We start from the raw sequence: 115,343 nt of genomic DNA, 5'->3' as shown, positions 1-115,343 counted from the left end.
TTAAAAAAATAATTTCTATAAAATTTTGTATTTATGTCTGATGTAGCAGCTATAGAAAAATTAGTCCAAAAACAAAAAGAATTAAAGCAAGAAATTGCAAAAATTATTGTAGGGCAAGATGAAGTAATTAATCAAATAGTATTAAGTGTCTTTTCGGGTGGTCATGCTTTGTTAGTTGGAGTTCCTGGATTAGCAAAAACACTTATGGTTAATACAATTTCGCAAGCTCTTGGGTTAAATTTTAAACGAATTCAGTTTACTCCAGATTTAATGCCGTCTGATATTTTAGGAAGTGAAATTTTAGATGAAACTAGAAATTTTAAATTTATCAAAGGACCTATTTTTTCAAATATTATCCTAGCTGATGAAATAAATCGTACACCGCCTAAAACGCAAGCAGCTTTGTTAGAAGCCATGCAAGAGAAATCGGTTACAGTTGCGGGGCATCATTATAAATTAGATTTACCTTTTTTTGTATTAGCAACTCAAAATCCTATTGAACAAGAAGGGACTTATCCACTACCCGAAGCGCAATTAGACCGCTTTATGTTTGCAATTAAATTAGATTATCCATCTTTTGAAGAAGAAGTGCAAGTTGTTAAAGCCACTACATCAAATAGTACGATTACTGTAAATGCATTATTTTCTGCTGAAGAAATAATTGATTATCAAAATTTGATAAGAAAAATACCTGTAACTGATAATGTAATTGAATATGCTGTTTCTTTGGTTTCAAAAACAAGACCTAATAACCCATTGGCAACAGATTTTGTTAAAAATTATTTAGATTGGGGTGCAGGTCCTCGTGCTTCACAAAGTTTAATTTTAGCTGCAAAGACACATGCTGCAATTAACGGTAAATTTTCTCCTGATATTGAAGATGTTCAAGCAGTAGCTTTCGGAATTTTGCGACATAGAATTGTGAAAAATTATAAAGCAGATGCTGAAGGAATTACAGAAGAAGATATTATTCAAAAATTATTTTAAAATATAAAAGTGCTTTTGAGCACTTTTTTTAGCATTTATATGAAAAAGTTAGTTGCCTTTTTTCTCCTTTTTTTATTTTCATTTCAACAACAAGAAGAAGTGTTGCATACCATTGTGGGCAAAACTTCCTATCCTTTTTGGATTCAAGTGCCTAAAAATGAAACAAAAGATAAATTACCTATTTTAATTTTTTTACATGGCAAAAGTTTATCAGGAACCGATATTAATCGAGTGAAACGTTATGGCGTTTTACGAGCTATTGAGAAGGGAAGAAAAATTAATGCAATCGTCGTGGCACCTCAATTAGCTAATGGTTCTTGGAATCCAGATAAAGTTTTAGAAATTTTAGACTACGTTCAAAAAAACTATGAAACAGATACGCAACGTGTGTATGTGTGCGGAATGAGTTTAGGAAGTTATGGGACCATGCATTTTGTGGGTAAATATCCTGACAGAGTAACCGCAGCAGTATCCATTTGTGGTGGTGGAAACACGGCAGATGCTTGTAGGTTATCAAAAGTTCCTATTTGGATTCAACATGGAGACAAAGATTTTATTGTTCACATGAAAGAATCGCAAAAAATTTATAATGCTATCAAACAATGTGATGAAAAGGCAGATGTTACTTTAACCATTATTCCTGGAGGGAATCATGGTAATGTTGAAAGTTTATTCCATCAAGACGCTTTATATGATTGGTTGTTTAAACATAAAAAAACTAATTAATCTTAGCATCTAATTCAGCATCGTAAAAAAATAAAAACATACTGCCCATCATGTCTTGTGCTTCTTTAGAAGTATTGTTGCAAGTTAAAACCATTTCATAATCATGATTAGGAAACAACCAGACTCCTATTGATGAGCTAAAAACTTCAATTTTGTCTAATCCTATGGTTTTCTTATGATTCTGTACGGCACAAGTTACGATCATTTTACCGTCTGTTTTATCATAAATACCAATTGATGTAGTAAAAGGATGAACATGGGGTGCAGCAAAATGTAGTCGCATAGGTTTTTCTAATGCTAAGTGTTCGTTAATAGAACTTTTATAGGTCATTTTACCAAGTGGTATTTTCCAGTGCCCCGATAATTTTTGTCCACTAGCATCAGTATAGGTGTGATTTTTAGTTTCTACTGGAATACATTGGTCACTCCCATGATCCAAAGGTTGTTTGTTTGGATTAAATTCATCAAAAGGTAATTGTATGAAAGCGGTTTTGCTTAGTAAAGGTTTCATTTTTTTCGCACCATCTTCATAAGATATTGCAACTTTGTGTTTTACTTTCTTATTTATTTTTGAAATGTTATGATTTAATGTTTGGGTAGTAACATATAAAAAATCGTTGCCATGAACAGGAACGGCATAACCTTTTGGGAAATCAAATTTTTCTAATCCATGGGATAAAGAAGTTAAACGCGGGTATTGTTTTCCAATTCTATTTTTTAAACCAAAATTTTCATAATATACGGCATCATTAATGTCAACATTCATATGACAAATAAAATCATTGGACAATTCCTCTTGAGTTTCAACATCTAAAGCTTTTATTTCAAAACCGGTTATCCAAAGTAACTCATTTTTTTGATTTAATTGTATATATCTAGAGGCTTTTGGCCCTTCCATAGATTTGTATATACCATCAATCAAAAAGGTTGGAGATTCCATTTCATAAATATTTGCGTGATTGTAAACCAACCAATCACTGTTTAATATTCCAGTTGTATGAAAAAAATAGGTTTTAACAATTGCCTTATGTCTATTGGAAAGCTGGGAATAAATAAGTGTTCCAAAAAGTAAGGAAAGAAAAAGGCTAAACGCTATATATTTGTATATCTTTGATTTTTGGAACATCCATTTTGAATTTACATCACAAAAATAATAGAAATGAGTCAAGAAAAACAACAAAGTGAACGAATCTTTGGTTTAGATGTTGTTCGTGCTTTAGCAATTAGTATGGTTGTGTTTTCACATATTTATTATCTAATCGATAGTACGAATCCTTTGTTTATATCGTTAAGCGGATTGTTTGGTTTTGCAGGTGTAGAATTGTTTTTTGTGTTAAGTGGTTTTTTAATTGGAGGAATAATTTTAAAATTATATTTATCCAATGCTTTTACAATTTCTACCATTTTTAATTTTTTAAGAAGAAGATGGATGAGAACCTTGCCAAATTATTATGTAGTTTTGGTACTCAATATTTTAGTAGGTTTAAGTATTGGGTATTCAATGAAGGAAGTTTGGCGGTATTTTTTTTTCATTCAAAATTTCTCTACTAATCACCTAACTTTTTTTTCAGAATCTTGGAGTTTAAGTATAGAGGAGTGGACTTATTTGATAACTCCTTTTTTGTTTTTTCTTAGTTTTAAAGTATTTAAAAATAAAAAAAAAGGATTTATTATTACAACAGTTCTAGTCATTTCAATTTTTCATTTTTTACGATATTCGTTGAGCCAAAATCATCTCATTATCAATATGAAGCAGTGGAATGAAGAGGTAAAATCTTTAGTTATATATCGAATTGATGCTATTTTAATGGGCTTTATTTTAGCATGGATGAATTATTTTTATCAAAACAGTTTAAAAAAATACAGTGTTTACCTTTTTATAGTTGCAGTTCATCTTTTCTTTTTACAGTTTGTTGCTATGAATGTGATGGGTTTTGATATAGTCTCAAGTCCAAATTATTTTATCATATTTTATTTTACTTTATCCTCGGTAACCTTTGCATTTACATTGCCTGTTTTTATTTTTTGGGTTTCAAGTAAAGGATTTATATCTAAAATTATTAATGGAGTAAGTAAACTGTCGTATAGTGTTTATTTAGTTCACTATAGTTTGGTTACTGTTTTGTTTAAATATTTGAAAGTAAATTACCTGCAAGATATACCCTCTTTGTTACTGATAATGATTTATTTGTTCATTGTTTTTTTAGTTGCGTATTTATTGTACCATTTTATAGAAAAACCTATAATGCAAAAACGCTAGTTTTTTATCAATTTGACAAAATGCCTAGGTCTTTTTTTAGAAATTCTTAATAAGATTTTGAAAAATTAATAATTCTTAAAAAATCGTCTATTTTAAAGCGTTTTATTGCGCTTAATTTATCAAAATAGAATAATTATAAATAATATTTCTTTGAATATGGATTTTTATTAAAAATTTTTTAATCTCAATTCAAATGGTTAAATTTGTGTCGCTTTAAAAAAAACAAATCAACTTAAACATAGAAAAGAAAAATTAAAATGAGTATTTATAGCGACTACATTAAAGAGATTGAAGAAAGAAAAGTACAAGGTCTTCATCCAAAACCAATTGATACTGCTGAATTATTAAGTGAGATTATAACTCAAATTAAAGATGTAAATAATGTAAATAGAGAAGATTGTTTGAAATTTTTTATTTACAATACATTACCTGGAACAACTCCTGCGGCGGGTGTTAAAGCAAAATTTTTAAAAGAAATTATTTTAGGAGAAGAAAATGTGGCTGAAATTACGCCAGATTTTGCTTTTGAATTACTTTCTCACATGAAAGGTGGACCTTCGATTGCTGTTTTATTAGATTTAGCATTAGGTCAACATGCGGAAATTGCAAAACAAGCGGCTGAAGTATTAAAAACACAGGTGTTTTTATATGAAGCCGATACAGATCGTTTGAAAAATGCTTATGCAGAAGGAAATGGTATTGCAAAAGAAATTTTAGAAAGTTATGCTAAGGCAGAATTCTTCACTAAATTACCAGAAGTACCAGAAGAAATTAAAGTGGTAACTTTTATTGCTGGGGAAGGTGATATTTCTACGGATTTATTATCTCCAGGAAATCAAGCACACTCTCGTTCTGATCGTGAATTGCACGGAAAATGTATGATTACTCCTCAAGCACAAGAGGAAATTAAAGCTTTACAAGCGCAACACCCTGATAAAAGTGTGATGTTGGTAGCTGAAAAAGGAACTATGGGTGTAGGTTCATCTCGTATGTCGGGTGTTAATAACGTGGCACTTTGGACAGGAAAGCAAGCAAGTCCTTATGTACCATTTGTAAATATCGCTCCAATTGTAGCTGGTACAAACGGTATATCACCTATTTTCTTGACTACTGTTGACGTAACGGGTGGTATTGGAATTGATTTGAAAAACTGGGTGAAGAAAACGGATGAAAATGGTGAAGTTGTTCGTGGTGAAAACGGAGAACCTGTTTTAGAGCAAAAATATTCTGTAGCAACGGGTACTGTATTAACAATTAATACGAAAACAAAAAAACTATATAATGGAGACCAAGAGTTAATTGATATTTCAAGATCTTTTACTCCTCAAAAAATGGAATTCATCAAAGCAGGAGGGTCTTATGCAATTGTTTTTGGTAAAAAAATCCAAACGTTTGCTGCTAAAACATTAGGAATTGAAGCGCCTGTGGTTTTTGCTCCTTCTAAAGAAATTTCAAACGAAGGTCAAGGGTTAACAGCAGTAGAAAAAATCTTTAATAGAAATGCAGTAGGAACTACTCCTGGAAAAGTTTTACATGCAGGATCAGATGTTCGTGTAACTGTAAATATTGTTGGTTCTCAAGATACAACAGGTTTAATGACTGCTCAAGAGTTAGAATCAATGGCAGCTACAGTTATTTCTCCTATTGTAGATGGAGCTTATCAATCGGGTTGTCATACAGCTTCTGTTTGGGATAAAAAAGCGCAAACTAATATTCCGAAATTAATGAAGTTCATGAATGATTTCGGTTTAATTACAGCTCGTGATCCTAAAGGTGTTTATCATTCAATGACAGACGTTATTCATAAAGTTTTAAATGATATTACGGTAGATGACAGAGCCATTATTATTGGTGGAGATTCACATACACGTATGTCTAAAGGTGTGGCATTTGGGGCCGATTCAGGTACTGTTGCATTAGCTTTAGCTACCGGTGAAGCATCAATGCCAATACCAGAATCTGTTAAAGTAACCTTTAAAGGTGAAATGAAATCGTATATGGATTTCCGTGATGTAGTTCATGCTACGCAAGCGCAAATGTTACATCAGTTTGGTGGTGAAAATGTATTCCAAGGAAGAATCATTGAGGTACATATCGGTACATTAACTGCAGATCAGGCCTTTACATTTACAGATTGGACGGCTGAAATGAAAGCGAAAGCATCCATCTGTATTTCAGAAGATGAAACCTTAATTGAGTCATTAGAAATTGCTAAATCTAGAATCCAAATCATGATTGATAAGGGAATGGATAATGCTAATAAAGTGCTTCAAGGTTTAATTGATAAGGCAAATAAAAGAATTGCAGAAATCCGTTCTGGTGAGCAACCAGCTCTTAAACCAGATGCCAATGCAAAATATTATGCTGAAGTTGTGGTGGATTTAGATGTTATTGCTGAACCAATGATTGCTGACCCAGATGTAAACAATAAAGACGTATCTAAACGTTATACACACGATACCATTCGTCCTTTATCGTTCTATGGTGGAGATAAAAAAGTAGATTTAGGATTTATCGGTTCTTGTATGGTGCATAAAGGCGATATGAAAATTTTAGCTCAAATGCTTAAAAATATCGAAGCTCAACAAGGTAAAGTGGAATTTAAAGCGCCATTAGTTGTTGCTCCTCCAACTTACAATATTGTTGACGAATTAAAAGCAGAAGGTGATTGGGAAGTATTACAAAAATATTCTGGCTTCGAATTTGATGATAACAATCCAAAAGCAGTTGCGCGTACGGAATATGAAAATATGTTATACTTAGAGCGTCCTGGTTGTAACTTATGTATGGGTAATCAAGAAAAAGCTGCTAAAGGAGATACTGTTATGGCTACATCAACTCGTTTGTTCCAAGGACGTGTGGTTGAAGATTCAGCTGAGAAAAAAGGAGAATCGTTACTTTCTTCTACTCCAGTGGTTGTATTATCTACAATTTTAGGACGTACACCTTCAATTGAAGAGTATGTTAAAGCAGTTGAGGGAATTAACTTAACTAAATTTGCTCCATCACATAAATTATTAGTTGGATAATTGTACTTTAATTTATTAACAAATATTTAAGCCTGAGTTTTAAACTCAGGCTTTTTTTATTTTGTAAATTAGTAAATATTTATAAAACACATACTTATGGCTTTTGATATTGAAATGATTGAAAAAGTGTATTCTAATTTGACTAGTCGTGTGGATAAAGCAAGAGCACTAGTAGGAAGACCACTTACATTAACTGAAAAAATTTTATATTCCCATTTATGGGAGGGAGTTCCTTCAATTGTTTATGAGCGTGGAAAGGATTATGTTGATTTTGCTCCAGATAGAGTTGCTTGTCAAGATGCAACAGCTCAAATGGCATTATTGCAATTTATGCATGCAGGAAAAAGTAAAGTCGCAGTTCCTACTACTGTGCATTGTGATCACTTAATTCAAGCACGAGATGGTGCAAAACAAGACTTGGCTTTTGCTAATAAACAATCAAAAGAAGTTTTTGACTTTTTATCTTCTGTTTCCAATAAATACGGCATTGGTTTTTGGAAACCAGGTTCTGGAATTATTCACCAAATTGTTTTAGAAAATTATGCATTTCCAGGTGGAATGATGATAGGGACTGATTCCCATACTGTAAACGCTGGAGGTCTTGGAATGTTGGCAATTGGTGTGGGTGGTGCAGACGCTGTTGATGTAATGTCGGGCATGTCATGGGAATTAAAATTTCCTAAATTAATAGGTGTGAAATTAACAGGTAGGTTAAATGGTTGGACAGCTCCTAAGGATGTTATTTTAAAAGTAGCAGATATTTTAACGGTTAAAGGTGGAACAGGTGCAATTCTAGAATATTTTGGAGAGGGCGCAAAAGCAATGTCTTGTACTGGTAAAGGAACCATTTGTAATATGGGAGCAGAAATAGGTGCGACTACTTCAACTTTTGGTTATGATGATTCCATGAGGAGATATTTAACAGCAACTGGTCGACAAGATGTAGTGGATGCCGCAGATAAAGTTGCATCTTATTTAACAGCTGATGAAGAAGTGTATGCTAATCCAGAGCAGTATTTTGATCAATTGATTGAAATTAATCTGTCTGAACTAGAGCCTCATATTAACGGACCTTTCACACCAGATCGAGGTACACCTGTTTCTAAAATGAAAGAAGAAGCCGCTAAAAATGATTGGCCTATTAAAGTTGAGTGGGGATTAATTGGTTCTTGTACTAATTCATCTTATGAAGATATGTCTAGAGCTGCATCAATTGTAGAACAAGCTGTTGCGTATGGTATAACTCCTAAAGCTGAATTTGGAATTAATCCAGGTTCTGAACAAATTAGATTTACAATTGAAAGGGATGGAATTCTTGCTACTTTCGAAAAAATGGGTACAAAAGTATTTACTAATGCTTGCGGACCTTGCATAGGGCAGTGGGACAGAGCAGGTGCGGAAAAACAAGAAAAAAATACAATTGTTCATTCTTTTAATAGAAATTTCTCAAAACGTGCAGATGGTAATCCGAATACGCATGCTTTTGTAACTTCGCCAGAAATGGTTGCTGTACTGGCTATATCGGGTCGTTTAGATTTTAATCCAATAACTGATACGCTAATCAATGATAATGGAGAAGAAGTGAAATTCTTACCTCCCCAAGGGGAAGAGTTGCCAACAAAAGGATTTGCCGTTGATGATCCCGGATTTCAAGCCCCAGCAGCAGATGGTTCATCAGTGGAAGTTATAGTTTCACCAACTTCGGATCGATTACAATTATTAGCTCCGTTTGCGCCTTGGGATGGCAAAAATATAACAGGAGCAAAGTTGTTAATAAAAGCTTATGGAAAATGTACCACCGATCATATTTCAATGGCAGGACCTTGGTTGCGTTATCGTGGTCATTTAGATAATATTTCCAATAATATGCTTATAGGAGCTGAAAATGCTTTTAATGGAAAAGTAAACTCGGTAAAAAATCAATTAACAGGAGTTTACGACGAAGTGCCAAAAGTGCAAAGAGCCTATAAAGTAGCCGGAATTCCTTCTATTGTTGTGGGTGATCACAATTATGGGGAAGGTTCTTCACGAGAACATGCAGCCATGGAACCACGCTTTTTAGGTGTAAAAGCAGTATTGGTAAAGTCATTTGCGCGTATTCATGAAACGAATTTGAAAAAACAGGGAATGTTGGCTTTAACATTTGCAAATGAGTCGGATTATGATAAAATTCAGGAAGATGATACCATCAATTTCTTAGATTTAACAGAATTTGCACCCGGAAAACCGCTAACAATAGCGTTTGTTCATTCAGATGGATCAAAAGATCTGATATTGGCAAATCATACTTATAATGATAGTCAAATAGGTTGGTTTAAAGCAGGTTCGGCATTAAATTTAATTGCAGCAGGTAAGTTTTAATAAAAATAATTATAATTAAAATAGCTCTCTTTATGGGAGCTTTTTTTTGTTAGGGTAATAAAAAAGTGTTAAATCCATTAATTTTAAAATTTCAATTTTTTAACTTGCGACTCTTTATTTTATTATCCATTCAATTTAGTATTTATGTCAATTAAAAAACTGATCACTTTTTTATTCTTTTTTATGTCAATTTTTGTTTTTTCTCAGCAAAAAATAAAGCATAAAGTTGTGAAAGGTGAATCGGTTTATAGTATTGCCAAAAAATATAATGTAACCGAAAAAGAAATCCTTGATTTAAATCCAAAAGCAAAAGGAGTTTTAGCATTAGATACCGAATTGATACTACCAAAATATTCAAAAAAGAAAGATGAACCTAAAAAAGTAATTCCAAAGGGTACTACTTACAAGGTTCAAAATGGAGAATCCTTTTATACGATTTCTAGAAAATTTAATGTTGGGTACGAAACTTTAACAGACTTGAATCCTGAAATTAAGCCTGAGAACCTTCAAATTGGTGAAGTAATACGTTTACCTAAAGGCGTTAAAGTACCAAAGGAGGAAAAAACAAAAGAAGTTACTAGAAAATCAAAAACGAATACAAAAAATCAAAAACACATTGTTGGTTCTGGTGAGTCTTTTTATGTAATTGCAAAAAAATATAATGTTTCTGTAGAAGAATTAAGACAAGCAAATCCACAAATTGTAAATGATAAATTAGATGTAAAAGACGTTGTTTTTATTCCGTCTAGCGAAGCAGTAATAGTAAAAGGGAAAAATATAAAAGAAGAAAAAAAGAAAATCATAGAGGAAGAAAAAACTACCCTCGAATTAACACAAAAAGAAAAAGAAGAAATTAAAGAAGAAATTGATTCATTAACTGAAAACCATAGAGTTGAGCCAAGAGAAACAAAATTTGGAATTGCTAAGAAATACGGTTTAACAGTTGCTGAACTCGATGCATTAAATCCTAATGTTAAGGAATTAAAAGCTGGACAAGTTTTAGTTTTACGTAAAAATTTGGTAGCCAAAGAAGATAAACCAAAAACAATACAAGAATACGAAGAAGAAAATACGCCTACTTACGTTCCTCCAATGGATGCTGATGCCATAACAAAAGCAGAGTTTTTAATTTCTAAAGCGTCAGAATGTATTGGTGTTAGATATAGAAGTGGTGGAAGTGATAGAAGAGGTTTTGATTGTTCAGGTTTTGTTTCTTATACATTTAAATATTTAGAAATGAATTTGCCAAGGTCTTCTTGGGAAATGGCAAATGTGGGTATAAAAATTGATCGTTCACAAGCACAAAAAGGTGATTTAATCTTTTTTAAAACAGTAAGAAGCGGAATAAGTCATGTAGGAATGATTACTGAAGTAACAGAAAATGATATCAAATTTATTCATTCTTCAACCAATAATGGTGTTATAGTTTCTTCGGTTAATGAGGCTTATTATAGTCGCCGTTTTGTGCAAATCAATCGTATTTTAAATTAATTTATCTCACTTGTAAAATACTAAAATAACAGTCTTCTTTTTCTCCTAAAATAGATACGGAAGCTAATGTGGAAACTACGTAAAATGTAATGGTATCTCCTGTATTTAATTGCACTAAATTTTGTGCCGATCTTGCAGGTGGAGTGGCATTAATTCCCAATATTCCAATATTAGCAAAGCTATTTCTACTTAAAAGGGTTCCATTTTTATAGATTGCTAAACCAAAGTTGGTAGAAATACTTAGGGTATTATCTGCTTTTATTTGTGCATAAATTTGATAAATTCCGTCTTGTTTAGCGGTAAATGTATTCGTTGCAGTATTGTATTCTGCATTCAAATCAAATTCAATTGCATTAAACGGAATTTTTACTTGTCCAGCTAGTAAAGTTAAATTAACAAGAGCACTGCTGCTAAATGAACCTTTTACAGCAGTTTTTAATGTATTGTTTAAAATTTCTTTAGCGTTTAATCTTTTTACAACACCATCTCTATCTGCTACTAAGATTGAATCAGCCTTTAGGTTAACACTCGTGTCTATTGTTCTTATACGTAAGGTTCCATTAATATCTAAACTTTCTGTTGGAGAAGATGTTCCAATACCTACTTGAGCAAATCCTAAATAAAAAAATAAAAATGCCAAATTTGAAAAAAATAGTTTCATAATGTTGATTTTTAGTGTATTAAAGTTAGTGATAAAAAAAAGTAAAGCATTAAATAATCGTTTTAATGTAAGATTTATTCGACGATTGTAGTATTTACTAAATGAGAAAAATTTGAATTTAAGTTTTTAAGCTTTTTGTTAATGTTTTGTACAATCTTAGTATCTTTAGCCAAAAAGTAATTTATATGAGTGAAACGAATCCAGAATTTAAAAAAGAATTAAATTTATTAAATGCGACAAGTATTGTTGCAGGATCCATGATTGGTTCTGGTATTTTTATTGTAACTGCAGCTATGGCTCGAGATTTAGGGTCTTCCGGTTGGTTATTGTTTACTTGGTTATTGACAGGGCTTCTAACTATGTCAGCAGCATTAAGTTATGGTGAATTAGCAGGGATGATGCCTAATGCAGGTGGTCAATATGTTTACATTCAAAAAGCTTATGGTAAGCTCATTTCTTTCTTGTACGGGTGGACTGTATTTACAGTTATTCAAACAGGTGTTATTGCAGCTGTGGCTGTGGCATTTGCCAATTATACGGCTATCTTTATTCCGCAACTTGATTTAACGCTAGCTGATTTAGGTATTTTTCAAATTTCACTGAAACAAATAATGGCTATTATCAGTATTGTTTTACTGACGTATATTAATACTAATGGGGTGCAAAGTGGGAAAAAAGTCCAATTGTTTTTTACGGTTGCAAAATTATTTGCTCTTTTTGCATTAATTGTTTTAGGATTGTACGTTGGATTACAAACTGATGTTTTAAGTTCAAATTTTGAACATCCATGGCATGCTTTTAAAACCATAATTAAAGAAGATGGTACTACTGAAATAATTAATTTGAGCGGATTGGCATTGGTTGGTGCCGTTGGAGCAACCATTATTAATTCATTGTTCTCAAGTGATGCATGGAATAATGTGACTTTTATTGCAGCAGAAATTAAAGATCCAAGAAAAAATATTCCTCGAAGTTTGTTTTTAGGAACTTTAATTGTAACAGTTATATATTTATTAGCCAATTTAGCTTATTTGGCTCTATTGCCAATTGACGGAAGTCCTAGCGGAATTGATGTAATGTCTAAAGGAATGATGTTTGCTAGTGATGATAGAGTAGGTGCAGCGGCAGCAAATATAATTTTAGGAAATGTAGGTGTTTTTGTAATGGCTGGATTAATTATGATTTCTACTTTTGGATGTAATAGTGGTATTATATTAGCCGGAGGGAGATTGTTTTATGCCATGTCAAAAGACGGTTTGTTTTTTAAACAAGCCAGTCAATTAAATAAAAATAATGTTCCTGCAAAAGCACTTTGGGTGCAATGTTTGTGGGCTTGTATGCTGTGTCTATCAGGTAAATATGGTGATCTTTTAACGTATGCTACTTTTGCCTCTTTATTGTTTTATATACTAACTATTTATGGTATTTTTATTTTAAGAAGAACTGAACCCAACATGGAAAGACCTTATAAAGCTTTTGGATATCCTTTTGTTCCAGCATTGTATATAGTTTTGACTTCAATAATATGCGCTATATTGCTAATTTATGATACAAAAAATACGGGTTTAGGATTATTAATTGTATTAATAGGAATACCAGTTTATTATATTACTCAAAAGAAGGATAAATAAAAAAAAGCAAAGTGTAAACTTTGCTTTTTTTAATTCGTTTTTTCTAAAATCTTTTTTAAGTTTTCTCCATTTTTTCCAAAAGCATCTTTAATCATTTTTTTACCAATGATTGACATTAGGTTCAATGGATATGGATCATGCCCATAAAATTCTTCGGTATGGGTACATGAATTTGCATTTATTGCTTTAATAATGGTTGCAGCTTTTTGATTACCTTCAAAAGGTTTAATGAAATGTAAGTCGACCTCAATTCTTTCACCGTCTAATTTAGTAATTGTTTGACTTCCAGCTCCTACATCATCATTTCCTTCCCAAGTTTGTGAAGCACCAACTGTTCCGTCTTCGCCTGAATAGGTTAGTCTAATATTTGGATCAGCCTGCACCCAAACACTCCATTCTTTTTGGTTTTGTAACATTTTTGCATACTCATAAACTTCTTTTTGAGGTTTATTAATAGTAACTGTATGCGAAACAGTGTATTCACATGGAATAAATAGTGCAACTACCAGTAATATGAGCACTAAGATTCCTAGGAATAAAAAAATTCTTTTAATAATTTTCATAGTTGTTAGATTTTGATAGAAGTAAAGACATAAAAAAAACCGTTTTGAAATTACTCAAAACAGTTTTTATATTGTTGAATATTAGTCTATTAATAGTAAGTATATCTTCTAACTTTAGCAATATATTTTGCTAAACGTATTACTTGGTGACTGTATCCATACTCGTTATCGTACCATACATATAACACAACATTTTTTCCATCATTTGATACCAATGTAGCATTACTATCATATATAGAAGGTTGAGAAGTTCCAACAATATCTGAAGAAACTAATTCATTATTCATTGAATATTTAATTTGTTCAACTAAATCTCCTTCTAATGCATATTTTTTCATGATAGCATCAACTTCTTCTCTTGTAGTTGTTTTTCCTACTTCTAAGTTTAACACCACTAATGAACCATTTGGAACTGGAACACGAATAGCATTTGAAGTTAATTTTCCAGCCAAACTAGGTAATGCTTTTGCAACCGCACTTCCAGCACCTGTTTCAGTGATTACCATGTTTAATGCTGCAGAACGTCCTCTACGGTATTTTTTATGCATGTTATCAACCAAGTTTTGGTCGTTTGTATAGGCATGAATCGTTTCAATATGACCTTTTACAACACCTAAAGTATCTTCAACTGCTTTTAAAACTGGAGTAATAGCATTTGTTGTACACGATGCAGCTGAATAAATGATTACTTCATCAGGATTGTAATCTTCATGGTTAACACCATAAACAATATTTGGAACACCTTTACCAGGAGCTGTTAATAAAACTTTTTCAACACCTTTTGAAGTTAAGTGACGTTTTAAAGCTTCTTCAGTTGTGAAAGCTCCAGTATTATCAATAACTAATGCGTCATTGATTCCATATTGAGTGTAATCGATATCTTCAGGTCCATTTGCAGTAATAACATGAACTGTTGTGCCATTGATAATTAAAGCTTGATTTTCAACATCTGCAGCAACCGAACCTTCAAAATCTCCATGAACTGAATCATATCGTAATAAAGAAGCACGTTTTTCTAATAAAACAGCATCATTTTTATCACGTGTAACAATTGCTCTAAGGCGTAATTGTTGGCCTTTACCAATTTTACTCATCATTTCACGAGCTAATAAACGACCAATACGACCAAATCCGTATAAAACAACATCTTTAGGTTTAATTTCAGATGTATCTTTAGCGTCTTTTAATTTGTCAATAACAAATGCTTTCGCATCATTGTATTTATTATCTTCTAAATGGTATTCATAGGTTAATTTACCAATATCAATTCTTGAAGGTGGTAAATCTAAATCTTCAATTGCTCTAGCAATTTCAACTGAATCAAAAATGTTAATTGGTTTTTCTACAAAAGCAACTGCATATTCGTGTAAGTTGATAATGTCACTTACATTTCTATCGATTAATTGATTTCTAAAAAGTACTAACTCAATTGATTTGTCATACCATAAATCACTGATGATTCTAACAAATTCTACACAAGCTTTTCTTCTATCTGCTTGAAAAGCTAACTCTTTTTCGTAAATAGTGTTGTTGTCCATGAATATTTAAGTGTTGTTTCTAACTGGTGCAAAAGTATAAAATTTCAATCGTTTTCGTTAATAAAATTTTTAACTTTTTTTCAAAAAAAATACCCAGTAAAAAACTGAGTATTTTTAAACTAAACTATAATTAAAATTTAAAGAATGATTCTGTAAATACGTCCATTTTTAGCAATAATTTCATATTGTGCCTTTTGGCCTTCTTCTTTTTTGGCTAAATACGAAGAAACACTCTCCATATCAGTTACACGCATATTATCTATTCGTAGTACAATGGAACCTTTTAATTCATTGGCATATTCAGCATAATCATTATTAGATACTTCTTTTATTTTAATACCATTTTTGATATTGAATCGTTGTTTATCACTATCTGAAATATCCTCAAATTCAATTCCATTAAATTCATATTGTATCAATTCTTTTTTGGTCAATTTAACGGGAATGTTCATTTGTTTACCGTCTCTTAAAACCGTAACTTTTACTAAGTCATTAGGTCGTTTGGTATTAACAATCGAACTTAATTCCGCGTTACTATTAACCTTCTTATCGTCTAACTTTACAATAATATCTCCTTTCTCAATACCTGCTTTTTGTGCACCTGAATTTTTGTTTACTTTATTAACATAAACGCCTTCTGTTTGATTGATTCCATATTTTTTTGCAGCTTCCGCATTTAATTCCCCACCTTCAATACCTAAAATTCCACGTTGAACATTACCAAATTGCATTAAATCTTCAATTATTTTCTTTGTAATATTCGATGGAACGGCAAATGAATATCCTGCATAACTTCCTGTAGGTGAGGATATCATAGTATTTATGCCGACTAATTCGCCTCTTGCATTAACTAAGGCACCACCAGAGTTTCCTGGATTTACAGCAGCATCCGTTTGGATGAAAGATTGTATACTTGCTTTATCTAAATTTCTTGCTTTGGCTGATACAATTCCAGCTGTTACGGTCGAATTTAAATTGTATGGATTACCTACTGCTAACACCCATTCACCTACTTTGATTGCTTCTGAATCACCAAAAACAATAAAAGGTAATTTTTCATTTGCGTCAATCTTAAGTAAAGCAATGTCCATTTTAGAATCGGTTCCTACTAATTTTGCTTTATATGATTTATTGTTATTTAATGTAACTTCTAATTCTGTTGCATCTTTAATTACGTGATTATTAGTAACAATATATCCGTCTTCAGAAACTATTACTCCAGAACCTGTTCCTACTTGTTCATATTGTTGTGTTTCACCTCTACCGTAAAAAAAAGAAGCCCAAGGGTCATTGTAGGTAACAACAGATACATTTTTAACATGGACAACACTATGTACAGCTTTTTCTGCTGCGGCAGTAAAATCGTAACCTTCAGGAACTAAACCAACAGCTTTTGAATAATTAGGTGCTGAAGTAACAATAGAACCTGTATTGCCTTTTTCAATAAATACTTTATAAGCGCCAAGTGTAGTAGCTCCGCTTAATAAAGAGACCAAAAATAAGTTTCCTAAATTTTTCATTTCCATTATTTTTTAAAGTGTTGGGACTTTTGTGATGTAAATATATAACACAATTTTTAGTATTAAAATTCGTTTAACGCTCGATTAACAATGTTTAACATGTTTTTAATATTTCTATAAATGAATTAAGTTATGTTGTTAATATTTTTAAAATTCTCCTTTTTAGTGCCAATATTTAAGCTAATTTTGTATTTCAAAATTTGACTATGCAATTCACATTTTATAAATACCATGGAACAGGTAACGATTTTGTAATTTTTGATAATCGTGAAAATACTTTTCCCAAAAATAATACCAAATTAATTGAATTTTTGTGCGACCGTCGTTTTGGCATTGGTGGAGATGGGTTAATGCTTTTGGAGAAGCATCCAAAATTTGATTTTACAATGGTTTATTTTAATTCGGATGGAAGTACAAGTACGATGTGTGGGAATGGGGGACGATGTTTAGTTGCTTTTGCAAAAAAACTTGGTATTGTTAATGAAGAGGCACATTTTGAAGCATCTGATGGGTATCATTTTGCACGAATTGAAGGAGAATTAATTGCACTTCAAATGATAGATGTGTCTGATATTCAAATAAAAGACACTTATGAATATGTCTATACTGGGTCACCACATCATGTGCAATTAGTACAGAATTTGTCTTCTTTTGATGTAAAAAATAAAGGGGCTCAAATTCGCTATTCTGAACTTTATGGAGAAAAAGGTAGCAATGTAAATTTTGTTGAACAAGTAAATGAGGCAACTTTTAATGTTCGTACCTATGAACGCGGAGTGGAAGATGAAACGTTGTCTTGCGGAACGGGAGTAACTGCCGTAGCTATTGCTATGTTTGAAACAGGTAAAACAAAAGAAAGTGTAGTTGAGTTAAATGTACCTGGAGGAAAATTGAAAGTCAGTTTTGTGAAAGATAATAATGAGTATAAAAATGTCTTTTTGACAGGTCCAGCACAGTTTGTATTTGAAGGTAGTATTGAAATTTAATTCAGTATTCAAATAGAAATGCAGACCTTAGTTCAAGAAATAATTGTGTTTCTTAACTGGTAAATCTCAAGTTGAATATTAAATTATTAGCTTCGACTAAATATTATTTCATCATTTCATCTTTTTCAATAATGCCATCTTTTACACGAATAATTCTATGTGCATGAGCGGCAATATCTTCTTCATGTGTTACCAATATCACGGTGTTTCCATTGGCATGTATTTCGCCGAACAACTTCATAATTTCAATCGAAGTTTTACTATCTAAATTTCCTGTTGGTTCATCCGCTAAAATGATAGATGGCTTATTCACTAAAGCTCTTGCTACTGCTACACGTTGTCTTTGACCACCTGACAATTGATTGGGTTTATGATCCATTCTGTCAGAAAGTCCCACTTGAGTTAATACTTCGGTAGCTCTTTTGGTTCTTTCTTCTTTTGATTTTCCTGCATATACCATTGGCAAAGCTACATTGTCTAGCGCGGTAGTTCTTGGCATTAGATTGAATGTTTGAAATACAAAGCCAATTTCTTTATTTCTTATTCCGGCTAATTCATTATCATCCATCTCACTTACATGTTTTCCATTTAAAATATAACTTCCAGATGTAGGTGTGTCTAAGCAGCCTAAAATGTTCATTAATGTTGATTTTCCAGAACCAGAAGGCCCCATTAAAGCAACATATTCCCCTTTATTAATTACCAAATTAATTCCTTTTAATACATGAACAGTTTCACTTCCTAAAGGAAAATCTCTTGTTATGCCTTTAATTTCAATAATAGGTTGACTCATTTTAGTATATAATTTTAACTATTTGTATTGCTTTTTTCAAGATTGTTACAGTTAATGAGTAAATAGTGTGATTTTTATAAATCAATATGGGAATTATGTAACATTACCTAATTGATAATCTATTAATTTTACAACTTGAAAAGTATTAAAACAAACATGAAAAAAATTACTCTTGGCATTGGATTTCTATTAACTAGTCTCATTGTTGTTGTTTCTTGTAAATCTGAAGAAGAAAAAAAAGCAGAAAAAACAATTGCAGAATACGAAAGATTTGTAGATTCTCTCAATCAAGTCACTATGGATGAAGCAGAGCCTAATTTAGCAAAAATAGAAGCTGAGTTTGAATTAAAATCGAAAGAAGCGGAAAAGGCAATGGAAGAATTTTCTGAAAAAGAACGAGCTAAAAAAGTAGCTACATTAAAAACAACTAAAACAAAATACACAAAATATTCTGAAACAGTTAAAAATAAGATTGTAAAAAGTTCATTGTTGCCTATGCAAGCATTAAGAAACTCACTTTTTGGAGTTGGTAAAGTAAATGAGAACAGGAATTTTAATTGGGTGACAAAAGAGAATGCTTTAAATGTTTATGAACAATTATTTGATGTTTACAAAGAACATAATCATGAATATACCAAAGCAGAAATTGATGAAATTAAACTATTGCTTTTAGCATTAAATGAGAGAAAGAAAATAATTGAAGAGGAGCTTCCATCCAGAGAAAGTTCTAGAATAGGAGTTATCAAATTTAAAATGAATACAAAATTACGAATAGATAGAATAGGCGCGAGGTCTGAAAAAATAGAAAATTAGGTTAGTTAGGTTTTTTTGGTTAGAAAAAGGCAGTATTACCACGTTGTAAGCTGCCTTTTTTATATTCTTATTTTTTCAAAAAACATTGAACTTAAATTTTGTTCAGTTTTAATGCAGAAATGTTCTTTGTTTTGTTCTTTTCTAAAGAAAACCAGTCCCCATTGAAATGTATCAATAGTTACCGTTACTTTTGGATGATCTTTAATAATTTCCCAAGCTTCTTCCATATCTTGAGACCAATGGATGTCATCAAATATCCAAATGGTTTCGTTGGTGATTGTTGGTAATAGGGTTTCAAAGTATTCTAAAGTTGCTTTTTTGGAATGATTACCGTCGAAATAAATGCAATCGAAGTTTTTTTGATTGGTTTTGTTTAAAGTTTCAAGTTTCAAGTTATTTAAATAGCTGGAAAATTCAGTAGTAATATATTCGATATTTTTAAATCCAAACTTTTGACTTTCTTCTTTTGACTTTTGGCTTGTAGATGGACAGCCTTCTAATGTTGTGATTGTTGAGTTTTTGTTGCCTAACGCTAATGCTGAAGTTGCTAAACCTAAGGAAGTGCCAATTTCTAAAATTTCAGTAGGTTGAAAATAACGCACCAATCGAAACAATAATTGGGCTCTTTTTCTCGAAATTCCAGCGTTTTTTGCAATAGCAGCAATTTCACGTGTATTGGATTTAAAAACACGTGAACCTGCACCAAAATCGGTTACTTCTATTGTATTGTGGTCGTTTAGTAACTGGTTTCTATAGTTGTCTAATACTTCGTACTCTTCATAATTGGTAGTGTCATAAAAACAATTTCTCACCAAATCAAATACAAAAGGAGAGTGTACGCCGTGTTCTGAAGTGGCATTCCATTGAAATTTTAAATAGGATTGTATTTGTTGTAACATATTCCAATATTTATACGAAAAGGACAAGCGTAATTATTCCATTTTCAAACTTAACTCAAACCAACGTTCTTCTTTAGACTCTAAATCAGATATTATTTTTTGTAATTCTGAAGATTTTTTGTCAATCTCCTCATGATTTAACTCTGTTGTTGCAAAAATATGTTCAATTTCTTTTTTCTTGGCTTCTAAATCTTTGATTTCACGCTCAATTTTCTGAAATTCTTTTTGTTCGTTAAAGGTTAAACCGGCTTTAACTTGTTTTTCTTTCCAGCTTACTTTTTCTTTGGAAGATTCCTCTTTTATAGGCTCTACGGAATCTTCATAAATTCGCCAATCAGAATAATTTCCAGGAAAATCTTCTACTTCACCTTCACCTCTAAATACAAATAAATGATCCACAATTTTATCCATAAAATAACGGTCGTGACTCACAACAACTAAACATCCCGGATAATCAAGTAAGAAGTTTTCCAATACGTTTAATGTCACAATATCTAAGTCATTCGTTGGCTCATCTAGTATCAGAAAATTGGGGTTTTGAATTAATACGGTACATAAATACAAGCGTTTCAATTCACCACCGCTTAATTTCTCTACATAATCGTATTGTTTTTTCGAATCGAACAAAAAGCGTTCCAATAATTGTGAGGCTGAAATGATTTTTCCTTTTGTTAGTGGAATGTATTCGCCATATTCTTTAATAACTTCAATTACTTTTTGACCTGGTTTGGGGTTGATGCCACTTTGGGTATAATATCCTATTTTAATGGTGTCGCCAATAATTACTTTACCAGCATCGGGCTGTAAGGTATGTGTCAGTATATTTAAAAAAGTTGATTTCCCCGTTCCGTTTTTACCAATAATCCCAATTCGCTCTCCACGCTGAAAAGAATAAAAGAAGTCGTTTAAAATGGTTTTGTCTTTGAATTTTTTATTCAATTTCACCATTTCAATGATTTTACTTCCCATGCGTTCCATGTTGATTTCTAATTCCAACACGTTTTCTTTTCTTCGACTCATGGCTTTTTCTTTAATCACATAAAAGTCATCCTGACGCGATTTTGATTTGGTTGTTCGTGCTTTTGGTTGACGACGCATCCAAGCTAATTCTTTTACAAATAAGTTTTGTGCCTTGTCAATACTTGCATTTTCAGACGCAATTCGTTCTTCTTTTTTCTGCAAATAATAGGAATAGTTGCCTTTGTATTGGTAAATTTTTCCGTTATCCAACTCAATTATTTCATTGCATACACGTTCTAAAAAAAAACGGTCGTGCGTAACCATAAACAATGTAATGTTTTCTTTGGCAAAATAATCTTCCAACCATTCAATCATTTCTAAATCCAAATGGTTGGTTGGTTCATCTAAGATTAATAAATCGGGTCGGTTTATCAATATGATGGCAAGTGCTAAACGCTTTTTTTGCCCTCCAGATAGACTCTTTACTTTTAGTTTTAAATCTTCAAGTTTTAATTTGAATAAAATTTGTTTGTATTGTGTTTCAAAATCCCATGCGTTATGCCTATCCATATCGTCAAAAGCCTTTTGATACGCTTCTTCATCTTCCGGATTTTGCAATGCTTTTTCATAACGTTCAATGATCTTTAAGGTGTCATTATCACTGGCAAAAATACTTTCTTCAATGGTTAATTCATCTTGTAGATTATTATCTTGCGCCAAGAATGCCATCTTTATGTCTTTTCGAACTACAACCTGACCCGAATCGGGTTCGTCTTTGCCCGTAAGCATGTTCATTATAGTGGTTTTTCCAGAACCATTTTTAGCGATGAATGCTATTTTTTGATCTTTATTTATTCCGAATGATACGTTTTCAAATAACGTGCGTTCTCCGTAATGCTTAGATATATTTTCAACTGAAAGATAATTCATTTAATCAATTTGTCAATTAAACAATGAGGCATTGTGCCAATTGTTTTGCAAAAATAGTATTTTAAATAGGTTTCAACATTTATTAATATTCAAATTTTGAAATTTTCAAATTATATTTGCTCCTTGGCTAATCGAAAATTGTCCTTATGCAACTCTCCGTTATTATACTTAATTATAATGTTCGCTATTTTTTGGAACAATGTGTGCTAAGTGTTCAAAAAGCATTGGAGCATATAGAGGGCGAAATTATTGTTGTAGATAATGCTTCTACTGACGAGAGTTGCGAAATGATGAAACAAAAATTTCCTGAAATTAAACTCATTCGCAATTCTGAAAATGTTGGTTTCCCAAAGGGAAATAATATAGGTGTTGCCCATGCAAGTGGAGAGTATATCTGTATTCTAAACCCAGATACGGTGGTTGCCGAAGATACTTTTGAAAAACTTTTTAATTTTTGTCATTCTGAACTTGTTTCAGAATCTAACACAGGCATTATCGGTTGCAAATTAATCGATGGAACTGGCCAGTTTCTTCCAGAATGTAAAAGGGGAGTGCCCACACCTTGGGTCGCTTTTACAAAAATTTTTGGTTTATATAAGTTGTTTCCAAGATTAAAATGGTTTAATCAGTATTATGCCCAACATATCGCTGAAAATGAAAATGGTGAAGTGGCTATTTTAGTCGGTGCTTTTATGTTTATGAAAAGGGATTTGTATCTACAAGTAGGAGGATTCGACGAAAATTGTTTTATGTATTCTGATGATATTGACTTGAGTTATATGGTGCAACAGTTGGGTAAAAAGAATTATTATTTTGCAGAAACGACAGTCATACATTATAAAGGAGAGAGTACGGTTAGGGACGCGACCTACAGAAAACGATTTCAAGAAGCCATGCAGTTTTTTTATGGAAAACACTTTAAAAAATCAGTCCTTTTTGACTACATAATGCGTTTTGGAAGCTTTGTTTTTAGTTTTTTCAAGAAATCACAACAACAAAATCGAGTGGTTTTAGTCGATGAATTTGTAGTATTTACTAAAAATAGCGATTTAAAATTTGAGGCATTAGAAGAAAAAAAATGTACTTATTTGTCTGATTTTAATTTGTTTGATTCCGATTCAAAAAAAAATAGAGAAGTTATTTTTGACACAAGTACTTTTAGTTTCAAAGAAATTACTAGTTTTATGCAATCAAAGGCAAATCAAAAATGTACCTTTAAAAATTATTTGGCGAACTCTAATTATGGCATCGGGAGTAATCATGCTAATGATCGAGGGGAAGTCAAAATTTTAAAATAAATTATCATATTCTTAAAAAAAGAGATAAAAATTATTATTTTTGCAATCAATATTAAAGAACACAACGTTACATTAAATATATGGCAAAGTTTGAATTAAAGCTTCCGAAAATGGGAGAAAGTGTTGCGGAAGCAACTATTACAAATTGGTTAAAAAATGTAGGGGATACGATTGAAATGGACGAAGCTGTCCTTGAAATCGCAACAGATAAAGTAGATAGTGAAGTACCTTCTGAAGTAGCTGGGACTTTAGTTGAAATTTTATTTAATGTTGATGATGTTGTTCAAGTTGGACAAACCATTGCTATTATTGAAACGGATGGCGGAGCAGTAGAAGCTGCACCAGTGGCTAAAACTGAAGCACCGGTTGCTGTAGCAGAAGTAGTTAAAACTGTTGAGGCAGCTAAAGAAGTAGCCACTCCAGCAGATTTTTCAAGTTCAGATAAATTCTTTTCTCCTTTAGTTAAAAATATTGCTAAAGAAGAAGGTATTTCATTGGCTGAATTAGAAGCAATTCCAGGAACTGGAAAAGACGGAAGAGTGAATAAAGAAGATATCTTAAATTATATCAAAACTAGAGGAAATCAACCTGTAGCTACTGCAACGCCAGTAGTTGAGGCTTCAAAAGCTGCACCTGTAGCGGCATCTTCTTCTACACAAGCAGTACCAGTTTCGGTAAATGGTGGTGATGAGATTGTTGAAATGGACAGAATGCGTAAGTTGATTTCAAAATACATGGTGGAATCTAAACAAACTTCGGCTCACGTACAATCTTTCATTGAAGTGGATGTTACCAATATTGTAAAATGGAGAGATAAAAATAAAAATGCATTTGAAAAGAGAGAAGGTGAAAAATTAACTTTTACACCAATCTTCATGGAAGCAGTAGCAAAAGCATTGAAAGAATTCCCAGGAATGAATATTTCGGTTGAAGGCGAGTACATTATTAAAAAGAAAAATATCAATTTAGGAATGGCTGCGGCATTACCTAACGGAAATTTAATTGTACCTGTAATTAAAAATGCAGATCAATTGAATTTAGTAGGTATGGCGAAGGCGGTTAATGATTTAGGAAACCGTGCTAAAGCGGGTAAATTAAAACCAGACGATACACAAGGCGGAACGTATACAGTGACTAACGTAGGTACTTTTGGGTCTGTTTTTGGAACACCAATTATTAACCAACCACAAGTAGGTATTTTAGCCCTAGGTGCTATCAGAAAAGTACCAGCGGTTATTGAAACTCCAGAAGGAGATTTCATTGGAATTCGTCAAAAAATGTTCTTATCTCACTCGTATGATCATAGAGTGGTTGATGGTGCACTAGGAGGTAGTTTTGTAAAACGCGTGGCAGATTTATTAGAGTCTTGGGACATCAATAGAGAAATTTAAAATAAAATGAAATATAAAATCCCGATTTTTTCGGGATTTTTCTTTTTTTAGTAGCACCAATTTCCTCTTTCTAACCAAAAATCACCTGCTTTCGCCTATGCATGGCATTTGGCTCTATCAGGGCTATAATACAAAATTAGTGCTGCTAACTAATATAGCAGAATTCATTTTAAAAAGCAATTTGAAAATGAATTTCTAAAACTTATATTTGTAATCCAATTAAAGTAAAATGGAATTAAAATTAAATAGACCTATCTGTTTCTTTGATTTAGAAACAACAGGTATTGATGTAGGAAAGGATAGAATCGTTGAAATCTCAATTTTCAAAGTTTTTCCTAACGGAAATAAAGAAAGTAAAACATGGTTGGTAAACCCTACCATTCCTATTCCACCACAATCTACAGCGGTGCATGGCATTACAAATGAAAAAGTTGCCAATGAACCTACTTTTAAGGAATTAGCACCGCATGTTTTTAACATGATAAAGGATTCTGATTTGGCTGGTTTTAATTCAGATCGCTTTGATATTCCATTGTTAGCTGAAGAATTATTACGCGCTGACGTTGATTTTGATATGAAAAATAGAGTTTCAGTCGATGTGCAAACTATTTTTCATAAAATGGAAGAAAGAACTTTGTCAGCAGCCTATAAATTTTATTGCGGGCAATCTTTAGAAAATGCCCACAGTGCAGAAGCCGATACGTTAGCGACCTATGAAATTTTAAAAGCGCAATTGGATCGTTATCCTGAATTGGAAAATGATATAAAAACATTATCTGAATTTACCACTCGAAAAAAATCGGTTGATTTCGCAGGATTTATTGCATTAAACGATAAAGGGCAAGAGTTTTTTACCTTTGGTAAGTATAAAAATGTATTGGTTAATGATGTCTTTGATAAAGACCCAGGTTATTATGGTTGGATTCAAAATGCGGATTTTCCATTATACACCAAGAAAGTGTTAACAGGATTAAAACTAAGAAAACTGTCTACAAAATGAAAATAATTTGTATTGGTCGAAATTATGCGGACCATATTTCGGAATTAAATAACGAAAGACCTGCAGAACCGGTAATTTTTATGAAACCAGATACGGCAGTATTGCCTAAAGATGCTGATTTTTATATTCCAGAATTTTCCAAAGATGTGCATCATGAAGTTGAGGTTTTAGTAAAAATTAGTAAAGTTGGAAAATATATCGACCCAAAATTTGCCCATAAATATTATGAAGAAATAGGATTGGGGATTGATTTTACGGCCCGAGATGTGCAAACTATGTTAAAGGAAAAAGGTCTTCCATGGGAAAAAGCGAAGGCATTTGACCATTCAGCGATTATTGGTAGCTTTTTACCGAAAAAAAATTTCACTTCTCTAGAAAATGTTAATTTTGAATTACGTAATAATGGACAAATTGTTCAACAAGGAAATACTTCTTTAATGTTGTGGAATATTGATCAACTTATCGCCTATGTTTCTCAATATTTTACGTTAAAAACAGGAGATATTATTTTTACGGGTACACCAAAAGGCGTGGCTGCAGTAAAAGAAAATGACTTTTTAGAAGGTTTTTTGGAAGGAACATCAATGTTTAAAGTTCAAATTAAATAATATGGCACTACAATACAATCTTTCTAAGGTATATGAAATTTCTGAAAACGATAACGAGTTTGCATTGCAAATAGTTTCACTTTTTTTACAAGAAGTTCCTGCTGAGTTGAAATCAATTAAAGAGGGTATCGAGTTAAAAGATTATTCAAGAACGTATTCTGCTGCGCATAAAATAAAACCAACGTTAGATTTACTTGGCATGGATTTGGCTTATGATGACAATATGGAAATTATGAATTGGACAAAAGCAGAAGGCAAACGAAAAGAAATAAAAGAGGTGTATAAATCGCTAAAAGAACGAATTGATGCAGCGGTAGTAGAACTTAAAAAAGATTTTAAATTGAATTAATTCGGTTAAACAAATATTAAAAAATCACGTGAAAGCGTGATTTTTTTTATTTTTACATCTTAATAATTAAAGGAAATGAAAGCAGCTATTATTACGATTGGGGATGAAATTTTAATTGGACAAATCGTAGATACAAATTCGTCATATATAGCAAAGGCGTTAGATAAAATTGGAATTGCCACACAAGAAATGTTGTCTATTTCAGATGATAAACAACACATATTGAGTACTCTAAAATATGTTCAAAATAAATTTGACGTTGTGCTGGTTACAGGAGGTTTAGGGCCAACAAAAGACGACATTACCAAAAAGACATTTTGCGACTATTTTGAGGATCATTTGGTTGAAAATGTGGAGGTTTTAGCACATGTTAAAGATTTAATTGAAAGTTTTTATAAAAGACCTATTACACAATTAAACAAAGATCAGGCATTGGTTCCTTCTAAATGTAAGGTGTTGTTTAATAAGATGGGAACTGCTCCTGGAATGTTAATGGAACATGAGGAAACAATTTTTGTCTCCTTACCAGGTGTTCCTTATGAAATGAAATATCTAATTGATAATGAAGTGATTCCATACTTGGTTCAAAAATTTGAAAGACCTTATATTGTTCATAAAACCATTTTAACTTATGGTAGAGGTGAAAGTTTGGTAGCTGAGCAAATTGAAGAATGGGAGAATCAATTGCCTCAATTTATAAAATTAGCCTACTTGCCAAGCCCTGGAAGAGTTCGGTTGCGATTGACTGCAAGAGGCAAAAATGAAGAATTGTTAAAACAAACTATTGAGGATCAAATTCAATTATTAATTCCCTTAATTGGTGATATTATTGTTGGATATGATGAGGAAGAAACCATTGAGGTTGTTGTTGGTAGAAAGCTAAAAGAAAAAATGGTAACTCTTGCAACTGCAGAAAGTTGTACGGGAGGTAAAATTGCTGAAATGTTAACTTCTGTGGCCGGTGCATCAACTTATTTTAAAGGTGGTTTAATCCCTTATGAAACGGAAATGAAAACCAAACTTTTACATGTTAAAAAAGAAACTATTGATGCGTTTACTGTTGTGAGTGCAGAAGTTGCTAAAGAAATGGCGTTAAATAGCAAAACAATTTTTAATTCAGATTATGCCATAGCAACTACAGGTAATGCTGGGCCAACAAAAGGTGATTCTGTAGCTGAAATTGGAACCGTTTATATAGCTTTAGCTACTCCAAAAGAGGTTTTAGTTGAAGAATTTAACTTTGGTCAACCGCGTGAAAAGGTTATAGATAGGGCGGTTACAAAGGCTTTAGAGATGGTTTATAAAGAAATTTTAAAAAACTAATAGAAAATAGTTGCATTGTATTTTAAAAATTCGTTTCTTTGCACCCTGATTTTGAATAACGATATAAAGTTTAGTAATAATGTCAAGAGTTTGTGAACTTACAGGTAAAAGAGCAATGGTTGGGAACAACGTTTCTCATGCTATGAACAAAACAAAGAGAAAATTCTCTGTTAATTTAGTAAAAAAACGTTTTTACATTGCTGAAGAAGATAGATGGGTAACATTGAAAATTTCTACAGCTGCTTTAAAAACTATTAACAAAAATGGTATTGCTGCTGTTTTAAAACAAGCAAAAGCAAACGGATTTGTAAAATAATCTGGTAATCATTTAATAAAATATTTAGAAAAATGGCAAAGAAAGGTAATAGAATTCAGGTTATTTTAGAGTGTACTGAGCACAAAGATTCTGGTATGCCAGGAACTTCTCGTTACATCACTACTAAAAACAAAAAAAATACACCAGATAGAATGGAGATTAAAAAATTCAATCCTATCTTGAAAAGAGTAACTGTTCACAAAGAAATTAAATAATTAGAAATTTTTTATAAATTTCAATAAAACATTATAAGTCATGGCAAAGAAAACCGTAGCAACTTTACAGACAGCTTCTAAAAGATTAACTAAAGCTATCAAAATGGTTAAGTCTCCTAAGACTGGTGCTTACACTTTTGTTGAATCAGTTATGACTCCAGAAGAAGTAGATGAGTTCTTAAAAAAGAAATAATCATAGTTAAAGATATTTAAAAAGCTATTTTCATTTGAAAGTAGCTTTTTTTATTTTATTTTTGTTTGATAAATTATAAAATAAGGAATGAATTTTTTTAAAAAGATATTTTCATCAGAAAGAAAAGACTCTAATTTTACTGAAGAGGCTAAACAATCTTTAGACAAAGGTCTAGAGAAAAGTAAGTCGAGTTTCTTTTCTAAATTAACCAAAGCCGTTGCTGGTAAGTCTAAAGTTGACGATGAAGTTTTGGATAATCTAGAAGAAGTTTTAATATCATCTGATGTAGGTGTAAATACAACTTTAAAAATTATTGAGCGAATAGAAAAAAGAGTTTCTCAAGATAAGTATTTAGGCACCGAGGAATTAAATTTAATTCTAAGAGAAGAAATTGCAGGTTTATTATCTGAAACAAATACTTCTAATGATTCTGTTTTTTCAATTCCAACAGATAAAAAGCCGTATGTGATTATGGTAGTTGGGGTAAATGGAGTGGGTAAGACTACCACAATTGGTAAATTGGCTAATCAATTTAAAAACGCGGGTTATTCGGTTGTATTGGGAGCGGCAGATACATTTAGGGCTGCAGCAATTGATCAATTGCAAATTTGGGCTGATCGAGTAGGAGTCCCTATCGTAAAACAGCAAATGGGAAGTGATCCTGCTTCAGTTGCATTTGATACTTTGCAATCAGCAGTTGCTCAAAATGCAGATGTAGTTATTATTGATACAGCAGGTCGTTTACACAATAAAGTAGGTTTAATGAATGAATTGTCTAAAGTTAAAAAAGTAATGCAAAAAGTGGTAGAACATGCGCCTTCAGATGTATTATTAGTTTTAGATGGTTCTACCGGACAAAATGCATTCGAACAAGCCAAGCAATTTACAGCAGCTACTGAGGTAACTTGTTTAGCAGTTACTAAATTAGACGGTACAGCTAAAGGTGGTGTGGTGATTGGTATTTCGGATCAATTTCAAATTCCAGTGAAGTACATTGGAGTAGGTGAAGGGATTAATGATTTGCAAGTGTTTAATAAAATTGAATTCGTAGATTCATTCTTTAATTAATAGATACAATGAATTTTTTTAAAAATATGACCAATTCAAAGTTGTTATTAATAGGTATTATAGCAGCTTTTTTAGCCTTCCCCTTTGATCTAGAGTTTTTACGTTTCATGAAGAGTGAAAATCTATTTATGGGGTTGCGTTTAATTTCTTTTATTTTGATTTATTATGTTATCATTAAAGTAATAGAGAATAAAACCAAACCAAAAACTAAAAAATAAAATAGTATAGTAAACTCAAAAAATCCTCAAATGAGGATTTTTTTATGCTTAAATCTATATCCACAGCATAAAAAAAGTCCGATAGAATCTATCGGACTTTTTAATTTATATGTTTTGGAGAATTATTTTGCAATGTTAACAACACGAGTTTCTCTAATTACCGTAACTTTAACCTGACCAGGGTAGGTCATTTCAGTTTGAATTTTGTGTGAGATATCGAATGATAATGTAGCTGCCATTTCATCGCTAACTTTTTCACTTTCTACTAATACACGTAATTCTCTACCTGCTTGAATTGCATAGGCATTTTTAACACCTTGGAAGCCATAAGCGATATCTTCTAAATCTTTTAAACGTTGGATGTAAGAATCTAATACTTGTCTTCTAGCTCCAGGTCTAGCTCCAGAAATTGCATCACAAACTTGAACAATTGGAGAAATCAAATATTTCATTTCAATTTCATCGTGGTGTGCTCCAATTGCGTTGCAAACTTCTTCTTTTTCACCATATTTTTCAGCCCACTGCATACCTAAAATTGCATGTGGTAGTTCACTTTCAGTTTCAGGAACTTTACCTATATCGTGTAATAAACCAGCTCTTTTAGCTAACTTAACATTTAAGCCTAGTTCAGCAGCCATTAATCCACAAAGTTTAGCAACTTCTCTTGAGTGTTGTAATAAATTTTGTCCATAAGAAGAACGGTATTTCATTCGGCCCACAATCTTGATTAATTCTGGGTGTAATCCATGAATACCTAAATCAATTACAGTACGTTTACCCACTTCAATAATTTCTTCTTCAATTTGTTTTTGGGTCTTAGCAACCACTTCTTCAATACGAGCCGGGTGAATACGACCGTCAGTAACCAATTTATGTAATGCTAAACGGGCAATTTCTCTTCTTACTGGGTCAAAGCAAGATAAAATAATTGCTTCTGGTGTATCGTCTACAATAATCTCAACCCCAGTTGCAGCTTCTAAGGCACGAATATTTCTACCTTCTCTACCGATAATTCTACCTTTTACATCGTCAGATTCAATATTGAATACGGATACACAGTTTTCAATAGCTTCTTCAGTACCCACACGTTGAATGGTATTAATAATGATTTTTTTAGCCTCTTGTTGAGCCGTCATTTTAGCTTCTTCAATAGTTTCTTGAATATGAGCCATGGCATCTGTTTTCGCCTCAGCTTTTAAACTTTCAACTAATTGATTTTTTGCTTCTTCTGCAGATAATCCTGAAATAGCTTCTAATTGTTCAACTTGACTTTTGTGTAATTTATCAATTTCTTGAGTTTTCTTTTCTAAATAATCTACTCGATTATTGTAATCTTCAAGTTTTGTTTCTAATTCGTCGTTAAGTTTTTTATTCTTAGCTAATTCATTTGAAACTTGAGATTCTTTGTCTCTTGTTCTTTTTTCAGCTTCAGCAATTTTTTTGTCTTTAGCTAAAATTTCCTTTTCATGCTCCGATTTTAACTCTAAAAACTTTTCTTTAGCTTGTAATAATTTGTCTTTTTTGATAGATTCAGCTTCAGCTTTAGCGTCTTTTAATATAGATGCGGCCTCTTTTTTTGCATTTTTAATTAAGTTTGAAACATTGCTTTTTTCTAAAAATTTAGCAATTCCAAACCCAACTGCAATTCCGGCGACGATACTTAAAATAATTGTTAGTGTCATAATTTAATTGTTATATATAAAAAAAGCCTACATTAGGAGTTTGAATAAACTCGTATAAACAGGATTTGAGCTAGCGCACTGTTCAAGGATTTACACGAAGTAACATGCTTTAGTAGTGCAGATTTACTCTTTTAATAGTTAGTGTTGAGTTTATCAAAATTATACTAATGTAGGCAGTATCTTTGTTTTAAAATAAGAACGTATTTCTATTTAAGTAACAAGCTATCAATTTTGTCGTTTAATTTTTTTAATCGTTCAAAAGCATCTTCTAAGGATGTACTTTTGTCAATTTGATTTTGTTCAATCTGAGAAGCAAATTGTAATGCACACATGGCTAATACATCTTGTTTATCTCTAACTGCATAGCTTTCTTCAAATTTTCGTATCGTAGCATCTATTTTTTTAGAAGCAGTTCGTAAACCTTCTTCTTGTGCTGGTTCCACAGTTAAGGGATAAACACGATCAGCTATTGATATTTTAATTTTTAACTTTTCTGTCATTTTATTCAGAAAGTTGTGCTATACAATAATCGATTTCTCTAATTAAAGCGTTTATTTTTAGCTTAGTTTCTTTTTTATATTCATCACTGCCTAAAAGAGAATTGGTTATTTTCAAGCTTTCAAGCTCTTTTTCTAATGAATGAATTTTTTCTTCTTTTTGTTTCATTATCTCCTTAACCACTGATAATTCTTGAACTAAATCATTATTTAGCTTTTCAAAATTCTCCAATTTTTTTGATAATTTGAAGAATTTAACTTCAAGAGAATCAATTACTTTTGATAATTCACTCATTAATGCCAATTTCTTTTCTTGATTTTACAAATTTAAAACTACTAATTTAATTATCAATACTTTTTTTAAAAAAATTATAACTTATTTCTCTAAAATTCATTAATTAATTAGTAATCAGTTAACTGTTTGCTTTTTATAAAGTCGACAATCATAGTTGCAATAAGTTTTCCAGTTAGATGATTATTACTAGAATCATCTAAATCTGGAGCTCCTTCGCAAATGTGTAAATAGCCTACATTTTCTTCCTTTCCAAAAAAATGTATAAAATGACGTGCTTTTTCAACACTAAATCCACTTAAAGTCATTGCACTACTGTGTATGCCTGGAATTGCATCTAAATCTAATTCTAAACCAAAAGATGTATCACCTACAAATTTTAAAGCTGTTGTAAGTTCTGTTGAAAAACTTTTTTCTTTTCTAACGGCAATTTCTTCATAAGTATTGTACTTTACTCTTTCAGAAATCGATTTTAATGTATGGAATACGCTTTTAGAAACAAAATTTTCATGCAATCCAAAAATAAAATATTTTTTTAAGAATCCATCTTCAAAAGCATAGGTGAATCCATTTCCACTGTGGCGACCCTCCATAATTCTGAAGTCTGTATGTGCATCAAAATTTATTGCATTTACAGATTTTCCCTTAGCAAGTGCTAAGCCTTTTATATTTCCATAAGCATTATTGTGTCCACCTCCAATAATAATTGGAATTTTGCCGGTCTTAATTATGTTACAAATGATGTGTGAAACTTCTTTATCAATCTTTTCAACTAATTTGAACAATTGTTTTCGATCTTCTTTAATTGTTGCATCCAGATTAGAAGCAATTTCCATTTCTTCTGAAAAGTTAATTTCTCCGAGAGCTATTAATTCTCTTCCTTTGCAAAATTTATTATGTTGAAAATTGACTAAACTTTTTAAAGTGCTATGAAATGCTGAAGCTGTTCCAACTCTTCCAAAATTTGCTTTCACTCCAATATCTTCAGGTAGTCCTAATAGTACAAAATTTGCTTCACAATTTTTGATGAACTCAAATGGATTTTCATCTTTAGGGACTGTTAAAATTTTTTCACCAAATTTAACTTCACCACTTCTATGTTGTGTTAAACGGGCTAAATCATTAGCATTAAATATTTTTAAATTTTCCATTATTGCTTTAAAAATTGAATTCAAATATACTATTTTGCATAAAGAAATCGTTAATTATAGTGTAATAAAGTAAAAATAATCATATTTTTGTGAAACTCATAATCTAAATCTTATAGACAATGGAACTTAATCAATCAAATCCTAGAAATTCAGGGTTAAAAGCCGCAGTAGTTGTTTTATCATTACTTTTATTAGGAAGTTTAGCTTACATGTACAAATTAAAAAATGATAGTACAGAAGTTGAAACAAAACTTACCTCTGAAAAAGGAAAATTACAAGCTGAATTAGAGGCTAAAATTGCAGAATACGATAAAGCAATTGCGGATAACACTGCCTTAAAAGGAGAGTTAGAAGAGGAGCAGGCTAAAATGGTAGAATTGCTTGAAAAATTAAAAAAATCTGAAGGTGATGCTGCTTCAATGGCTAAATTCAAATCACAATATTTTCAATTGAAAAAAGATATGGATAATTTAGTTGCTGAGAATAATTCGTTAAAAGAAAAAAACGTAAAATTAACAAAAGATTTAGATAGTACTACTGTTGTTCTTTCTGATGCTAGAGTTCAAATTGATACACTTAATAATCAAAAAACAAGTTTAGCAAAAACGGTTGAAAAAGGACAAAAGTTGTCAATTTTAAATCTTCAAACGTTAGCAGTTAAACAAAGAAGTTCAGGTAAACAAATTGATACTGATAAAGCAAGTAAAGCAGATGTATTAAAAATAAGTTTTACAATTGCTGAAAATCAAATTGCTAAAACAGGTGATAAATCGTATTATGTTCAAGTAATTGACAGTAAAAGTAATGTTTTAGGTGAAAAGAAAATGGAAACTTATGGTGATAAATATTTATCGTATAGTTTTGCTAAAACTATTAAATATGAAAATAAAACTGTAACCGTTCAGGAAGATTTACCAGTTAAAAACATAGTAGGAGGTGCTTATTTTGTAAATGTATTTGATAAAGATGGAAATTTAGTTGCGAAGTCTTCATTTACACTTAGATAGTATAAAAATTATCTTAAAACATAAAAAAGGGAGCTCTTGAGCTCCCTTTTTTATTATTCAATTTTCGATTTTGCATCGGTAAATTTTTCATTTACTTTACTCCAGTTGATTACATTGTAAAACGCTTCAACATAATCTTTTCTTTTATTTTGATACTTTAAATAATAGGCATGTTCCCAAACATCTAAAGCTAAAACTGGTGTTCCTTTAATTTCTGCATTTGGCATCAATGGATTGTCTTGATTAACAGAAGTAGTTATAACCAATTTACCTGTTTTGTCTACAATTAACCAAACCCATCCAGAACCAAATAGTTTATTTGCTTTTTCAGAAAATTGAGTCCTAAAATTTTCAAATGAACCAAAGTCTTTGTTAATTGCTTCTAATATGGCGTCTTTTGGTTCGGTGTTGTTTTGACCTAGTATTTCGAAAAATAAGTTGTGATTGTAATATCCTCCGCCATTATTTCTAACATCATTATTTTTCAAATCAAGTTTAGTTAGAATAGCTTCAATTGATTTGTTAGCTAAGTCAGTTCCTTTTACAGCAGCATTTAATTTATTACAATAATTGACATGATGTTTTGAAAAATGGATTTCCATAGTTTGAGCATCAATAAAAGGTTCTAAAGCATTATAAGCATACGGTAATTTCATCATTTGAAAAGGGCCGTCTTGGTCTTCAGCTTTTACATTTTCTGGATTTCCAATGGCTGATTTAGTTTCTGTTTTTTCAGGTTCAGGAATAGTGACTTCAACTAATTCTTTATCTTTTTTGCATCCTGCAAAGCTTAGCATTGAGCCTAATAAAATTCCTGTAATAATTATCTTTTTCATAAGTTTTAGTTTTTATTGTTGTACAAAATTAAAAAAGATAAGCGTTACTGCCTATCTTTTAACAATTGATTAATGTTTTCAATATATTTTTCTTTAGCTTCATCTGCTGTAAGATGTCTTACTTGCATCCAAGCGTTTTGTTTAAATGCGGTAATTAATTCATCTGATTCATAGCCATGATGATTGTAGCTGATGTTTTCAGAAAGAGCCTGCTTGTAATAAGCATAAAGCACCAATTGTACGTCTTGTGGTACAGAAGTTTTAGGAATTTGTTCGTTGGCAATACGAATTGCTTCCTTAAATCTTTCGTCTAACGATTGTTTACTCATTTATTTTTTTACTGATTATAGTTTTATTACCAATAGCTTTATCGCCTAATTTTACATTGATAGGAGTTCCAATAGGTAAATAGATGTCAACACGAGATCCAAATTTAATAAAACCTGCATCTTTACCTTGTACTACTCTCATGCCTTCTTGTGCATAGTTTACAATTCTTCTTGCTAAAGCGCCAGCAATTTGTCGGTATAAAATTTCACCATATACTCTGTTTTCAATTACAACAGTAGTTCGTTCATTTTCTTCACTTGCTTTAGGATGCCAAGCTACTAAATATTTACCAGGATGGTATTTACTATATTTTACGATTCCGTTAACGCAATATCTTGTAACGTGAACGTTAATAGGCGACATAAAAATAGATACCATCAAACGTTTATCTTTAAAATATTCAGACTCATATACTTCTTCAATTACTACTACTTTGCCGTCAACTGGAGCTAGTATATGATTATCACTATTGTCGGCTATTCTTGTTGGATTTCTGAAAAATTGAAGAATTAATACTAAAAACACTAAAATTAAAGCACCAACAATTTTAAAAATAATTGGAAAATTTTCACTTAAAAAATAATCAGCTACAAAAACACCTAAAACAGATAAAAATGTGGCGATTAATATTATTTTGCCTCCTTCTTTATGAAACATAATTAAAATAAATTAAATAAAATATATATATAAATGGTGTAACGAAAATTACACTATCTAATCGATCTAATATACCGCCATGCCCTGGCATTATTGTACCACTGTCTTTAATTCCAGCTTCTCTTTTAAACTTCGATTCTATTAAATCACCTAAAGTTCCGAATATTGAAATTAACAAAGCGGTAACAACCCACAAAGTTACACTAAAAAAAGTATAAAAATAACTAATTATTATACTTGATAGAATAGTAAAAACTACACCTCCAATAAAACCTTCTATTGTTTTTTTAGGAGATATGCGTTCCATTAATTTGTTTTTACCTATTGTTTTTCCAACTAAATAAGCAAAAGTATCATTACACCAAATCATAATAAATATGGAAATGATAATTTTATGTTCAGATGGATTTTTAAAATTAGGTAAAAGTAGAAGTAAAATAAATGGAATAGTTATATATAAGAATAAATGATTAATTGTTTTATGGTATTTTGAAAAAGGGACATTTTTAAACAAGTTATTTAAAAGCATTAGATTAAAAATAACACTTCCTAGTGATAAATAGATGAAATTGAATGGATTGGATTTGCTAATATAAATAGCAATAGAAAGTAATATGCCTAATATAGCAAATATATAAGGATATTTAAAATTGGTCATCTTTGAAAATTCATAAATACTTAAGCACATAAAAATTGTAAAAAGTATATGAAAGCTCATAGAAGAAAATAATGTGCAAAAAATTAATAGTGCAACATATACACCTCCAGAAAGTGCTCTTGTTAATGTTTCGTTCATCTTATAAATCTTCTAACAGTAGCAAGTATAAATTTTTATGACAGCTTCCATAATGTAAGAAGTCTTCTTCAGTTGCTTTTTCAAAGTATTTAATAGCTGTGATGTTTGTTGGATATTCTCCGTTATATCTGTTTTTAATACTACGCATACCATCGCTTTTTGAAAGTAAAATTTGACTTGTTGAAGCAAAAACCACAATATTTGTTGGGAGCTCGTCAATTTTAAACTGTTTCAATTGTTTTGATGAAAAAAGAATGGAACCTTCGTCTGCAATTAAGTTTTCACATGAAGTAAAGAAGAAAGAAGGAGTAGTATTATCCGTATAATTTAATCTATTTTCATCTAAAAAATGAAATAATCTTGAATCAAAGCATTGTGCATTTGTTTCAAACCAATCATTTTCTTCTAATATGTTTTCAAAATTCTCATGAATTTCTCCAATATTTTCACAATAGATAAACTTACCGCCATTTTGTTTAAAATTAACAGTAAACAATTCATCTACAGGTAAATTTAAATCTGGCGAATAGGGACTTTTATGGTCTTTTTTATCTTGATCTTCGTTTTCTCCTTGAGTACCAAATATTTTCTTAAAAATATTCATTCTTTTCATCTAACGGTTCCTAACTTCCAAATATAAAAAAATCTTAATTTAAAATTGCTTTCAAATTAAGATTTTTTAAAATATTTTTTAACTAATTATTCTTCAGGAGTTTCAGGATTGTTATCACTTGAAGAATTTGTTAATGATTCTGTTGAACTATTTAAGATGTTTTCAGTGTTATTTTCTGTTTTTTTATCTTCAATAGTTTGGTTTTCAGTTTCAAACGGACGTTTACCAAAAATAGTTTCTAAATCATCTTTAAAAATTACTTCTTTTTCAATAAGTATATTCGCTAATTGTTCTAATTTTTCTCTGTTTTCAGATAAAATAGTAATTGCTCTTTGGTATTGTTCTTCAATTATAGCTGAAATTTCTTTGTCAATTACTTGAGCTGTTTCTTCAGAATAAGGTTTTGAAAAATTATAATCGCTCTGACCTGATGAATCATAATAAGTTATGTTACCTAACTTGTCATTTAAACCATAAATAGTTACCATAGCTCTGGCCTGACGCGTAACTTTTTCTAAGTCACTTAAAGCACCAGTTGATATTTTATCAAACACAACTTTCTCTGCAGCACGTCCACCCATTGTAGCACACATTTCATCTAACATTTGTTCTGTACGTACAATTTGTCTTTCTTCTGGTAAATACCAAGCTGCTCCCAAACTTTGTCCTCTTGGAACGATGGTTACTTTTACCAATGGCGCAGCATAACGTAACATCCAACTTACAGTTGCGTGTCCTGCTTCGTGAATAGCAATTGCTCTTTTTTCGTCTGGTGTAAGGATTTTGTTTTTCTTTTCTAATCCTCCAACAATACGATCAACCGCATCTAAGAAATCTTGTTTATTTACGGCTTTTTTATCTTTTCTTGCGGCAATTAAAGCTGCTTCATTACATACATTCGCAATATCAGCACCAGAGAAACCAGGGGTTTGTTTCGCTAAAAAGTCAGTATCTAATTCTTCTTCTTTCTTGATGTTTTTTAAATGTACCTCAAAAATTTCTTTACGTTCACGAATGTCTGGTAAATCAACATAAATTTGTCGGTCAAAACGACCTGCTCTCATTAATGCTTTGTCTAATACATCTGCACGGTTAGTAGCTGCCAATACAATAACATTAGTATCGGTTCCAAAACCATCCATTTCGGTCAGTAATTGGTTCAATGTATTCTCGCGTTCGTCGTTTCCGCCAGAAAAATTACTTTTTCCTCTTGCTCTACCAACGGCATCAATTTCATCAATAAATATGATAGCTGGCGCTTTTTCTTTTGCTTGTTTAAACAAATCTCTTACACGAGAAGCTCCAACACCCACAAACATCTCAACAAAATCTGAGCCTGATAAAGAGAAGAAAGGAACCTTTGCTTCACCAGCAACTGCTTTTGCTAATAAAGTTTTACCTGTCCCTGGAGGACCTACTAGTAACGCACCTTTTGGGATTTTACCACCAATGCTTGTATATTTTTCTGGATTTTTAAGGAATTCTACAATTTCTTGAATTTCTTCTTTAGCACCTTCCAAGCCAGCTACATTTTCAAACGTAATTCGCGTGTCGGTTTTTTCATCAAATAATTTAGCTTTTGATTTACCAATACTGAAAATTTGACCGCCACCACCTCCGGCACCACCCATTCTTCTCGACATAAAATAGAAGAATCCTATAATCAAAAAGGTAGGAAGTAAGAAAGTAATAATTTCACCCCAATCACTAGTTTCTTTAAAACTGTAATTAGAAATAAGTCTTTGGTCTTTTGCTTCTTTTAAACTTTTTTGAAACAATTCAGAAGAACCTATACTTTCAATTACAAAATGCGGGCCTTTTTTATTGTCTCTACTAAAAACATTGTTTTTACTTTTTCTAATTTGAGGATCATTTAGTCCTCGGTCGTTAAGAACAATTTCAGCCGATTTTTCATTATAAATAATGACATCTTTAATTTCATTTTTAGCTAATAATTCTTCGAATTTAGAAACAGAAATAGGTTCTGGAAATCCAAAAGAAGAAAATCCTTTATCAAAAAAGTTAATGGCTAAGAATAGCAAAATAATTAATGTTGGAAAAAACCAAGGACCTATTTTGTATACTTTAATTGTAGGTTTGTTTTTATTGTTCTCTGACATATTTTTTTAAAATTTATTTTCAAGCGATGTAATTTTAGCATCGCCCCAAAGGCTTTCAATATTATAATATTCTCTAATGTGCTTTTGAAATACATGAACCACAATGCTTACATAATCCATTAATACCCATTCACCATTTTCTGTGCCTTCTACATGCCAAGGTTTATCTTTTAATTCTCTAGAAACCCCTTTTTGTATAGAATTCACTATAGCATTCACTTGTGTATTTGAAGTTCCATTGCAAATTACAAAATAATCACAAACACGATTGTCGATTTCTCTTAAATCAAGAATATCAATATCTAATCCTTTTACATCTTCAATTCCCTTGATGATACATGTTAATAAATCATCAGTACTGTTATTTTTTGTCATCTATTATTTATTCGTTTTTTGCAAAGGTATCATTTTTGTTTTTACATTTGAAAATTAGTTTAGTAAATCAAAAAAAACTTCTATGCATATCATCAAACTCAATGCCATTGATTCTACCAATTCTTATTTAAAACAATTGTCAGTTCAACACTATCTTGAGAATTTAACAGTTGTTTTAGCAGAAAATCAAACAGCAGGAAGAGGGCAAAGAGGGGCTGAATGGCATGTAGAGCCGGGTAAAAACCTAACGTTCAGTGTTTTGGTTAAAAATGTATTGCGTGATTTTGAAGAAGTTTTTAATTTGAATGTGATTGTTGCAGTAACATTGCATCAGGCATTTTATAACTTAAAATTAACAAATTTAGCGATTAAGTGGCCGAACGACATTTTGTCAGAAAAAAAGAAAATTGCAGGTATACTTATTGAAAATCAAATCAAAAGTGATGGTGAAATTGTGTCAATCATTGGAATTGGAATCAATGTCAACCAAAGTAATTTTGAAAATTTACCACAAGCGAGCTCTTTTTTTAATCTAACTCAAAAAGAATGGGATACTGAATTGATTTTAACTACATTTTTAAAATTATTTCAACATAATATTAATAAGTATAATTCTGAAGGCGCACATTTTTTTTGGGACTACTACCAAAAGGCTTTATTTAGAAAAAACATTCCATCGGTTTTTGAAAATTTAAACGGAGTAAAATTCATGGGTAAAATCATACGAGTTACACCTCTTGGTTTACTTGAAGTTGAGTTGGAAAACGATACATTTGAATTATTCAGTATAAAAGATGTAAAATTACTTTATTAACGAATATCAAAGGTTTGTTAAAGTAAGTGAAATTTCTTTGTAAATCGTTACATTTGCATTCATTAAAAATAAAGTAAACTTTTCATGTTACAAAAAATACTTACCCCGCTTTTTTCCACGCGATTAATGGCTGTTTTATTTATTGTTTTTGCTGCTGCTATGGCTGCGGGTACTTTTATTGAAGATGCCTACAATACAGAAACTGCACGGATTATAATTTATAACTCATGGTGGTTCGAATTAATCATGGCGTTTTTTGTTATTAATTTTTTCGGAAATATTTATCGTTATCAGCTTCACAAAAAAGAAAAATGGGCCACATTATTGTTGCATTTGTCTTTCATTTTTATTCTTGTTGGTGCATTTGTAACACGATATGTAAGTTTTGAAGGAATGATGTTGATAAGAGAAGGTGGGTCTTCAAATGTAGTTTATTCTGACATGCCTTATATTACTGCATTTGTGGATGGTAAATACCAAGGTGAAATGAAAAGGAAAACCGTTCAAAAACAGGCGTTGTTTTCAAAAGCAGTATCGAATTCATTTTCAATTTCAGATAATTTTGATGGTGAACCGTTTGCAATTGAATTACAAGAATTCATCCTAAATGCCAAACAAACTTTTAAACCTAACGTTTCTGGAAAATTATATTTGAAATTAGTAGAAGCAAGTCAAGGGGGAAGAAAAGAACATTATTTAGTTGAGGGAGAAGTAAAAATGATCAATAATTTACTTTTTGCTTTTAACAAACAAACTAAAGGTGCCATTAATATTTTGAAAGTGGGTGACACGTTTCAATTAGAAACTCCTTTTGATGGTAATTTTATGCGAATGGCAGATAAAATGCAGGGTTCAGTAAGTAAAAATACGACTAGTCCGGTGATGTTCCGATCGTTATATAATATGGGTGGTATTCAATTTGTACTTCCAGAAATTCCTTCTAAAGGGGAATTGATTTTGGCTTCGGATGATAATTATAAAGATAAAGCAACGGATGATGCGGTTCGATTAAAAGTTACATCGCAAGGCAAAGAAGAAACAATCGTTTTGTTCGGTCAAAAAGGAAAACAAAGTGAACCAAAGAGTTTTAAATTAGGAAATTTAGAATTTACCTTGTTTTATGGAAGTAAAGTTTATGAAACTCCTTTTTCAATTAAACTAGAAGATTTTATTGCTGAAAAATATCCTGGAACAGAAAAAAGTTATTCTGCATTTAAAAGTAAATTAGAAATTCAAGATACTCAAGAACGAAAAACATTTAAAGATAGTGTTTTTATGAATCATATTTTAGATTACAGAGGGTATCGCTTCTTTCAAGCAGGATTTGATCCGGATGAACAAGGAACGCATTTGTCTGTAAACCATGACTTTTGGGGTACTTGGCTAACTTACATCGGTTATTTTCTTTTATATATTGGACTAATGGCAATTTTGTTTGATAAAAACACTCGTTTTGGAGATTTAAAGAAAAAATTAGACAAATTGAGAGCTAAAAAAGCAGCATTAAGTCTTCTTTTCTTTTTCTTCTCAATAGTTGGTTTTTCTCAAGACAATCATGATGGTCACAATCATGATGGACATAACCATGAAGGACATGTACATGAAACAGAAACTTCTTCAAAAACCACTGCGGCTCCTAAAATGCCAACAAAGGAACAAGCACTTCGTGAAATTAAAAAATACATGATTGACGCAGAAGAAGCTTCTAAATTTGGTAGATTAGTAATACAGGATGTGGGCGGAAGAATGAAACCTGTAAATACTTTTTCTTCTGAATTATTGCGAAAAGTTTCCAAAAACGACACTTTTGAGGGATATACTTCTGATCAGGTTTTGATTTCAATGACACAATTTCCTGAATATTGGTATCAAGTACCTATTATTTACTTAAAAAGAGGAAATGACAGTATTCGTAAAATAGCAGGAATTGATAAAGAAGCTAAATATGCTGCTTTAATTGATTTTTTTGATCAGTATGGGAATTATAAGTTAGTAAAGCAAACAGATGAAGCTTATAAAGCAGCAATTCCAAATCAATTTGAAAAGGATTTTATTGAAGTTGATAAAAAAATCAATTTATTGTATTCGGCTTTAAGTGGACAAATTTTAAAATTATTTCCATTACCTAATGACAAAAACAATAAATGGGTTTCTTATTTAGAAGTAAATCATAAAACAAATACACCTTTAGATATTGTTAAAAATGCATTGCCATTTTATTTAAATGAAGCAGCGGGTGCCTCTCAATCTAAAGATTATAAAACGGCAAATGAATTATTAAAAGGCTTAAGTGATTACCAAAAGAAGTTTGGTGCTAAAGTCATGTTGTCTGAAGATAAAATCAATACAGAGATTTTGTATAACAAATACGATATCTTCAAAAAATTATTTTCTTGGTATTTGTATGCGGGTGTTTTAATGTTCGTCTTCGTAATTTGGAAAATATTTAGTGATAAGAAATGGGTAAATGTTGCTGTAAAAGTTTCACATATTATTATTGCAATTTTGTTTGTTCTTCATTTAGGTGGATTAATTGCACGTTGGTATATCTCAGGACATGCACCTTGGTCTGATGCTTACGAAAGTATGATTTATGTAGCTTGGGCAACCATGTTCTTTGGGTTGGCTTTCGGGAGAAAATCGGAATTAACTGTGGCTTCAACGGCCTTTGTTACGGCTATTATTTTAATGGTGGCACATTGGAGTTGGATGGATCCGGCGATTGCCAATTTACAACCGGTTTTAAATTCGTATTGGTTAATGATTCACGTGGCAGTAATTGTAGCGAGTTACGGACCATTTACATTGGGAATGATTTTAGGGTTAGTGGCCTTATTCTTAATGATTTTTACAACCGAAAAGAACAAGAAAAAAATGGATTTATCGATCCAGGAAATTACCATTATTAATGAAATGGCTCTAACGGTTGGATTAGTGATGTTAACTATCGGAAACTTTTTAGGTGGACAATGGGCTAATGAAAGTTGGGGACGTTACTGGGGATGGGATCCAAAAGAAACATGGGCTTTAATTAGTATTATGATTTATGCATTTGTAATTCATGCCCGATTTGTTCCGGCGCTTCGTGGAAAATGGATTTATAACGTCATGAGTGTATTTGCTTTTGCCAGTATTTTAATGACTTATTTTGGTGTAAATTTCCATTTAAGTGGTATGCATTCCTATGCTTCAGGAGAGAAACAAAATGTAATTTATTATCTATATGCTGTAATTGTAGCATCTTTAATAGCTGCATTAGCGTATTGGAAGTATCGAAAATATTATAAGAAATAAAATTGAGCCTCTTTATGAGGCTTTTTTTTATGATTTATTTAATATTTGTTTTTTATGAATTTGTAAAAAGAATTGTAATTTTATAAATCTTTAGTAGTTATTTAATCGTAATTAAAGGAAACAAGATGATGTTGTTAATAAAATCGTTTATTTAAAACCATAATTGATTAAAAAGCAACTAAACTTAGGTCAAACTAACTTAGTTCAACATAAGTTTCCTCAAAAAAAATTAAACATATGAAATTATCCTATTTAATCCCTTTTCCAATTTTAGCTTTCTTAGCGTGTACACAAGTAAATAAGGATGCCCAAGTGTCTGAAATCAATCATTCAACAAGTATAACAAAAGATAAAGTCATGGAAAAAGAAACAATTTATTCTTTTAAAGTAAAAGATTTAGCAGGTGATGCGTTTGACTTTGCTTCTTTAAAAGGAAAAAAAATCATGATAGTAAACACCGCTTCTGAATGTGGATTAACTCCCCAGTACGAGCAATTACAATCGGTTTACGAAGAATACAAAGACAAGAATTTTGTCATAGTTGGTTTTCCTGCGAATAATTTTGGTGCACAAGAACCTGGTTCAAATGCTGAAATTGCTACATTTTGTAAAAAGAATTATGGGGTTACATTCCCGATGATGTCTAAAATTTCAGTTAAAGGTCAGGACATGCACCCAATTTACCAGTTTTTGACTCAAAAAGCTAAAAATGGTTTACAAGACAGTGAAGTGCAATGGAATTTTCAAAAATATTTAATTGATGAAAATGGACATTTAGCTAAAGTGATTTCGCCAAGAACTTTACCTAATGATAAAGAAATTATAAATTGGATTAAAGGTTAATTTTTACCAATTCTAATAAGAAGTGTTCCATAACTAATTATGGAACATTTTTTTATAGCATTTTTTGAACAATAACAGAATGGAGCCATCGATTGAATTTGTATCCCGATTCTTTTATAAATCCAACTTGTTCAAATCCATATTTTTTATGAAAATCAATACTGTTTACATTTTCTGAATCAATAACACCAATCATGGTATGCAGGCCTTGTTCTTTTGCTAATTCGATTAATTTACTAAGTAACGTATGTCCAATTCCTTTTCCAATGGCATTTTTATTTGCATAGACTGAATGTTCCACCGTAAATTTATAGGCTTCTCTGAACCTAAATTCACTGTAATATCCAAAGCCAACGACTTCATTATTTAGTGTGGCAACAATAACTGGAAAACCTTTTTTTATTTTATCATCAAAAATTTGAAGTTGTTGTTCTAAGGTTCTTGGGAAATAATCATATAAAGCCGTTCCGTTTAAAATTTGATCATTAATGATGTCTAAAATGATTGTGCAATCTTCATTTTGATACTTTCTGATTTTAATTTCCATTATTGCATAAATTTGAGATGTAAAAATACTAAATTAGACAAACAACTTTGTAAATTTGTAGTTCAGTTTTTTTAATAAAATGATGTATCCAAAAATTCCTTTAGCACAAAACTTACTGGAGATTTGTAAAGAAAAAGGATTAAAACATATTGTAATTTCTCCTGGTTCTAGAAACGCACCTTTAACCATTGGATTTACGAATCAAGATTTTTTTAAATGTTATAGCATTGCAGATGAAAGATGTGCTGCGTTTTTTGCCTTGGGAATGGCGCAACAATTACAAGAAGCTGTTGCTGTTGTATGTACTTCAGGTTCGGCATTGCTTAATTATTATCCAGCAGTTGCCGAAGCTTTTTACAGTCAAATTCCTCTTGTTATTATTTCGGCAGATCGACCACAAAGTAAAATTGATATTGGCGACGGACAAACCATTCGTCAAGAAAATGTTTTTGCCAATCATTCACTATATAACGCCAATTTAACTGAGGAGGCTTCGGAAGAAAATGATATCAAAATTCAAGAAGCATTATTCACTTCAGTAAATAAAAAAGGGCCGGTACATATAAATGTTCCTTTTGAAGAGCCTCTATATGAAACAGTTGAGGCATTAACTCAAAGTCCGACTTTAGTTTTTCATGAACAAAAACAAGAACAGTTTGCTTTAAATGAATCGTTCAAAAAGCAATGGCAAAATGCGACAAAAAAGTTATTATTAGTTGGTGAATTACGACCGAATTCTATAGCGCAAGGATTTATTGATATAATAGCTCGAGACGAATCTGTAGTGGTTTTGACTGAAAAGACTTCGAATTTACACCATTCAACATTTATTGATCGAATTGATACATTAATTACTCCTTTTGATGAGGCTGATTTTCAATTGTTACAACCCGAAATAGTAGTGACTTTTGGTGGAATGGTTGTTTCAAAGCGAATTAAGGCATTCTTGCGTAAGTACAAACCTGGAGCTCATTGGCATGTAGATGAATTACGTGCGTATGATACTTATGGTGTTTTGACAGCGCATTTTCAGACTTCAATTCATGATTTTTTTGACCAATTATTTTCAGACTATACACCTCTTAAATCTAATTATTTTCCAACTGTAGATTTAATCTGGAAGCATAGAAAAGTCATGCACCAACACTATGTGTCACAAATTCCATTTTCTGATTTTAAGGTTTTTGATTTTTTGAGTAAGAATTTACAAGCTGCGGTTCATTTACAAGTGAGTAATAGTTCGGCTATTCGCTATTTACAATTGGTTGATATTGATGCACAAACAGAAGTGTTCTGTAATCGAGGAACTAGTGGAATTGATGGAAGTACATCTACAGCAATAGGGGCGGCCGTTCATCAGTTAAAACCCACCTATTTCATAACGGGTGATATAAGTTTCTTTTACGATAGTAATGCTTTGTGGAATAATTATATACCTAAGAATTTCAAAATCATTTTAATTAATAATAATGGGGGAGGTATATTCCGAATTTTACCTGGACATAAAGAAACTGATACTTTCAATACCTATTTTGAAACGTCACATCAATTGACTGCCGAACATTTAGCCAAGATGTATGGTTTCCATTATTTTAAGGCAGATGATGAAAGCAGTTTAGAAAATAAATGGTCGAAGTTTGAAAAAGAAGAAGAACCTGCGATTTTAGAAATTTTTACCCCTGAAAAGTTAAATGATAGAATATTGTTAGATTATTTTAAAAATCTAGTATAAAACAAAAAGCGCATCAGTTGATGCGCTTTTTTTATTTAGAATCTTTGCCCGGTTTAAATTTAAACCGTTCAACGGGATTGGATTTAACTGGTTTTTTGTCAGCAAATTTAGATTTTCCAAACGGTTTTTTAGCCGCAGGTTTTTTTGAAGTCGGATTGTTTTTTTGTTCTTCTTTTTGTAATGGGATTTTATTAGCGGCATTTGTTTTTAAAACCTCCATCGGATTTTTAGGATTTTCTTTAGTGCCTCTTAAATAAATTACCAATCCGTTTAAGAAGTTACGCAATACCTGATCGCCACAATCCACATACTTGGGATGGTCTTCGTTTCTGAAAAAATTACCAATTTCTCCTTTTGAAATTCGAAAATCAACCAATTCTAAAATTTCAACAATTTGATCGTCTCTTAATTGTAAGGCAACACGAAGTTTTTTAAATATATCGTTATTTGTCATCATTCATTTATTAGAAAAGCCAAAGATACGCTTTTGCAAATTGTTCGCGCCATAATTTTTCATTATGTTCACCATTTGTAATAATGACTTTTTTGGTTAACATTTTACACTCACATCGAATTCTATTTAAATCATGCGCCAATTCATTTAAATCCGTTACCATGTTTTCACTTTCCTTGGTCCCGCACATAAAATAAAATTTTGCATTTGATTTATCCGTCGCTTTACTTAATTCCAACAATTCTTTTTTATTGATCCAAAAGGCAGGAGAAAAAACTCCCGCTTTTCCAAAAATATCAGGGTGTTTAAATACAGCATAATAGGCAAATAAACCACCTAACGAGCTTCCAAAAATAGCGGTATGGTTTTTATCTGTTTTTGTTCGGTAAGTTGAATTGATGTTAGGCATGACTTGATGCAAAATGAAGTCCAACATTAAATCTGCTTTTCCTCCTCCATAATTTTCGTTTTTAAAAGGAGTTAATTCATTTATTCGCTCTTGATTCCCATGTTCAATTCCTATAACAATACAATTGGCTTTTAAACTGTCTAACGTTTCGTCTACTTGCCATTCGCCAGCATATGAAGTTTTAGTATCAAATAAATTTTGACCATCCAACATGTAAATTACAGGAAATTTTTTCTTTATATCTTTATTATAATTGACTGGAGTATATATCCATATTTTTTTATGATAACCCAATTTAGTCGCAAAAAGGGTTAAGGTGTCTATCTTGCTTTGAGCGAACAAGTTACCAGACAGCGTTAAAATTAAGATGAAAAAATAGAGGTTATTTTTTAACATTTTTTTATATTTGATTATAGATTCATCATTAAAATTACATTTTTAAATGGAACCACAAGAAGAAAAATTAAATTTATTACGCGAAATGATTGCCTTTGCACTGGTAGATGGTGAATTACACGATCGAGAATATGATTTTATTGAAATGGTGGCTACAGAATTGGAAATTGATAAACCTACTTTGCACAAGCTATTTGAAAATAAAGACAGTGTTCAAATCATGAAAGATGAATTCAGTCGTATTTGTCAGTTTTATCGTTTGGCGTTGTTAATGCATTGTGATGATGTATTACATGAACGCGAACAAATTAAAATTAATGAAATAGGGATTAATATGGGGCTTAATCCATTTGCCATGAAACGCATTTTAAACATGATGCAAAAATCACCGAATGGTTTAATTGATGGTCAAACCTTATTGGCTTTATTTTCAGAACAGTATAACTAAAAAAGTAAGTTAATTTAGTTTCGTTTTATATTTGCAATTACCAAAGTCTTAATTGTTTTAGAAATATATGCTTATAATTTATCTTGCCATGATTTAATTTCATCTCTGAATTTGGCTGCTTGCATAAAATCGAGTTCTTTAGCTGCTTTTTCCATCAATTTACGTAATTCTCTTATTTTTTTCTCTATTTCGGGCTTACTTAAATATTCTAATACAGGTTCTGCTGCAACTTTAGGTGCATCCATGTAATTATAAGTGGCAATTGAAGATTTTGTAAGTGCATTTTCAATTGATTTATTTAATGCTTGTGGCGTTTTATTATTTGCCAAATTGTAATTCATTTGCTTTTCTCTACGATAATTGGTTTCGTCAATTGTACGTTGCATTGAATTTGTAATTTTATCGGCATACATAATGGCTTTTCCGTTCACATTTCTTGCAGCTCTTCCCACTGTTTGTGTTAAAGAACGGTGGCTTCTTAAAAATCCTTCCTTGTCAGCATCTAAAATAGCTACTAATGATACTTCTGGTAAATCTAAGCCTTCACGTAATAAGTTTACTCCAATTAATACATCATATAAACCTTTTCTTAAATCTTGCATGATTTCAACACGTTCTAAGGTGTCAACATCTGAATGGATGTAACGGCAACGTATGGCTACTTTAGTCAAATATTTGGCCAATTCTTCTGCCATTCTTTTCGTTAAAGTAGTCACTAATACTCGTTCATCTGCTTCACAACGAATCTGAATTTCTTCAATTAAATCGTCAATTTGATTGGCACTAGGGCGAACTTCTATAATAGGATCCAATAAACCTGTTGGTCGAATAATTTGTTCTACAAATTCGCCACCTGTCTTTTGTAATTCATAATCAGCAGGGGTGGCAGATACGTATAAAACCTGATTTTGCAAGGCTTCAAATTCTTCAAATTTTAATGGTCTGTTGTCCATAGCAGCGGGTAATCGGAAACCATATTCAACCAAGTTTTCTTTTCTACTTCGGTCACCACCATACATAGCATGAACTTGAGAAATAGTCACGTGACTTTCATCAACAACCATTAAATAATCATCAGGAAAATAATCCAATAAACAGAAAGGTCTTGTGCCTGCTTGTCTACCATCTAAATAACGCGAATAATTTTCAATACCCGAGCAATATCCTAATTCTCGAATCATTTCTAAGTCGAAATTAGTTCGTTCCTCTAAACGTTTGGCTTCTAGATGTTTACCTATTTTTTTAAAATAATCAACTTGTTTTACTAAATCTTGTTGAATTTCCCAAATGGCTTTCTGCAAAACATCGGGAGAGGTTACAAACATATTCGCAGGATATATATTTAAACGTTCATAACGCTCAATGACTTTGGACGATGTAGCGTCAAAGGCTTCAATTTCTTCTATTTCATCTCCAAAAAAATGAATTCGAAACGGATCATCAGCATAACTAGGGAAAATTTCTACAGTATCACCTTTGATACGAAAAGTTCCAGCGGTAAATTCGGCCTCAGTTCTAGCGTATAAACTTTGAACTAATCGGTGTAAAAGTTTTGTTCTTGAGAGTTGCTGTCCGTTTTCTATTGAAATTACATTTTTTTGAAATTCAACCGGATTTCCGATACCATATAGACAAGATACCGATGAAATTACGACTATATCTCTTCTTCCTGAGAGAAGGGCTGATGTGGTACTTAAACGTAATTTTTCCAACTCATCATTTATGGATAAATCTTTTTCAATATAGGTGCCTGTTACAGGAATAAAGGCTTCAGGTTGATAATAATCATAGTAAGACACAAAATATTGAACGGAATTATTAGGGAAAAATTGCTTAAATTCTGAGTACAATTGTGCCGCCAACGTTTTATTATGAGCTAAAATTAAAGTTGGCTTTTGTACTTCTTGTATCACATTGGCTACTGTAAAAGTTTTACCAGAACCGGTTACTCCCAACAAGGTTTGGTATTTTTCACCCGCATTTATTGCATGCGCTAATTTTTTTATAGCTTCAGGCTGATCTCCTGTTGGTTTGTAATCCGATACAACTTGAAAACGCATATTAATTCAATTTCTCTTTTAAATAAATTCCCGTACTAGATTTTTTGTTTTTAGCAACTTCTTCAGGAGTACCAAATGCGACTAAATTTCCACCGTTAGCACCACCTTCAGGACCAATATCTATGATGTAATCAGCACATTTAATTAAATCTAAATTGTGTTCAATTACGATTATGGAATGTCCTTTATCTATTAAGGCATCAAATGAAGCTAATAATTTTTTAATATCATGAAAATGTAAACCGGTTGTTGGTTCGTCAAATACAAACAACATTTTTTCTTTAGTGGCTCCTTTAACTAAAAATGATGCCAATTTTATACGTTGTGCTTCACCACCAGATAATGTAGAAGAAGATTGACCTAATTGAACGTATCCTAATCCTACATCTTGTAGCGGTTGCAGTTTTTGAGTGATTTTAGTTTGCTTGTGTAGATTGAAAAATTCCAAGGCTTCATCGATGGTCATTTTTAATACGTCATCAATATTTTTTCCTTCAAAATTAACTTCCAATACTTCCTTTTTAAATCTTTTTCCTTGGCACGTTTCACATTCCAAGTGAACATCGGCCATGAACTGCATTTCTATTGTAACCTCACCATCACCTTTACAGGTTTCACAGCGTCCTCCATCAACATTGAATGAAAAATGTTTGGCTTGGTAACCTCTTAATTTAGACGTATTTTGTTTAGCAAATAAATCGCGAATATCATCATAAGCTTTGATATAAGTCACCGGATTAGATCGTGAACTTCTACCAATAGGATTCTGATCAACATATTCTATATTTTTTATGTGCGAATAACTCCCTTCTAAAGCAGTAAATTGTCCTGCTTTGTCACCTAAACCAGTCAACTTTTTTTGTAATGCTGGGAATAATATTTTCTTCACAAGTGTACTTTTTCCACTTCCAGAAACTCCCGTAATGACAGTTAAACAATCTAAAGGAAAAGTAACGTCAATATTTTTTAAATTATTTTCACGAGCACCAATGACTTCGATATGGTTTTTAAATTTTCTTCTCTTTTTTGGCACTTCTATAGTGTCCCTTCCCGATAAATATTTTGCAGTTAAAGAATCACAGGTTAGAATCTCCTCGTATTTTCCTTGTGCCACTAACTGTCCTCCATGAGTCCCCGCTTCTGGGCCAATGTCAATTATCATGTCAGCCGCTTTCATAATATCTTCATCATGTTCAACCACAATTACTGTATTACCTAATTTTTTCAAATTTTCTAAAACAGTAACTAATTTTTCGGTGTCTTTTGGATGTAAGCCGATGCTCGGTTCGTCTAAGATATACATCGATCCTACCAAACTACTACCTAAAGATGTAGCTAAGTTTATGCGCTGTGATTCGCCCCCAGATAAAGTGGATGAATTTCGGTTTAAGGTTAAATAATTAAGTCCCACATCGTTTAAAAATTGTAAACGATTTTGAATTTCTAACAACAACCTTTTGGCTACTTTGTAATCGTAATCAGAAAGTTGTAATTCGTTGAAAAAAGGAATAAGTTGAATAATTGGTAAATCAACTAAATCAGAAATTGTTTTCCCACCTACTTTTACATTATTGGCTTCTTGACGAAGGCGTTTTCCTTTACAAGTTGGACATTTTGTTTTTCCTCGGTATCTTGATAATAAAACTCTGTTTTGAATTTTATAATTATTTGCTTCTAAATCGGCAAAGAAATCATGTAAACCAGTAAAATAACGATTTCCATCCCATACCAATTGCTTTTGTGCTGCACTCAATTCAAAATAAGGTTTGTGAATTGGGAAATCAAAATGATGTGAATTATTCACCAATTGATCACGGTACCAACTCATACTTTCCCCTCGCCATGGAAAAATGGCGTTTTCATAAATGGATAAAGCGGTATTGGGAATCACTAATTCTTCATCAATGCCTATAATATTCCCATAGCCCTCACAACTTGGACAAGCACCATAAGGATTATTAAAACTAAATAAATGGATGTTCGGTTCTAAAAAATCTAATCCGTCTAATTGAAAATTCGTATTGAAAACAATTTTTTCATTAGTGTCAGTATTTTGTATATATAATTCGCCTTTACCTTCATAAAAGGCAATTTGAATGGCATCTGCAATCCGATTGTAAAATTCTTCTTCATTTTTAACCACGATTCGGTCTACAATCAGGACAATTTCTTTATCAATAAGTGATTTTTCGTCAATCATTTCTAGAGTAGCGACAAAATCATCTAAACGAACCGTTTGATTGTCTACTAAAACACGAGCAAAACCTTGTTGTAGCAATACTTTAAGTTTATCAATCAACTTTCTCCCTTCTTCCAAATGGATAGGAGCTAATAACAACCATTTTGATTCAAGAGGTAAGGTTTGAATAAAGTTTACAACGTCTGAAACGGTATGTTTTTTTACTTCCTGACCAGAAATAGGGGAGTACGTTTTTCCAATTCTTGCGAAAAGCAATTTCAAGTAGTCGTAAACTTCAGTTGAAGTTCCTACAGTAGATCGAGCATTAGTAGTATTTACTTTTTGTTCTATGGCAATGGCAGGAGCAATTCCTTTAATATATTCAACTTTAGGTTTGTCTAATTTCCCAAGAAATTGACGCGCATAAGAAGATAAACTTTCCACATAACGGCGCTGACCTTCAGCATACAAGGTGTCAAAAGCTAAACTAGATTTTCCAGAACCAGAAAGACCGGTAATCACTATCAATTCGTTTCTTGGAATGGCAACATCTATGTTCTTCAAATTATGCAATTGAGCACCTTTGATTAAGATGTATTTTTTAGGATCTAGCTTCGTAATGTCTTTGTTTATCATGACAAAAAGTGAATTTTCGCAAAGATACAAATTATAAGTTCGAAATAGAAGTAACTGATAGTTGAAAATTAAAAGATATGGGCTATTAAATTGTAACTAAAAGTATTTAATTTTATGATAAAAATTTAAGGTTATTGTGTAAAAACTGTTAAAATTTCAATTGAAGTTTGTTTTTTTGAAAAATTTAACATTATATTTGTTCTTGATTAACCAAAAATCTGAAGCCTATAGTAAAAAAATACTTTTTAGAAAACCAAAAACTTATCTAACTCTAAAAGGTATAACTATGGCAAATCGTGTACAAATTTCGGATGCAATTCTATTGAAGAATTATGTAAATGGCGATGAAACTGCTTTAGCCATTTTGATTGAAAGACATCAAGCAAAAGTGTATGGCTTTATTTATTCAAAAATCGGGGATAGCACAATTAGTGATGATATTTTTCAAGATACCTTTATTAAAGTTATTAAAACTTTAAAATCTAATTCGTATAATGAAGAAGGTAAGTTTTTACCTTGGGTAATGAGAATAGCCCATAATCTTTCAATTGATTATTTTAGACATAACAAAAAAATGCCTTTTCAAAGAGAAACTGAGGAATATAGTATTTTTAACTTTATGACAGATTCATCCTTAAATGTAGAAGGTAAATTAATTGAAAATCAAGTTGAAAATGATCTGCAGAAATTAATTGAAGAATTGCCTGAAGATCAAAAAGAAGTTGTAAAAATGCGTTTTTATGACGATTTAAGTTATAAAGAAATAGCTGATATAACAGGTGTGAGTATAAACACTGCATTGGGCAGAATGCGTTATGCTGTTATTAACTTGAGAAAAATAATAGAAAAAAATAATATTATTTTAACCAATTAGCACAATAATCTTTTTTGCCTTGCGTTATAGTTTAGAATAATAAACTAATATACATGGCAAAACTTTACTCTAGAAAAAAACAAGTCTCTAAAAAAGAGCTTTTACCATCTAAAACAACGGTTAATTTAATTTTGAGTTATTCGAAAGCATTAAAAATAGTAAGGGTTGGTAGTCTTACATTTGAAAATCTTTCAAACTAAAAAATGCTCCAAAGCTTATTTTGGAGCATTTTTTTTATAGTATTCATTTATTACTGCTTTCCTTCCAATGGTTTTGGTGATGATATCTTTTTCTAAATTCCATCCCCTAGCGGGAGAATATTCTCTGCCATACCAAATTATCTGAAGGTGTAAGTCATTCCAACACTCTTTTGGAAATAAAGTCTTAGCGTCTTTTTCTGTTTTTTCTACACTTTTCCCATCTGATAATCCCCAACGGTACATTAATCGATGAATATGCGTATCAACCGGAAAAGCAGGTATACCAAAAGCCTGACTCATAACAACACTTGCCGTTTTATGTCCAACAGCAGGTAATTCTTCTAAATCCTTGAAATTTTGAGGAACCTCGCCATTGTGCTTTTCTATTAGTATTTTAGATAAACCATAAATACCTTTCGATTTCATTGGTGAAAGTCCACAAGGTCTAATGATGTCTTGAATTTCTTCAACCGTCATTTTAATCATGTCGTAGGGATTATCTGCTTTTGCAAAAAGTAAAGGTGTGATTTGATTTACCCTTACATCTGTACATTGAGCTGAAAGTAAAACCGCAATTAATAATGTATAGGCATCTTTATGGTCTAAAGGTATGGGGATTTCAGGGTATAAATCATTTAACGTATTTATAACAAACGTTGATTTCTCTTTCTTAGTCATTTTTGTATATTTGATTACACTTTTCAAATTTAAATTAATTTAATTCAAAGTAAAAATAAATGACACATTTAAAAATAGGTGATGCTGCTCCCCAATTTTCAGGAGTAGATCAAGATGGAACAAAACATACTTTAGAAGATTATAAAGGAAAAAAATTGGTTGTTTTTTTCTATCCAAAAGCAAACACGCCCGGTTGTACAGCTGAAGCTTGTGATTTGAGAGATAATTATGAAAGGTTCCAGGCAAATAATTATGAATTATTAGGTGTTAGTGCTGATAGTGCCAAAGCTCAAAAAAAGTTTGAAGAAAAATATGATTTTCCATTTGCTTTGTTGGCCGATGAAGACAAATCAGTGATTAACGCGTTTGGAGTTTGGGGTCCCAAAAAGTTTATGGGTAAAGAATACGATGGTATTCACAGAACCACATTTGTTATAAATGAAGATGGAATTATTGAAGATATTATTAAAGAAGTAAAAACGAAAGCACATACTGCTCAAATTTTAAAATAACAAAAGCCGACTTAAGTCGGCTTTTGTTATTTTGCTAATTCTTTTGATTTTTCGTATCCAAAGAGTTTATCTTTCTTAATGATTTCGGCAATTCCTTCAGGAAGCATTTCTTCCCATCCTGCTTCATCATTATTAATCATTTTTAATACTTTTCTAGAGAAGATTTCTAATATTTTTTCGTCATATAATTTGATGTCTACAACTTTACCATTGAATTTAAAGAATTTGTATAACTCTTTCATTCTTGGGTGTACTTTTAAATTATCAGAATTAATGATTTCTCCAGTTTCAGGGTTTTTCATTGGGTATAAATATACTTTTAAGTCTCTGTAGAATAATTTCCCAAAAGCTTCTAAAATTCCTCCCGACAAATGGCGGTAATATTTCTCGTCAAAAATATCAATTAAGTTGCTTACTCCCATAGCTAATCCCATACGAGATTTGGTAAAACTAGAGAAATATTCTACTACTTTAAAATATTCTTGGAAATTGGAAATCATTACTGTTTGTCCTAACGAACATAGTAATTCTGCTCTATCTAAAAAGTCTCTTTCATCAATTTCTCCTTCTGCTTTTAAGTTAGAAAGTGTAATTTCAAAAACAACAAAAGTATTGTCTTTATCTACTTTGTTTTCTTGAATGAACATCTCATAAGATTGACGGTACATGTCCATGTTTACTTTAGTAACCGGTCGGAAACTACCTCTTAAAGCTAATATGTTCTTTTTGTATAAAACCGCAGCAGGAAGTACATTTTTACCGTCCGGATTGAACATCACTGCATCAGTCATACCATTTTTAACCAATTGTAACGACATTAAACGGTTGTCTACATTGGCAAATCGAGGACCAGAGAAATTGATAGTATCGATTTCTAATTGGTCTTTATCTAAATGATCGTATAAGTAACGTAATAATTTTTTTGGATCATTGTGTTTATAGAAAGCGCCGTAAATTAAGTTTACACCTAAAATACCTAATGTTTCTTGTTGCAATCGCGCATCATTTTCTCTAAAACGAATGTGAAGAATAATTTCATTATAATCTTCATCTGGTTCCACTTGGAATTTAATTCCAACCCAACCATGGCCTTTAAATTGTTTTGCAAAATCGATAGTAGCAACCGTATTGGCGTAACTGAAGAATATTTTATTAGGATGTTTGTCTCTTTTTAAACGTTGTTCAATAAGTTTAACTTCATGCGTCAACATTTTTCTTAAACGACTTTCTGTTACATAACGCCCGTCATTTTCAACACCATAAATTGCATCACTAAAATCCTTGTCGTATGCAGACATTGCTTTTGCAATAGTACCAGAAGAAGCTCCAGCTCTAAAAAAATGTCTAACAGTTTCTTGACCAGCTCCAATTTCAGCAAACGTACCGTAAATGTTTTCGTTTAAATTTATACGAAGTGCTTTGTCTTTTGTTGAAGGAATCTGTTCAATTACCTTGTCTCCTCTAAGTGTTATTTCAGTTGTCATCTTTTTTATTTTCCAATAAAAGTATCTAGGGCAATATGCTTAATAAGGCAAAGTTAACAAATTATAGGGTTTTAAAAAGTCTAAATTACTATTTTTGTAAAAAATTTAACGCTGTGAAAGTTTATTTTTTAGGTACAGGTACTTCTCAAGGTATTCCAGTAATTGGAAGTCATCATTCTGTATGTTTAAGTGAAGACCCTAAAGACAAGCGTTTGCGGGTTTCTGTTTGGATACAGTCAGATGATTTTTCAGTTGTAATTGACTGTGGTCCAGATTTTAGACAGCAAATGTTGAAATGTAAATGTTCTCGTATAGATGCTTTGTTATTTACACATGAACACGCTGATCATACGGCAGGTTTAGATGATATTAGACCGTTTTATTTTGCACAAGGTGATATTCCCATTTATGCTCACCAACGGGTTCTAAAAAATTTGGAAAGACGTTTTGATTATATTTTTGAAAAAGAGAATAAATACCCAGGTGCCCCTTCCGTAAGTCCTATTGAAGTTAAACAAAATGAAATTTTTAAGGTTAGAAACGAAAGCATCGAACCAATTAATGCAAGTCATGGAAATTTACAAGTTTTTGGATATAAAATTCGAAATTTTGTTTATTTGACGGATGTGAAGTCTATGGAAGATTCCGAAATTGAAAAAATCAAAGGAGTTGAAGTTTTAGTAATTAATGCATTGCGGTACGAACCACATAATACACATTTTAACATTGAAGAAGCATTAGATTTCATATCTTTGGTGCAACCAAAAAAAGCATATTTAACACACATTAGTCATTTGATGGGTTTTCATGAAGAGGTGCAAAAAAAACTGCCTAAAAATGTATACCTTGCTTATGATAATTTAGAAATTGAAATTAAATAAATTATGAAGAAACATCTTTTACTGTACGGTTTTTTATTTTCCTTATTGATTAATATTTTTCAATATGTAAATTCAAGTAAAATATTGAATAAGAGTGAAGAAGTGGTGCAAAATTCAAGAAAAGAAGTAAAAATAGCTCGTGATTCTATTTCCAAATTATTAGAAGCGAATACTTTTTCATTGGAACAAAATACCGATGCTCAAGAGTATTTTTATCCCGCAGATTTTGCAAAGGTTCAAGCAAAAGTGAAAGAAGATATTATGGAGTTGAATACGGCCAAAAGAGGAAATAAATTAGTGCCTTATGAGCCTATTAACGGTACAAATTTTATTATTGATGGCGTTAAGTTTTTAAATCATCGTTGGATTATTGCAAATTATTCAGATGGTAAAGTGTGGGGTGAAATTTTAGTTAAATATTTTCATAATGAGGATAAACCTTCTGATTTTGAAACGGTTGAAACAGTAATGTACACGGATCGATAAAATACTCCCAAAAAAATAACCCAAAAAATAACCCATTCCCAATATGAAAAAAGCTAGTGTACTTTTTTTTGTTTTAATCAGTTTAACATCATGTGATTACATTTTAAAATCCTCTTCATCAGATCATGATGATATGGTACAGATAGATTCTCTTCGTAAAAATCAGATTATAGATGATAAAAATGAACATGGATGTGAAGTGAAATCGGGCTATAAATGGTCCAATTTAGAAAAAAAATGTGTACGTGTTTTTGAGGAAGGGTATCGATTAAGTTCGGTGGCGAAAGATTCATTAGGGAATAGCAATAATGCGTATTTTTTTATTGCAGAAGATAGTCTACGTGCCGAAGTATTTTTGCCAGATTCAAAAGAATCGATTGTTTTAACTAGGGAAGATGAAAGCGAAAATTTTAAGTTTAAAGATTTTGAATTAAAGCAAAAAGGAGGTTTCGCCCTTTTATACGATGATACTGTTATTTTTAAACCTGCTTTAGCTCGAGATTTAAAAGTTATTGAAAGTGATGAACCTGAAATGAAAGGGGAGCCCGAAGGAATGAAAAAAGATTCTACGAAATAAAAATAGCGACAATTAAGTCGCTATTTTATTTATAATTTCTTGGATTGTTTCAGAATTTAAGTTTAAAGCTTTTAAAATGAATTTTGTTCGACTTAGATTTTTTTCATTAACTGCAAGGTCAAATTCATCCATTAAGTTACTATGAAATAACATTTCATTTACGGTCAATCCCTTCAAATGCTTTATTTTCGATGCAGCAATTAAAATTTCGTGATCAGTCATTTAAATTAATTCTGTTCCAACCAATTTTTAAAATCCCAAAAATTTTGTGGCGCTACGCCATGACCTACCGGGTATTCTTTGTAGGTGATAGGTAGACCTAATTTTTCTAAGTAAGGTTGTGTTTTTCTTGCCCATTCCACCGGTATTACTTGGTCTACACTGCCATGCGAAGCAAAAAAATTAATATGTTGCATTTTGTTTACATCAAATGATTCAGGTAAAAGTTTTTCATTGAAATACCCACTTAATGCTACTATTTTAGAAATTTTTTCTGGGTAAGCAAATGCCACACCGTAGCTAAGAATTGCTCCTTGACTAAATCCTATTAAACTAATTTTTTGTTTGTCTATTGGTAATTTAGAACTGATTTCATCTATGAATTGGGCAATTAAATGAATAGATTCTTTCGCTTGTTGGTCATCCGAAAATTTATTTTCATCCGCATCAAAATAAATGGCATACCAGGCATATCCAAATCCTCCTTGCAAAGCATAAGGAGCCTGAACAGAAATTACATAATGATCTTCTGGTAATTCATTAGCAAAAGAAAATAAATCTTCTTCATTACTTCCGTAGCCATGTAATAAAAATAGTGCTGGATTTTGTTCTAATTTGACTTTAGGTTCTCTAACCAAATAATGTAAACTCATGTACTATAAAGTTTTAAAAATATTTTGAAAAGCTTGTCCAACACCTGGGACTAATTTTTTTTCATGATTAACTGCACCAATGAATCCAATAACTAACATTCCTAAAATTAGAATGTAATAAGCCATTGAAACGGCCCAACTGTCAAAATAGCCAATAAAATAACTGAATAAATGAAAACTTAAATTAATGCCTAATCCTTGACGAATATGAAAACTATTAAATTCAGTTTTCTTTTCTTCGTTGTTCATTAAAAGAGCTACAATAGAACCAATAATAGTGATATAAGCTACTATCGCAGGGGTATTATTTTCTTTCATAATCTATAAGTTTGATTTTTCTCCGTTAACAATTCCATACACTTTGCCTTTCATTTTTTTTCCAAGCATTACAGCATTTTTTGAGAAAGATAAAATGTCTTGAGATTCAAAAGTCCATTCAATTGCTGGATTAAACAAGGTTAATTTCGCTTTTTGTCCTACTTCTAACGTTGATTTTTCAGTAAATTGGAGGCCATTGGTTAATTTTTCAATGCTAGTTTCTAAAGGCAAAACAGTTTGTAAAGCACCAAAAATACTTTCCAATCCAATAGATCCGTAATCGGCCAAATCATATTCTAATCGTTTATTTTCAATATTAACCGGACAATGATCGCTTGTGATTACATCAATTGTTCCTTCAAGAACTCCTGCAAGTAAAGCTTGTCGATCCGTTTCTGTTCTTAATGGTGGCATCAAGCGGGTGTTGGAATTAAAATCAACTAATTCTTCCTCGGTTATTACTAAATTATTAACTGAAACACCACAAGTAACCTGCAATCCTTTAGCTTTAGCCTCTTTTATTAAGGACACTGATTTTAGAGTTGAAATCATTGGTACATGCATTTTCCCATTGGTATACGCTAACAAAGATAAATTTCGTTCAAGATCCAATTCTTCTGCTAATGCGGGAATTCCTTTCATCCCAAGTCGGGTACTTACAACACCTTCATTAACAAATCCTTTTCCTTTGATATCTTTATTCATAGGAAAAGCAAAAACGGTTCCGTCAAAATCTTGAGTATATTGAAGTGCAATTTTTAAAAGATTCGCATTTGATGTCGGTTTTTTGTAATCTCCAAACGCAACTGCTCCAGCGTTTTTCATATCATAAAGTTCCGCTAAATCAACACCTTCTGAATTTTTAGTCATACATCCAACAACATGCAATTGAGTCGCTTGACCTTGCGCTTTATTTTGAATTAAATGAATAACAGACTGATTGTCAATGGCTGGATTAGTGTTGGAATGTACCAATACATCTGTAAATCCACTTTTAGCAGCCACTTTTAAACCATTTTGAATGGTTTCGGTTGTTTCAAAACCGGGTTCTCCAAAAACAACTGATGTATCTATCCAACCTTTAGAAACATGTAAATTTTCTTTTTCAATGATTTGATAGCCTTCTTTTGGATGAATAGAAGCGTCGATTGCTGTGATTATTCCATCTGTAATTTCAATATCTATTTTTTGATTGTGTAAGCGGTTTTCTTTATCAAGTACGGTTGCGTGTTTAATTAGTAGTCTCATTTGACAAATTTTTGGATTAGTAGTTCAATTAAAACTAAAAGTAGTGTTGTTATTATAAAATACTTCCAAATTTCACTATTGGTTCGATTGGAATGTATGTCGTTGTAAAAGGTAGTGATAGAATTTACATTCGTGCAATCTTCAAAATAATTCGAATTCACTTCGGTTAAATTACTTTCTGTTCTAGGGTAATTAAAACTGATATTTTTTAATGCCTCTTTATCTTTTAATACAGAATAATTCCCGGCTATTTCAGGATAATTTCCAAATGATAATTTAATTTTATTGTTTAAAATTTGCTGCATTGGTATGAAACTATTTTCTGCATTGGACACACTCAATACATGATCTTTTGAAATGGTTTCATTAATAATAGTGAAATTATTTTCGCCTATAATAAAACCATTAAGTCCCGTTTTATTATTGTTTTGACCCATATTGTAAAAGGTAGGAACAATCAAGGGAGAATTTTGAAAATTAGAATTCTGTTTGTTTATTGCAGCACTAAAGAAATATAAATTTCCTAAACGATTGGTTGTGTTTCCAAGAAAAATGCCTTGATCTTCAAATTGTAAAACAGGTAATGATTTACCAGAAACAGTCCATGATGAGGTTGCTTTAGGGTATTGAAAATTAGTAACTTTTTTTTCAAATACATTTTGATAAATGGGATGATTAAAACTAATTTTTGTAATTTGTTTTTCTTTAGTCTTATCATTCATTGTAACACTATTAAATGATTTCAAGAAAGAATTATAAGAATTTATGTCTCCCTCTATATTTGGGATAAAAACAATACTTCCGCCCTTATCATAATAGTTTTTTAAAGTAGTAGTTAAGGCTGATGGTAAAGCAGTAAGTTCATTAATAATTATAGCATCTTGATTTTCTAACAAACTATAGTTCAATGTGTTTAATTCCGAACTTGAATAATTAAATTCATCTGAAGTATAAATACGAGATAAGAAATTATTTTTTTCAGTTGTACCTATTGCTAAAACACTTGATTTTTGAGGTTTTGTAATGCTAAAATAAAAGTAGTTGTCATAGGTTAAAGCATTATCTTCAATATGTACATACCCATGAAAATCGTTTTTTGGAATGGTAAAAAGAATTTCTTTCTGTGGTTTTTCTTTTGAAATTAACGATTTTGCCACAAGTTTTTTACCATTAAACAAGGCGATGGGAATATCGGCTTGTATTGATTCGAAAAATTTAAATGTTATTTTTAATTCGTAAAATTGATCTAAAACTTGACTTATTGCTACATGTTCTATTGCTACATTATTTGTTTCATTGGCTTTTAATTCTTGAAAATAAATCTCGGAATCTTCATGTAAAGTCGCATTTAATTGGTCTTTTAATCCAACGGCATCGGTAATAAACAAAATGTCTTTTGGAATTCCAGGTTTTTTAGCTTGAATTCGAGTTAAAATGGCTTGTGGATTAAAGGGTGTAGACGAATAATTTAATTTTAGCAATTCTTTTTGAATGCTTTTTATATCCGTATCATAAAAATTTTGATCGTTAGTTAACACCGATAGTTGTTGGTTTTCAGGAGTGTTTTCTAAAATGTCTTGTATGGCTCTTTTTAATAATTCACCTTGGCTTCCTTTGGCCTGCATTGAGAATGAATTATCTAAAACTACAATTAATTCATTATTTTGTTTATTCGTTTCTTTGGCTTTAAAAAACGGTTGGGCAAATGCTAAAATTAAGGCAGAAAGTAAAAGTAATCGTGTGGCAAGTAACAACCATTTTTTGATGGTAGAACTTTTTCGAGTTTGAATCTCAAGTTCTTTTAGTAATTTAACATTGGTAAATTCTTGTTTTTTAAAGCGTCTTAATTGAAATAAATGTACCAAAATTGGTACAATCAAAAGCAATAAAAAATATAAGATTTCCGGATGTTTAAATTGCATTTTTTAAAAAGATTTTTCAAAAATAAGAAATTTTGAGAGAAATAAGGAAATTAAATTGCACATATTGTTAAACAGAACTTGTATTAAATATTTGGATGCTGAAACAAGTTCAGCATGACAAAAATGAACAAAAAATTATCGTTTCTTTTTCTTTTCGGCTCTTTTTCGTTCAACGGCTCTATTTCTAGGTGCTGTTTTACGCGGTTTTCTTTTGCCTGGTCCTCCTAAATTAACTTTGCTGTTTTTTTCTGATTTATCATGGAAAGCAGCACCTTTTTCAATCGCTTTCTTTTTGGAAGTAACTTTTGGTTTTTTAAATTCTTTTTCAAATTCCAATCTTTTTTCTTCGATTGTAACTTCTTCTGGAATATCAAAAACTTCGACTTCTTTATTCATAAGAAGTTCAATTTCCATAAATTCTTCTTCTTCTTTTGGACTCACCATAGTGATAGCAATACCTTCTTTGTCTGCTCGTCCAGTTCTACCAATTCTGTGGATGTATTGCTCAGGTGTTTCAGGTAATTGTAAGTTGATAACATGTGTAATATCTGAAATGTCTAAACCACGAGCCATAATGTCAGTGGTTACCAAACCTCGTAATGTACCATTTTGGAATAATTCCATGGTATTTAAACGATAATTTTGTGTTTTATTGGAGTGAATAGCACCAAATTGATCAGGGAAATCTTCCTCTAAGTGTTCTAAAACAAAATCAGCTAAACGTTTACTGTTAACAAACAATAAAATACGGCTATAGGCTTCATCTGCTAAGAAATGTTTGACTATATTTAATTTAGTTAAGAAATTAGGAGTTTTATATAATCGTTGTTCAATTTTTTCTAAAGGTGTGCCGCTTGGAGCCAATGAAACTTCTTCTGGAAATTCAAAAAATTCATCTAAAACATCATCAACCTCTTCAGTCATGGTAGCCGAAAACATAATGTTTTGTCTTTTTGATTTCATCATTGAAAGAATGGAAACCAATTGTACACGGAAACCTAAATTTAAAATCTCATCAAATTCGTCGATAACAAGTTTTTGAATGTTGTCAAATCGTAAGACATTGTCAAGTGCTAAATCCATAACACGTCCAGGTGTTCCAACAACAATATCTAAACCTTCATAAACCGCAGTTTTTTGCGTATTGATGTTTACACCACCATAAACAGCTAGGGAACGAACACTCATGTATTTGGTCAATTTGTCTAATTCTTCTTTAACTTGTACGACTAATTCGCGAGTAGGAACCAAGATAAGTACTCTAGGTGTATCGGTTTTTTGAAATTTCCACTGTTTTAATATTGGTAACAAATATGCAAAGGTTTTACCTGTACCAGTTTGAGCAATACCCATCACATCGCGCCCCGACATTACATAAGGGAATGCTTTGGATTGAATAGGTGTAGGGTTTGTAAAGCCTAATTCGTCAATTGCTTTTTGTAAAGATGCCGGTAAGTTTAAATCTTGAAAGGTTACCATAGAATAATTTTTTGCAAAGATAGTGTTTTTGTCGTTAAATGTTTGTTGTTATTCGTTTAAGCTTGTGTGATTGGCTTCAGATTAGGGAAAATTTTAATAGATTTGGAGAAAATAAAAAAAGAATGAAAATTAATTTTATTTGGATTGTAATTATAGTTTCAATCTTTTGTTTTTTAATTATTATAATTAGATTAAATAATAAATTTAAAAATAAGACATCAAAAGAATTGAATGATATAATAGCAAAGGCAAATAATAACAGTTCAAAAGCTTCTTTAATTAAAGATTTTTTTGAATTACTTGGTGTTTTTTTTAAATAATATATTTGATAATGCAACGAGAATTAATCATAACCAAAGACGGGTCAACCACTTTTTATATTCCAGAATTAAATGAAAATTATCATTCTACCAATGGTGCCATTCTAGAAGCACAGCATGTGTTTTTAAAACATGGAATGCATTATTATTTAGATCGGTTTCCAGCAAATGAAATAAGTATTTTAGAAATTGGTTTTGGAACAGGTTTAAATGCATGGTTGACTTGGCTTGAAGCTGAAAAAATGAATGTAAAAGTTAATTATGTTGGGGTAGAGGCATTTCCAATAGCAACTCACGAACTTACTATGTTAAATTATGCTAAAATTCTTAAAGATGAAGATGAAAACGCTAAATTTGAATATCTACATGCTGTCAATTGGAATGAAAATCATCAGTTAGATGCAATTTTTAGTTTGTTAAAGATGGAGCAGTTTTTTGAGAATATTGATTTTAAGAATCAATTTGATATTATCTATTTTGATGCTTTTGGTTTTGATGTGCAACCAGATTTATGGAGTACTACAATCTTGAAAAAAATGTACGATAGTTTAAAGTCAAATGGTCATTTTACAACTTATGCATGTAGAACATTGATAAAGAAGAATTTACAAGAAGTTGGGTTTGTTACTCAAAAATTACCGGGTGCACCAGGTAAAAGAGAAATGTTAGTTGGTTTCAAAATTTAGAAAAAATTAACTTTAAAATTTTATTAAAATTAATTTTTATATTAAAATTTTATGTAAATTAGCAAAAACAGTTCTTCATATTGTTCAATAATTAAAATGAAAAAATATGCCAAGACAAATTTATTTGTACACCAAATCTATTTTAGAAAGAGTTAGCTTTGACGCAAAACTATTTTGTAAAGAGCTAGAAAAAGCAACAAGAATGTTGTTGCCCTATGAGCTGGACCAACTAAGAGAATGGCTTCTTAGTTTTACACAAGAGAAACCCGAACTAAGGCAATGTATGGTTTACATAGAAAAATAATCACTAATCCCGATAAAACTATCGGGATTTTTATTTTTTTACACTTTTTATAGTGTCCCAACTTTTTAATCCATTACCTGAAATTGGAATTTTTTCTCCTAAAAAAGTGGGTTGGGCATTGATTAAAACATCTTTAAAAGCTTTTACTCGAGTTACATATTCACGAATTTTCCAGTTAAGTTGTAAATGGTACTTATACATACTTTCATCAATAGCTAATCCATAGGCTTTTATGCCCAAGCTTCTGGCAATATAAACAGATCGGTTTATGTGGAAATCTTGAGTAACAATAATGGCACTTTTTATTCCAAAAATATGTAACGCTCTATACATACTGTCATAGGTGTCAAACCCAGCATGATCCATGAATATTTGTTCTTTACGAATAGGAAATTTTCTTCTCAAAATGTATTTCCTCATACTATTCACTTCATCGTAGTTTTTTTGTCCATGATCGCCTGAAAGTAAAATAGCATTTGCTTTATTTTGTAACATACAATTAATTCCGCCTACTAAACGACTTTCCAAAACATAAGACAAACGATCTTCATGCACTTTTGCGCCTAAAACGATTATCGCATCTACATTTGGAAGTTTAGTGTAATCTGTTTGTATGTATTCTTTTGTGACTTGAACAATATAGAAGTTTATTGAAACTATAATAAGTAAGAAAGTAATCGATAAGTAAATCAATTTCTTAAAATGTTTTTTTAAAAAAGTACGCATAAAATAATTTTGTTGCTAAAATAAAAAAACGGCTAAGAAAATTTAGCCGTTTAATTATGTTTTGTATAGTTATTATTTGGAAAGTGCTTTCATTTCTTTCTCAATCATATCATAAAATTGATCAATTTTAGGCATAATAATAATGCGTGTTCTTCTGTTTTTTGCACGATTTTCAGCAGTATCATTATCCGCTAAAGGAATAAAATAACTTCTTCCCGCTGGGATTAATTGTTTTGGATTTACGCCTAAATCATTTTGTAAAACACGTACAATAGATGTGGCTCTTTTAACCGATAAATCCCAATTGTCTAATAAAACGGTGTTTTTAATAGGCACATTATCGGTATGTCCTTCAACCATACATTCAAAATCAGGTTTGCTATTTATTACTTTTGCAACTTTACCTAGAACTTCTTTAGCTCTTGTTCCTACTTCATAACTTCCTGATTTAAATAGTAAGTTATCAGCAATTGAAATCATAACTACACCTTTTTCAACATTAATATTAATGTCTGGGTCGTCTATTCCAACTTCACGTTTTAAGCTCGTTACTAAAGCTAACGTTACACTGTCTTTTTTGGTTAAGGCGTCTTGAAGACGAGAAATTTTAAGGTCTTTTTCTTTTAAACTCTCTAACGATTTTTCTAAGTTTTCAGCTCCTTTGGTTGTCAAAACAGTTAATTCTTTTGAACTGTTAATCAAATCTGAATTGTTTTTTTTCAAATAATCAACCTGATTGTGAAGGGCGTCTTTTTCAGCTAAACACGCATTTAATTTAATGGTTGCTGAATTTAATAAATCCTGTGTTTCTTTTTGTTTTGCTTCTAATTCGGCATATTTCTTTTTAGAAATACAAGAAGTTAAAAGAAAAGGTACGGTTGCGGCTAATACTACTATTCTCTTCATAATACATGTGTTTTTGCAAAGTTACCCCGAAAAAATCATACCAAAGTGTAAAGAATAGTGAATTTTAAGTTAAAAAAAATCAAAAAAATAAGTTAAAGACTGAAAATTAGTTGGTTGTGAAACGCTTTTCTAAATCTGTAAATTTCTTTCTTTTCATTATAAAGTAACTCCAAACAATAGATTTGGAATGGTAATACTGATGCTTCTGTACATTTCCTCTTTTCTTTAAATATTGAGGAAGTCTTTTGTAAAATCCAAAATGGGCTTCAATTATCGCCCAAGTATGTTTAAATTTTCCTTGTAAAATAAATTGAATGCCGGCTAATCCGTCTAAACATAATCTGAAAAAAATACGTTTTAATAATGTACCTTTTGGAAGGTTTTTGGTTAACATTAAAAGTGAATTTCTAAAGTTAAGATAGGTTTTCTTAGGATTTGCTTCATTTAATGTAGCTCCACCCACATGGTAAACAATTGAAGAAGGACAATATTTTGCCGTAAATCCTAAGTTAAAGGCTCGCCAACACAAATCAATTTCTTCTTGATGTGCAAAAAAATCATCATCAAATCCATTTAATTTTCGAAACACTTCTTTTCTAATAAAAAAACAAGCACCTGTTGCCCAGAAAACCTCAGTTTCGGTGTTGTATTGACCCAAATCTTTTTCTAAGGTATCAAAAATTCGACCTCTGCAATAAGGGTAGCCAAATTTGTCCAAAAAGCCTCCAGCAGCACCCGCATATTCAAAATAGTCTTTTCTTTTATAATCCAATAATTTGGGTTGAATTATAGCGGTATTGGGTTGGTTTTCAAAAAGAGCAATAATTGGAGCTAACCAGTTTTTAGTTACTTCAATATCCGAATTTACCAAGGCATAGTAAGGTTCTTCCACTTGTTTTAACGCCTCGTTATAGCCTTTAGCATAACCAAAATTTCCTGTATTTTGAATGATTTTTATGGCAGGAAATTCCTTTTGTACCACAGTAACGGAGTCGTCAGTAGAGGCATTATCGGCAACGTAAATTTCGGCTTCCGTTGAAAATTCTATAACAGAAGGTAAAAATTGGCGCAACAATTCCGTTCCATTCCAATTTAAGATAACAACAGCTATTTTTTTCAAGTTTAAAAAAATTAAAGGTTATAGGCAGGTAAGTCTTTTAAAAACGTATAATTTTCATTTTCAAAATCCATTTGGCAAAAATAATGATTTAAACCATTAGTTACCATTAAATAATTGGCTTGTAAAATAAAATTGTATCGGGCAATTTGATCAAAAGTGGCTTGGGTTATTTGGACTTCGGGGGCTTTACATTCAATTATTATTTCAATGCTTCCATTAGAATTAAATACAACGATATCATAGCGTTTATTCATACCATTAATTTTTACTATTTTTTCAACATTAATTAATGAAATAGGATAATTTAACTCTTGAATTAGAAATTGAATGGTATGTTGTCTCACCCATTCTTCGGGTGTAAGAACTAAAAACTTTTTTCGAATGGCATCAAAAATATAGACTTTATTTTCACTATTTTTGAGCCGAAAGGAATACGAATTGAAATTCAAATTTTGCATGTAACAAAAATACTAATTTCTTTAGTTCTTCCAATTAAAACAGAAAAGTGTCAAATGTAATGACTGATTTAATTAAAATTACCAACGATATAAAAAGCAAAAATTTCAAGCCCATTTATTTTTTATGTGGTGAAGAAACCTATTACATCGATAGAATTGCTGAATTTATTGAAGAACATGTGCTGACAGAAGATGAAAAAGCTTTTAATCAGGTGGTGTTGTATGGAAGAGATACTTCAGTAGAAGAAATTGTTTCTACTGCAAAACGATTTCCTATGATGGCTGATTATCAGGTGGTAATTGTGAAGGAAGCGCAGAATTTAAATCGAACTATTGATGCACTTCAAGCGTATGCTGAAAATCCTCAACCTACTACAATTCTAGTATTAGCCTACAGAGACAAACCCGATGGTCGTAAAAAAGTTTTCAAAGTAATCAAAGACAAGCATGTCTATTTTGAAAGTAAAAAATTATACGACAATCAAATTCCCGATTGGATTTCGAAGGTATTAAAAGGGAAAAATTATGCAATTCAACCTAAAGCAGCCTTAATGCTGTCAGAATTTTTAGGAACCGATTTGGCCAAAATTTCGAATGAATTAGACAAACTCCGAATTATTTTCCCAGAAGGTCATACCTTTACTCCTAAGGACATAGAGGTAAATATTGGCTTCAGTAAAGATTATAATGTGTTTGAATTAAAATCGGCCTTAGCACTACGAGATCAGGAAAAAGCTTATTCTATAATTCATCATTTTGCTCAAAATCCTAAAGACAATCCAATTGTAGTGATAACGGGACAATTGTTTAGTTTTTTTTCTCAATTATTGCAATTTCATGGGTTAAAAGACAAGTCTAATAAACGTGAAGTAGCCAGTAAAATAGGCGTAAATCCGTATTTTGTAGATGAATATTTTACCGCAGCACGAAACTATCCCATGCGAAAAGTGAGTCAGATTGTTCAAGTGTTGCGCGATGTTGATGTAAAAAGTAAAGGTGTAGGCGCAGGATCTATGAAAGAAGATGATTTGTTAAAAGAATTGGTTTATAAAATATTTAATTAGACCTGACTTTTTAATCAGATTGGTACTTAGTTAACACTATTTGTACACTTTTTTTAGTTTTCTGTGTCAAAATGAACGAGTTTCCATTTTCAATCTTAGTTTAAAAAAATAATATTTACGATATTTGCACGCTTATAATTTAATCAATTTCACAATGAATAAAAATACAGTTTTAGCAATTGCAACCATAATAATGATTTTAATGGGGCTGTTGCTTATTGGATTAGGTGTTTATAGATATGCAGATGTGGCAGGATGGGGATTTAGTGCTGTTGGCGTTGGGTTTTTTGCAATTGCATGGGTATTTAATGCCTTAAAAGGAAGAGTATAATAATTGAAATAATTAATTTATTAAATAATAACAAATCATGTCAGACGATAAGAAAGTTATATTTTCGATGTCTAGGGTAAGTAAAACTTACTCAAGTTCAAATAAAACCGTATTAAAAGATATTTACCTAAGTTTCTTTTATGGCGCCAAGATTGGTATTTTAGGATTAAATGGAGCGGGGAAATCTTCTTTATTAAAAATTATTGCTGGTGTAGATAAAAACTATCAAGGCGATGTGGTGTTTGCACCTGGTTATACTGTTGGTTATCTAGAGCAAGAACCTCAATTAGATGAATCTAAAACAGTAATTGAAGTGGTTCGTGAAGGAGCTGCTGAAATTTTTTCGTTATTAGAAGAGTTTAATAAAATTAACGACGATTTTGGTTTGCCTGAAGTATATGAGGACGCCGATAAAATGCAAAAATTAATGGATCGTCAGGCGGAATTACAAGATAGAATTGACGCTTGTGGTGCTTGGGAAATCGATACCAAATTAGAAATTGCAATGGATGCTTTGCGTACGCCAGAAGCAGATACACCAATTGCAGTGTTATCGGGTGGAGAGAAACGTCGTGTGGCTTTATGTCGATTATTATTACAACAACCAGATGTGTTATTGTTAGATGAGCCTACCAACCACTTAGATGCAGAGTCTGTTCTTTGGTTAGAACAACATTTACAACAATATGCGGGTACAGTAATTGCTGTTACGCACGACCGTTATTTCTTAGATAATGTAGCTGGATGGATTTTAGAATTAGATCGTGGAGAAGGTATTCCATGGAAAGGAAATTATTCTTCATGGTTAGATCAAAAATCGAAACGTATGGAGCAAGAAGAGAAAGTAGCTTCAAAACGAAGAAAAACGTTAGAACGAGAGTTAGATTGGGTTCGTCAAGGTGCAAAAGGTCGTCAAACGAAACAAAAAGCGCGTCTTCAAAACTATGATAAGTTGTTGAATGAAGATCAAAAAGAATTGGACGAAAAATTAGAAATCTATATTCCAAATGGTCCTCGTTTAGGAACTAATGTTATTGAAGCAAAACATGTAGCTAAAGCATTTGGGGATAAATTATTATATGACGATTTAAACTTTGTTTTACCTCAGGCAGGAATAGTGGGAATTATTGGGCCGAATGGTGCCGGTAAATCTACTATTTTTAGAATGATAATGGGAGAACAAACACCAGATGCTGGTGAATTTACTATTGGTGAAACTGTGAAGATTGCTTATGTAGATCAAACACACTCAAATATTGATGTAAATAAATCGATTTGGGAAAACTTTTGCGATGGTCAGGAATTAATAATGATGGGTGGACGTCAAGTAAATTCAAGAGCTTATTTATCTCGATTTAATTTTGGTGGAAGTGATCAAAATAAAAAGGTATCTACTTTATCAGGGGGTGAACGTAACCGTTTACATTTAGCCATGACTTTGAAAGAAGAAGGTAATGTTTTGTTATTAGATGAGCCTACCAACGACTTGGATATTAATACACTTCGAGCATTGGAAGAAGGGTTGGAAAATTTTGCAGGATGTGCAGTGATTATTTCGCACGACCGTTGGTTCTTAGATCGAGTTTGTACACATATCTTAGCATTTGAAGGCGATTCTCAAGTGTATTTCTTTGAAGGAAGTTTCTCTGAATATGAAGAAAACAAACGCAAACGTCTAGGTAAAGAAGTGACACCAACTAGAATTAAATACAAGAAATTGATTAGATAATAGAAAAAAATCCTAACTTAGTTAGGATTTTTTTATTTTTGTACTTTAATAGTTTATCAATGGGACGAATTAAAATATTGACATTTCTTTTCTTTAGTTTATCGATCCTAATTGTAAACGCTCAAAAAAATCCAACTACTTCAAAAGAGGCTGAACAATACTACACTATTGCTCAAAAAAGTTTACTAAATCTAAATTTTAAAAAATCACTTATTTATGCTGAAAAAACGCTTTTTTATGCATTAAAAAATGATGATAAATTATTGGCTGCTAAATGCTACAACATTATTGGTTTAAATTTTGAAGAAATTGCCGATTTAAATAAAGCAATCAGTTTTTATAAAAAAGGAATATATTTAGCTAATCAAGTATCCAATGATACGGTTTCAGGTTGGTTATATAATAATTTAGGCGGAGTCTATTCTTATAATAAAATTGATTTACAAAAGGGACTTTATTTTTACAAACAGGCCTTAGAAAAATCAATCATTATTAAAAACAAATGGGAAATTTATTACACTAAAATAAATATTGCGATTAATTATTTTAATCTTAAAGCATACCCCGAAGGTAAAAAGTATTTAGATGAAGTCAAAGGACCTATTGATGCTAGTGATGAGGTTGAAGCTAAATTGTCTATTTATTCTTTGTATGGAAGTTATTATTATGAATACGAAAATAATTTTGAAAAAGCAGAAGCGTGTTTTCTAAAGGCGGTACACTGGGCAAAGAAAAACGATGTTGAATTAGTTAAACTTAATATGGTTGATTTGTATGATGATGTTTCAAAATTTTATCAAAAATATAATAAACCAAAAGAAGCGTATTATTTTTTAAAACAACATGATAGCTTAGAAGATATCATTTTCGACGAAAAAAGACAAGATATTTTAAAGAATGAATTTCAGTCTATTAAATTAGGTGAAATCAATGATAAAATATTAAAAATTGAATTAGAGAATAAAGACTATATTAAAAAACTGAAAAACAGCCGTCTTTTTATTGGTGGATTGGTTTTGGTTATTGTTTTAACAGTCATTTCATTATTTGTTTTATATAAAAATTTGAATAAAAATGCTCGAATCAATAAGCGTTTGAAAAAAACGAATTTAGAATTAAAAAGAGCTAAAAATCAATCAGAAGAGGCTGCTAGATTAAAAAGTCAATTTATGTCGACTGTTAGTCATGAGTTGCGTACACCATTGTATGGGGTTATTGGAATGACTGAAATTATAGAAAATGAGCATGAAAATTTAAAAGAAAGCAAATATTTTAATGCCCTAAAATATTCTTCTAAATACTTGTTGTCTTTGATTAACGATATTTTAGATGTGTATAAAATTGAAGAAGGAAAAGTTGAATTAGTAAAAGAGCCTATTCAATTGCGTAATGAATTATCAATTATCATAGGTAGTTTACAAGTTATAGCGGATCAAAATGATAATAGAATTGAAATTGAAGTTGATGCACAAGTCCCTGTTTGGATTGTGTCAGATAAAACGAGATTGTCTCAAATATTGATCAATTTATTGAGTAATTCTTTAAAATTTACAAAAAAGGGTCTAGTTCAGATAAAAGTAGAAAAATATACTTCTCAATTCTTGAAGTTTCAAGTGATAGATAATGGTTTAGGTATTCCAAAAGATTATTTAGATAAAATATTTGACAAATTTGTTCAAGTAGAACGAAAGTCAGATGAACATTATCAAGGAACGGGTTTAGGTCTGTCAATTGTAAAAAAAACCGTTGAGTTATTTGGAGGTAAAATTCAAATTGAAAGTATTGAAAATAAAGGGACAGATGTAACTTTTACGATTCCACTTGAATTAGCAAGTGCTAACGAAAACGACATGGTTGCAACTCCAGAAACAGTCTCTAAATTGAAACTAGATGTTTCTATTTTGGTAGTGGAAGACAATAAAGTGAATCAATTGGTTACTCAAAAAATGTTAGAAAAAAATAAACTAACTTGTACTATTGTTGATAGTGGATATAAGGCAATAGAGATACTAAAAAACCAACATTTTGATTTAGTTTTGATGGATATTAATATGCCGGGGATAGACGGATTTGAAACAACCGCGGAAATTAGAAAATTCAATCCTCAAGTTCCAATAGTTGCTTTAACTGCATCTGATAAATTTGAAATTCAAAAATTACTTGAAAAATCCAGTATGAATGATATCTTAGTTAAACCATTTGAATGGTTAGATTTGTTGCATATTATTGAAAAACATATTCAATCTTAATTTAAAAATTGAGAATATGTTATTAAACCAATTGCAACTAAGGAAAGGAATAAACCTAAATAATTCCATCGATTAACTTTTTCTTTAAAAATAAGTATTCCAACCAAACTTCCGAGTGTAATTACTCCCATGTTCATACTTGCAAAAACGGTAGAGGGATTGTTAGATAAGACTTGATGGGCTTTAATGTAAAATGAAATATTTCCAAAATTTAATAAGCCCACTCCAAGACCCCATAAAACATTTGTTTTGTTGAATTTTTCGTTGCCTTTCAGTAAATAATATCCTGAAATAAAAAGTGAAACTAGACCCGCACCCGGAAATACTAAAAATAATAATTCAGTAAATTGTATTTCTTTTAAACTGGCAACATTCTTAAATAAGATATCAATAATCCCAAAACCTAACAAAACTAGGGGCAAAAAATACCATTTGTTTTTCTTAGCATATTCAGCATCATTTTTTCTATAAAAAGTTAAAAATATAGCCAAGAATGCGATAAAAATTCCAATCCATTTGAATTGATTAATTTGTTCATGAACAATGAAGAAAGAAAATAGAATGGAAATAAAAAGCGACATTCGTTGCGCAATATCAGTTTTAACGATGCCACTGTATTTTATGGCTTTCGCTTGAAAAACAAAAATTATGGGTAGTAAAAAACTTAAACTAATAATGATACTTTTTGTAGTGCTACTTACATCAGTTTTTAATACTGGTTGATAAATGATTTTAGTTAAAAACCAAGCAATCAAATAATTGATGCTAATTATTTGATAAAAACTATATTGTTTTTTTTTAGCTAGTTTTAATAGAATTCCAACAGAAACACTACAAAGTACACTTAATATAACGAATACCATGATTTTTATTTTTGTACAATATTACAAAAAAAAGCACCGATTTCTCAGTGCTTTTGTTTTGATTATTTTTGATTTTCAATCCATTTTCTAGCATTAACGAAAGCCTCAATCCAAGGAGAAACGTCATCTTTTTGCTCACGTTCAGGATAATAAGCCCAGTTCCATGGGAAAATAGAACGCTCAATGTGTGGCATCATTACCAAGTGTCTACCTGTGGTATCGCACATCATGGCGGTGTTAAAGTCAGAACCATTAGGATTTGCTGGATATCCTTCATAAGCATATTTACCTACAATATTGTATTTTTCTTCCGCATAAGGTAATTTAAATTTACCTTCTCCATGTGAAATCCAAACACCTAAAGTTAAACCTTCTAAAGAAGACAACATAACCGAATTGTTTTTCTGAATTTTTACAGAAGTAAATCCGCTTTCGTGTTTGTTTGATGTATTGTGATGCATTTTACCATGGATTTCATGTTCCGGATTAATTAATTCCAATTCCATTAATAATTGACATCCATTACATATACCTACAGATAAAGTATCTTCTCTCTTGAAGAAGTTTTGTAAAGCGGTGTTCGCTTTTTCATTATATAAAAAGGCACCAGCCCAACCTTTAGCCGAACCTAATACATCTGAGTTCGAAAAACCACCAACGGCACCAATAAATTGAATGTCTTCTAATGTTTCACGACCCGAAATTAAGTCGGTCATATGTACATCTTTTACATCAAAACCAGCTAAGTACATTGCATTGGCCATTTCGCGTTCCGAATTACTTCCTTTTTCACGAATAATAGCAGCTTTTGGTCTAGAACCAACAGGCGCAAGGTTACCCTGAGCTTGTCGAAGGCTTCCATCAAAATTAGCAGGGAATGTAAATGCTAACGGTTGGTTTTTGTAATTCGCATAACGCGCCTCAGCCATTCCGTTTTTAGATTGTTTAGTATCTAATAGATAAGATGTTTTAAACCAAGTATCTCTTGTTTCAGTAACTGAGAAATTAAAATTATCATTTCCATTTTTAACAGAAATAATATCCCCTTCAACTACAGTTCCGATATTGAAAATTTCAATTCCGTTATTTTTAAATGCAGCTTCTACTTCTTCATTTGCTTGGAAAACGACTGCTATATTTTCGTTAAATAACGTTTTTACAGTGTCTGATTCTCCTAAAACAGATAAATCATAATGAGCACCTAAACCAACTTCTGCAAAAGATAGTTCTAATAAAGTTGTGATTAATCCACCGCTACCAACATCGTGTCCTGCACTAATTTTTCGTTCTTTGATTAAGTCTTGTAAGGTATTAAATGCCTGTTTGAAAAATTCGGCATTTTTAATTGTTGGCACTTCAGAACCAACTTTATTTAATATTTGATAGAAAGAACTACCACCTAATTTAAATGCATCTTGTGATAGATTTAAATAATAGATAGCTCCTCCGTTTCTTTTTAAAACAGGTTCTACAACTTTTGTAATATTGCTGCAATTTCCTAAAGCCGAAATAATTACCGTTCCTGGCGCAATAACTTCTTCATTAGGATACTTTTGTTTCATGGACAAGGAATCTTTTCCTGTTGGAATATTGATGCCTAACTCAATTGCAAAATCGGAGCAACCTTTAACCGCTTGATATAAACGAGCGTCTTCACCCTCATTTTTACATGCCCACATCCAATTCGCAGATAAGGAAACGGATTGTAAACCATTTTTAATTGGCGCCCAAACTAAGTTAGATAAAGCCTCACCAATTGAATTTCTGGAACCCGCAACAGGGTCAACTAATGCAGAAATAGGCGAGTGCCCAATCGAAGTCGCAATTCCTTCTTTTCCTTTAAAATCTAATGCCATAACTCCAACATTATTTAAAGGAAGTTGTAATGGACCTGCACACTGTTGTTTTGCCACGCGTCCGCCTACACAACGGTCTACTTTGTTGGTTAACCAATCTTTACAAGCCACAGCTTCTAATTGTAAAACTTGATTTAAATAGGTAGGAATTTCTGAAACTGAATATTCTGGATTTGAATAATTACGTTCAACCTTTTTATCGGTCATAATCGTTTTTGGAGAACTTCCAAAGAAATCTTCCAAAGCATAATCCATTGGTTTTGCACCAGTCGTTTTTGATTCGAAGGTAAAACGATGATCATTGGTAACATCTCCAACAGTATACATGGGAGAACGTTCTCTTTCTGCAATTCGTTGTAAAGTTTCAATATCTTTTTCACCAATAACTAATCCCATTCTTTCTTGAGACTCATTACCAATGATTTCTTTAGCTGAAAGGGTAGGGTCACCCACTGGTAATTTATCTAAATCGATAAGTCCGCCTGTAGCTTCAACTAACTCAGATAGGCAGTTTAAGTGCCCACCTGCACCATGATCGTGAATAGAAACAATTGGATTGTTATCACTTTCCACTAAACCACGAATGGCATTAGCAGCACGTTTTTGCATTTCTGGATTGGAACGTTGTATGGCGTTTAATTCAATACCAGAACCAAAAGCGCCAGTATCTGCAGAGGATACGGCAGCACCGCCCATTCCAATTCTATAATTTTCACCACCTAAAATAACAATTTTGTCACCCGCTTGTGGCTCGTGTTTTTTGGCTTGTTCTAATTTTCCATAACCCACTCCGCCTGCTTGCATGATAACTTTATCAAATCCAAGTTTACGAGCATCCTCTTCGTGTTCAAACGTTAAAACAGAACCTGTAATTAAAGGTTGCCCAAATTTATTACCAAAATCAGAAGCCCCGTTGGATGCTTTAATTAAAATATCCATTGGTGTTTGATACAACCATTTTCTTTCTTCCATTCCTTTTTCCCATGGACGTTCCTCGTTTAAACGAGAATAAGAAGTCATGTAAACCGCAGTTCCTGCTAACGGTAACGAACCTTGTCCACCAGCTAAACGGTCGCGAATTTCTCCTCCAGAGCCTGTAGCTGCTCCGTTAAAAGGTTCTACAGTAGTAGGGAAATTATGTGTTTCTGCTTTTAAGGATAAAACCGACTCAAATTCTTTTTCTTGATAAAAATCGGGTTTGTCAGCGCTTTTAGGTGCAAATTGTGTTACTTTCGGACCTTTTACAAAAGCTACGTTATCTTTATATGCTGAAACAATATCGTTTGGATTCGTTTCTGATGTTTTCTTGATTAACTTGAATAGGGAAGTAGGTTGTTCTTCACCATCAATAACAAAAGTACCGTTGAAAATTTTGTGACGGCAGTGTTCCGAATTGGCTTGCGAAAAAGCAAAAATTTCTGAATCTGTTAGTTTTCTTCCTAGTTTAGAAGAAAGATTATTTAAATACTCTACTTCTTCAGGGCTTAAAGCCAAACCTTCAGTTTTGTTGTAAGCATCAATATCCTCAATTTCTAAAATAGGCTCTGGTTGGATATTAATAGTATAAATGTCTTGATTTAATTCCGAATACTTTTGAGATAACATCGGATCAAAATCGGTAAAATCGCTTGTTACTTTTTGAAATTCTTCAATACGAATAATTCCTTCAATACCCATATTTTGAGTAATTTCAACAGCGTTAGTACTCCAAGGCGTTACCATAGCGGCACGGGGTCCAACAAAAAAATCCGATACTACGGATTTTTCTATTTTATGTGCGTTGCCAAAAAGCCAGTTTAATTTGTTGATTGTTTCTGTCGATAATTCGTTTTGTGCTTGTACAGCAAATACCGTATTGGATTGGTTTCCAAAGAAATGAATCATGTTGTGTGTTGTTTTATTCCTATTCTATTAAAGAAGAGGTGTTGTTGTTGTTTTGAAAGTGCAAATTTAAAGTAAATTAGATAAAATTCCCAATTTACGGAACAAATTTATAAGCGCCAATATCAGAAGGATTTGTTCTGTCAATTCCTAAAATATCTTTTGGGACTAAAGGGTCAAAAATACCCATTCCAATAGCAGCGGAACCTTGTAATATGTTAAATTTGTTTTTATTCGGATCTTTAAATTTAGGATTTAAAGTATTAGAATTTGTCGAAATTAAACAATTAGTATATCTAGGATTTGTACTAAAGCTATACAAAGGACCGTTAATGTATTGGTTATTAAAATCTACAAATTTTATCAAACAATTTGTAAATTGGTAATTAAAGGTAGAAGTATTGTTGTTTTCTAATGCTAAACTCAAATTAGAGGATCCATAAAAAATACAATTTTTAAAATTCGCTTGTTCCAAAACATAACTACTACTTCCGTCATAATCATCTAATACTAAACAAGTTTGATTGGGATTGCTCCAATAATTCGCAAAAGTACAATGTGTAAAATCATATTTACCTCCAAATGTGCAAGCTAAACTCGCCTGACCACAATTGTTAACTACTACGTTTTTACCTGTCATTTTACCCGTTCTGGCTAAAATTCCAACATTGGCACAATTATAAATTTGTACATTGGTCATATCAATAGTTGGAGTAGGAGTGCCATCGTTTCCAGAAATTAGCATGCCAACCGTGGCGTTTTTTATTGTAATATTTTCTAAGGAATTATTTTTACTTCCTGGTAAAAACCAAATAGTTCCCCATTGCCCAGGAACATCTGTATACATAGGTTCTAATCGATCACCTTCAAAAATAACTTGATTTTCTAAAGCTTCCGTTGAAGAAATTCCTCCATTGACATCTAAACTAGCATTTTCTGCTACAATTAATCCAGAATTTGCATGAAAATGAACGCGTGCACCGGGATCAATAATTAAGGTTTCATTTTCAGGGATTTTTGCATAACCATAAATTACATAAGGTTTGGTATTTGTCCAATGCAGTTCGTCTCCATTAGTTACGTCAGTGTGGCTCAAATTTGTACCAGTAATAGTCACAGGATTACCCGCTCCATCAACGCCTAATTGAATTTGTTCATAAGTATAATTGTTAGGACTTCCACTTCTTTCTGGATAAATAAATACGGCGTCTTGAATTAAAGTAACTAACTCCACTTTTTGAAAATTTGTAAAGTCGCCAAATTGAATTTGATCAGTATATAAAAAATCGGTCGGATTAGCGTCAGCAACATCAGAAGTTACTTCTATAAAAACATATAAACTGTCATTAGCTAAAAGTTCTACATTGTCAAACTCTTTTCCTGGTATTCCATCCACCATTAATCGGTAATTAGAAGCCTGACCTTTTCCTAATCTAACTTTCGGAATTGAAATGTTTTTATTCGTAGTATTATACACTTTCAACGTATACGTACTTGAGCCAATATTTGTAAATACTGTATCTAAATAAACGGTTTCTTTTGAAAATCTTAAGTTACCAATATTGGATTCAAACTCCATTTCTGAACGGCATGAAGTTAAAAAAATACTAAAAAAAGCTATAATAAGGAATACTATGTAACGCATAATGTAAATTTGAACTGTGTAAATATAACGATAAAACTGAAAAATTAATATGTGGGTATTGAAAAATACAACATCATTGAAATAGACAGTTTTAATTTTAGTACAACTAAATTTGTAACTTTGTTAAAAAAAGAAACTATGATTATTCCTAAAGAGGAAATGTTGAAATTGTGTGCCGAATATTCTAAGAATACTTTAATGGAAACATTAGAAATAGAATATATTGACGCAGGTGATGATTTTTTAACAGCTAAAATGCCTGTTAACCCAAGAGTTCATCAACCAATGGGTTTGTTGCATGGAGGAGCTTCTGTAGCCTTAGCGGAAAGTGTAGGAAGTGCTGCTTCTTTAATGTTTATTAATCCAGAAAAACAAGAAGTAAGAGGGATAGAAATTAGTGCCAATCATGTGAGAGCAAAACGGGAAGGTACCGTGTTTTGTACGGCCAAAATTATCCATAAAGGGGCGAGTATTCATTTATGGGAAATAAAAATTGTTGATGAACAAGACCGATTAATCTCAATGTGTAAATTGACCAATATGGTTTTATCAAGAAAAGAACGATAATGTTACTGTTAGAAAAGGCTTCGCATTATTTTTCCAAAAAACTACCTTTTGCACTTTTTGTAAAACCAAATCAAGTTCAACTTAATGGAGTTTTTCAAAATACAGATGAATTAGTTGAATTTTCAGGACAAAAAGGCTTTGTGTTTTCGGGTTTTTATAATACCAAAGATGTAGTGTTGCCGTTTGATTCTTGTGAAGTAATTCAAGAAAATTGGAGCTATGAAAAACACTACCAAGAAAGAATTTATTTTTCTGATTCAGAGGGTGTTGAATTTAAAAATTTGGTGCAAAAAGGAATAAATGCAATTGTTGAAAATCAATTTGAAAAGGTCGTTTTATCCAGAAAGATAGAAATTCCAAACGATACCATAAATAGTATAGAATCTTTTAAGAATCTTGTGAATACTTATTCTACAGCTTTTAGATATTTATTTTATCATCCTCAAATTGGATTATGGATGGGGGCAACCCCAGAGCAGTTGGTTAAAATTAAGAATGGGGAATTTTATACCATGGCATTAGCCGGAACTCAGCCCTACTCTGAACATATTGTTTGGGGTGAAAAAGAAATAAAGGAACAAGAGTTGGTGACCGATTTTATCAAAAATCAAATTGAAGATAAAGTGGACACTATTAAAATTTCTGATGCTATTACACATCGTGCCGGCAGTATCGTTCATCTTAAAACAGATATTTCAGGTAGTATTAAATCTTCAATTCAGCCGTTAGTTTTGGTAAAGGCCTTGCATCCAACTTCTGCGGTTTGTGGTATGCCTTTACAGCAAGCTCGAAGTTTTATTTTAGAACATGAAGGCTATGACAGGAAATATTATTCAGGATATTTAGGGGAATGGAAGGGGATGGAGAACTCAGATTTATTTGTAAATTTGAGATGTTGTGAATTTTTAGAGAATGCTGTTGCTGTCTATGTGGGTTGCGGAATTACAAAAGATAGTATTCCTGAACATGAATTTATAGAAACCTTTAATAAGTCACGAACGATTGTATCGATTTTGGTTAGGGGTTAATGTTTAAACTTTAATAACAACAAGTAATTGGAAATGAAATTAGATATTTTAGCTTTTGGTGCTCACCCGGATGATGTAGAATTGGGTTGCTCTGGAACAATTGCAAAAGAAGTTTCACTTGGTAAGAAGGTAGGAATTATAGATTTAACTCGAGGAGAGCTTGGTACACGCGGGTCTAAAGAAATTCGCGATCAGGAGGCTATGGCTGCGGCCACTATTTTAGGTGTTCAGATTAGAGAAAATTTGAATTTCAGAGATGGTTTCTTCATAAATGATGAGCAACATCAACTTGAAATCATAAAAAAAATACGCAAATACCAACCTGAAATTGTATTGTGTAATGCCATTGATGACCGTCATATAGATCATGGTAAAGGGAGTAAATTGGTTAGTGATGCTTGTTTTTTGTCGGGTTTAACTAAAATTGAAACGGAATTAGATGGAATAAAACAAGAGGCATGGCGACCTAAATTAGTTTATCATTATATTCAATGGAAAAATTTAGAACCCGATTTTGTAGTTGATGTAACCGGATTTATGGATTTGAAAATGCAATCTGTTTTGGCCTATGGTTCCCAATTTTTTGATCCTAATTCGGATGAACCTGAAACACCAATAACTTCAAAAAACTTTTTAGACAGTATAAAATACCGTGCGCAAGACCTTGGAAGGCTAGTAAATGTTGAATTTGCAGAAGGATTTACAGTTGAAAGATATTTGACTGTCAATTCGTTATCAGATTTGAAATAATTTTTTTTAAAAAAGTTTTGCAAAGTATAATAATTGCTATATATTTGCACTCGTAAAAATGGTGATTGTAGCTCAGTTGGTTAGAGCGTCGGATTGTGGTTCCGAAGGTCGTGGGTTCGAGACCCATCATTCACCCTGAAGTCCTGAGAAATCAGGACTTTTTTTGTTTTAAAAAAAGTCATATGTTTTATGTTTATATAATTTACTCGTTAGATTTTGATAAATTTTATATAGGTCAAACACAAAATTTTGAGGAGAGAATTTTGAGGCATAATTCAGGATATGAAAAAGCAACTTCACCCTATATTCCATGGGTTAAAAAATGTGTTTTAGAAAAGTCTTCAAGATCTGAAGCAATGATTCTAGAAAAAAAATTGAAAAATTTGAACAGAGAAAGATTATTAATGTTTATTGAAAAATACGCGGGTCGAGACGAAACATAGTTTGTCTCGATGCCGACATTTATCGTCGGCATTCGAGACCCATCATTCACCCTGAAGTCCTGAGAAATCAGGACTTTTTTTGTTTTAAAAAAAGTCATATGTTTTATGTTTATATAATTTACTCGTTAGATTTTGATAAATTTTATATAGGTCAAACACAAAATTTTGAGGAGAGAATTTTGAGGCATAATTCAGGATATGAAAAAGCAACTTCACCCTATATTCCATGGGTTAAAAAATGTGTTTTAGAAAAGTCTTCAAGATCTGAAGCAATGATTCTAGAAAAAAAATTGAAAAATTTGAACAGAGAAAGATTATTAATGTTTATTGAAAAATACGCGGGTCGAGACGAAACATAGTTTGTCTCGATGCCGACATTTATCGTCGGCATTCGAGACCCATCATTCACCCTGAAGTCCTGAGAAATCAGGACTTTTTTTGTTTTAAAAAAAGTCATATGTTTTATGTTTATATAATTTACTCGTTAGATTTTGATAAATTTTATATAGGTCAAACACAAAATTTTGAGGAGAGAATTTTGAGGCATAATTCAGGATATGAAAAAGCAACTTCACCCTATATTCCATGGGTTAAAAAATGTGTTTTAGAAAAGTCTTCAAGATCTGAAGCAATGGTTTTAGAGAAAAAATTGAAAAATTTGAACAGAGAAAGATTATTAATGTTTATTGAAAAATACGCGGGTCGAGACGAAACATAGTTTGTCTCGATGCCGACATTTATCGTCGGCATTCGAGACCCATCATTCACCCTGAAGTCCTGAGAAATCAGGACTTTTTTTGTTTTAAAAAAAGTCATATGTTTTATGTTTATATAATTTACTCGTTAGATTTTGATAAATTTTATATAGGTCAAACACAAAATTTTCATGAGAGAATTTTGAGGCATAATTCAGGATATGAAAAAGCAACTTCACCCTATATTCCATGGGTTAAAAAATGTGTTTTAGAAAAGTCTTCAAGATCTGAAGCAATGGTTTTAGAGAAAAAATTGAAAAATTTGAACAGAGAAAGATTATTAATGTTTATTGAAAAATACGCGGGTCGAGACGAAACATAGTTTGTCTCGATGCCGACATTTATCGTCGGCATTCGAGACCCATCATTCACCCTGAAGTCCTGAGAAATCAGGACTTTTTTTGTTTATGTACTTTTCTGATTTTTTTCCTTTAAAGATTAATATTCTAAATTTAAATTTATTTTTTTACATTAGCTAAAATGGCTTTTCTATGGCAAATTGGCAAACTTACATTAAAGAATATCAAAATTATTTGAAGTTGGAAAGAGGATTATCTTCAAATACAATAGAAAACTATACGTTTGATATTGAAAAGTTAGTTCTTTTTTTAGAATTAAATAAGATAGAGGTTACACCTGTAAAAATAACTGATGAACAAGTTCAAGCTTTTATTTATCACATTGCTTCTCAAGTTAATGCCCGAAGCCAATCTAGGATTATTTCAGGATTAAAAAGTTTTTTTAGCTATTTAGTATTTGAAGATTATAGAAATGATTCCCCTATGGAATTGATTGAAGTTCCAAAAGTGGGAAGAAAATTGCCGGATACGCTTTCGACTGAAGAAATTGATTTGTTAATTGGAGCAATAGATTTAAGTACACCTGAAGGCGAACGTAATAAAGCAATGTTGGAAACTTTATATAGTTGTGGTTTACGGGTTTCTGAATTAATTTCTTTAAAAATTTCTGATTTGTTCTTTGATGAAGGTTTTATAAAAGTTACAGGAAAAGGAAATAAACAACGTTTTGTGCCAATCAGCCCTTCAACACAAAAATATATTGAAACCTATAAAGATTTTATAAGGAATCATGGTTCTATTCAAAAAGGTTTTGAAGATACCTTATTTTTAAATAGAAGAGGGAAGCAATTAACAAGAGCAATGGTTTTTACCATTATAAAAGATTTAGCTCTTAAAATTAACCTCAAAAAAACAATAAGTCCGCATACTTTCAGGCATTCATTTGCTACGCATTTGCTTGAAAATGGTGCGGACTTACGGGCTATTCAGTTGATGTTAGGACATGAATCCATAACAACGACTGAAATTTATATGCACTTAGATAGAAAGCATTTAACCACAGTTATGGAATCCTTTCATCCAAGAGGAAATAAAAAATTATAATACTTTTTCTACTGAAAAACTAGTTGATATCGATGTTCCAGTGGATCCACTGTTGTAGGCTTTTAATCGAGCAGTTCTATTATCTGAAGTAATACTTGGATCGTAATCAACAAAAATTCTAAAAGTATAAGAATGTGTTGAATTTAATTGTAGGTAATTTGAAATACCATAACTTTCATTTCTACCATTGGTCATTCCTGTGTTATTGTTGTCTTTATATTTAAATGTTCTTCTTAAAACCCAGCTATTTGAAGTTAAATCCCAAAGTCCAATTAAAATATCAACATCTTTATTGTCGTCTGTATAATCACCCATGTCAAAATCCATTGATATTTTGTAATACCCATCTACTTTTGGCATGTATCGACCATTAGCAACATTATATTCATTATTTACGTCAATTAATTCATTTCCAAGAACAATATCTTTGTAATTGTAATCTTGATCTAACGTAATATCTGAAGTTAAGTTTCCAACAAATTTAATTCCTGGAGCTGTCATATCTGTGTATCCTGTAATCAGTGTTCCATCAGGTAAGGCAGATACAGTAGCTGTTTTTCCTTTTGAATTGCCAAGACCTCTAACGCGTAGATCTCCATTAACATCTAATTCTTGAGTTGGGGTAGTAGTGTTGATACCTACTTGTGCATTCATCGATACATTACTTATAAGTAAAAGTAATGCCATTTTTTGTAATAATTTCATTGATTTCTTTTAGGTTTTTTTGTATTAGAAATCTAGTAGAAATTGGTAGTTAATTTGGGTATGCAAAATTCGTTTTATTATACACAAATTACAACTGATATTTTATTTTTACTATAAATTAAAAAATGGATTAATAAATGTACTATTAATCCATTTTATATGTTGTTTTATTGCAAATTGTGGTGTTTCTGATTGAATAATTTAACTATTTATGAATTGTAAATTTGTGGAAAATCAATCTTACAGTATTTATTTTTTACCTAAAGGACTTTTTCTATTGAAAAGCTTGTTGATAAAGAAGTACCTGTAGAACCACTGTTTTGGTATTTTAATTTAGCATTTCTTCCAGACGAGCCAATGGAAGGATCATAGTCAGAAAAAATTCTAAATCCATAGGAGTGCCCGACAGTCAACTGTAAATAATTTGAAATTCCATAGCTTTCATTTCTACCGTCTGTCATTCCTGAGTTATTATTGTCTCTATGTTTAAAAGTTCTTCTTAAAACCCAATTGTTGGTTGTGAAATCCCAAAGTCCAATTAATATATCTAAATCATAGGAATCACTGGTGTAATCGCCAATGTCAAAATCCATAGAAATTTTATAATATCCAGAAACTACGGGAGAATAACGACCAGAAGAAGCATTATATTCATTATTCACATCAATTAATTCATTTCCTAATACAATTTCTTTGTAGTTGTAATCCTCGTTTAATGAAATGTCGGCATTTAAAAAACCAACGAAACGTGTACCAGGCGCCGATGGGTCAGAGTAACCCGTAACCAAAGTTCCGTCAGGCATAGCAGAAACAGTTGCTGTTCGGCCACTTGAATTAGATAATCCTCTAACTCTCATGTTTCCATTTACATCTAGTTCTTTTGTTGGAGTAGTGGTATTAATTCCAACTTGACTATAACTTAAATTCGTTATAAGAAGGGCAAATACTAAATTTTTTAATTTCATTATACTATTAATTTATTAAATTAATAGTAGGTTATTAATTTTGAGTAGTGGGTTTTTTTGTGTGGTGCAAAGATGTAGTATTGAAAAGGAATAAAAAAAACATTTCGACAAGTGTTGAAAAATACTCGATGAAATGTTTTATTTTGTAAAAATTATATTAAAAACTTACAATTTATTTAGTTTTTCAGCCGCCGCAATTAAAGTTTCATCGGTTTTAGCAAAACAAAAACGAAGCATGTGTCTATCTGTATTATCGTTATAAAAAACAGAAATCGGAATGGAAGCCACGCCATGATTTACAATCAATTCCTTAGCAAAATCCACATCGTTTTTATTCGAAATTTGGTTGTAATTCACCACTTGAAAATACGTTCCATCACAAGGCATTAACTCAAAGCGGCTGTTTTTAATTAGGTTTTGAAACAAATCGCGTTTGCGTTGATACATTTTGGAAACTTCGCTAAAATTAACCACATCCAAGTATTCCGAAATAACATGTTGTGAAAAACTATTCACACTAAAGACTAAAAATTGATGTACCTTTTTCATTTCGTACATTAAATTTTCAGGAGCAATTAAATAACCCACTTTCCAACCCGTAACATGCAATGATTTTCCAAAAGAAGAAGCGATGATGGTTCTTTCGACTAATTTTGGACGTGTATTAAATGAAATATGAGGTTGCGAAAACGTAATGTATTCGTACACTTCGTCACCTAAAATTAAGATTTGAGGATGTTTTTCTAAAATAGTTTCTAAGGCTTCAAAATCTTGTTCTGTCCAAATTCTACCCGTAGGATTGTGTGGATTATTGATGACAATCATTTTGGTTTTAGCTGAAATCGCGCTTTCAATTCGGTTGAAATTGGGTGTGTAATCATCGTTTAATGAAACACGAACAGGTTTTCCACCGGCAACTAAAACTGAAGGTTCGTAACTGTCATAACTTGGATCTAAAATTAGTACTTCATCACCCTGATTCACAAACGTGTTAATCGCTGTAAAAACGCCTTGTGTAGCGCCAGCGGTAATCAATAGTTCAGTTGTGGTATTGATTTTTCTTCCGTATTGTTTTAACGTTTGATTCGCAATTTTTTCCAATAACGAAGGCAAACCTGCCATCGGCGTATATTGGTGAATGTTTTCTCGAATAATACGTTCCGAAATTTGTAACAAACGTTCGTCTTCAGGGAAATTTGGAAATCCTTGCGATAAATTAATAGCACCGTGTTGGTTCGCTAATTGCGACATTACGGAAAATATACTGGTGGTAATGTTAGGTAGTTTTGACATGAAATAATTTATTGAAAACGAAAATTCAATTTAAATTTAGTTATACTTTTAATAATTTACTTACGGAAAATGAATTAACCACATAGGAATATAAATAAAAAGATAGTTATAGTCAATTCATTGTTACACATAGCTATTTTTTCTATTACAAAGTGAAACGACTTTTAGAGTTTATGAATATCTATATTTCTATGTGGTTAAAATTTTAAAAAGTAAATTCAATTTGATTTTATAATTCTTCAAAAATATAAAAAATATACACGCTTTAATTTCTTCAAATTACTTTATTTTGTGATTTAATTTTGAAATTTTGAAGATAATCATATTAACCCCAATGGAAATTGAGCGAGAAAAAGTCCTTAACGCCTTAGCTCGAATTCCGAATTTGAATCATACATACGAAGTAATTGTGTCTGGAATTGGTCGCGAAAGTACGGCTAAGGCGATGATGCAATTGCCACCACACGATATTTGTGTGTTAATGGGTTTTGCGGCTGTAGTAGGAAAAGAAGCCCATTTACCCGATTATTTGCATTTAGGAAAACCTATCGAAATTACGAATGCCTCGCTATACGGTTACGAAGGTGGTTTGTTTGAAAACGGAAAACCCATTATCACCGAAAAGCCAAAGCTAAATTTACCTTGTTTATCTTCCTTAACTTCCGATAAGTTTGTAAGAACAACCGATTTAGCCGAAAAAACAGTAGTAAATATGGAAGATTACACTTTTAAATTTTTGAAAAAACCACAAGATTTTATCGTGCGCATCATCTCTGATTTTTTACCTCACGAAACCGAAATCGACTTTTTTGAAGAAGTGAAAAGTATAGATTTTTTGGAAGGTGTGATGGCGGTGGATGGGGTTTAAAAAAATAGCTAATAGATTAATTTCAATCTACAGTTAAAATTATTCACAGTTATGACTCAATATTTCACTTAATTTTTTATCAGGATTTTCAATCATTAAGTTTACAATTTTAATTCTAAATAAATCAATTAATTGTGGAATAGAATTAATTAACTTGTAGTAGGATTTTTGGAATTCAATTCCGCCATGTTGAATGAAGTTTCTTTGTTCTTGTAATTCAGTTAAAATTTTTAAGATATAATCACAGTAATTAATTAGATTTTTTTCTTCTAGTTTAAAGTAATATTCAATTGTTTCATTTAGAAATGGATTATTTATTTTAGATTTTATATTGACTAAGTCTACTTTACTTTTATCAGAAAATGTTTTAAAAATTTTCAAAGCCTCTTCTTGATTAATTTCAAAGCTTATTTCAGAATTAAGATTAAATATGTTAAAAGAATTTCTTATGTATTCAAAAATAAATTCTGTTTCATTTTCTTTTACTTCTTTATTTATAAATTTTTTTAGTTTTTCTTTAAAAGGTTTTCCAATTAGGTTTTCTAGATATTGCCAATATAAATCTAAACTGCCATTATTCTTAGCTTTTATATAGGTACTTTCATTTGAAAGGAATTCTACTTTACCTTTTATTTTTTTATTATTTAGAAACTTATTTATTTGATAACCTGTAATATTATTTAAATTATGTTTTTGGAATATTCTTGGCTCTTCACTGAAAGATAAACTCCATCCAAAGTTTTTAAAATCATTTGTAAATAGATATGATTTTTTATCAATAAAAGCGCTCATCTCACAATTATGATTAATATTTTCAATCCATTTAGATGCTTTCTTTAGAGCTGATTTATGATTTTCTTTTTCATTTTTAGAAATATTCTTAATTATGACAAAACTTTTGAAGCTCTCATTAAAAAAGTCAGGAGTATATTCTTGAGATTTTAATTTAAATTTTTCTTTTATTTTCTTTATCTTTTTATCTTCTGAATTGTAAATTTCTATATCATCAATTTTAAAAACTAAATCTTCTTTGATTTGAAAATTACCTATTCTAAATACATAATAGTTTTTAATCTCTTTTGATTTATAATAGTTCAAAATACCTTCAAATTGTTGATCAAAAGTTCTATTAACTATAAATTCTTCTTTCTTTTTTTTGCTTTCTTTTGAAATTGTATTGTTAAATGGAAATTTATTTATATCAGAAGAAATTATTCTGTCAAAAATATCTTTTATTTCATTTTTATTTCCTTGGACAAAAAACAATTCAACAGCAATTACATAAGTGTAATATTTTAAATCTTCTATGTGTTCAGACAAATCATGTTCACATTTTAAAAAACTAATTATTGATTTGATGGATTTTTTAAACATATTTTTAATCAAATATGTTTTAAACCTTTTTAAGTCTTTTAATAATATTGATTTATTATCTTCAATCCATTTGTTTTTTTCTTTAATTTTTAATTCGGAATATTTATTAATATGTTTACAAATAATTGGATAATGGATTTTATATTCTTTAAAATACTTATTATTTATATTTAAAAAATTGCTTTTAAAATAAATGTCAATATATTGATTTCTACTATCAATTCTAGGGTTGTTTTCAATTTGAAATATGATTTTCTCAATAATTGAGAGAGTGTTTTCAATTTCAAAATCAATATTTTTTCCTAGTTGATCTACTACAAAAGAATAATAATCAGCAAAATAATTTACTTTTTGTTGAATTAATTTATTTGGATGTGTTATGGAGTGAATTTTTGTCATTTTATATATTGCGAAATAAAAAAAAACACTGGTAATCTACCAGTGTTTCAAATATAATGCAAAGTTTTAAAAGTATTTTAATCTTCCAATAAAACCTCCAATATCGTAATCGCGGCATCGCTAATTTTAGTTCCAGGACCAAAAACTGCAACAGCTCCGGCATCGAATAAGAATTGGTAGTCTTGTGCTGGGATTACACCACCCACAATGACCATAATATCTTCTCTTCCGTATTTTTTTAGTTCTTCAATCACTTGTGGAACTAAGGTTTTGTGTCCCGCTGCTAAAGAAGAAACACCTAAAATGTGTACGTCGTTTTCCACCGCTTGTTTCGCAGCTTCTTGTGGCGTTTGAAATAATGGACCAATGTCCACATCAAAACCTACATCGGCATAACCGGTTGCAACTACTTTTGCACCACGATCGTGACCGTCTTGTCCCATTTTCGCAATCATAATACGAGGACGACGCCCTTCTTGCTTTGCGAATACATCGGCTAATTGTTTAGCTTTTTCAAAACTTTCGTCGTTTTTAATTTCTTTACTATACACGCCGCTAAAACTTCTAATTTGTGCTTTATATCTTCCGAAAACCGTTTCTAATGCATCGCTAATCTCACCTAAAGTGGCTCTGTTACGTGCAGCATCTACGGCTAAATCTAATAAGTTCCCGTTACCTGTTTTGGCACATTCAGTCAATTTGGCTAAACATTCGGCAACTTTAGCATTATCGCGAGTCGCTTTAATTTGTTCTAAACGCTCTATTTGTTGTTTGCGCACCAATTGGTTGTCCACATCCAAAATGTGTAATGGATCTTCTTTTTCCAAACGGTATTTGTTTACGCCAACTATAATATCTTGTCCGCTATCTATACGCGCTTGTTTTCGTGCTGCAGCTTCTTCAATTCTTAATTTTGGAATCCCCGCTTCAATCGCTTTGGTCATTCCGCCTAATTCTTCAACCTCTTGAATTAAAGCCCAAGCTTTCTCAGCAATTTCAGCCGTTAAACTTTCTACATAATAACTTCCTGCCCAAGGGTCAACTGTTTTACAAATTTTGGTTTCTTCTTGTAAAAAGATTTGAGTATTACGTGCAATTCGAGCCGAGAAATCGGTTGGTAAAGCAATCGCTTCGTCCAACGCATTCGTATGTAACGATTGCGTTCCTCCAAAGGCTGCAGCTGCGGCTTCAATTGCCGTTCGTGCCACATTATTAAAAGGATCTTGTTCCGTTAAACTCCAACCCGAAGTTTGACAATGCGTTCTTAAAGCTAAAGATTTTTCGTCTTTTGGATTAAATTGTTTCAATAGTTTTGCCCAAAGCATACGACCGGCACGCATTTTTGCAATTTCCATAAAATGATTCATTCCAATTGCCCAGAAAAACGAAAGGCGTGGAGCAAACGTATCAATGTCCATTCCCGCTGCTAAACCCGTACGAATGTATTCTAAACCATCGGCTAAAGTGTACGCCAATTCAATGTCTGCAGTAGCTCCCGCTTCTTGCATGTGGTAACCCGAAATTGAAATCGAGTTGAATTTTGGCATATTTTTACTCGTATATTCAAAAATATCCGCAATAATTTTCATCGAAGGTGTTGGCGGATAAATGTAAGTATTTCGCACCATGAATTCCTTCAAAATATCATTCTGAATCGTTCCCGACAATAGGTTAGGAGCAACGCCTTGTTCTTCCGCTGCCACGATGTAGAATGCCATAATTGGTAAAACCGCACCATTCATCGTCATGGAAACAGACATTTCCCCTAACGGAATTTGGTCGAAAAGTACTTTCATATCTTCCACCGAGTCAATTGCAACTCCCGCTTTACCAACGTCACCCACCACTCGTTCATGGTCAGAATCGTAACCTCTGTGTGTCGCTAAATCGAAGGCAACAGAAAGACCTTTTTGTCCGGCAGCTAAGTTTCTTCTGTAGAAAGCGTTACTTTCTTCTGCCGTTGAAAATCCCGCATATTGACGGATTGTCCATGGTCGGCGAACGTACATGGTTGCGTAGGGTCCGCGTAAATTGGGTGCAAAACCCGCTCCAAAACCAAGATGTTCTAAATCGGAAATATCTTCTTTAGAATAGGTTGGTTTTACTTCAATTCCTTCTGCAGTTGTGAAGTGTTGTTTTTCAGAAACTTCTGATTTCTGATTTTTAACTTCTAACTTTAAATGTTGTATATCTTTTCTCATCTTTAGAGAATTTTCAAATTAATAGAATTGGCTAAATTGACTCATTATTCAATCGTTCTTGTTCTAATTTTTCAGCCAAACGTTTTTCGATAATCGGTGTAATTAGCGTTTTTCTGGCGTTTTGTTTTACGAATGGATACAATTCCAAATCGTTTTTCATCTGGTCGTTTTTGTTAGGGTATTTGTTAGTTCCTAATAAAACTTCTTTTCCTGAATCAAAAAGTTCTTGTTCTTTTACAGCACTTTCAGAAATTTTACGTTGAATTGTCCCTTCAATTAATTGAGTGATGAAACCACCATTTGCTTCAATATCTTTGAACAAATCTAAAGCTTTCTCAGCTAATTGTTGAGTTAACGTTTCAATGTAATACGCACCGTCAGCCGGATTGTTCACTTTATCAAAATAACTTTCGTGTTTTAAAACTAGTAATTGGTTTCTAGAAATTCGGTCACCAAACTCGTTGTCTTTATGGTAAATAGCATCGTAAGCTAAATTCGCCACTGCATCGGCACCACCTAAAATAGCCGACATGCATTCGGTAGTTGTACGTAACATGTTTACATTATAATCGTATAATGTTTTGTTACGTTTGGTTGGTGTTGCAATAATATGACAATCAAAAGTGTGATTGTATTCTTTTGCTAAGGTATTGAAAAGTAATCGAATAGCTCTTATTTTTGCGATTTCGAAAAAATAATTAGTACCAACAGCTACTTCAATCGTAAGGGGTTGGTTGAGGCTTAAAATTCGGTTGAAATATTCATTTGCATGAGCTAAAATATAAGCTATTTGCTGTACTACAGTAGCTCCTGCATTTTGATACGTTTTAGCATTTATATTTATAAAAGCCTGTGTTTCTTTTGAAGACAAAAGGTTTAAGGCATCAAAATCGTTTTCTAAATTGTTGAACCAATTTCCATCTTTTGTTAATTGACCAATAGGATCTACAAGAAGTTTTGCACGTAAACCGTTTGTTGAGATGATTGCATTTAATTTACCAATGAAATCTACGGATAAAAAGGGCAAATTAAAATAATAAATAACCTTTTCTGACGGTAAATTTTTTAGTAGTTCGTTACAATCAATTTGGTCATTTTCAATGGTGAAATAAACGCTTTCAGCACCACGATTTAATGAGTCTAATGCTTTTTTATTTGATAATTCTACATCGTGGACAAATATTTTTTGTACGATTTGAAAAGGTTGTGCAGGATGAATAGCAGTAATTGCGTTTTCAAACTCATCATTATGATAAAACGGTTTTACTTTAATACCTTCGGGCGATTCCCAAACTAAGGTTTCGTTATAATCCGCACCTTTTAATTCGAATTGAATTTGTTGTTTCCATTGTTTTGAGGAAACAGTTTCAAATTCTGAAAATAATTTTTTTTCACTCATGGTTTAAGTGTTTTATCAGTTTAAGTCAAGTTTAGCCCTGATGGAAGCGGCACCTTGTAGAGCGAACAGCAGGAGTGAATTGCTGTTGAAATACTATTGTTCTGCTTCTAAAATACTATCCTTTTCTTTGTCTTCTTCAAATTCAATGATGTAAATATCCTCGCTATCTTTTTTCATGAAATATTTTTCTCGAGCATATTTTTCAATCATATTATCATTTTTTAAATGTTTTATTTTTAAGCTATCTTTTGTAATTTCTGACTGGTAGTATTCTTTATTGTTTTCTAGTTCATCAATTTGTTTGTTTAAAACACGGTGTTCTAGGTAAGAATAATTATCAAGAAACAACATCCAGATTATAAAAATTAGTAAAATTACATAGTACTTGTTTCCAAGAAATCTTAGAAATGGAAATTTTTGAAAAAGTACTTGTAATTTTTTAAACATTAGTTGTCAATTCTTTGATTAATAACTGCTCTCACTACATCAATCGCAACCGTATTGTATTTGTCGTTTGGAATAATAATGTCGGCATACGCTTTGGTTGGCTCAATAAATTGTTCATGCATTGGCTTTAACGTTGTTTGATAACGATTTAAAACCTCTTCCATATCACGACCTCTTTCAGCGATGTCTCTTCTAAGACGGCGGATTAAACGCTCATCTGAATCGGCATGTACATAAATTTTTATATCGAACATTTCTCTTAATTCTGGGTTAGTAAGAATTAAAATTCCTTCTACAATCATTACTTTTCTTGGTAAGGTATGAATGGTATCTCCAGTTCTGTTATGTTGCACAAAAGAATATACGGGTTGGTCAATAGCTTTTCCTTCTTTTAAATCTTTAAGATGCTGCACTAATAATTCAAAATCGATAGCTCTTGGATGATCGAAATTAATTTTAGAACGTTCGTCATAACTCAAATCATGAGTTTCTTTGTAATATGAATCTTGAGAAATAATACCTACTTCAGTTAACGGAAGTTCGTTCATAATTTGGTGAACTACAGTTGTTTTTCCACTTCCGGTTCCTCCAGCAATTCCAATAATTAGCATATATTTGATGTGTTGATATTTAATTAGCAAATATAAAAATTATATCGATGTTTGATGAGGTATTTTAGATGAAAATTGCAAGATATTTGCCAAAATGGTATAGTTTAGTTCTAATAGACTTTGTGCCAATTCATTTTGAATGGCTTAATTGAGTAAAAAAGAAAAAGCCCTCAGAATTCTGAAGGCTTTGTCGGGGTGGCAGGATTCGAACCTGCGACCTCCTGGTCCCAAACCAGGCGCGATAACCGGGCTACGCTACACCCCGTATTTGTGAGTGCAAATATATAACTTAATTTAAAGATACAAAATATATTTCCTTTTTTTTCGTACTTTTTTTTAGTTGGATGAATTACCCTTTTTCCTTTGTATATTTACACTTTAAAATATAGTTCAATGAAAAAAATTATAGCGCTAGGTTTTGTTTTTATCCTAATATCTTGTCAATCAAAACCTCAAGAGAAAGATTTACCTAAAATGAATGGATATTGGGAAATTGAAGAAGTGGAATTTCCCGATGGAAATAAAAAAGTATATCAGGTAAATGAATTAATTGATTTGTTTGAACTTAAAAATAATAAAGGTTTTAGAACAAAAGTGAAAGCCCAATTAGACGGTAGCTTTATTAAAAGTGAAATGAAAGATGCTGTAGAGATTGTGGATAGTAATGATGTAGTGTATTTGAAAACTAAATCGAAATATTCAAAAATGGTTGAAAAAATTCTCAAAATAAATGATAAAGAGTTAGTAATTGAGAACGAAACTAAAATAGTTTACCATTATAAAAAATTTATTCCTTATTCAAAAAGGTAATTGTATGAAAAGACTAAATGACGATTATTCGATTAGTGATGTGATGAAGGAATTTATCAAATCAAATAAATTAGAAAAAGGCCTAGATGAAGTACAGGTTAAAGAATTATGGCTTTCTTTAATGGGAACTACAATAGCCAATTATACGACACAAGTTGATTTTTATAGAAACACACTTTATGTAACACTAAATTCAGCTGTTTTAAAGCAAGAATTACTACTAGGAAAGCATAAAATTATAGAATTATTCAATAAAGAACTGGGTAAAGAGTTGGTTAAAGATTTGATATTCAGGTAGTAATTATATTTATTTAAAATAAATCTAAATAAATTTGCTTTTTATTTAGACTCATTATAAATTTGCAATATAATTTTAAATCAGTCTAAATAAAATGAAAATAGTTCACATTTTTTTACCTATACTTTCTGCTGTTAGTTTTGCTCAAAACCATGCAGATGCTTATGATGAGACTAGTATAATTGTAAATGATACAGTTAAAAAGGTAAAAGTTATTGAGCCAATCCAAATTCAAACCACTGTTCAAGGAAAAACCGTTGCTTTAGGAAAAACGGGTGTTAAAGCCATTGATTTACCACAAGGTTTGCAAGTTATAGATGATAAAATCATTGAACAGCAGCAAGCTATTCGATTAAGTGATGTAATAAAAAACGCTAATGGAGTTTATGTAAGTTCTGCAAGAGGTGGTGCTCAAGAGTCTTTTTTCTCAAGAGGCTATGATATGTCAGCAAATAATATTTTTAAAAATGGATTCAGAGTCAATTCGGGTTCAATGCCCGAAGTTGCTTCCTTAGATCAAGTAGAATATTTAAAAGGAGGTTCGGCATTACTATTTGGTAATGTAGCGCCAGGAGGCATTTTAAATTTAGTTACAAAAACGCCTCAGTTTAAATATGGAGGAAGTTTATCCATGCAAGCAGGAAGTTTTAACTATTTCAAACCAGTATTGGATTTTTATGGTCCGTTAAATAAAAGTATTGCTTATAGATTGGTAACTTCGTATGAAAACTCAGAAAGTTTTAGAGATGTGGTGAAACGTGAACGATTTTATATTAATCCGTCTATTTTATTTAAAGTTTCAAAGAGAACAAATATTTTAGTACAAGGTGATTATTTAAATGATAATTGGACTCCCGATTTTGGAACAGGAGCAATCGGTAAAAATGTTTTTTTAGATATTCCTAGAAGTACCTATTTAGGCGCAAGATGGTCAAACGGATTAACGAATCAGTCTACAATTACAGCGCAAATTAATCATAAATTTAATGAGAATTGGAAGTTAAATGCGAACTCTTCGTTTCAAGATTTTAGGAGATTTTCAGAAGGAACGGAACGAATAGTAATCAATGCAGATGGAAGTTTTACACGACCTTTAGGGAAAAATAATAATTTAGAAACAATTTTAGGGCAACAATTTAATGTACAAGGCGTATTTACTACTTGGGGTATGAAACATCAATTAGCGATGGGTGTTGATTTAGATAAATCATTTACAGAAGCTTATACTTATGTTTTCGGAACTGGTGCTACTTCTGTTGCTTATGATACGGCTTCTATTTATGATCCTTCTACTTATGAAAATGATCATGCTTATGCGGCAGCAAGAAATACAAGAATTGTTAAAACTGAGGCAACTCGCTTTGGGGTTTATTTTCAAGATTTAATTAGTTTAACATCAAAATTCAAAGTTTTGGCTGGTTTACGTTGGTCTTGGCAGGAATCTCAGGCTACAACTTATGCAGAAGTTACTGGTCAAGGAAATCCTTATGAGGGTACTTCAACAGTAGGTAAAATGTTGATAAATAAAGAATTTACTCCAAAAATAGGATTAGTGTATCAACCATTCCAAAATACTTCATTATTTGCTAGTTATTCTTCTTCTTTTTCACCAAACACGGCAACAGACGTATATGGAAATGTTTTAGAAGCTTCTATTATTGATCAATATGAAGTTGGTGTTAAAAAAGGATTTTTCGACAATAAATTGACTACAAATGTAACGGTTTACCAAATTATTAATAGTAACTTAGCACAAACAGCTTTGTATGATGCTAATGGAAATTTAAATAATAACGCTGCGTTTAAAGTTCTTTCAGGTGAAACAACAAGTAAAGGTTTTGAAATTGATGTGACGGCGCAACCCATTAAAGGATTAAATGTAAATGCGGGTTATAGTTATAATGATATGCGTTTTACAGATGTTGAAGCCAAACCAGGGAATTTTATTGAAGGTGATCGAGTGGCAAGAACGCCTTATGGAACGGCTAATTTAAGTTTCTTCTATACTGTTCAAAATGGTATTTTAAAAGGATTCTCAATTGGTGCTATTGGAAATCATGTAGGTGATAGAATTGGTGGATGGAATAATGATTACCAATTAGTTTCAGGGAATTTAGTAATAAGAGATAGAGAAATTCCTGTTAGAAGTTACACAACCTTTGATACATCAGTAGGTTATGAATGGAAAAAGTTCTCAATTTTATGTAAATTATCCAATATTACAAACGAATTAAATTTTACAGTTCATGAGAATTACAGTATAAATCCTATTGCGCCAAGACAATTTATGGCTACATTGAAGTACAAATTTTAATACAGCGGTTAAATTTATTACGTTTTTTAATTTTATTGTTATATAGAAAAAGCCGCTTTGGAAGATTTCCTTAGCGGCTTTTCATTACAAACAAACTAAATTATAATCAATACTTTATCTAATTAAAACTGTGCAGTTTCAGTAGAATCTTTCATTGCTACAGTTGATGCTAAACCAGCAGTAACTGCATTTTGTACTTCATCAAAATAAGTAGTGCCTACAAAATTTTGGTGTTTTACAGCGCGGAATCCTTCAGCTTGAAGCGCAAATTCTTTTTGCTGTAATTCAGAGTATCCCGCCATTCCTTTTCTTTTATAAGCCAATGCTAATTCAAACATGGAAGTATTTAAAGCGTGGAATCCAGCCAAAGTAATAAATTGGAATTTATATCCCATTTTGGCAATATCCTCACGGAAAGTTTCCATTTGTTCTACGCTCAATTTTGCAGCCCAATTAAATGAAGGGGAGCAGTTATAAGCTAATAATTTTCCGGGAAATTTAGCATGAATGGCTTCTGCAAATTTTCTAGCTTCTTCTAGGTCTGGAGTAGATGTTTCTAACCAAATTAAATCAGCATAAGGCGCATAAGATAATCCTCTTGAAATGCCTTGTTCTAATCCTGCTTTTACATAGAAAAAGCCTTCTGGAGAGCGCTCTCCTGTAACAAATTCTTTGTCTCTATCGTCGATATCACTAGTTAATAAGTTGGCTGCATCAGCATCTGTTCGTGCTACAATTATGGTAGGAACTCCCATGGTGTCAGCGGCTAAACGTGCAGCAATTAATTTATTAATAGCCTCTTGTGTAGGTACCAATACTTTTCCTCCTAAATGCCCACATTTTTTTGCAGACGACAATTGGTCTTCAAAGTGAACGCCAGCCGCACCTGCTTCAATCATGCCTTTCATTAATTCAAAAGCATTTAGATTGCCTCCAAATCCTGCTTCTGCATCTGCTACTATTGGTACTAAATAATCTTTTTTGTTTTCAACTTTATTTACCGACTGAATTTGGTCTGCTCTTAATAAGGCATTGTTGATTCTTTTTACAACTTGAGGTACACTATTGGCAGGATATAACGATTGATCAGGGTACATTTCTCCTGCTAAATTAGCATCTGCGGCTACTTGCCATCCACTTAAATAAATCGCTTCTAAACCGGCTTCAACTTCTTGTATGGCTTGATTACCTGTTAAAGCACCTAAACCAGCCACCCAATCTTGGTTATTTAATTTATTCCATAAAATTTCAGCGCCTCTTTTTGCAATAGAATATTCGATTTGGTAGGAACCCTGAAGTTCTACTACTTTTTCAGCAGTATAAGGTCTTTCGATTCCTTTCCATCTAGGATTTGTGGTCCAATCTGAAATTAATGCTTGAATTCTGTCTTGTGTTTTCATACTTTTGTATTGTTTTTAATAGTTATGTAAATAATTATTTTAATTGAGCTGTCGAATGTTGCCGCATTCGGCAGTTTTTTTTGTTAATCAATATAGTTGTAGGCTTCCAGTGTTAAAAAATCATCTAATTCGTCCTTCATGATCAAGGTTGAAAAAAGTGAGGTGGCTAATTCAAATTTGCCTTCTTCAAAACGTTTAAGTCCTACATAGTTTTTTATTTTTTCCAATTCTTCTGGAATATATTTTTGATATAATTCTTTTGTAATTTCAGTACCCTTATCTGTTTTTACTTGTTTTTTTAACCAAAGCCATAATTGTGCTCTTGAAATTTCTGCGGTTGCAGCATCTTCCATTAAATGATATAAGGCTGCCGCTCCAACACCCATTAGCCATGATTCCATATATAATATTCCAACATTGATGTTTTTTCTAATTCCAATTTCAGTGATTGAACCAATTGGTAATTCTAATAACTGTTTTTCTGTAATTTGAATTTCATTTCTTTTAATATGTAATTGGTTTTTAGTTGGCATATTTTCATTAAATACCTGCATAGCTAAAGGAACCAAGGCAGGATGTGCAACCCAAGTGCCGTCATGGCCGTTTTTCACTTCTCGTTCTTTATCGGCTTTCACTTTATCAAATGCAGTTTGATTTGCTTCTTCGTTATTTTTAATCGGAATTTGTGCAGCCATTCCGCCGATAGCAAGAATATTCCTTTTATGACAAACTTGAATGACCCTTAAAGAATAGGCGCTCATGAAAGGGCTTGTCATGGTAATTTGATCACGATCAGGAACTATGAAATCGGGGTGTGATTTTAATTTTTTGATATAGGAAAAAATATAATCCCAACGACCACAATTCAATCCGGCAATATGTTCTTTTAATTCGTAAATTATTTCATCTAATTGAAAACTTGCGGTTATCGTTTCAATTAATACGGTTGCTTTTATCGTTCCAACCGGAATATTACAATAGTTCTGTGCATAAATAAACACTTCATTCCACCAACGCGCTTCTTCATAAGATTCTAGTTTTGGTAAATAGAAATAAGGACCTAATCCTTGTTTGAGTAAGGAATGCGCGTTGTGATAAAAAAACAATCCGAAATCCACTAATGCGCCCGACATTTTTTCTTCTTCAACTTGTAAATTTTTCTCTTCCAAATGCAAACCTCTCGGTCGAACTAATAAGGTAGCGGTTTCAGAGTTTAATTGATAAGTTTTGCCATTTTGTTCTAATCGTATACTTTTATTTACAGCATCTTTTATATTTTCTTGTCCTTCCATTACATTGTTCCAAGTGGGCGAACAACTATCTTCAAAATCAGCCATAAAAATTTTAGCTCCTGAATTTAATGCATTGATTACCATTTTTCGATCAACTGGCCCTGTAATTTCAACTCTTCTATCTAATAATATTGCTGGAATAGGAGCTGCTGTCCAATCTTCATTTCTTAAGGCTTCAGTTTCTTTAGGAAAAGATGGAAAAGCACCACTATCATATAAAGCTTGTTTTGTCTCTCTTTTTTTTACTAATTCAATCCTTTTGCTATTAAAGTTGGTATGTAATGCAGTTAAAAATGCTAACGCTTCTTCTGTTAGGATTGTAGAAAATTTATTTTGATTTAAAACTGTAAGTTGTGTTGATTGTGTTTTCATAAAATAGTTATTTATGTTTCTGTGTACAATATTATAAAATTAAAAAATACAAAACAAGCGAACGTTCGCAAAAAGTATAAAAAATTTTAAAAAAATATTTTCGCAAAAATGTTTTATATTTGTGAAGTATTGAAAATTATAGGAATTTTATTTTTTTATAGTTTCACTATTTTTTTTAAATTCAAGTAAAATGATTGAAGAAGAATACATCCGATTGATTTTTGGTTTAAAACTGAAGCAGGTTCGAACCGATAAAAATTTGTCATTATTTGGATTGGCTAAAGTTACAGGCTTGTCAAAATCGTATTTAAATGAAATCGAGAAAGGAAAAAAATACCCTAAAAGAGATAAGATTGTATTGCTTGCCGATGCACTTGAAACGTCTTATGATCAATTGGTTTCTTTAAAGTTAGATAAAAACTTAGCTCCGATTGGCGAGATTCTTCAATCTCGAATTTTAAAAGAAATTCCGCTTGATATTTTTGGAATTAAAGAGAGTGATTTAATTGATATCATTGCAGAGGCACCATTAAAAGTCAATGCTTTTATTAGTACTTTGTTTGAAATAGCTAAGCATTATAATTTAACAAGAGAAAGTTTTTTCTTGGCAGCATTACGTTCATATCAAGAAGCAAATAACAACTACTTTGAAGAATATGAAAATGAAGTTGAGCAATTTGCCAAAGCGTATTCAATTGATTTAAATAAAAAAATTGAAGTTTCGGATTTAGAAGAAATTTTGATTGAAGAGTACGGTTATACTATTGAAAATGAAGAATTATCCAAACATAAAGAATTGAATAATTTACGTTCAGTTTTTGTGCCTACTTCAAAAACATTATTAGTGTCTTCTGAAACAGATACCTCACAACGATTGTTTATATATGCCAAAGAAATTGCTTATAACTATTTGAAAATTTCAGATCGATTATTTACTTTTTCATGGATAAAGTTTGATCGTTTTGATCAAGTATTGAATAATTTTATTGCCTCATATTTTGCGGGTGCATTGCTCATTCCAAGAAAACGTTTAGTGAAGGAATTAAAAATGTTTTTTGAAAATAAACAGTTTGATGAAGCTAAATTTAATGCTATAATTCAAGAATTTACAGATTCTCCAGAAACGTTTTATCAACGTTTAACGAATATTTTACCTAAAGATTTTAATTTGAAAAATTTATTCTTTTTGCGCTTTAGTTATAAGCCAGAAAGAGGCGATTTTCAATTAACGAAAGAACTGCATATTACTAATTTGTTAGAACCACATGCTAATGAACGTAACGAACATTATTGTCGTCGTTGGGTGTCGATTAAGACTTTAAGTGAGTTGCCTAATTTGAAGAACGAAGAATTGTTTTCGTGTCAAATTTCTTCATATACGCATACAGATAATAAATATTTTGTAATGTCAACGGCAACTAAGGATCCTTTTAGAAAAGGGTATTATAGAAGTATCGCTTTAGGAATTATGATCACTCCACATTCTCTGGGCAAATTACATTTTTTACACGATGATTCAATTCCAGTGAAAAGGGTAGGAGTAACTTGTGAGTCGTGTTCTATTTCGGATTGTGAAGTACGAGTGGCACAACCAAGGAATTTAGAACGAAAACAACGATTTGGTCAAACAGATGAGGTAGTTAAAGAAATTATGGAGAAATACAAATAAAAAAAACCCGATTTGAAAACAAATCGGGTTTTTTTATATCAGTTATCAAAAAAATTGATAGTCGATTGAATTAAAATTGCTCTCTTCCAGCAAAATGGAATGCACCTTCAATAGCTGCATTTTCATCTGAGTCAGAACCGTGAACTGCATTTTCACCAATTGAAGTTGCGTATTTTTTACGGATTGTACCTTCAGCAGCATCAGCAGGGTTTGTAGCACCAATTAAAGTTCTGAAATCTTCTACAGCGTTATCTTTTTCTAAGATTGCAGCAACGATAGGACCTCTTGTCATGAATTCAACTAATTCACCAAAGAAAGGTCTTTCACTGTGAACGGCATAGAATTTTTGAGCATCTGCTACAGTTAATTGTGTTAATTTCATTGCTACGATTCTGAAACCACCTTCAGTAATCATATTTAAAATTCCACCGATGTGTCCATTTTCAACAGCATCTGGTTTAATCATTGTAAAAGTTCTGTTACTTGCCATTTTTTTATTTTTTTGCAAAGGTACTACTTATATTTCTTTATACAAGTTGTATTGAAAAATAATTAGTTAATTGTTCTTACAGTTCTAAATCCGTAAAACTCATGCGTTTTATTAGGATAGGTAGAAATTCTATTGGCAGGTCTACAATAATTAGGTTGACTATCCCAAGATCCCCCTCTAACACTTTTTTTATCACCCATTTCAGGTCCTTTCGGATTGTTGTTTGGTTCAGTTTTATAGTAATCAGTATTATACCAATCCCAACACCATTCCCATACATTTCCAGTCATATCGTAGATTCCTAGTTCATTTGGTAATTTTGTTCCAACAGTGTGTGGTTTTCCATTACTATTTCCTTTATGCCAAGCAACATCATCTAATGTATTACTTCCTGAATATTTAAATCCTTTACTGTTTTTACCACCTTTAGCAGCAAATTCCCATTCAGCTTCTGTAGGTAATCGGTATCCATTAGCTTTAAAGTTACATACATAAAAAGGACCTTTAACTGAATAAGCTGGAGTAAGACCTTCTTTTTTACTTAACCAATTGCAATATGAAATGGCTTCTTCCCAAGTAATATTGTTAATTGGCGCTTTGTCGCTCCAGCCCCAAGATGGTGCTTTAGGAAGTTTCTTTTTGTTTGCTTTTAAATATTGTTTCCATTCCCAAACAGTTACTTCATATTTACTGATTTCGAAATTGTCTAAATTTACTTCATGTTCTTTTTGTTCATCAACATCAGCGGTTATATCTTGATCTTTAGATCCCATCATAAATTTTGCTCCATCTACTTTTATCATATTAAAAGGGAGTAATGAAGAAAATGAAAATAAAGTAATACTAGTAATTGATAATAAGGCAATTGTAATTTTTTTCATTTTAGTAGGTTTTAAATCGGTTGCAAATGTATTTACGTATCTACAATGTTAATAATATGTTAGGTAAAAACACAAATTAATCGATAAAATGCACTAAAATGATAAAAATATAACAAAAAAATAGTGTATTGTTAAAAAATTAAGAAATTAGAAGTGTGAATTCGGCGACAAACGGATTAAATTTTGCACAACAAATAGAAATAAAATTCACGTCGTAAAATGTAGAAAAATTACTTACTCGTTCTTGTAAATTTCCGTTAGGGAATAATTCATTTTTGAGGTTTACTATTTGATTTAACTCTTCGCTATACTTTCTTTTTTCAGCTTTTAACAGTCTTTTTTCAAGGTTTTTTAAACCTTTAATTTGTTTTGTTTCTTGCGCTTTAACTGCACCCATAAAAGAAGCATCTGTTTGTATTGCGATATTTTCTAATACTTTAAATTGTTCTTTTAAGAATGCTATTTGATTATCAAAATTAAATGAAACAGTAGAAAGTTGTTTTACTTTTATTGAGGTCAAATGATCAGTAGGTAAAAAGATTTCTTTCCAAGTAAGTTGTAATTTGTCAAGTTTTTTTACTTGTTTTTCAGTTGCAATTAGCGCTGAATTTCTTAACTGTAAAATAGGAAAGGAAATATTATTGGCTTCAAAATTTGATTTTAATTGTAGCCAGTAGGCTATTTCCCCGCCACCTCCAATATATCCAAGATTGGGTAAAAGTACTTCTTGGTATAATGGTCTTAAAATTACATTTGGACTAAATTTTTCAGGAGCATTTTGAATTTCGTTTAAAATTTCTTCTTTTGAAAACTCAATAGAGGTATTTAAAACTTTATATGTATCATTTTCTAAAACAATTCGTTCTCTCAAATTGTTTTTCATATAAAAGAAATTAATTGCTCTTGGATTAACTTGAATTGTATAATTTTTGAGTAATTGATTAGTTTTGCTCACTTCTTCAAATGAAGTTTGATTTAACAGTTCATTTTTAATGTAAGGAACAAATAGATTTTTCAAACTTTTATCATCTGCATCTACTATAACCAATCCATATTCTTTAAATAATTCATTTGTTAAATAGCGTGTTGCATCGGCTAAATTAGTGTGTTTTAAATAGGCGTTTTCAAACAGATGAAGTAAATAATCTGCCGTGGTGCCTAAACCAATTTTTGATTTTAATTCGGTATAAACATCTTCTAACCCCTCTGTTGATAATCTGCCTACAGGTCCTTTAGATTCTTTTTTCCATTTTATTTTTGAGTCATTAATAGTAAAGTAATTAATTTCTTCAAAATCATGATCTTCGGTTGCCATCCAATATATGGGTACAAAATTAAATTCAGGATATTTTATTTGAAGTGCTTTTACCGTATTTATGGTTGATACGATTTTGTATATAAAGTAAAGTGGTCCGGTAAACAAATTTAATTGATGACCGGTTGTAATTGTATAGGTATTTTCTTTTCCTAGTAATTCAATATTTCTTTTAGTTTGTTCAGAAATAGAAATAGAATCGTATTGCTTTTTTAAAGTTTCAACAAGTGTTTTTCTGTTATTGTGGTTGTAATTTTGTCTTTTTAAATCTATTTGTAATTTATAGTTTTCTATTGAAGGAGAAAAATTATAAAGTGAATTTAAATTGGAATTTTGATTTAAATAATCAACAATTAAATTTGAAAAATAACCCGATTCTTGAAAAGTGATACAGTCGCTAGGCATACAACAATTTTTTTGTAAAAATACGGATTTTTAAAAATCTATAAATAAAAAGAGCAGTATTTAACTGCTCTTAACATTTTATCGTTTTAAAGAAAAATGACCTTTATGTGTTTTTCCATTTTGTCGGGTTACTACAAACCAATAATCTGTTGAAGGTAGGGGATTACCGTTGTAATTTCCGTCCCATCCTTGTGATAATGATCCAAATTGTTTCACCAGTTTTCCTTGTCGGTCAAATATTTTTATAGTCAAATTAGGTTCGTTGTCTGAAAACTTAATTTTCCAAAAATCATTATATCCGTCGCCATTTGGTGTAAAATATTTTGGATACATAAGTAAATAGATTTCATCAGATGAAATTCCACATCCATGTTTGTCTCTTGCATATATCGTGTATTCACCATATTCTAAATTTGTAAATACATTACTGTCTTGATAATCAATGCCGTTTAATGAATATTCATAATCTCCTTGTCCAGTAACGTTAACAGTGATAATATTGTTATCATCTGTCCAATCAGAAGTGATGGTTTGTTGAAATATTGCTGGATTTGATAAAACTACATTTATTGATTTAGTAGTTGAACAAATAACATTTCCGTGATTTTCAGTTACAGTTAATTGATATTGACCTGGTTGATTCACAATAATACTTGGGGTAGTTTCTCCAGTTGACCATAAATAGCTGTCAAAATATTGATTTTCAGTTAATTTTACTGTGTGATTTTCACATAAATAAAATAAATCTTCAATAGTTGGAATTGGAGTAGGAATTAAATCTAATTGTAATTCTGCAATACTAAAACATCCATAAATATCTTTAACATTGACATATATAATTTTTGAATTTGTATTTAATAAATAACTTAATGAATTAGTAATTTGATCTGATGCTATTTGATTTTGAGCTCCATTTAAAGAATTGTAGTAAGTAAATGTGAAATTAGTACTGTTAACAACAAATTGATTGTTGTAAATGGTTAAATTAACAGGTTCATTACCATTATTTTGATTGTCACAAATCAAAATTGAATAATTTGTAACTACAGGTAATGGTAAAAATGTTGAACTAACATATGCATTTGATGTAAGACTATAGCAATTTCCTCCTTTTTTAATTTTTATAGGAAAAGTAACTCCTCCGCCATATATGTTAGTTAAGGTATTTGATGTAGTCCAAGTTAATCCATTATCAAAACTATATTCATCTGCAATTGTATTGACAACTATGGAAGCATATGTATTACAACCAGCATCAGTTATTGTGTAATCTGGATAGGTGTTTTCTAAACTAGTCAAATAAACATATTGAGTTGGAGAAGTACAACCAAGATTGTTTTTTAATTTTACTAGATAACTGCCTGCAGGTAAATTGTTAAATGTATTTGAGGTTTGCCATGTTGTTCCACCATCAATGCTGTAAAAATCAGAAACTGAAGTGAAAATTATACTTCCTAAGTTTGAACAATAAGGTGGACTAAAAACATATGTAGGAATTGATAAAAATTCACCATATAGTGTAACACTATTGAAATTAGAAATGCATCCGTTTGAATCTTTTGTTCTAATTAAATAAGTACCCATAGGTAAATTAGAGGCTACATTGTTTGTTGTCCATGTTACACCGTTATCAAAACTATATTCGGAAGCAACAGTGGTAATGGTTATTTCACCTAATCCATCACAACTTGTAGGTTGAACAGAATTAAAGTAGGGATAATCAGATAGGAATGGAATAATGTGAACAGTAGAATTATAAGAATAACAGTTATTAATTGTTCTAATTTTTATATTGTAAAATCCAACATTTAAATTAGTAAAAGAATTATTTGTTGACCAAGTTAAACCACCATCAATACTAAATTCTGCTGCAGGACTGGTTATAGTTATGGTTCCAGTTCCTACAGAACATGTTGGTTGAATAACTTCAATTGTTGGGGAAACTGCAACTTGACTTGGTAATATTGTGACGCTTTTTGATGAACTACATCCTTCGTCATCAACTACAGTAACAGTATAAGTACCAACTGAAGATACACTTATTGTTTGTGTGGTTTCTCCTGTTGACCATAAATAGGAAACTCCTTGAGAAGCAGTTAAATCAGTACTTCCTTGACAAACATTTAAAATTCCTGATATTGAAGCAAATGGATTTTTAACTAAAAGTTGAAAAGCTATTATCTTGTAACAGGTTGCGTCTTTTGTTATTCTCGCATAGAGGGTTGATGAATAACTTTCAAAATTTGTAGGATTTGTTATTGAATTTGTGTTTGTAGAAGCATCATTATAAGTATTAAAATAAGAAATTGTTAAGCCAGTTTGTGTTCCAATTAATTGATTTTCAATATTTGTTAAATCGAAAAATTCTTTACCGTCGGAGTTTGTATCACACATATTTAATGTGCCCGTTTGTAGTGAAAAATTACAATCTGGTGTACAATTTAAAAATGATATATCCCATCCAATGTTAGCGTCCGGATCAGTGACTGAATTAAACGCTGTTCCAGAACAATTTGTTTGTGTTGTACTGTAATTAATTGTTGCACTTACATTATAATTTGCATTTATAACATTTGGAAAATTAGCTGCATTTAATTGAAAACAAAATATTTTTGTGTTTAAATCTAATGTAGTTGGTGTGCTACTTGAATAAACAATTGCATTATTATTGTTTAAAACATTTAATGTAATACCTGTAACATTTGCAGAAATACCTCCAGAATTTGGAATTGTAAATGTTCCACATACATCAATTGGTAAATTAGGACAAATTTGAAATAAAGGATTTAATTCAATACTACCTTGTAAATTTTCATCTGAATGTGCAAGACATAAATCGTCAATGTATGCATATCCAAAATGCCCTCCAAGTCCGCATCTTGCTGCTGTCATTTCAATAGTAAATTCTTCATTATTTGGAATAGAAGAAATATCTAAACTTACATTTTGCCAATTTGAAGTAAATAAAACAATACTGCCAGCTTCATAATTTGGAGCTTGAGTAAAAATACAATTCGTAGGATCACCAATTAAACAAAATTCATCTGCAATAGAACCATTACTTTTAATAATCCTGATTTTTATGAATGGTTGTTCATTTTGATGCCCAGATCCATCTATACTTTGGAGTACTGCTTTGTAATTTAAAGTGACTTTATCTTCATTATTTGTTTTAAATCTTTTTGCATGAACAACCCCTGAAGTTGTATTTGAACTTTTGTAATTTATTTTTAAAGCAAATTGGTCAAATGCATTTATACTTCCTATAAATTCGTCAATATAATTTGCAGGAACAGTTGTTACCATTAAGCCGGTATTTGTTGGATTGTATTCAGCTATTCCAGAAGTCGCAGTAACAAAAGGAGTTACACATTGAGTTGGATTTAATGGATCCGTTATTGTATATTTATAATCTTTGAGGTAATTTACGCCTGAAATTGTTTCAAACTCTTCAAAATTATTATTACTACATAAATGAACAGCAGTACTACTTTTAAATTTTAATTTAGGAGTATTGATTATCTCTTCTATTTTCTTTTTTTCTAAAATAGTTTGAATTTGTTCTGGATTGGTAACTATTTTTCCAGATTGATCTTCAAATATTTTTCTTTTTTCAAGTTTTTTTGAATTTAAATTAATGTTGTTTTGGCTAAATAAAATGTTTATTGATAGGAGAATGAATAGATTAACTATTTGTTTCATGAAAATAAATTTTTACAAAAATAAAAAAAATATATGAAATAGAAGTGATTTAGTACATGTAGTTAATGATAATAAAATGTTATTTTTGTGTTTTAAAATTAATTTTATTTGAAACCCATACTTCTCATAACGCCGCCTTTTACACAATTGAATACACCTTACCCAGCAACAGCTTATTTAAAAGGTTTTTTCAACACTAAAAAGATTGAAAGTACTCAAATGGATTTGGGTATTGAAGTAATTTTAGAATTGTTTTCTAAAAAAGGATTAAATTATATTTTTGAAAGTATTCAAGAGGAATTTGAGTTGTCTGAAAATGCTAGTAGAATTTTTGCATTACAAGCCGATTATATTAAAACTATAGATAAAGTAATTGCTTTTTTGCAAGGTAAAAATCCTTCTTTAGCACGACAAATCTGTAGTGGGAATTTTTTACCAGAAGCATCCAGATTTGCAAATTTTCATGCAGATGTAGAAGCTGTTAATTGGGCTTTTGGTTCTATGGGTATGCAAGATAAAGCAAAACATTTGGCAACATTATATTTAGAAGATTTATCAGACTTTATAGTGGAATGTATAGATGAAAATTTTGGTTTTAGTCGCTATGCAGAACGTTTAGGTCGAAGTGCTAATTCTTTTGATGAGTTGTATGATTATCTTCAGTTGGAACCAACTTATATTGATGAAATTACCTTGCAATTATTGCATCAAAGAATTGAAGAAAATAAACCGAAATTAGTATGTTTTTCAGTTCCCTTCCCCGGTAATTTATATAGTGCTTTTCGTTGTGCAAAATACATAAAGCAACATTTTTCATCAATAAAAATTGCCATGGGAGGTGGCTTTCCAAATACAGAATTACGTGATTTAAAAGATATTAGAGTTTTTGAATTCTTTGATTTTATAACATTGGATGATGGTGAATTACCATTAGAACTTTTGTATTCGCATGTGCTTAACTCCAAAAATACCGAATTTAAACGAACATTTTGGTTAGAAAATGGAAAAGTAGTTTATGTAAACAACACATCCCAATTGGATTATAAACAAAGTGAAGTAGGTACACCAGACTATTCAGATTTGTTGCTAGATCAATATATTTCTGTAATTGAAGTGGCTAATCCTATGCATAGTCTTTGGAGTGATGGACGATGGAATAAATTAACTATGGCTCACGGGTGCTATTGGGGAAAGTGTACTTTTTGTGATATTTCTTTGGATTATATCAAAATTTATGAACCCATTCATGCTAAAATTTTAGTCGATAGAATGGAACAACTCATAGAGCAAACAGGAGAAAATGGTTTTCATTTTGTGGATGAAGCTGCACCACCTGCTTTAATGCGAGAAGTTGCACTTGAGATTTTACGACGAAATTTAGTGGTAACTTGGTGGACCAACATCCGTTTTGAAAAAAGTTTTACAAAAGATTTATGTTTATTATTAAAATTATCGGGTTGTATTGCTGTCTCTGGCGGATTAGAAGTAGCGTCCGATAGGTTATTAGCTTTAATTAAAAAAGGGGTTACAGTAGAACAAGTTGCTCAGGTTACCAAAAACTTTACAGAAAGTGGCATTATGGTACATGCCTATTTGATGTATGGCTATCCTACACAAACCGTACAAGAGACTGTAGATTCGTTGGAAATGGTTCGCCAATTATTTGAAATTGGTGTTTTACAAAGTGGTTTTTGGCATCAATTCGCTATGACAGCGCATAGTCCAGTAGGCATCACCCCTGATGAATTTGGTGTAGTTCCAGAAATTAAGGAAATTACTTTTGCTAATAATGACATTCAATTTAAAGACAAAACAGGGATTAATCATGATAAATTTAGTTATGGATTAAAAAAATCACTCTTTAATTATATGCATGGTATTGGTTTTGATTTTGAATTACAAGAATGGTTTGATTTTAAAATACCAAAAACCAAAATTGCCCCTTTTTACATTCAAGATTGTCTCAAAGAGGAAGAAATATTTTCTTTAAAACCTAACTCAAAAGTAGTTAGTATTTGTAATAATCCTAAAGTTGAAGTTTTTACAAAATCTAAAAAAGGAATGAATTGGGAAATGATGAATTTATTATTTCAAGATAAAACATTTTCTTATGATATAACAATTGAGAAGAAGGTAGGGGATTGGCTGTTGAAAATGATTGCAGCTACTTCAATTGCAAATGATAAATTAGTAACTTTTCAACACATAAAATTAGATTACGAAACTCAATTTGAAGATTTTGAATTGTTTTGGTTTAGCAAGGCAATGACAAACTTTAGAAAATATGGAGTTTTGGTGTTATAATTGTTATGATTTGTTAATATAGAATTATTTTTTTTGATGCTATTTTTTATATAGTGTGTATTTTTTGAAAAAAAATCATAAATTTAACATCTAAAGAGTTTTGTTTTGAGATTTTTTTTCTGTAAAAAAATAGATTCTACCTACAAAAAAGTATTAAGTCTTTTATCAATTATGTCTTTTGCATTATTGATTTTGGTACTTGCTTTGTACTATTACATGAAAGTACAAGAGCGACATATTTATGATTCGAGTAATAAAATTTATAAGAATGAAATTAATTCTTTAATGAAACTCGATTCTGAAAATTTAACTTCACTTATTGTAGAAATCACTTATTGGGATGAGTTTGTTACTTTTCTAAAAACTAAAAATATTAATTGGTTCAATGCTTCGGTGGCAAGTATTGTAAATAATTATAAAGTTGAATATATAGTAGTATATGATTTAGATGCTCATTTTGTTACAAAAGTTGCTACTCCAAAAATAAAAACGTTTGATTTTATTCCTAAAGAGGCTATTCGTAAAGTATTAAATAAGAAAATTGATAAGTTTTATTTGAAAATACCAGAAGGTATTGTTGAAGTGTATGGGGCAACAATTCATCCCTCCAATGATCCTTATAAAAATAAAACAAAACCTGCGGGTTGTTTTTTTATGGTCCGACTTTTGGACAATGATTATTTTGCCAATTTTGAAAAAATAAGTACCTCTAATATTGAGTTTTTTACAAAATCAGATAACAATATAAAATCAGTTTCTTTTGTATATCCATTAAAAGATTATAATCAAAAAATTATTCAAAAATTATATTTTAAACGTGCCTATAATATTGATTTTTGGATAACCAAGTTTATTTTAACTGTAATTACAATTGCGCTAATTCTTTCTTGGATAATTTATTTTTATTTTGCCAATAAAT

General features: G+C 31.3%; 106 protein-coding genes, 2 tRNA genes and 1 other RNA gene (2 of these 109 cut by a window edge). 54 read left to right on the top strand and 55 right to left on the bottom strand.

All coding sequences use genetic code 11. The annotated features are described in order from the left end of the window. The 3 genes in view from KQS_RS10165 to KQS_RS10155 are tightly spaced (at most 39 nt apart) and all read left to right on the top strand, a layout consistent with a single transcriptional unit that may run on beyond the window. Positions 1-12, top strand: partial view of a peptidylprolyl isomerase gene (locus KQS_RS10165; RefSeq protein ID WP_051149676.1) — the 3' portion only. The gene continues 1,371 nt to the left of window position 1, outside the view; only the last 12 of its 1,383 coding nucleotides appear in the window; its start codon lies off the left edge, out of view; its stop codon occupies positions 10-12. A gap of 21 nt (positions 13-33) precedes the next feature. Next, on the top strand, positions 34-987 hold the full coding sequence (locus KQS_RS10160) for an AAA family ATPase (RefSeq protein WP_014389101.1): 954 nt from the start codon (positions 34-36) through the stop codon (positions 985-987). A 39-nt stretch (positions 988-1,026) separates the two neighbouring features. Next, on the top strand, positions 1,027-1,713 hold the full coding sequence (locus tag KQS_RS10155; protein WP_014389100.1) for a carboxylesterase family protein: 687 nt from the start codon (positions 1,027-1,029) through the stop codon (positions 1,711-1,713). On the opposite strand, the gene KQS_RS10150 is transcribed toward KQS_RS10155, so the two are convergent. Next, positions 1,706-2,653: a hypothetical protein gene (locus tag KQS_RS10150; RefSeq protein ID WP_162141190.1), complete on the bottom strand. Its 948-nt coding sequence runs from the start codon at positions 2,651-2,653 to the stop codon at positions 1,706-1,708. The genes KQS_RS10155 and KQS_RS10150 overlap by 8 nt on opposite strands. A gap of 219 nt (positions 2,654-2,872) precedes the next feature. Between KQS_RS10150 and KQS_RS10145 the strand changes: the two genes are divergently transcribed. The 4 genes from KQS_RS10145 (at position 2,873) to KQS_RS14055 (ending at position 10,854) form a co-directional block, all read left to right on the top strand. Beyond that, positions 2,873-3,973, top strand: coding sequence for an acyltransferase family protein (locus tag KQS_RS10145; protein WP_014389098.1), 1,101 nt, complete (start codon positions 2,873-2,875; stop codon positions 3,971-3,973). 257 nt (positions 3,974-4,230) lie between these two features. Further along, the gene (locus tag KQS_RS10140; protein WP_014389097.1) at positions 4,231-7,002 is read left to right on the top strand and encodes a bifunctional aconitate hydratase 2/2-methylisocitrate dehydratase; all 2,772 of its coding nucleotides are present in this window, start codon (positions 4,231-4,233) and stop codon (positions 7,000-7,002) included. Positions 7,003-7,098: 96 nt separating this feature from the next. Then, positions 7,099-9,363, top strand: a complete 2,265-nt coding sequence (locus KQS_RS10135) for an aconitate hydratase (protein WP_014389096.1) — start codon at positions 7,099-7,101, stop codon at positions 9,361-9,363. 144 nt (positions 9,364-9,507) lie between these two features. After that, a complete protein-coding gene (locus KQS_RS14055) occupies positions 9,508-10,854 on the top strand; it encodes a peptidoglycan endopeptidase (protein WP_084642292.1) in 1,347 nt (448 codons plus the stop codon). A 1-nt stretch (position 10,855) separates the two neighbouring features. On the opposite strand, the gene KQS_RS10125 is transcribed toward KQS_RS14055, so the two are convergent. Continuing rightward, the gene (locus KQS_RS10125; RefSeq protein WP_014389094.1) at positions 10,856-11,515 is read right to left on the bottom strand and encodes a hypothetical protein; all 660 of its coding nucleotides are present in this window, start codon (positions 11,513-11,515) and stop codon (positions 10,856-10,858) included. A gap of 185 nt (positions 11,516-11,700) precedes the next feature. Here KQS_RS10125 and KQS_RS10120 point away from each other — a divergent pair, with 185 nt between their 5' ends. Beyond that, on the top strand, positions 11,701-13,146 hold the full coding sequence (locus tag KQS_RS10120; RefSeq protein WP_014389093.1) for an APC family permease: 1,446 nt from the start codon (positions 11,701-11,703) through the stop codon (positions 13,144-13,146). Between the two features lie 29 nt (positions 13,147-13,175). Here the strand turns inward: KQS_RS10120 and KQS_RS10115 are convergent, their stop codons facing one another. The 3 genes from KQS_RS10115 to KQS_RS10105 all read right to left on the bottom strand — a co-directional run bounded on the left by KQS_RS10115 (position 13,176) and on the right by KQS_RS10105 (position 16,767). Next, positions 13,176-13,709, bottom strand: coding sequence for an SRPBCC family protein (locus KQS_RS10115; protein WP_014389092.1), 534 nt, complete (start codon positions 13,707-13,709; stop codon positions 13,176-13,178). An 89-nt stretch (positions 13,710-13,798) separates the two neighbouring features. Continuing rightward, a complete protein-coding gene (locus KQS_RS10110) occupies positions 13,799-15,247 on the bottom strand; it encodes a glyceraldehyde-3-phosphate dehydrogenase (RefSeq protein ID WP_014389091.1) in 1,449 nt (482 codons plus the stop codon). Positions 15,248-15,384: 137 nt separating this feature from the next. Then, on the bottom strand, positions 15,385-16,767 hold the full coding sequence (locus KQS_RS10105) for a Do family serine endopeptidase (RefSeq protein ID WP_041252290.1): 1,383 nt from the start codon (positions 16,765-16,767) through the stop codon (positions 15,385-15,387). A 206-nt stretch (positions 16,768-16,973) separates the two neighbouring features. On the opposite strand from KQS_RS10105, the gene dapF reads away from it, so the two are divergent. Continuing rightward, entirely contained in the window at positions 16,974-17,753 is a 780-nt protein-coding gene (gene dapF / locus KQS_RS10100; RefSeq protein ID WP_014389089.1) for a diaminopimelate epimerase, read from the top strand. A gap of 103 nt (positions 17,754-17,856) precedes the next feature. Here the strand turns inward: dapF and KQS_RS10095 are convergent, their stop codons facing one another. Then, positions 17,857-18,546 carry an ABC transporter ATP-binding protein gene (locus KQS_RS10095; protein WP_014389088.1) on the bottom strand — a complete coding sequence of 230 codons (690 nt, stop codon included), beginning with the start codon at positions 18,544-18,546 and terminating at the stop codon, positions 17,857-17,859. A gap of 156 nt (positions 18,547-18,702) precedes the next feature. On the opposite strand from KQS_RS10095, the gene KQS_RS10090 reads away from it, so the two are divergent. Further along, on the top strand, positions 18,703-19,359 hold the full coding sequence (locus tag KQS_RS10090) for a hypothetical protein (RefSeq protein ID WP_014389087.1): 657 nt from the start codon (positions 18,703-18,705) through the stop codon (positions 19,357-19,359). 59 nt (positions 19,360-19,418) lie between these two features. On the opposite strand, the gene KQS_RS10085 is transcribed toward KQS_RS10090, so the two are convergent. Continuing rightward, positions 19,419-20,258 (bottom strand): O-methyltransferase, encoded by an 840-nt coding sequence (locus KQS_RS10085; protein WP_014389086.1) that lies wholly within the window; start codon positions 20,256-20,258, stop codon positions 19,419-19,421. A gap of 33 nt (positions 20,259-20,291) precedes the next feature. Continuing rightward, the gene (locus KQS_RS10080) at positions 20,292-22,148 is read right to left on the bottom strand and encodes an ABC-F family ATP-binding cassette domain-containing protein (RefSeq protein ID WP_014389085.1); all 1,857 of its coding nucleotides are present in this window, start codon (positions 22,146-22,148) and stop codon (positions 20,292-20,294) included. A gap of 146 nt (positions 22,149-22,294) precedes the next feature. Here KQS_RS10080 and KQS_RS10075 point away from each other — a divergent pair, with 146 nt between their 5' ends. The 10 genes from KQS_RS10075 (at position 22,295) to ftsY (ending at position 29,909) form a co-directional block, all read left to right on the top strand. Beyond that, entirely contained in the window at positions 22,295-23,446 is a 1,152-nt protein-coding gene (locus tag KQS_RS10075) for a glycosyltransferase family 2 protein (protein ID WP_014389084.1), read from the top strand. Between the two features lie 80 nt (positions 23,447-23,526). Next, positions 23,527-24,837 (top strand): dihydrolipoamide acetyltransferase family protein, encoded by a 1,311-nt coding sequence (locus KQS_RS10070; RefSeq protein WP_014389083.1) that lies wholly within the window; start codon positions 23,527-23,529, stop codon positions 24,835-24,837. A 229-nt stretch (positions 24,838-25,066) separates the two neighbouring features. After that, on the top strand, positions 25,067-25,837 hold the full coding sequence (locus tag KQS_RS10065; RefSeq protein WP_014389082.1) for a 3'-5' exonuclease: 771 nt from the start codon (positions 25,067-25,069) through the stop codon (positions 25,835-25,837). After that, positions 25,834-26,445: a fumarylacetoacetate hydrolase family protein gene (locus KQS_RS10060; RefSeq protein WP_014389081.1), complete on the top strand. Its 612-nt coding sequence runs from the start codon at positions 25,834-25,836 to the stop codon at positions 26,443-26,445. The genes KQS_RS10065 and KQS_RS10060 overlap by 4 nt, the downstream gene beginning before the upstream one ends. Position 26,446: 1 nt before the next feature. Then, complete coding sequence (locus KQS_RS10055) at positions 26,447-26,794, top strand: Hpt domain-containing protein (RefSeq protein ID WP_014389080.1); 348 nt, start codon at positions 26,447-26,449, stop codon at positions 26,792-26,794. A 75-nt stretch (positions 26,795-26,869) separates the two neighbouring features. Further along, positions 26,870-28,117 (top strand): CinA family nicotinamide mononucleotide deamidase-related protein, encoded by a 1,248-nt coding sequence (locus KQS_RS10050; RefSeq protein WP_014389079.1) that lies wholly within the window; start codon positions 26,870-26,872, stop codon positions 28,115-28,117. A gap of 79 nt (positions 28,118-28,196) precedes the next feature. After that, positions 28,197-28,433: a 50S ribosomal protein L28 gene (gene rpmB, locus KQS_RS10045; protein ID WP_014389078.1), complete on the top strand. Its 237-nt coding sequence runs from the start codon at positions 28,197-28,199 to the stop codon at positions 28,431-28,433. A 32-nt stretch (positions 28,434-28,465) separates the two neighbouring features. Beyond that, entirely contained in the window at positions 28,466-28,648 is a 183-nt protein-coding gene (gene rpmG, locus KQS_RS10040; protein ID WP_014389077.1) for a 50S ribosomal protein L33, read from the top strand. A 40-nt stretch (positions 28,649-28,688) separates the two neighbouring features. Continuing rightward, the gene (locus KQS_RS14230; protein ID WP_014389076.1) at positions 28,689-28,841 is read left to right on the top strand and encodes a DUF4295 domain-containing protein; all 153 of its coding nucleotides are present in this window, start codon (positions 28,689-28,691) and stop codon (positions 28,839-28,841) included. A gap of 87 nt (positions 28,842-28,928) precedes the next feature. After that, positions 28,929-29,909, top strand: a complete 981-nt coding sequence (gene ftsY / locus KQS_RS10035) for a signal recognition particle-docking protein FtsY (protein WP_014389075.1) — start codon at positions 28,929-28,931, stop codon at positions 29,907-29,909. A 340-nt stretch (positions 29,910-30,249) separates the two neighbouring features. Here the strand turns inward: ftsY and rny are convergent, their stop codons facing one another. From rny to KQS_RS10010, 5 genes are all read right to left on the bottom strand, one after another. Further along, on the bottom strand, positions 30,250-31,812 hold the full coding sequence (gene rny, locus KQS_RS10025; protein ID WP_173391227.1) for a ribonuclease Y: 1,563 nt from the start codon (positions 31,810-31,812) through the stop codon (positions 30,250-30,252). A 43-nt stretch (positions 31,813-31,855) separates the two neighbouring features. After that, a non-coding RNA gene (gene ssrS / locus KQS_RS14745) (6S RNA) lies at positions 31,856-31,959 on the bottom strand. Between the two features lie 56 nt (positions 31,960-32,015). Next, positions 32,016-32,309 (bottom strand): cell division protein ZapA, encoded by a 294-nt coding sequence (locus tag KQS_RS10020; RefSeq protein ID WP_014389072.1) that lies wholly within the window; start codon positions 32,307-32,309, stop codon positions 32,016-32,018. A 1-nt stretch (position 32,310) separates the two neighbouring features. Continuing rightward, on the bottom strand, positions 32,311-32,601 hold the full coding sequence (locus tag KQS_RS10015; protein ID WP_014389071.1) for a hypothetical protein: 291 nt from the start codon (positions 32,599-32,601) through the stop codon (positions 32,311-32,313). Positions 32,602-32,708: 107 nt separating this feature from the next. After that, complete coding sequence (locus KQS_RS10010) at positions 32,709-33,749, bottom strand: arginase family protein (protein WP_014389070.1); 1,041 nt, start codon at positions 33,747-33,749, stop codon at positions 32,709-32,711. Between the two features lie 119 nt (positions 33,750-33,868). On the opposite strand from KQS_RS10010, the gene KQS_RS10005 reads away from it, so the two are divergent. Beyond that, on the top strand, positions 33,869-34,756 hold the full coding sequence (locus tag KQS_RS10005; protein WP_014389069.1) for a hypothetical protein: 888 nt from the start codon (positions 33,869-33,871) through the stop codon (positions 34,754-34,756). Positions 34,757-34,809: 53 nt separating this feature from the next. Here the strand turns inward: KQS_RS10005 and KQS_RS10000 are convergent, their stop codons facing one another. The 7 genes from KQS_RS10000 to rsfS form a co-directional block, all read right to left on the bottom strand. Further along, the gene (locus tag KQS_RS10000; RefSeq protein ID WP_014389068.1) at positions 34,810-35,592 is read right to left on the bottom strand and encodes a superoxide dismutase; all 783 of its coding nucleotides are present in this window, start codon (positions 35,590-35,592) and stop codon (positions 34,810-34,812) included. A gap of 44 nt (positions 35,593-35,636) precedes the next feature. Further along, a complete protein-coding gene (locus tag KQS_RS09995) occupies positions 35,637-35,921 on the bottom strand; it encodes an acyl-CoA-binding protein (protein WP_014389067.1) in 285 nt (94 codons plus the stop codon). Beyond that, the gene (locus tag KQS_RS09990) at positions 35,914-36,579 is read right to left on the bottom strand and encodes a phosphatidylserine decarboxylase family protein (protein ID WP_014389066.1); all 666 of its coding nucleotides are present in this window, start codon (positions 36,577-36,579) and stop codon (positions 35,914-35,916) included. The genes KQS_RS09995 and KQS_RS09990 overlap by 8 nt, the downstream gene beginning before the upstream one ends. After that, the gene (locus KQS_RS09985; RefSeq protein WP_014389065.1) at positions 36,569-37,375 is read right to left on the bottom strand and encodes a phosphatidate cytidylyltransferase; all 807 of its coding nucleotides are present in this window, start codon (positions 37,373-37,375) and stop codon (positions 36,569-36,571) included. Before KQS_RS09985 ends, KQS_RS09990 begins: the two co-directional genes overlap by 11 nt. Before the next feature lies 1 nt (position 37,376). Then, positions 37,377-37,979, bottom strand: a complete 603-nt coding sequence (locus KQS_RS09980) for a lactate utilization protein B/C (RefSeq protein WP_041252288.1) — start codon at positions 37,977-37,979, stop codon at positions 37,377-37,379. A 95-nt stretch (positions 37,980-38,074) separates the two neighbouring features. After that, positions 38,075-40,108 (bottom strand): ATP-dependent zinc metalloprotease FtsH, encoded by a 2,034-nt coding sequence (ftsH, locus tag KQS_RS09975; protein ID WP_014389063.1) that lies wholly within the window; start codon positions 40,106-40,108, stop codon positions 38,075-38,077. A 6-nt stretch (positions 40,109-40,114) separates the two neighbouring features. Continuing rightward, on the bottom strand, positions 40,115-40,483 hold the full coding sequence (gene rsfS / locus KQS_RS09970) for a ribosome silencing factor (protein WP_014389062.1): 369 nt from the start codon (positions 40,481-40,483) through the stop codon (positions 40,115-40,117). 82 nt (positions 40,484-40,565) lie between these two features. Between rsfS and KQS_RS09965 the strand changes: the two genes are divergently transcribed. The 3 genes from KQS_RS09965 to KQS_RS09955 all read left to right on the top strand — a co-directional run bounded on the left by KQS_RS09965 (position 40,566) and on the right by KQS_RS09955 (position 45,434). Further along, positions 40,566-41,297: a biotin--[acetyl-CoA-carboxylase] ligase gene (locus KQS_RS09965; protein WP_014389061.1), complete on the top strand. Its 732-nt coding sequence runs from the start codon at positions 40,566-40,568 to the stop codon at positions 41,295-41,297. Between the two features lie 84 nt (positions 41,298-41,381). Next, positions 41,382-44,591, top strand: coding sequence for a cytochrome c biogenesis protein CcsA (gene ccsA, locus KQS_RS09960; RefSeq protein WP_014389060.1), 3,210 nt, complete (start codon positions 41,382-41,384; stop codon positions 44,589-44,591). A 237-nt stretch (positions 44,592-44,828) separates the two neighbouring features. Beyond that, positions 44,829-45,434: a glutathione peroxidase gene (locus tag KQS_RS09955; protein WP_014389059.1), complete on the top strand. Its 606-nt coding sequence runs from the start codon at positions 44,829-44,831 to the stop codon at positions 45,432-45,434. 52 nt (positions 45,435-45,486) lie between these two features. Here KQS_RS09955 and KQS_RS09950 read toward each other — a convergent pair whose 3' ends face one another. Further along, a complete protein-coding gene (locus KQS_RS09950; protein WP_014389058.1) occupies positions 45,487-45,981 on the bottom strand; it encodes a GNAT family N-acetyltransferase in 495 nt (164 codons plus the stop codon). A gap of 79 nt (positions 45,982-46,060) precedes the next feature. Between KQS_RS09950 and menD the strand changes: the two genes are divergently transcribed. After that, positions 46,061-47,713, top strand: coding sequence for a 2-succinyl-5-enolpyruvyl-6-hydroxy-3-cyclohexene-1-carboxylic-acid synthase (menD, locus tag KQS_RS09945; RefSeq protein ID WP_014389057.1), 1,653 nt, complete (start codon positions 46,061-46,063; stop codon positions 47,711-47,713). Positions 47,714-47,744: 31 nt separating this feature from the next. Here the strand turns inward: menD and KQS_RS09940 are convergent, their stop codons facing one another. Both KQS_RS09940 and KQS_RS09935 read right to left on the bottom strand, forming a co-directional pair. Further along, a complete protein-coding gene (locus tag KQS_RS09940) occupies positions 47,745-48,167 on the bottom strand; it encodes a DUF1456 family protein (RefSeq protein ID WP_014389056.1) in 423 nt (140 codons plus the stop codon). 10 nt (positions 48,168-48,177) lie between these two features. Continuing rightward, positions 48,178-48,972, bottom strand: coding sequence for an alpha/beta hydrolase (locus KQS_RS09935; RefSeq protein ID WP_014389055.1), 795 nt, complete (start codon positions 48,970-48,972; stop codon positions 48,178-48,180). 46 nt (positions 48,973-49,018) lie between these two features. On the opposite strand from KQS_RS09935, the gene KQS_RS09930 reads away from it, so the two are divergent. After that, complete coding sequence (locus KQS_RS09930) at positions 49,019-49,420, top strand: TerB family tellurite resistance protein (RefSeq protein ID WP_014389054.1); 402 nt, start codon at positions 49,019-49,021, stop codon at positions 49,418-49,420. Positions 49,421-49,491: 71 nt separating this feature from the next. Here KQS_RS09930 and uvrB read toward each other — a convergent pair whose 3' ends face one another. After that, positions 49,492-51,480 carry an excinuclease ABC subunit UvrB gene (gene uvrB / locus KQS_RS09925; RefSeq protein ID WP_014389053.1) on the bottom strand — a complete coding sequence of 663 codons (1,989 nt, stop codon included), beginning with the start codon at positions 51,478-51,480 and terminating at the stop codon, positions 49,492-49,494. 1 nt (position 51,481) lies between these two features. Further along, complete coding sequence (uvrA, locus tag KQS_RS09920; RefSeq protein ID WP_014389052.1) at positions 51,482-54,295, bottom strand: excinuclease ABC subunit UvrA; 2,814 nt, start codon at positions 54,293-54,295, stop codon at positions 51,482-51,484. Between the two features lie 286 nt (positions 54,296-54,581). Between uvrA and KQS_RS09915 the strand changes: the two genes are divergently transcribed. Both KQS_RS09915 and KQS_RS14485 read left to right on the top strand, forming a co-directional pair. Then, complete coding sequence (locus KQS_RS09915) at positions 54,582-55,169, top strand: RNA polymerase sigma factor (RefSeq protein WP_014389051.1); 588 nt, start codon at positions 54,582-54,584, stop codon at positions 55,167-55,169. A gap of 53 nt (positions 55,170-55,222) precedes the next feature. Further along, positions 55,223-55,369, top strand: coding sequence for a hypothetical protein (locus tag KQS_RS14485; RefSeq protein WP_162141189.1), 147 nt, complete (start codon positions 55,223-55,225; stop codon positions 55,367-55,369). 15 nt (positions 55,370-55,384) lie between these two features. On the opposite strand, the gene KQS_RS09910 is transcribed toward KQS_RS14485, so the two are convergent. Further along, positions 55,385-56,047: an endonuclease III domain-containing protein gene (locus KQS_RS09910; RefSeq protein ID WP_014389050.1), complete on the bottom strand. Its 663-nt coding sequence runs from the start codon at positions 56,045-56,047 to the stop codon at positions 55,385-55,387. A gap of 59 nt (positions 56,048-56,106) precedes the next feature. On the opposite strand from KQS_RS09910, the gene bcp reads away from it, so the two are divergent. After that, the gene (gene bcp, locus KQS_RS09905; RefSeq protein WP_014389049.1) at positions 56,107-56,559 is read left to right on the top strand and encodes a thioredoxin-dependent thiol peroxidase; all 453 of its coding nucleotides are present in this window, start codon (positions 56,107-56,109) and stop codon (positions 56,557-56,559) included. A gap of 26 nt (positions 56,560-56,585) precedes the next feature. On the opposite strand, the gene KQS_RS09900 is transcribed toward bcp, so the two are convergent. Further along, positions 56,586-58,043, bottom strand: a complete 1,458-nt coding sequence (locus KQS_RS09900) for a hypothetical protein (RefSeq protein WP_014389048.1) — start codon at positions 58,041-58,043, stop codon at positions 56,586-56,588. 113 nt (positions 58,044-58,156) lie between these two features. On the opposite strand from KQS_RS09900, the gene KQS_RS09895 reads away from it, so the two are divergent. Genes KQS_RS09895 through KQS_RS14050 form a run of 3 tightly spaced genes read left to right on the top strand, consistent with a single transcriptional unit; the run spans position 58,157 to position 59,987 of the window. Continuing rightward, positions 58,157-58,924, top strand: coding sequence for an MBL fold metallo-hydrolase (locus KQS_RS09895; protein ID WP_014389047.1), 768 nt, complete (start codon positions 58,157-58,159; stop codon positions 58,922-58,924). 3 nt (positions 58,925-58,927) lie between these two features. Continuing rightward, the gene (locus KQS_RS09890; RefSeq protein ID WP_014389046.1) at positions 58,928-59,410 is read left to right on the top strand and encodes a hypothetical protein; all 483 of its coding nucleotides are present in this window, start codon (positions 58,928-58,930) and stop codon (positions 59,408-59,410) included. Between the two features lie 43 nt (positions 59,411-59,453). Then, positions 59,454-59,987: a hypothetical protein gene (locus KQS_RS14050; protein ID WP_014389045.1), complete on the top strand. Its 534-nt coding sequence runs from the start codon at positions 59,454-59,456 to the stop codon at positions 59,985-59,987. A gap of 12 nt (positions 59,988-59,999) precedes the next feature. On the opposite strand, the gene KQS_RS09880 is transcribed toward KQS_RS14050, so the two are convergent. The 6 genes from KQS_RS09880 to KQS_RS09855 form a co-directional block, all read right to left on the bottom strand. Continuing rightward, positions 60,000-60,209 carry a hypothetical protein gene (locus KQS_RS09880; RefSeq protein ID WP_014389044.1) on the bottom strand — a complete coding sequence of 70 codons (210 nt, stop codon included), beginning with the start codon at positions 60,207-60,209 and terminating at the stop codon, positions 60,000-60,002. A gap of 5 nt (positions 60,210-60,214) precedes the next feature. Next, positions 60,215-60,859, bottom strand: coding sequence for an alpha/beta hydrolase (locus tag KQS_RS09875; protein ID WP_014389043.1), 645 nt, complete (start codon positions 60,857-60,859; stop codon positions 60,215-60,217). Between the two features lie 3 nt (positions 60,860-60,862). Continuing rightward, the gene (locus KQS_RS09870; RefSeq protein WP_014389042.1) at positions 60,863-61,177 is read right to left on the bottom strand and encodes a hypothetical protein; all 315 of its coding nucleotides are present in this window, start codon (positions 61,175-61,177) and stop codon (positions 60,863-60,865) included. A gap of 3 nt (positions 61,178-61,180) precedes the next feature. Next, positions 61,181-62,425, bottom strand: a complete 1,245-nt coding sequence (locus KQS_RS09865) for a dihydroorotase (RefSeq protein ID WP_014389041.1) — start codon at positions 62,423-62,425, stop codon at positions 61,181-61,183. Further along, positions 62,422-64,347 carry a BatA domain-containing protein gene (locus tag KQS_RS09860; RefSeq protein ID WP_014389040.1) on the bottom strand — a complete coding sequence of 642 codons (1,926 nt, stop codon included), beginning with the start codon at positions 64,345-64,347 and terminating at the stop codon, positions 62,422-62,424. The genes KQS_RS09865 and KQS_RS09860 overlap by 4 nt, the downstream gene beginning before the upstream one ends. 135 nt (positions 64,348-64,482) lie before the next feature. Beyond that, positions 64,483-65,826 (bottom strand): DEAD/DEAH box helicase, encoded by a 1,344-nt coding sequence (locus KQS_RS09855; RefSeq protein WP_014389039.1) that lies wholly within the window; start codon positions 65,824-65,826, stop codon positions 64,483-64,485. A gap of 331 nt (positions 65,827-66,157) precedes the next feature. Between KQS_RS09855 and mnmD the strand changes: the two genes are divergently transcribed. Continuing rightward, positions 66,158-66,832, top strand: a complete 675-nt coding sequence (mnmD, locus tag KQS_RS09845; RefSeq protein ID WP_014389037.1) for a tRNA (5-methylaminomethyl-2-thiouridine)(34)-methyltransferase MnmD — start codon at positions 66,158-66,160, stop codon at positions 66,830-66,832. Positions 66,833-66,938: 106 nt separating this feature from the next. Further along, on the top strand, positions 66,939-67,136 hold the full coding sequence (locus tag KQS_RS09840) for a hypothetical protein (protein WP_014389036.1): 198 nt from the start codon (positions 66,939-66,941) through the stop codon (positions 67,134-67,136). Positions 67,137-67,166: 30 nt separating this feature from the next. Here KQS_RS09840 and KQS_RS09835 read toward each other — a convergent pair whose 3' ends face one another. The 4 genes from KQS_RS09835 to KQS_RS09820 all read right to left on the bottom strand — a co-directional run bounded on the left by KQS_RS09835 (position 67,167) and on the right by KQS_RS09820 (position 70,346). Next, positions 67,167-67,862, bottom strand: coding sequence for a SanA/YdcF family protein (locus KQS_RS09835; RefSeq protein WP_014389035.1), 696 nt, complete (start codon positions 67,860-67,862; stop codon positions 67,167-67,169). Between the two features lie 72 nt (positions 67,863-67,934). Then, positions 67,935-68,768 carry an OmpA/MotB family protein gene (locus KQS_RS09830; protein WP_014389034.1) on the bottom strand — a complete coding sequence of 278 codons (834 nt, stop codon included), beginning with the start codon at positions 68,766-68,768 and terminating at the stop codon, positions 67,935-67,937. A 106-nt stretch (positions 68,769-68,874) separates the two neighbouring features. After that, positions 68,875-69,888 (bottom strand): glycosyltransferase family 2 protein, encoded by a 1,014-nt coding sequence (locus tag KQS_RS09825; protein ID WP_014389033.1) that lies wholly within the window; start codon positions 69,886-69,888, stop codon positions 68,875-68,877. An 11-nt stretch (positions 69,889-69,899) separates the two neighbouring features. Further along, positions 69,900-70,346: a type I restriction enzyme HsdR N-terminal domain-containing protein gene (locus tag KQS_RS09820; RefSeq protein WP_014389032.1), complete on the bottom strand. Its 447-nt coding sequence runs from the start codon at positions 70,344-70,346 to the stop codon at positions 69,900-69,902. 59 nt (positions 70,347-70,405) lie between these two features. Between KQS_RS09820 and holA the strand changes: the two genes are divergently transcribed. From holA to KQS_RS09805, 4 genes are all read left to right on the top strand, one after another. Further along, the gene (holA, locus tag KQS_RS09815) at positions 70,406-71,410 is read left to right on the top strand and encodes a DNA polymerase III subunit delta (RefSeq protein WP_014389031.1); all 1,005 of its coding nucleotides are present in this window, start codon (positions 70,406-70,408) and stop codon (positions 71,408-71,410) included. 154 nt (positions 71,411-71,564) lie between these two features. Beyond that, positions 71,565-71,741: a CAL67264 family membrane protein gene (locus tag KQS_RS14510; RefSeq protein ID WP_014389030.1), complete on the top strand. Its 177-nt coding sequence runs from the start codon at positions 71,565-71,567 to the stop codon at positions 71,739-71,741. A gap of 37 nt (positions 71,742-71,778) precedes the next feature. Further along, positions 71,779-73,470, top strand: a complete 1,692-nt coding sequence (gene ettA / locus KQS_RS09810; protein ID WP_014389029.1) for an energy-dependent translational throttle protein EttA — start codon at positions 71,779-71,781, stop codon at positions 73,468-73,470. A gap of 59 nt (positions 73,471-73,529) precedes the next feature. Continuing rightward, complete coding sequence (locus KQS_RS09805) at positions 73,530-75,719, top strand: ATP-binding protein (RefSeq protein WP_014389028.1); 2,190 nt, start codon at positions 73,530-73,532, stop codon at positions 75,717-75,719. Here the strand turns inward: KQS_RS09805 and KQS_RS09800 are convergent. The 3 genes from KQS_RS09800 to KQS_RS09790 all read right to left on the bottom strand — a co-directional run bounded on the left by KQS_RS09800 (position 75,716) and on the right by KQS_RS09790 (position 81,898). Further along, positions 75,716-76,582, bottom strand: a complete 867-nt coding sequence (locus KQS_RS09800; RefSeq protein WP_014389027.1) for an EamA family transporter — start codon at positions 76,580-76,582, stop codon at positions 75,716-75,718. The two genes, KQS_RS09805 and KQS_RS09800, sit on opposite strands and share 4 nt — an antisense overlap. A gap of 62 nt (positions 76,583-76,644) precedes the next feature. Further along, a complete protein-coding gene (gene purL / locus KQS_RS09795) occupies positions 76,645-80,322 on the bottom strand; it encodes a phosphoribosylformylglycinamidine synthase (RefSeq protein ID WP_014389026.1) in 3,678 nt (1,225 codons plus the stop codon). 94 nt (positions 80,323-80,416) lie between these two features. Beyond that, positions 80,417-81,898: a hypothetical protein gene (locus tag KQS_RS09790; RefSeq protein ID WP_242400761.1), complete on the bottom strand. Its 1,482-nt coding sequence runs from the start codon at positions 81,896-81,898 to the stop codon at positions 80,417-80,419. 204 nt (positions 81,899-82,102) lie between these two features. Here KQS_RS09790 and KQS_RS09785 point away from each other — a divergent pair, with 204 nt between their 5' ends. The 9 genes from KQS_RS09785 to xerD all read left to right on the top strand — a co-directional run bounded on the left by KQS_RS09785 (position 82,103) and on the right by xerD (position 86,910). After that, a complete protein-coding gene (locus tag KQS_RS09785) occupies positions 82,103-82,531 on the top strand; it encodes a PaaI family thioesterase (RefSeq protein ID WP_014389024.1) in 429 nt (142 codons plus the stop codon). Beyond that, positions 82,531-83,559, top strand: a complete 1,029-nt coding sequence (locus KQS_RS09780; RefSeq protein ID WP_014389023.1) for a chorismate-binding protein — start codon at positions 82,531-82,533, stop codon at positions 83,557-83,559. Before KQS_RS09785 ends, KQS_RS09780 begins: the two co-directional genes overlap by 1 nt. A 33-nt stretch (positions 83,560-83,592) precedes the next feature. Further along, on the top strand, positions 83,593-84,309 hold the full coding sequence (gene bshB1 / locus KQS_RS09775) for a bacillithiol biosynthesis deacetylase BshB1 (protein ID WP_014389022.1): 717 nt from the start codon (positions 83,593-83,595) through the stop codon (positions 84,307-84,309). 60 nt (positions 84,310-84,369) lie between these two features. Then, positions 84,370-84,445, top strand: a tRNA-His gene (locus tag KQS_RS09770). Positions 84,446-84,491: 46 nt separating this feature from the next. Next, the gene (locus KQS_RS09765; RefSeq protein ID WP_014389021.1) at positions 84,492-84,752 is read left to right on the top strand and encodes a GIY-YIG nuclease family protein; all 261 of its coding nucleotides are present in this window, start codon (positions 84,492-84,494) and stop codon (positions 84,750-84,752) included. Positions 84,753-84,850: 98 nt separating this feature from the next. Then, positions 84,851-85,111 (top strand): GIY-YIG nuclease family protein, encoded by a 261-nt coding sequence (locus KQS_RS09760; RefSeq protein ID WP_014389021.1) that lies wholly within the window; start codon positions 84,851-84,853, stop codon positions 85,109-85,111. A gap of 98 nt (positions 85,112-85,209) precedes the next feature. Continuing rightward, positions 85,210-85,470, top strand: a complete 261-nt coding sequence (locus tag KQS_RS09755; RefSeq protein WP_014389020.1) for a GIY-YIG nuclease family protein — start codon at positions 85,210-85,212, stop codon at positions 85,468-85,470. A gap of 98 nt (positions 85,471-85,568) precedes the next feature. Next, on the top strand, positions 85,569-85,829 hold the full coding sequence (locus tag KQS_RS09750; RefSeq protein ID WP_014389019.1) for a GIY-YIG nuclease family protein: 261 nt from the start codon (positions 85,569-85,571) through the stop codon (positions 85,827-85,829). 169 nt (positions 85,830-85,998) lie between these two features. Further along, positions 85,999-86,910, top strand: a complete 912-nt coding sequence (xerD, locus tag KQS_RS09745; RefSeq protein WP_014389018.1) for a site-specific tyrosine recombinase XerD — start codon at positions 85,999-86,001, stop codon at positions 86,908-86,910. Here the strand turns inward: xerD and KQS_RS09740 are convergent. The 3 genes from KQS_RS09740 to KQS_RS09730 form a co-directional block, all read right to left on the bottom strand. Further along, positions 86,905-87,615: a hypothetical protein gene (locus tag KQS_RS09740; RefSeq protein ID WP_014389017.1), complete on the bottom strand. Its 711-nt coding sequence runs from the start codon at positions 87,613-87,615 to the stop codon at positions 86,905-86,907. The two genes, xerD and KQS_RS09740, sit on opposite strands and share 6 nt — an antisense overlap. 260 nt (positions 87,616-87,875) lie before the next feature. Beyond that, on the bottom strand, positions 87,876-88,580 hold the full coding sequence (locus tag KQS_RS09735; RefSeq protein WP_014389016.1) for a hypothetical protein: 705 nt from the start codon (positions 88,578-88,580) through the stop codon (positions 87,876-87,878). A gap of 165 nt (positions 88,581-88,745) precedes the next feature. Beyond that, positions 88,746-89,873, bottom strand: coding sequence for a methionine aminotransferase (locus KQS_RS09730; protein ID WP_014389015.1), 1,128 nt, complete (start codon positions 89,871-89,873; stop codon positions 88,746-88,748). 310 nt (positions 89,874-90,183) lie between these two features. Between KQS_RS09730 and KQS_RS09725 the strand changes: the two genes are divergently transcribed. Beyond that, the gene (locus KQS_RS09725) at positions 90,184-90,741 is read left to right on the top strand and encodes a hypothetical protein (RefSeq protein ID WP_242400760.1); all 558 of its coding nucleotides are present in this window, start codon (positions 90,184-90,186) and stop codon (positions 90,739-90,741) included. 39 nt (positions 90,742-90,780) lie between these two features. Here KQS_RS09725 and KQS_RS09720 read toward each other — a convergent pair whose 3' ends face one another. The 6 genes from KQS_RS09720 to KQS_RS09695 form a co-directional block, all read right to left on the bottom strand. After that, a complete protein-coding gene (locus KQS_RS09720) occupies positions 90,781-92,514 on the bottom strand; it encodes a hypothetical protein (protein ID WP_014389013.1) in 1,734 nt (577 codons plus the stop codon). A gap of 77 nt (positions 92,515-92,591) precedes the next feature. After that, complete coding sequence (gene scpA / locus KQS_RS09715) at positions 92,592-94,715, bottom strand: methylmalonyl-CoA mutase (RefSeq protein WP_014389012.1); 2,124 nt, start codon at positions 94,713-94,715, stop codon at positions 92,592-92,594. Positions 94,716-94,746: 31 nt separating this feature from the next. Further along, positions 94,747-96,114, bottom strand: coding sequence for a methylmalonyl-CoA mutase subunit beta (locus tag KQS_RS09710; RefSeq protein WP_014389011.1), 1,368 nt, complete (start codon positions 96,112-96,114; stop codon positions 94,747-94,749). 93 nt (positions 96,115-96,207) lie between these two features. Continuing rightward, positions 96,208-96,561, bottom strand: coding sequence for an FtsB family cell division protein (locus KQS_RS09705; protein WP_014389010.1), 354 nt, complete (start codon positions 96,559-96,561; stop codon positions 96,208-96,210). After that, positions 96,561-97,172: a uridine kinase gene (gene udk / locus KQS_RS09700; protein WP_014389009.1), complete on the bottom strand. Its 612-nt coding sequence runs from the start codon at positions 97,170-97,172 to the stop codon at positions 96,561-96,563. The genes KQS_RS09705 and udk overlap by 1 nt, the downstream gene beginning before the upstream one ends. A gap of 190 nt (positions 97,173-97,362) precedes the next feature. Further along, positions 97,363-97,437: transfer RNA gene (locus KQS_RS09695), tRNA-Pro, on the bottom strand. Between the two features lie 128 nt (positions 97,438-97,565). On the opposite strand from KQS_RS09695, the gene KQS_RS09690 reads away from it, so the two are divergent. The 3 genes from KQS_RS09690 (at position 97,566) to KQS_RS09680 (ending at position 100,594) form a co-directional block, all read left to right on the top strand. Continuing rightward, positions 97,566-97,982, top strand: coding sequence for a hypothetical protein (locus KQS_RS09690; RefSeq protein WP_014389008.1), 417 nt, complete (start codon positions 97,566-97,568; stop codon positions 97,980-97,982). 4 nt (positions 97,983-97,986) lie between these two features. Then, positions 97,987-98,280, top strand: coding sequence for a DUF721 domain-containing protein (locus KQS_RS09685; protein ID WP_014389007.1), 294 nt, complete (start codon positions 97,987-97,989; stop codon positions 98,278-98,280). Between the two features lie 94 nt (positions 98,281-98,374). After that, a complete protein-coding gene (locus KQS_RS09680; RefSeq protein ID WP_014389006.1) occupies positions 98,375-100,594 on the top strand; it encodes a TonB-dependent siderophore receptor in 2,220 nt (739 codons plus the stop codon). Between the two features lie 122 nt (positions 100,595-100,716). Here KQS_RS09680 and aceA read toward each other — a convergent pair whose 3' ends face one another. Beyond that, positions 100,717-101,994, bottom strand: a complete 1,278-nt coding sequence (gene aceA, locus KQS_RS09675) for an isocitrate lyase (RefSeq protein WP_014389005.1) — start codon at positions 101,992-101,994, stop codon at positions 100,717-100,719. A gap of 83 nt (positions 101,995-102,077) precedes the next feature. Beyond that, positions 102,078-103,658 carry a malate synthase A gene (gene aceB / locus KQS_RS09670; protein ID WP_014389004.1) on the bottom strand — a complete coding sequence of 527 codons (1,581 nt, stop codon included), beginning with the start codon at positions 103,656-103,658 and terminating at the stop codon, positions 102,078-102,080. A 190-nt stretch (positions 103,659-103,848) separates the two neighbouring features. On the opposite strand from aceB, the gene KQS_RS09665 reads away from it, so the two are divergent. After that, complete coding sequence (locus KQS_RS09665) at positions 103,849-105,327, top strand: helix-turn-helix domain-containing protein (protein WP_014389003.1); 1,479 nt, start codon at positions 103,849-103,851, stop codon at positions 105,325-105,327. A 70-nt stretch (positions 105,328-105,397) separates the two neighbouring features. Here the strand turns inward: KQS_RS09665 and KQS_RS09660 are convergent, their stop codons facing one another. From KQS_RS09660 to KQS_RS09645, 4 genes are all read right to left on the bottom strand, one after another. Beyond that, on the bottom strand, positions 105,398-105,817 hold the full coding sequence (locus tag KQS_RS09660; RefSeq protein ID WP_014389002.1) for a nucleoside-diphosphate kinase: 420 nt from the start codon (positions 105,815-105,817) through the stop codon (positions 105,398-105,400). A 62-nt stretch (positions 105,818-105,879) separates the two neighbouring features. Then, positions 105,880-106,698 (bottom strand): formylglycine-generating enzyme family protein, encoded by an 819-nt coding sequence (locus tag KQS_RS09655; RefSeq protein WP_014389001.1) that lies wholly within the window; start codon positions 106,696-106,698, stop codon positions 105,880-105,882. Between the two features lie 139 nt (positions 106,699-106,837). After that, positions 106,838-108,418 carry a bacillithiol biosynthesis cysteine-adding enzyme BshC gene (bshC, locus tag KQS_RS09650; protein WP_014389000.1) on the bottom strand — a complete coding sequence of 527 codons (1,581 nt, stop codon included), beginning with the start codon at positions 108,416-108,418 and terminating at the stop codon, positions 106,838-106,840. Positions 108,419-108,496: 78 nt separating this feature from the next. Next, positions 108,497-112,120: a T9SS type B sorting domain-containing protein gene (locus KQS_RS09645; protein WP_014388999.1), complete on the bottom strand. Its 3,624-nt coding sequence runs from the start codon at positions 112,118-112,120 to the stop codon at positions 108,497-108,499. Positions 112,121-112,228: 108 nt separating this feature from the next. Between KQS_RS09645 and KQS_RS09640 the strand changes: the two genes are divergently transcribed. Together KQS_RS09640 and KQS_RS14045 are read left to right on the top strand one after the other, a co-directional pair. Then, positions 112,229-114,424, top strand: coding sequence for a B12-binding domain-containing radical SAM protein (locus tag KQS_RS09640; protein WP_014388998.1), 2,196 nt, complete (start codon positions 112,229-112,231; stop codon positions 114,422-114,424). A 171-nt stretch (positions 114,425-114,595) separates the two neighbouring features. After that, on the top strand, positions 114,596-115,343 hold the 5' portion of the coding sequence (locus KQS_RS14045; RefSeq protein WP_014388997.1) for a response regulator. 1,280 nt of this gene lie beyond the right edge of the window; the window shows 748 of its 2,028 coding nt (coding positions 1-748); its start codon is at positions 114,596-114,598; its stop codon lies off the right edge, out of view.

Source organism: Flavobacterium indicum GPTSA100-9 = DSM 17447 (genome assembly GCF_000455605.1).
Classification (GTDB): Bacteria; Bacteroidota; Bacteroidia; order Flavobacteriales; family Flavobacteriaceae; genus Flavobacterium; species Flavobacterium indicum.
The sequence above is the reverse complement of the archived record's forward strand: the minus strand, read 5'-3'. Positions and strand labels throughout refer to the sequence as shown.

Bases quoted from the DNA above. Each gene is read 5' to 3' on its own strand.
- KQS_RS10160 (WP_014389101.1), top strand. From the start codon at position 34: ATGTCTGATGTAGCAGCTATAGAAAAATTAGTCCAAAAACAAAAAGAA.
- KQS_RS10155 (WP_014389100.1), top strand. From the start codon at position 1,027: ATGAAAAAGTTAGTTGCCTTTTTTCTCCTTTTTTTATTTTCATTTCAA.
- KQS_RS10150 (WP_162141190.1), bottom strand. From the start codon at position 2,653: ATGGAATCTCCAACCTTTTTGATTGATGGTATATACAAATCTATGGAA.
- KQS_RS10145 (WP_014389098.1), top strand. From the start codon at position 2,873: ATGAGTCAAGAAAAACAACAAAGTGAACGAATCTTTGGTTTAGATGTT.
- KQS_RS10140 (WP_014389097.1), top strand. From the start codon at position 4,231: ATGAGTATTTATAGCGACTACATTAAAGAGATTGAAGAAAGAAAAGTA.
- KQS_RS10135 (WP_014389096.1), top strand. From the start codon at position 7,099: ATGGCTTTTGATATTGAAATGATTGAAAAAGTGTATTCTAATTTGACT.
- KQS_RS14055 (WP_084642292.1), top strand. From the start codon at position 9,508: ATGTCAATTAAAAAACTGATCACTTTTTTATTCTTTTTTATGTCAATT.
- KQS_RS10125 (WP_014389094.1), bottom strand. From the start codon at position 11,515: ATGAAACTATTTTTTTCAAATTTGGCATTTTTATTTTTTTATTTAGGA.
- KQS_RS10120 (WP_014389093.1), top strand. From the start codon at position 11,701: ATGAGTGAAACGAATCCAGAATTTAAAAAAGAATTAAATTTATTAAAT.
- KQS_RS10115 (WP_014389092.1), bottom strand. From the start codon at position 13,709: ATGAAAATTATTAAAAGAATTTTTTTATTCCTAGGAATCTTAGTGCTC.
- KQS_RS10110 (WP_014389091.1), bottom strand. From the start codon at position 15,247: ATGGACAACAACACTATTTACGAAAAAGAGTTAGCTTTTCAAGCAGAT.
- KQS_RS10105 (WP_041252290.1), bottom strand. From the start codon at position 16,767: ATGAAAAATTTAGGAAACTTATTTTTGGTCTCTTTATTAAGCGGAGCT.
- dapF (WP_014389089.1), top strand. From the start codon at position 16,974: ATGCAATTCACATTTTATAAATACCATGGAACAGGTAACGATTTTGTA.
- KQS_RS10095 (WP_014389088.1), bottom strand. From the start codon at position 18,546: ATGAGTCAACCTATTATTGAAATTAAAGGCATAACAAGAGATTTTCCT.
- KQS_RS10090 (WP_014389087.1), top strand. From the start codon at position 18,703: ATGAAAAAAATTACTCTTGGCATTGGATTTCTATTAACTAGTCTCATT.
- KQS_RS10085 (WP_014389086.1), bottom strand. From the start codon at position 20,258: ATGTTACAACAAATACAATCCTATTTAAAATTTCAATGGAATGCCACT.
- KQS_RS10080 (WP_014389085.1), bottom strand. From the start codon at position 22,148: ATGAATTATCTTTCAGTTGAAAATATATCTAAGCATTACGGAGAACGC.
- KQS_RS10075 (WP_014389084.1), top strand. From the start codon at position 22,295: ATGCAACTCTCCGTTATTATACTTAATTATAATGTTCGCTATTTTTTG.
- KQS_RS10070 (WP_014389083.1), top strand. From the start codon at position 23,527: ATGGCAAAGTTTGAATTAAAGCTTCCGAAAATGGGAGAAAGTGTTGCG.
- KQS_RS10065 (WP_014389082.1), top strand. From the start codon at position 25,067: ATGGAATTAAAATTAAATAGACCTATCTGTTTCTTTGATTTAGAAACA.
- KQS_RS10060 (WP_014389081.1), top strand. From the start codon at position 25,834: ATGAAAATAATTTGTATTGGTCGAAATTATGCGGACCATATTTCGGAA.
- KQS_RS10055 (WP_014389080.1), top strand. From the start codon at position 26,447: ATGGCACTACAATACAATCTTTCTAAGGTATATGAAATTTCTGAAAAC.
- KQS_RS10050 (WP_014389079.1), top strand. From the start codon at position 26,870: ATGAAAGCAGCTATTATTACGATTGGGGATGAAATTTTAATTGGACAA.
- rpmB (WP_014389078.1), top strand. From the start codon at position 28,197: ATGTCAAGAGTTTGTGAACTTACAGGTAAAAGAGCAATGGTTGGGAAC.
- rpmG (WP_014389077.1), top strand. From the start codon at position 28,466: ATGGCAAAGAAAGGTAATAGAATTCAGGTTATTTTAGAGTGTACTGAG.
- KQS_RS14230 (WP_014389076.1), top strand. From the start codon at position 28,689: ATGGCAAAGAAAACCGTAGCAACTTTACAGACAGCTTCTAAAAGATTA.
- ftsY (WP_014389075.1), top strand. From the start codon at position 28,929: ATGAATTTTTTTAAAAAGATATTTTCATCAGAAAGAAAAGACTCTAAT.
- KQS_RS10020 (WP_014389072.1), bottom strand. From the start codon at position 32,309: ATGACAGAAAAGTTAAAAATTAAAATATCAATAGCTGATCGTGTTTAT.
- KQS_RS10015 (WP_014389071.1), bottom strand. From the start codon at position 32,601: ATGAGTGAATTATCAAAAGTAATTGATTCTCTTGAAGTTAAATTCTTC.
- KQS_RS10010 (WP_014389070.1), bottom strand. From the start codon at position 33,749: ATGGAAAATTTAAAAATATTTAATGCTAATGATTTAGCCCGTTTAACA.
- KQS_RS10005 (WP_014389069.1), top strand. From the start codon at position 33,869: ATGGAACTTAATCAATCAAATCCTAGAAATTCAGGGTTAAAAGCCGCA.
- KQS_RS10000 (WP_014389068.1), bottom strand. From the start codon at position 35,592: ATGAAAAAGATAATTATTACAGGAATTTTATTAGGCTCAATGCTAAGC.
- KQS_RS09995 (WP_014389067.1), bottom strand. From the start codon at position 35,921: ATGAGTAAACAATCGTTAGACGAAAGATTTAAGGAAGCAATTCGTATT.
- KQS_RS09990 (WP_014389066.1), bottom strand. From the start codon at position 36,579: ATGTTTCATAAAGAAGGAGGCAAAATAATATTAATCGCCACATTTTTA.
- KQS_RS09985 (WP_014389065.1), bottom strand. From the start codon at position 37,375: ATGAACGAAACATTAACAAGAGCACTTTCTGGAGGTGTATATGTTGCA.
- KQS_RS09980 (WP_041252288.1), bottom strand. From the start codon at position 37,979: ATGAATATTTTTAAGAAAATATTTGGTACTCAAGGAGAAAACGAAGAT.
- ftsH (WP_014389063.1), bottom strand. From the start codon at position 40,108: ATGTCAGAGAACAATAAAAACAAACCTACAATTAAAGTATACAAAATA.
- rsfS (WP_014389062.1), bottom strand. From the start codon at position 40,483: ATGACAAAAAATAACAGTACTGATGATTTATTAACATGTATCATCAAG.
- KQS_RS09965 (WP_014389061.1), top strand. From the start codon at position 40,566: ATGCATATCATCAAACTCAATGCCATTGATTCTACCAATTCTTATTTA.
- ccsA (WP_014389060.1), top strand. From the start codon at position 41,382: ATGTTACAAAAAATACTTACCCCGCTTTTTTCCACGCGATTAATGGCT.
- KQS_RS09955 (WP_014389059.1), top strand. From the start codon at position 44,829: ATGAAATTATCCTATTTAATCCCTTTTCCAATTTTAGCTTTCTTAGCG.
- KQS_RS09950 (WP_014389058.1), bottom strand. From the start codon at position 45,981: ATGGAAATTAAAATCAGAAAGTATCAAAATGAAGATTGCACAATCATT.
- menD (WP_014389057.1), top strand. From the start codon at position 46,061: ATGATGTATCCAAAAATTCCTTTAGCACAAAACTTACTGGAGATTTGT.
- KQS_RS09940 (WP_014389056.1), bottom strand. From the start codon at position 48,167: ATGACAAATAACGATATATTTAAAAAACTTCGTGTTGCCTTACAATTA.
- KQS_RS09935 (WP_014389055.1), bottom strand. From the start codon at position 48,972: ATGTTAAAAAATAACCTCTATTTTTTCATCTTAATTTTAACGCTGTCT.
- KQS_RS09930 (WP_014389054.1), top strand. From the start codon at position 49,019: ATGGAACCACAAGAAGAAAAATTAAATTTATTACGCGAAATGATTGCC.
- uvrB (WP_014389053.1), bottom strand. From the start codon at position 51,480: ATGCGTTTTCAAGTTGTATCGGATTACAAACCAACAGGAGATCAGCCT.
- uvrA (WP_014389052.1), bottom strand. From the start codon at position 54,295: ATGATAAACAAAGACATTACGAAGCTAGATCCTAAAAAATACATCTTA.
- KQS_RS09915 (WP_014389051.1), top strand. From the start codon at position 54,582: ATGGCAAATCGTGTACAAATTTCGGATGCAATTCTATTGAAGAATTAT.
- KQS_RS14485 (WP_162141189.1), top strand. From the start codon at position 55,223: ATGGCAAAACTTTACTCTAGAAAAAAACAAGTCTCTAAAAAAGAGCTT.
- KQS_RS09910 (WP_014389050.1), bottom strand. From the start codon at position 56,047: ATGACTAAGAAAGAGAAATCAACGTTTGTTATAAATACGTTAAATGAT.
- bcp (WP_014389049.1), top strand. From the start codon at position 56,107: ATGACACATTTAAAAATAGGTGATGCTGCTCCCCAATTTTCAGGAGTA.
- KQS_RS09900 (WP_014389048.1), bottom strand. From the start codon at position 58,043: ATGACAACTGAAATAACACTTAGAGGAGACAAGGTAATTGAACAGATT.
- KQS_RS09890 (WP_014389046.1), top strand. From the start codon at position 58,928: ATGAAGAAACATCTTTTACTGTACGGTTTTTTATTTTCCTTATTGATT.
- KQS_RS14050 (WP_014389045.1), top strand. From the start codon at position 59,454: ATGAAAAAAGCTAGTGTACTTTTTTTTGTTTTAATCAGTTTAACATCA.
- KQS_RS09880 (WP_014389044.1), bottom strand. From the start codon at position 60,209: ATGACTGATCACGAAATTTTAATTGCTGCATCGAAAATAAAGCATTTG.
- KQS_RS09875 (WP_014389043.1), bottom strand. From the start codon at position 60,859: ATGAGTTTACATTATTTGGTTAGAGAACCTAAAGTCAAATTAGAACAA.
- KQS_RS09870 (WP_014389042.1), bottom strand. From the start codon at position 61,177: ATGAAAGAAAATAATACCCCTGCGATAGTAGCTTATATCACTATTATT.
- KQS_RS09865 (WP_014389041.1), bottom strand. From the start codon at position 62,425: ATGAGACTACTAATTAAACACGCAACCGTACTTGATAAAGAAAACCGC.
- KQS_RS09860 (WP_014389040.1), bottom strand. From the start codon at position 64,347: ATGCAATTTAAACATCCGGAAATCTTATATTTTTTATTGCTTTTGATT.
- KQS_RS09855 (WP_014389039.1), bottom strand. From the start codon at position 65,826: ATGGTAACCTTTCAAGATTTAAACTTACCGGCATCTTTACAAAAAGCA.
- mnmD (WP_014389037.1), top strand. From the start codon at position 66,158: ATGCAACGAGAATTAATCATAACCAAAGACGGGTCAACCACTTTTTAT.
- KQS_RS09840 (WP_014389036.1), top strand. From the start codon at position 66,939: ATGCCAAGACAAATTTATTTGTACACCAAATCTATTTTAGAAAGAGTT.
- KQS_RS09835 (WP_014389035.1), bottom strand. From the start codon at position 67,862: ATGCGTACTTTTTTAAAAAAACATTTTAAGAAATTGATTTACTTATCG.
- KQS_RS09830 (WP_014389034.1), bottom strand. From the start codon at position 68,768: ATGAAGAGAATAGTAGTATTAGCCGCAACCGTACCTTTTCTTTTAACT.
- KQS_RS09820 (WP_014389032.1), bottom strand. From the start codon at position 70,346: ATGCAAAATTTGAATTTCAATTCGTATTCCTTTCGGCTCAAAAATAGT.
- holA (WP_014389031.1), top strand. From the start codon at position 70,406: ATGACTGATTTAATTAAAATTACCAACGATATAAAAAGCAAAAATTTC.
- KQS_RS14510 (WP_014389030.1), top strand. From the start codon at position 71,565: ATGAATAAAAATACAGTTTTAGCAATTGCAACCATAATAATGATTTTA.
- ettA (WP_014389029.1), top strand. From the start codon at position 71,779: ATGTCAGACGATAAGAAAGTTATATTTTCGATGTCTAGGGTAAGTAAA.
- KQS_RS09805 (WP_014389028.1), top strand. From the start codon at position 73,530: ATGGGACGAATTAAAATATTGACATTTCTTTTCTTTAGTTTATCGATC.
- KQS_RS09800 (WP_014389027.1), bottom strand. From the start codon at position 76,582: ATGGTATTCGTTATATTAAGTGTACTTTGTAGTGTTTCTGTTGGAATT.
- purL (WP_014389026.1), bottom strand. From the start codon at position 80,322: ATGATTCATTTCTTTGGAAACCAATCCAATACGGTATTTGCTGTACAA.
- KQS_RS09790 (WP_242400761.1), bottom strand. From the start codon at position 81,898: ATGGAGTTTGAATCCAATATTGGTAACTTAAGATTTTCAAAAGAAACC.
- KQS_RS09785 (WP_014389024.1), top strand. From the start codon at position 82,103: ATGATTATTCCTAAAGAGGAAATGTTGAAATTGTGTGCCGAATATTCT.
- KQS_RS09780 (WP_014389023.1), top strand. From the start codon at position 82,531: ATGTTACTGTTAGAAAAGGCTTCGCATTATTTTTCCAAAAAACTACCT.
- bshB1 (WP_014389022.1), top strand. From the start codon at position 83,593: ATGAAATTAGATATTTTAGCTTTTGGTGCTCACCCGGATGATGTAGAA.
- KQS_RS09765 (WP_014389021.1), top strand. From the start codon at position 84,492: ATGTTTTATGTTTATATAATTTACTCGTTAGATTTTGATAAATTTTAT.
- KQS_RS09760 (WP_014389021.1), top strand. From the start codon at position 84,851: ATGTTTTATGTTTATATAATTTACTCGTTAGATTTTGATAAATTTTAT.
- KQS_RS09755 (WP_014389020.1), top strand. From the start codon at position 85,210: ATGTTTTATGTTTATATAATTTACTCGTTAGATTTTGATAAATTTTAT.
- KQS_RS09750 (WP_014389019.1), top strand. From the start codon at position 85,569: ATGTTTTATGTTTATATAATTTACTCGTTAGATTTTGATAAATTTTAT.
- xerD (WP_014389018.1), top strand. From the start codon at position 85,999: ATGGCAAATTGGCAAACTTACATTAAAGAATATCAAAATTATTTGAAG.
- KQS_RS09740 (WP_014389017.1), bottom strand. From the start codon at position 87,615: ATGAAATTATTACAAAAAATGGCATTACTTTTACTTATAAGTAATGTA.
- KQS_RS09735 (WP_014389016.1), bottom strand. From the start codon at position 88,580: ATGAAATTAAAAAATTTAGTATTTGCCCTTCTTATAACGAATTTAAGT.
- KQS_RS09730 (WP_014389015.1), bottom strand. From the start codon at position 89,873: ATGTCAAAACTACCTAACATTACCACCAGTATATTTTCCGTAATGTCG.
- KQS_RS09720 (WP_014389013.1), bottom strand. From the start codon at position 92,514: ATGACAAAAATTCACTCCATAACACATCCAAATAAATTAATTCAACAA.
- scpA (WP_014389012.1), bottom strand. From the start codon at position 94,715: ATGAGAAAAGATATACAACATTTAAAGTTAGAAGTTAAAAATCAGAAA.
- KQS_RS09710 (WP_014389011.1), bottom strand. From the start codon at position 96,114: ATGAGTGAAAAAAAATTATTTTCAGAATTTGAAACTGTTTCCTCAAAA.
- KQS_RS09705 (WP_014389010.1), bottom strand. From the start codon at position 96,561: ATGTTTAAAAAATTACAAGTACTTTTTCAAAAATTTCCATTTCTAAGA.
- udk (WP_014389009.1), bottom strand. From the start codon at position 97,172: ATGCTAATTATTGGAATTGCTGGAGGAACCGGAAGTGGAAAAACAACT.
- KQS_RS09690 (WP_014389008.1), top strand. From the start codon at position 97,566: ATGAAAAAAATTATAGCGCTAGGTTTTGTTTTTATCCTAATATCTTGT.
- KQS_RS09685 (WP_014389007.1), top strand. From the start codon at position 97,987: ATGAAAAGACTAAATGACGATTATTCGATTAGTGATGTGATGAAGGAA.
- KQS_RS09680 (WP_014389006.1), top strand. From the start codon at position 98,375: ATGAAAATAGTTCACATTTTTTTACCTATACTTTCTGCTGTTAGTTTT.
- aceA (WP_014389005.1), bottom strand. From the start codon at position 101,994: ATGAAAACACAAGACAGAATTCAAGCATTAATTTCAGATTGGACCACA.
- aceB (WP_014389004.1), bottom strand. From the start codon at position 103,658: ATGAAAACACAATCAACACAACTTACAGTTTTAAATCAAAATAAATTT.
- KQS_RS09665 (WP_014389003.1), top strand. From the start codon at position 103,849: ATGATTGAAGAAGAATACATCCGATTGATTTTTGGTTTAAAACTGAAG.
- KQS_RS09660 (WP_014389002.1), bottom strand. From the start codon at position 105,817: ATGGCAAGTAACAGAACTTTTACAATGATTAAACCAGATGCTGTTGAA.
- KQS_RS09655 (WP_014389001.1), bottom strand. From the start codon at position 106,698: ATGAAAAAAATTACAATTGCCTTATTATCAATTACTAGTATTACTTTA.
- bshC (WP_014389000.1), bottom strand. From the start codon at position 108,418: ATGCCTAGCGACTGTATCACTTTTCAAGAATCGGGTTATTTTTCAAAT.
- KQS_RS09645 (WP_014388999.1), bottom strand. From the start codon at position 112,120: ATGAAACAAATAGTTAATCTATTCATTCTCCTATCAATAAACATTTTA.